Below are 113,646 nucleotides of genomic sequence, written 5' to 3' on the forward strand. Positions count from 1 at the left end.
GCGTGCGTAGTCGACCGCGCCGAACACGAGGTGCCTGACCAGGTCGAGCGGTGCCTCCCGCCAGCCGTACGGGTAGATCCTGAAGTACTTGGGCAGGAAGCGGTGCAGCTCCACCTCGCTCATCACGTCGGGGCCGAGGGCGTGCTCGACGCCCAGGCAGTAGACGTCGACGAGGCAGGCGCAGACCGACAGCTTGTCCCAGCCGTGCTTGCGCGCCACCACCACGCTCACCGTGCCCGCGGTCTCCTGCTCGCCGGGGACGTCGTCGCCCAGCCGGCCTATCGGCTATCCCTGGCGGGCCGGGGTGCGGAAGACCTGGCGGCTGTGCCATTCGATGTGGCTTACGTCAACGGGGTCGAGACCGGTCTGGGGATCGCGTACGGGCTTGCCTGCCAGGGCGAGGACCATCCGCTCGGCCGCCGGGCTCCGGCCGACGAACTTCCGGGAGACGGCGATCGTCCGGTCGGGGGTCAGCCCGAGGACGCCCTTGTCGAACAGCTTGTGATGGATGGCGCACAGGCACAGCCCGTTGGCGACGTCGTCGGGTCCCTCGAAGGCCCACCAGCGGACGTGCGCGGCGTCCAGGCCGACCGCGACGCCGTCCAGCCACCCGTCGTACGCGCAGAAGGCGCAGCAGTACTCGTACGCCACGAGCACGGTCTGCCGGAAGGCCGGGTCCCGGCGGGTCGCGGACGGCACGACCTGTTCGGCGGGAGCGACCTGGTCGTTCAGCTCGAGACCGACGAAGCGGCAGATGTCGGGATGCAGGGACGGCTCGAAGTTGGCGTCCAGCAGGTGCCGCGCGAGCCGTACGACGAGGTGGGAGTCGTCGGTCAGGGCGCGCAGGAGGTCGGGGTGGAGCCGGCCCGTGGCCTGGGCAGCACGCAGGCGTCCGAGTTCCGAGCCGGGACTGCCCGGCCCGTGCACCGTGTCGACGAGCCAGAGGCCGTCGCCGGTGAGGTGGTGGAAGGGGTAGCCGGGGCTGGTCTCGCGCGGCGGGCCGAACTCCCTGAGCAGGGCCTTGAGATCCGCCTCGGCGGAGCTGAACGAGATCGGCCGGCCGCCTTCGCGCTGGAAGCGGCCGAGGGCGTAGAGCAGCAGGAGCGGCTTGTGCGGCGCCCGTTCGCCCTGCCGCGTCCAGCGGCGGATCCCGGCGACGCGCTCGACCCAGTCCATGACCGACACCATACGGTGATCTTCACATTGATGGTGGGCGAGGCTGCGGCCGATGGCACGCCATCACGTCCACCTGTCGCCGGACCGGGAGACCGCGACCCGCGTCGGCGCACGCGGGGGAAAGCCGGTCGTGCTCGTGGTGGACGCGGGCGCGATGCGCGCGGCCGGGCATCACTTCCGGGTGAGCGCCAACGGCGTCTGGCTGGTGGCCCACGTCCCGCCCCGCTTCATCCGGTGGCGAGGTAGCCGATAGACCCCTTCGCGATTGGAAAGCCACCGGCATGCGCCTCTTATTTCAGTGGCGATCCGCGCATATCCGCCCTATATCGTTCCTGCGTGGAAGATCTCATCATCGCCCGGCGCCTGCGTGTTCCCGTCGACGATGCGGGGGACGGCACGCCCGGCTGGGGTGGGGTGGCCGCCCGGCAGCTCGACGCGGCGCTGCTCAGCGTCGGCTTCACGTGCTCACCGGCACTGCTCGACCGCCTGGCCCGGCTGCCCGGCGAGCAGGTGATCGACCTTGGCGTGCGCGTCCTGGCCGCGGTCCGCCGCCTGGTCGGCGACCACGTCGAACACAACGCCTACTTCATCGACTTCCCGAAGAACGTCCCGGACACCCTGGAGTTCTGGGCGGGGCTGCTGCGCGAGGCCATGCTCGACCCGGTCGCCGCCGCCCGGCTCCAGCCGGGCATCCTCAACCTGCTGGACCTGCCTCGATACGGCGGCTACCAGCACACCTACGCCGACCTGCTGGCCGCGCACGCCGAGCTGATCCCCCTGGCTCGCGACCGGGTGACCGTGCTGGAGCTGGGCGGAAGCCTGCGGGACGAGGCGCGAGAGCTCTACCTCTCGCTGGCCGGCTCCGAGGTCCCGCTCGCCGCCGAGGACCTGGCCGCTCTGCGCGCGCTGGCCGCCTTCTGCGCCGACTCCTGGGTTGACGACGAGGCCGAGCACGTCCCGGTGCGCGAGAACCGGGCCGTCATCAACGAGGTACGGCTGGCCGCCGGGCGGCCCCTGCTCGTCGACACCGTGACAGACGTGCTCCGGCTGGCCTCGCTCTGCTCCGGCGGCGACGTCACCCTGGCCACCCCCACCCGCCTGCGCTCCTTCCGCCGCGCCGAACGCCGCCTCCTGCTGGCCGCCCTGGACACCGTCCCGGCCGCCAAGCACGGGGACGTGCTACGCCACCGAGAGCAGTGGAAGCGGCTCGGCGAGCGGCTGCACCCCCACGAGCACCCGCGGTTCCCCCGGGCGGCCCAGGTCTTCGACGTGGCCAGGGGTGTGCGCAAGGCGGTGAGCTTCGGCAGCCGGGTCGAGGGCGCGCTGGCCGCGGGCCGTACCGAAGAGGCCGTCTCGCTGCTGGAAGACACGCCCGGCGCACTGCTGCGCCGCCTCGACCACCTGCTGCGCGCGGGTGGCGGCTCCGCCGTACTGGAGGCGGCGGAGAGGGCCGCCGCCCGCGCCTCCGGCCGCGTGCTGCTCTCCCTGCGGGAGCACCTGCAGAACCGGCTCGCCCCCGTGAACCGGGTCTTCACCAATCGGTACGGCAGAGCGTGGACGACACCCGACACCCGCGCCCCGCTCGACGAGGAGGCCCTCAACCGGACGCTCGCCATCCTGGACGAGGAGATCGGCCGCCGCCTGCCCGACCCCGGCCAGTTGATCGTCGACCCCGCCGTACTCGACGTGGCGCTTCCCTTGTCGGGCAAGGCGGTCGCACCCGGGCTCGGGATGCTGCCCCGCGGCTCGCTGTCGCCCGTGGACGGTGAGCTGCTCCGATTCTTCGTGCACTGGCGCCAGGCCGAGCGGCGCACCGACTACGACCTGTCCGCGCTCATGCTCGACCCCACCTATGACAACCCGACCCACATCTCGTGGACGTCCTACGCCAACGACTTCGCGACCTACTCGGGCGACCTCACCGAGGCTCCCGACGGCGCCTCGGAGTTCATCGACGTGCGCCTGTCCCACGCCACAAAGCCGATCATCATCCCTCAGGTCAACATCTATGCCGGGGAGCGGTTCGACGAGGCGGCCGAGGCGTTCTTCGGCTACATGACCAGGGACGCCGCCCAGGAGGGCAGGCCGTTCGAACCGCGCACCGTGCGGATGAAGTCCGACCTGCGCGGATCCGGCCGTATCGCGCTCCCGCTCGTCTTCCTGCGCGGCGACGACGATGCGTGGCGGGTGAAGTGGTTGCACCTATACCTGTCGGGCTATCCGGCGTTCAACCAGGTGGAGGGCAACCGGGTCACCGCGTCGCTGCTCGTGCGCTCGATCGTGGAACGGGACTACCTCCGGGTCGGCTATCTGGTCGACCTGCTACGGGCCAAGTCCTCCGAGGGCGGGCACGTCACGTACCTCGGGCTCGAGACACCCGCCGACCTCCCGGAAGGGACGCGGGTCTACACGCCCGCCACGCTGCACGAGTTGATCCCGGCCTGATATCTTGCTGATGGCAAGGCCATGGGAGGGCTTCCTTCTCACCTTTTTGGAACCGGTCTGCCCGTACGGGCGCCGGTCTGAATCTAGTTCTCCCGCTTTCCTTGCGCTCCGGCGGGTGAGGCCATTCGGAGGCTTCCTTCTCACCTGGTTCAATTCCAGGTAGGCCCGTAATGGGCCTGCTGGCGAATATAGCTTCCGAGCCCTCCTCACCCGCCCGGCCGGCGAACCGCCCGCCGCAGCAGTCTTCGACCCCGTGCCGCGGCCGCTGCGCTGGTCGGCATCGAGGGCCGCGCGTGCATGCGGATCGAACTCAAAGTAACGAAACAATTGCAGTAAGTAACGTAGAGTCTCGCCGCCCCTGTCGACGCGGATACGGTCACGCAGTGGCACTAGCCGAACACGAAGCGCTCGTCCGTCTGTTCTGCGAGCGACCCGACCTCGCCGCCGACCTGCTCACTCGCTCCCTCAGGGTCGACCTGCCCGACTACGACTACGCGGGCCTCGAATCGGCCGATCTCACCGAGGTCACACCTACCGAACGTCGCGCCGACTCGGTCATAGCCTTCCGTCGTAAGCGCCCCGACGACGAGCCCGAACCCGTCCTGGCTGTGATCGTGGAAGTTCAGCGCGACCGTGATTCGGACAAGCTCTGGTCCTGGCCCCTGTACCTCAGCAGTCTGCGCAGCCGGTTGAAATGCCCGGTCATGCTCCTGGTCGTCGCGCCCGACGCGGCGATCGCCCGTTGGTGCGCCCGCCCCATCGAACTGGGTCACCCCGGTATGGTGCTGACCCCGCTCGTCGTCGGGCCCGCCGAGGTTCCGGTGATCACCGACGCCGGCCAGGTGGCGGAGGACCTCGAACTCGCCGTACTGTCGGTGATCCATCATGCCGACACGCCGCAGGGCCCGGAGATCCTCGAAGCCCTGCTCACGGCGTTGCACAATCTCGACCGCGATCAGGCGGGTATGTACGCTGACATGGTGCGCGCGGCGCTGCCCGGGGAGATCTGGGATCACTTGGAGAGGCACTTGAAGACCGAGACCTACGAGTACCTGAGTGACTGGGCTCGCGACAACATCGCCAAGGGCAAGGCCGAAGGCAGGGCGGAAGGCAAGGCCGAAGGCAGGGCGGAAGGCAAGGCCGAAGGCAAGGCGGAAGGCAAGGCGGAGGGACAGGCCGAGGCGATCCTGACTGTCCTGTCGGCCCGGGGCATCGAGGTGTCCGAGGATATCTCCGAAAAGATCCGGAAATGTCACGACCTCGACCGGCTGACTGCGTGGCTCCGAGCAGCCGCCACGGTCGACTCTTCTGACGCATTGCTCGACGACATTTCCTGACGCCGTCCCGTGACGTGGCCCCCGCTGTGCCGGGCGCCCCGGGGGAGACCGCACGGCCTCGGATCACGGCGGCGGCGATGGCGACAGCTCGTGATGATTCGGTCGCGCTGCCGGCGCTGCTGGAATCCGCCGGGCAGAGGGCTTCGCGGTGAACGTCGTCTCCTGCGGTGATTCGCATCGACGTCGGCCTTCCCCTGCGAGTCCGACTTGTGCGGCCTATGTACGGAGGAAAACTTCGTCGAGATGCCACTCGAGGGCCTCCCGGTTCGGCCGGTCACGCGGCCGATCGGGGACGTTGATCTCTCGTCCGGCCTGGCGGTAGAACTCCTCGCCGTTTCCGAACTCCTCACGCAGGCGTGGGCTGACCAGTAATCGATGCTTGGGATCGACGGCCAGATAGCCGCGGTCGAACAGCGTGTGCACGTCCGAGCGGAGCAGGAGCCCGTTGTCCAGTCGGTGCTCGCCGCCGGCCGTGACCGGACGGATGTGCGCCGCCTGAAGGACCGGCCTGATCCGGTCGCCCGTGATCGCGCATCGCCGTTCGTACGCATGCAGGACGACGGCCTGAAACGCCTGCTGGCCGAGCCTGCGGGGTGCCAGCCGAGGGTCGCCGAAAACCGGCCCCTGGCGGTGCCACGGCTCGGACACGTCCACGTTTCCGTGGATTCCGGCGCGGTTGAGGAGGTCATAGAAGTAATCGGCGGCCGGGTGGGTGGCCAGGTCGTAGCTCTTGCCCTGGACGATGTTGGACGCGAAGTCCGGCGGCGGCCCGGCGACACCATCCTCGGGATAGAAGAAGACGTCGCGGATAATGACGCAGCCGATGACCGGATCCTCACCGGGTGCCATCAGCTGACTGCGGTATTTGCCGACCTGTCGGCGCAGTTCCGTCAGGCTCAGTACGCCGTTGCCCTCGCCGAAGAACTCCCACGCCTCGGAGACCCGGAGGGGCGCGAAACCGCTGAAGAATCCGCCGCCGACCACGCGGTTGTGCGGGTGGTGAGTCTTGAAAAAGAACGGCTCGCCGTGGTCGATCGCGCGGAACTCCCGCCCGCTGGAGGGCCGCCAGAAATTCACCTCGCTGAGGTCCGGATGCCCCGCCAGGAAGCGGTACCAGCCCGCGTCAGTCACCCCGACGTACGCTCTCACAAAGGTCATTGTGCACGTACGTGATCAACTCCGCCAGAGCGCCGCAGCGGTAGCGGAGTCAGGCGCGAGTAGGCGTTTGCTGTACAGGCCGGATCGAGGACAGGTATCCCGGGATGACCGAGACGGGCTCGCGGGCGACGCCGCCGAGCTCGCGTTCGAGCAGGGCGGCGTCGGATGCGCTCAGCTCAAGTAGGGGACGCCGGAGGCGGATGGACCAGGACTTGATGTCGGGGAAGGCATCCAGCCGTGTAACGAGGGGCGCCAGTTCGACCCCGGCGAGGTACGGCGCGAGCGACCGCAGGCCGATGTCGCACCCACGGGTGAAATCCCGGCCCGCTATCGTGACCGGCTTCTCGTAGGCGGTCACCTGCGAGGTGACCTCGGCCGTGCCGATGATCCTCGTCCGGTCACGGGTCGGGTTGTGCCAGCAGCCGCGGGTGGTCAGGACGAAGAGATCGTCCCCCACCTTGAGCCGGTTCACCTCGCTGCGACTCGTCGGAGGGAAGGCCATTCGGGACTCGCGCAGCACCCACGCGACGGCCTCCCGCTCCCCGAGAATCAACAGGTACGCGGTCACGATCGGAACGGTATCGGATGCCCGGGGCAGAGCCGTAAGCCGAAGCGGGCCGGGAGTGCCCTTAATGAGGCTTCACCTGATCGGCGCACCAGTCGAGGGCCGCGACGACCACGTCCCACACGGCTTCGTTCGCGAGAAGAGTGATCGGGAACGACGGGTAGAGCTCAAGCTTCGCCGCTGGAATGTCCACTCCCGGCGCCTCGTTGATCCGTCGCCGGAGTTCCTCGCGGAGTTCGGGGTCCTTGAAGGGCACGCGCTTCTTCAACACGCCGAAGGTCACCTCGACGGTCTTGGCGTAGAAGCGAATGGGGTGGAGAGTCTCACTCAACCCCTTGATCGTCGGAGCGCAGGACGCTCCGGCCGAACGGCCGAACTGCACGTCGCCGCCTCGGTCCCTCCACCATTCGAGCAGGCGTGACACCGCGCCCGCGGCCTGCGGCCCGCTCGTCTCGCCCACCTGCTGGAAGAAACGCTGCTCCCACTCGCTGATCGTCCCCACGTCGTCGGACGATGCGGGTTCCGCCTCGGCGATGTCCTCCGCTCCCGGCAGGCCGAGCAACTCAGCGAGTTCCCGGGCACTGATGCGCTGCGCGGGATCGGCCCGCCAGCGTTCGTCGAACGTGATGCCGTCCGCCTTGAGGACGTCGTACGCATCGCGTTCGTCATCCTCGTCCGCCCAGTAGAAGTTGTCCGACACCTCTCCCGTCGACTTCAGCACGCGATGACCGTTGAGGATGCGGCTGCCGGCGAGATGGGCGCCGACGGGCACCGCGTGGGAGCCGATCAGCTCCGCGAGATCGCCGTAGCTCGTCCAGGTGCCGGGCGGCAGGGCGGCGAGCGCCGCGTGCAGCAGGCTCCAGTCGCGGGAGGGGCCGACCGGGCCGGTCTCGACGGGACCAGCCCAGACGTCGACCGCGCGGTCCGCGATCTCCTCGGCCCGCGCGATGATCTCAGCCTTCCCCCAGCGGTCCTGCTTGGCGACGCGCTGGTTCATCACCAGCCCGCTGTGAGCGAGGAATTCCTTCTTCTTCTCGAAGGACATGTTGCCCAGCTCGGAGTTGTAGCCGGTGAGCGTGAGATTGCCCAGCGTGTGTACCAGCTCCTTGTGCAGGGTCTCGGGATCTCCTTCGCCGGCCAGTTCCTTGAGCCAGTCGGCGCCGGCGTTCTGCGGAAGAACGTGCTCGATGGTGATCTTCTTGTCGGACAGGTCCACGAGCTCCTTGGAGCCGTAGGACTCCTCCAGACGTCGCAGGATCAGCTTCTGCTGCACCGTCCGGCCTTGCCAGTAGAACGCCTTCTCCCGGATGTCCCTGCGGAACTGCTCGTCTGTCGACCAGTACAGACGGGGCGCGGACAGGGCGGTCCGCAGCACCTTCGCCACCGGTTCCTCGCCGGTCAACTGGCGGGTGACCCGCATGAAGATCTTGTTGAGGCTCCCCGAGGTGACTCCGCCGATGAGCCGCCGGACGAGGAAGCTCTCGAGATAGCCGAGTGCCTCGAGAACCTCGTCGTCCGTGGCATCCCCCTGGTCCTGAAGCTCCAGGAGCCTCATCACGACGGGGTAGACCGTGTTCGCCTTCCAGTCGTTGAGAAAGCGCAGCCGGGCGTCGATGGCGGTGTCGTCGTTCGGCTCCAGGATGTGGTGCAGATAGCGTGCCCTGCGGGCCAGGTCTTTCGCGTACTGCTCGATGCGCTCCTCGCTGCCGCCGGTGGCGCGGAGGAGGTCCTGATGACCTCGATAGGCGTCCTTGTATTGGGCCTCGTCTCCGTGTTCGAGCACCAGGACCAGGTACATGAGCTGGTCGAGGCCCTTTGCGCCGAGGAGCTTCTGCATGGGGAGCCAGTAGGTGTCGTAGACATGGCGGCTCTTGGTGGGCAGGCACATGAACACGTAGTTGCGGATCAGGTCGACCTGGCTGAGCCCCATGCCGGTGTTGTTGATGGACTCGAAGATGCGGAAGGCGTTGTCGTCCTTGTCCACCTGGATGTGCACGAGGCTGAGCCGGTCGAGGAAGACGGTTTCGATGCGGCGCACGTCCTGGTCATCCGCCGGGTCGTCGATCTCGACCAGCTTGGTGCGGAAGAACTGGTACGCGCTCCCCACCCGGCTGTCCGGGTCGGAGTTCGGGTAGCCCTCGATACAGGCCTTGAACGCCTCGCGGTCGACCTGGGTCGGCAGCAGCCGATAGCGCAGGTCGCCGTCCTTGTACTTGTTGATCAGGTGGAGTTCGTTGATGCGCTCGACGCTCCGCGGATCCTCGGCGGCCTGGTGGTCGCGTAACGCGCACAGCGCGAGCAGCAGCGTGGTGAGTCGCTGCTGGCCGTCCACCACCACCCACTGACTGAGGCTCGGGCTGAGGTCGGGACCGGGGGCGAGCACCACGGATCCGAGGAAGTGACTGGCGGCCTGCTCCTTGGCCAGCGCCTCCGCCTGCACTTCGATGTCGCTCCACAGCCGTCTCAGCTGCTCGCGTTCCCAGGCGTACGGACGCTGGTAGAGCGGGACCATCAGCTGAATCTCGCCCTTGATCAGATTGCGCAGGGTGGTTTCGTTGGCCTTCACACAAGCTCCTGAACCGGTGCAACAAGTACCGGCCGATCATGGCACAGGGCCCTGACAATTCGCGGGCGAATGAAGCAGTCGCAGACGAAGACGGCACAGTGCCGAGAGTATTATCGAGCAATAAAGGGAGATCACATATAGGCAATTCAGATATTATCAATATGCTCGGGAGTTTTCATATTGGGCGAAATGTACCCATATAAGTAGCGTGCTGTGTCAATATGATCGCGAATCACTGGGCACTCCGTGAACGGTATGTACGCCGACATGGTTCGTGCGGCGCTGCCTCGAGAGGTCTGGGATCACTTGGAGGAGCACTTGAAGACCGAAACCTACGAATACCTCAGCGACTGGGCCCGCGAGAACATCGCCAAGGGACGGGAAGTGGGTAGGGCCGAGGGTAAGGCCCAGGGTAAGGCCGAGGCGATCTTGACGGTGCTGGCCGCTCGCGGCATCCGGGTGCCCGACGAGTTCGGCGACAAGATCAGGAAGTGCCGTGACCTGGAGTGGCTGGACGGCTGGATCCGGGCCGCCGTCACGGTGGAGTCCGCGGACGCTCTTCTTGACGACGCGCTCTGATGACCGGCTACCGGATCGCCCGGCACCTCTGGTGACGATCCGGCAAGCGGCAGCCCGGCGGACCTCGCGCCAGGCACGTCCAGCGGAGAACGTTCAGCGAAGAACGTTCAGCAGGGGACGATCGGCAGCGTGATGTACGAGTCGGGGAAGACCTTCTGGTGCTGGAGGACCAGGTCCGCCTCGGCCGCCCCAATGCGGCCGGTGCCGGGGTTGCGGTCGAAACGGGGGAAGTTGGAGCTGGAGATCTCCACCCGGATCCGGTGACCGGCCTTGAAGACCTGGCTGGTGGCGACGAGGTCGATGGCGAACGTCCCGGAGGACTCGGAAACGCGGATGATGCCGTCGATCACGCTCATCGCCCGGCCGTCGGGATACACGTCCACGAGCTTGGCCGTCCAGTCCGTCGAGGCGGCGGAAGTCTCCGCGTGCAGGGTCACCGACACCGGGCCGGTCACCTCGACGTCGGAGGTGAGCACCTCGGTCGAGTAGCAGAGCACGTCGGGCCGCCGCTCCACGTCACGCTGGTCCTGCGGCCCGACGTTGGTGGGGTCGGGCAGCAGCGTCGGGCCGCCGACGGTCGGGACCGGGTCACGCGGGTCGAAGGTGAAGGTCGCCGGCTCGTACGCCGAGGGCGGCTCGGGGGAGAGCAGGCCATCCGCGTGCAGGTAGTAGGAAGTCTCGACGGCGCGTTCCAGCGGCCAGGTGTCCTCGTCCCGCCAGACGTCGTCGCCCATCACGAAGATCTTCACGGCGGGGCCGGTGTCCTCGCCCTTCAGGAATTCGAGCTGCCGCTGTTCCAACCGGATCGCCTGCCCGGAGGCGGCGGCCCCGAAGAACAGCCGTCCGGTGCCGGCGGCGCCCGGTGCGAGGTGGGACCAGGGACCGACGACCAGAGGGCCGCCCAGGCGGCGGTGGTTCTCCAGCGTCCCACCGAGGAACAGGTCGAACCAGCCCGCCACGTGCATGACCGGCACCTCGATGCGGTCGTGGCGCAGGGTCTCGGCCAGTTCCTCCCAGTAGGCGTCGCGCTCGGGATGCGAGGTCCAGTCGCGCCACCAGGGGATGCCGGGGATGTCGTCCACCGGCAGGGTGCGCGCCGCGGCGTCCTGGTCGCCCAGAACGGGAAGAACCGCGGCGAACCCCGCGCCGACGTCCTCGCCCGCCTCGGCGGCGTGCAGCAACCCGAGCAGCGCCTGCGTCGCGCCCCAGTTGAGGGCCGACCCCAGCGCGAAGGCCCCGCCGTGATACTTGAGGCCGTCGTGGAAGTCGTGCGGCGTCATCGAGGCGACCACGGCCTTCAGCCCCGGCGGACGGGTCGTCGCCGCCTGCAGCGCGCACCCGGCGAGGTAGGACATGCCGCTCATCACGACCTCGCCGTTCGACCAGGGCTGCGAGGTGATCCAGGCGATCGTGTCGTGGCCGTCGGCGCCCTCGTCCACCCACGGCCGGAACTCACCGTCGCTGCTCCCGCGCCCCCGGCAGTGCTGCAGTACCACCGCGAACCCGGCCCGCAGCGCGGGCGTCACCGGGGCCATCCGGAACGAGTCCTCGCCGTACGGCGTGCGCATGAGCAGCGCCGGGAGCGGACCGCCGCCGGCGGGCCGGTGGACGGTGCCGCGCAGGATGGTGCCGTCCCGCATCGGCATGGGGACGTCGTGCTCGACGCCGACCGGAAGCGGGGGGCGGTCGAGCTTCGGCATGAGGACTCCTCAGGTCAGGGCGTAGGCGTCGTAGCGTACGGCGGTGGCCACGCGGGCGGCCGAGGCCACGGCGAGGGTGCGGTTGAGCCAGAGATATCGATCGTCGCCGGTCTCGAAGCGGCAGAACAGCCGGAAGTAGTACTCCGACGGGTCGACGTCCTCGCCCCGCGCGAGGCGGCCGAGCACCTCGGGGGAGCCGTGCCGGACTCCGCTGGTGGTGATGTAGAGATGCGCGCCGTCGTGCGTGCGCAGCGTGTAGCGGGTGTCGATGCTGATCATGCCGTCGGCGTGGACGACCTGCCAGTCGGCCCCGCCGGGCAGCACGGTGCCCGACAGGCGGGGGCCGTCGAACGTGCCGCCCACGATGTTGACCACACGCCGGTGGCCCCACTGAGAGTCACCCAGGTCGAGCACGGGGTCGAGATCCACGCGGAACGTGGCGAGCGGTTCCAGGTTCACGAGACCGCGCTCCGATCGACGCTCCACGACGGGCGCTCGTTGAGCGAGGCGGGGTCGAACCCGGCCGTGCGCTTGTAGGAGGCGGCGATCTCCGCCCGCTCGGTGTGGGGGATGACCTGCTCGATGTCGTCGAACCCGCCGGGCGCGCGTTCGTGGGCGAGCTTCATGACGATCTCCGGGCCCATCTCGCGGTTGGACAGTTGCAGCGCCGTCGTGGCCGGCCGGCGCGTCTCCTCGTACGCCGCCAGGTCGCCCCGGGCGAGGGCGTACGCCAGCACCCTGGCGTCGACGATCGCCTGGGAGGCGCCGTTGGAGCCGATCGGATACATCGCGTGCGCCGCGTCGCCGAGCAACGTGACGTCGCCGAAGGTCCAGCGGGGGAGCGGGTCGCGGTCCACCATCGGGTACTCGTACGCGGTCTCGGCACCGGCGATGATCCCCGGCACGTCGAGCCAGTCGAAGCGCCAGTCGGCGAAGTGCCTGCCGATCTCGGCCAGGTCGGCCGGGCGGTTCCAGTTCCCCCGGTCCGGGGCGTCGCCGTCCAGAGGTCGCTCCGCGATCCAGTTGATCAGTGTGCGGTCGCCGGTCTCGATCGGGTAGGCGACGAACTTCTGCGTGCCGTCGCCCGCCATGATCATCGATCGGCCGGTCAGGAACGGCTCGCCGTAGGTGACGCCCCGCCACAGGACCAGGCCGTTCCACGGGGGCGGGCCCTCATCGGGGTACAGATGGGCGCGCACGGCCGAGTGGATTCCGTCCGCGCCGATCAGCAGGTCCTCGGTGCCGGGGCCGGTGATCCGGCTGCCGGTCCGTACGGCGTCCGGGCCCAGCCGCTCCACCACCGCCTCCAGCAGGAGCATCTGGAGCCTCCCGCGATGGACGGAGTACTGCGGCCAGGCGTAACCCGCGGCCAGACCCCGGGGTTCGGACCAGATCGGCGTGCCGTAGCGGTTGAAGTAGGCCAGTTCGGCCGTGGCGACGCCGATCTCCGCCAGCCGGTCGGCCAGGCTCAGCTCGGTCAGCTCCCGTACGGCATGCGGGAGGAGGTTGATCCCGACGCCCAGCGGCCGGATCTCGGGGGCGGCCTCGTGCACGGTCACGTCCTCGAACCCGGCCGCGTGCAGGCTGAGCGCGGCGGTCAGCCCGCCGATGCCCGCTCCGGCGATGACGATGCGCACGGGCGCCCTCCGGGGGAGACGAGAAGTTGTTATGGCCGAAACAATATTCACGACACCGCTGCGGCTGCGCAAGACTTGACCGGTGAACAGCGAGCCCGACACCCGGCCGGATCTCGGCGTGGACGTGCCGCCTGACCTGCGGTATGCCGCGTACGCGCGCGAGCGCCTGGCGGCCATGTCGCCTCCGGCCGACGCCGAGGCGTTCGCGCTGGCCTACCACCTGCTCCAGCTCGCCTACTTGCTGGTCACCGACCTGGAGACCCGGATCCACCGCCCGCGCGGCCTGACGCTGCCCGGTTTCCGGCTGATGTTCAAGCTCTGGCTGCTCGGCCCCACCCAGCCCGTACGGCTCGCCGAGATCTCCGCCATGTCGCGGTCCGCGGTGACCAACGCCGTCAACACCCTCGAACGCGGCGGCCTGGTCGAACGCCGGCCCGTGCCGGAGGACGGCCGCGCGGTGGTCGTCACGCTGACCGCGATGGGCGAGGCGGCCGTGCGCGAGGCATTCTCCGAGCAGACCCGCAGGGAGCGGGAGTGGTTCGCCTGTCTCGGTCCCGCCGAGCGCGAGCAGATGACCGCCCTGCTGGCCCGGATCCTCCACAGCCGGCCGGCGGATCTTTCATAGGACAAACCGGGGCAGTCGCCCAGAAGCCACCCGTAAAGTTCTCGCAGGCGTCCCCGGGGGCGGGACGCGCCCGCTTCACCGTGAGGACCGCACCAGTGGCCGTTTCCGAGCAGTTCCCGCCGTTCGCGGAGCCGGACGCCGACGCCGCGGCCGGGGACCGGCCCGGCGGCGCGGAGCCGGACCCGTTCCCCGGCGACACTCACTGGTACGACCTGCCGGACGACGACGCCGCGCCGGAGGAGGACGTCGAGCCCCTCACGTCGGGAAGGCGCCTGTGGCGCGCGCTGAGGCGGCGCTGAAGCAGAAGGCGGCAGAGTCAGCCGTCGCGCCGCCGGGTTGCGGCGTCGGCGAGCAGCCCGAGCCCGACGCCCAGCATCCACACGTCCTTGCTGACGCCGATGCCCGCCGGGCTCGGCCAGATGCTGCGGGGCTGGTGCAGCGCGGGCGTGCGCAGGTAGAGCGCGAGCAGGCCGCCGGAGAAGCCCGTGAGCGCGGCCCCGGCGACCGCTGCGGGCACGAACGGCGTCAGGAGCGCCACGCCCGTCGCGATCTCGGCCGCCGACAGCAGCTTGAGGAACCGGCGAGGCGGGACGGACTTCAGGAACGGGAAGGCGCCGACGGCCATGCCGTGGATGCCGGCGGCTTGATCGTCGTCGCCGTTCCACTTCTCCACGCCGGAGTGCAGGATGTACGCACCCGTGGCGACCCGGCCCGGCACCTCCCGGGCCCTCATGAACTTCATCGGCGACTCCTGTCCATTTTGGCCTATTCTGTCCGGCCTGTGACGATACTCGCCCGCCGGGCCGAACCGACGCCCGGGGCCGTCACAGGAAGTGGAGGCGGTCGAAGAGCTCAGCGGCTCGCCGTCGAGGCTCACCTGCCCTGCCCTGCCCGGTTCCCGGGCCGACGCGCGCCTCGCCGGTGCGGGCGTTGCGCTCCATCGCGGCGGGGCCGATGCCCCGGATGCCGCGTACGCCGATCCGGGCCCGGGGGGTGGGCAGGCCACCGGCCGGCTGGCGGGGTGGCGGCGTCCTTCAGGCAGTGACCCTGTCGAGCAGTTCGAGCAGGTGGTGGTAGGTCTTCCCGGTGGCGCGGGTCATGCCGATCTCGCAGGTGCGGTTGACCGACGCGTGCGCCGCGAAGCCGCCGTCGGCCACCGAGGCGGCCTCGGCGAGGGTGGCGGAGGCGGTCAGCTCCGGGTGGAGCATGCCCCGGTCGCCGGCGAAGGCACAGCACTGCCATCCCTCCGGGACGACGACCTCCTTCGCGACCGCCGCGGCGATCGCGGCGATGGCGGGGTCGAGGCCGAGCCGGGTGGACGAGCAGGTCGGGTGCAGGGCGAGCGAGGCCAGCCTGCGGTCCTCGGGCGGCTGCGGCAGCCGCGGCAGGACGTGCTCGGCCACGAAGGTGACGGCGTCGAGCACCCGGACGGCGGGGGAGGCCGCGCCCGTGGGCGGTCCGGACCCCGCGGCGGTCAGCCGTTCGAACCCTTCCGTGCAGGAGGCGGCGTCGCTGACCACCGGAAGCCGCCCGCCGTCGGTCGCGGTCAGGAGCGTCTCCCGCACCCGGCGGCGCATCACCTCGTAGCCCTCGCCGAATCCCTTGGAGGACCACGGCGTGCCGCAGCACATGCTCCCGACGCCCTCCGGCACGTGCAGCCGGAGGCCGGCCCGCTCGGCGAGCCGCGTCAGCGCGGCCATGACGCCCGGACCGCCGTCGGCGGGGGCGAACATGGTGTTCAGGCACGACGGCACGTACACCGCGTCGGCCTCGGGTCGCGGCGCGGCGCGCCGGGGCATGCCGCCGCGAGGCAGGTCGCGGCTCCACAGGGGGACGGTGTCGGGGTCGCCGGCCCTGCGGGCCGCCCGGCCGGCCCCCTCCACGAGCCCGGCCGGGGCCGCGGCGGCCGCGTCCATCGCAAGGTCCATGGCCCGTGTCACCGCCCCCCAGTGCTTCGCGGCGGTCTTCCAGCCCGCCCGCGCCGCGCGCCCGTGACGCTCGGCGCGCAGGCGCTTGGTGAGGTCGCCGGTGTTGATCAGCACCGGGCAGGCGGTGGCGCACATGCCGTCCACGGCGCAGGTGTCGACGGCGTCGTAGCCGTACTCCTCCTCCAACCGCCGGGCGAGCGCGTGGTCGCCCGCCGCGCGGGCCGCGGCGATCTCCCGGCGCAGCACGATGCGCTGGCGCGGGGTCGTGGTGAGATCCCGGCTGGGGCAGACCGGCTCGCAGTAGCCGCACTCCACGCACCGGTCGACCTCGGGCTCGACGCTGACGACGGTCTTGAGGTCGCGCAGGTGCGCGCGCGGGTCGTCGGTGAGCACGACGCCGGGGTTGAGGACGCCGGCGGGGTCGCACAGCCGCTTGACCTCCCGCATGACCTCGTACAGCTCGTCGCCGTACTGGCGGCGGACGAAGGGGGCCATCACCCGTCCGGTGCCGTGCTCGGCCTTGAGGGTGCCGCCGCGGTCGAGCACCGCGGCGACCATCTCCTCGGTGAACTCGGCGTAGCGGTCCGGGCCGGTGCCGAAGCGCTCGTTCAGCATGAAGTGCAGGTTGCCGTCCTTGGCGTGCCCGAAGATCACGCTGCGCTCGTACCTGTGCTTCGCGAACAGCTCGGCCAGGTCGTCGCAGAGATCCGCCAGGACGGGCACCGGGACGGCCACGTCCTCGAGCAGCGCCGTCGTGCCGCTGGGCCGGGCGCCGGCGACCGCTGCGTACAGGTTCTTGCGGATGCGCCACAGGGCCGCCCGGCCGGCGGTGTCCCCGCTGAGCCGCGCGGGGGCGGCGAGGTTCAGGCGGGCGAAGACCCGCCCGGCCTCCCGCTCGCGCGCGGCGAGCGGTTCGGGGTCGGACTCCTGCCACTCCACCAGCAGCGCCGCGTGATCGCGCACCTCCAGCGTCCGCAGGACGTCGTCGGCGTGGGGGTCGGTCGCGGCCACCCGCAGCGACTCGGCGTCCAGCAGCTCGACGGCGGCGGGCCCCGCCGCGACGATCTCCGGCACCGCCGCCATCGCCTCCCGCAGGGTCGGGAAGACGACCAGGCCGGTCGCGGCGAGGCGGTGCGCCGGCACCGTCCGCAGGACCGCCTCAGCGACGAACGCGAGGGTCCCCTCGCTGCCGACGACGAGGTGGGCGAGGATCTGGGCGGGCGAGTCGTGGTCGAGGAAGCTGTTGAGGCCGTAGCCCATGGTGTTCTTGAGGGAGAACTGCGCCTCGATCCGGCGCACCGAGTCGGGGTTGCCGCGGATCCGGTCGCGCAGCCGTTCCAGGCCCTCGGCCAGGGCGGGTTCGAGGGCCCGCAGGCGGGCGTCGGCGTCGGGCGCGCCGGTGTCGACGACGGTTCCGCTGGGCAGCACGAGGACCATCGACTCCAGCGTCCGGTAGGTGTTGGCGTGCGTGCCGCAGGTCATGCCGCTGGAGTTGTCGGCGACGACCCCGCCGATCGTGCACGCCGACTCGCTGGCCGGGTCGGGGCCAAGCTTGCGGCCGTACGCCGCGAGGCGGGCGTTGACCTGCCGCAGCACGGCCCCGGGCTGCACCCGGACGCGGGCGCCGCCGTCGAGCACCTCGATGCCCCTGAAGTGCCTGCGGGTGTCGACGAGCAGGTGCTCGCTCACGCCCTGCCCGCTCAGGCTGGTGCCGCCGGACCGGAAGGTCAGCGGCAGGCCGGTCCGCATCAGCGCCGCCACCTGCGCGGCGCTTTCCGGCACCAGGACGGCCTGCGGGGTCAGCAGGTAGTGCGAGGCGTCGTGCGCCATGCCGAGCCGGTCGCTCGCCCGCGCACGGGTGATCCCGGGCACGGCGGCCTCCACCGCCGCCAGCACGGCGGGGTCGGACGGCGCGGGCCGTCGCGGTTCGGCATCGATAAGGGTCATGATCTCAACGCTTCCGTCCGGAGGCCGCGGTGCGCCTCCTCTATCGCCGCGGGTCGATGTGGATCTTAGGCCCCGGCCCCGCGCCGGCCGGGCGGCACCCCGCCAGCACGCCGGCGGCGTCGTCCAGGCCGACGGTGGCGGCCACGAGCGGGCGGGCGTCGACCGATCCGTCCGCGTACGCCTCGATGGTCCCGGCGAGACCGGCCGAACCGCTGAGCACGCCGACGGCGGTGACGTCCCTGAACACGAGGTCGCGGGTGTCGATGCGGCTGGGGGACCCCGCGAGACCGACATAGACTACCCGGCCCGCGGGCCTGACCAGGTCGAGCGCGAGCGCCGGAAGGTCCGCCGCGGTGGACGCGTCCACCACGGCGTCCCACGGGAGGGACGGAAGTGACGCCCGGGTCCACACGCCCGCGAAGCCGAGGTCGCGGGCCAGCCGGAGCGTGGGCTCGTCGCGGCCCATCAGGTGCACCTGCGCACCCCGCGTCCGCGCGAGCAGCGCCACGAGCAGGCCGATCGTGCCCGTGCCCAGCACCAGCAGCCGGTCGCCGGGCTCCAGGGCGGCGCAGCGCACCGCGCGCAGGGCGTTGCCGCCGGGTTCGACCAGCGCGCCCAGCGTCGCGTCGATCGTGTCGGGCAGCGCGTGCAGTGCCGTCGCCGGTACGGCCAGCCGTTCGGCCAGCGCCCCGGGGAAGCCCTTGCGGATGCCGATCTCGGCCCGGTCGGGGCACACGTGGTGCAGGCCGTCCCGGCAGAGGGGGCAGTCGCCGCAGCCGAGCATGGTGTCGGCCGTCACGCGGCGGCCCAGCCAGCCGGGGGCGACGCCCTCGCCGAGCGCCGTGACGACGCCGCACCACTCGTGACCGGGGCGCAGCGGATATCGCGCGTGACCGCTGTGCAGATAGCTCATTCCACCGGTGAACAGCTCCACGTCGGTGCCGCAGACGCCGACCCGCTCGACGTCGACGACCACCTGCCCGGGTGCGGCGACCGGCGGCTCGACGTCCCTGACCTCGGCCCTGCCGGGGCCGGTGATGACCAGTGCCCGCACGTGCCGGCCCTACCGGGAGAAGGGGAGGGGCGTGCGGGCGCCGATGCGGGTGGGGGGCAAGGTCGTGTCTCCTTGATCGGGGCTCACGGTCGGGGCGGCACCCAGTAGGGCGTCGCCAGGCCGCGTACGCCCACTCGGGCGGTGAACAGGTGCCCCGACCCGGGATGTTCGGCCAGATCGACGCCCTCGGTGGAGGTGGTGATGACGAGGACGTCGAGATCCGGTCCGGCGAAGGCGGGACAGGTGACGTTGGGCGCGCCGACCTCGACCGTGGCGAGCAGGCGCCCGCCGGGATCGCGGCACTCCACCCGGCCGCCTCCGAAGATCGCGATCCACAGGTTGCCCTCGGCGTCGGCGCACATCCCGTCGGGCATGCCGTCGGTGAGCCGGAACAGCTCCCGCCGCGGCCCGGTCCGGCCGGTGGCCGGGTCGTAGTCGCGCTCCCACACGACGTGCGGCGTGCTGTCGATGCTGTAGAGGCGGTCGCCCGCCGGGCTCCAGGCCAGGCCGTTCGACAGGGTGAGGTCGTCGTCGAGGCGGACGCAGGTCGTGCCGTCGAGGCGGGCCAGCACCTCCTGGCCCTCCCGGTCGTCCAGCGCCATACTGCCGATCAGGAAGCGCCCGGCCGGGTCCACGGCGCCGTCGTTGAGCCTGCTCGGCGCGCCGGGAGGCAGCACCCGGGCCAGCTCGGTGCGGCGGCCGGCGGTGTCGACCCGGGTGAGGACCTCGCGCTCGGCGACGACGAACTCTCCGCCCTCTCCGCCGGCGGAGACGGCGACCGCGCCCACCGTGCCACCTGCCGTGCCACCTGCCGCGCCGCCTGCCGTGCCGCCCTCCGTGCCGCCGAAGGTGTGCGCCGTGGTGGCGGTGACGGCGCCGGTCGCGGGGTCGAGCCGTCCCTCGTGCACCGCCCCCGCGTCGATGTCCACCCACAGCAGGCGCTGCCTGAGGGGATCCCAGACGGGGCCCTCGCCGAGGGCGTACACCTCGCCGGAGGCCTGCGCGGCGGTGAACTGCCTGGTCATGAGACCTCCTGCCCGCCGGTGATCGCACGGATGGACGGCGGGCCGCCGGGGACCGCCCGCGGCGGAGCGAGCGGAAGCACGGTCATGTTCCGGATACTAGAGCCGATTTCGGGCGGGAGAAAAGGCCCTCACCCGGACCTTCCGGGCGGGGTGAACGGTGGGTTAGCCTCGCACCGTCTCTGCCTCTCCGGAGATTGGGTGCCGAATGGGGACGAGCCGCAGCGCCGAGTGGTACGCCGGGACCGGCCGCAACGCCTACATCCACCGGGCATGGATGCGACGCGGGCTGCCCTCCCACGCCTTCGACGGCCGTCCGCACATCGCGATCGCCAACACCGCGTCGGACCTGACCCCGTGCAACATGCACCTGGACGAGGTCGCCGAGCACGTCAAACGCGGTGTCTGGGAAGCGGGCGGCGTCCCGCTGAACCTGCCCGTGGTGTCGCTGGGGGAGACGCAGGTGCGCCCCACCGCCATGCTGTGGCGCAACATGGCCGCGATGGCCGCGGAGGAACTGCTGCGGGCCAACCCGATCGACGGGGTCGTGCTGCTCGGCGGATGCGACAAGACGATCCCCGCGCTGCTGATGGCCGCCGCGTCCGTGGACCTGCCCGCGGTCGTCGTGCCGGGCGGGCCGATGCTCACCGGGCACTTCCGCGGCGTCCCGCTCGGCTGCGGCACCGACGTCTGGAAGCTCAGCGAGGAGGTCCGCGCCGGGACGCTGACCCAGGCGGAGTTCCTGCGCTCGGAGTCGTCGATGATCCGCAGCAAGGGCCACTGCAACACCATGGGCACCGCCTCCACCATGGGACTGCTCGCCGAGGTTCTCGGCATGACCCTGCCGGGCGTCGCGGGCACCCCGGCGGCCGACAGCCGGCTGCTGGAGGCCGCCCACGCCACCGGGTCGCTCGCCGTCGAGATGGTCGCCGCGGACCGCCGGCCCAGCACGGTGCTCAGCCGGGGCTCCTTCCTCAACGCCATCGTCGCGCTCGCCGCGCTCGGCGGGTCCACGAACGCCGTCGTCCACCTGCTCGCCATCGCGGGACGGCTGGGGGTGGAGCTCACCCAGGACGACTTCGACCGCACGGGGTCGGGTGTGCCGCTGCTCGTCGACCTGCTGCCCGCCGGGCGGTTCCTCATGGACGACCTCTACCGGGCGGGCGGGCTGCACGCCGTGCTGCGCGAGGTGCGCGACCTGCTCGACCCTCAGGCGATCACCGTGACGGGCCGTCCGCTGGTGGACTACCTCGACCAGGCCCGCATCCACGACCCCGAGGTCATCCGCCCCCGCGAGACGCCCCTGCTGGAGGAGGCCGGGATCGCGGTGCTCCGGGGCAACCTCGCCCCCGACGGCGCGGTGATCAAACCGGCGGCGGCCTCGCCGCACCTGCTGCGCCATCGCGGGCCCGCGGTGGTGTTCGACTCCGTCGAGGACCTGCACGCCCGGCTCGACGACCCGGACCTGGACGTCACCGCCGACTCGGTGCTCATCCTGCGCGGTTGCGGCCCCAAGGGCTATCCCGGCATGCCGGAGGTCGCCAACATGCCGCTGCCCGCCAAGCTGCTCGCCCAGGGCGTACGGGACATGGTCCGCATCTGCGACGGGCGGATGAGCGGTACGGCCTACGGCACGGTCGTGCTGCACGTCGCACCGGAAGCGGCCGCCGGCGGGCCGCTCGGCCTCGTCCGCACCGGTGACATCGTCGTCCTCGACGTCGAGAACCGCAGGCTCGACGTCGAGGTCCCCGCCGAGGAACTGGCCGCACGCGAACCGTCACCGGCCATGGTGCGGGCCTTCGCCGCCCCGCGCCGCGGCTGGGAGCGCCTGTACGTCGAGACGGTCGGCCAGGCGGACACCGGCGCCGATCTTGGCTTCCTCACCGGCTCCAGCGGCCACCGGGTGTCGCGCGACTCGCATTAGCAGCGCCGCCGCGTCATCTTCAGGGTTCGCGGGCGCGGAGGTACGCGTCCAGGTCGGCGGCGCCCTTGAGCATGGCGCGGCCCCGGGCGGACAGGCGGGCCTGCCAGTCGCGCAGGGTCGACTCCAGCGGGGCGACGCCTCCGGCGGAGCGGACCTGGGCGATGAGCGGGGCGATCTGCTCCAGGAGGTAGCCGCCCCGCCTGAGCTGGTGAGCCAGCCGCACGTCGCGTACGTCGGCCGCGCTGTAGATCCGGTAGCCCGTCTGCGGATCGCGGCGCGGCCGGACCAGCCCGGCGTTCTCCCATTTGCGCAGAGTGGCGGGGCGGAGGCCGAGCCGTCTGGCCAGGGGGCCGATGAACGTGTCGCCGCGTTCCTGCGGCACGGGCGCCAGATCGCGGAGCGCGGCTTCGACGGCCTGGAGGGTGCGGCGGTCGTCGAGGAGCCGGCCGTGGCTCTCGTCGATGAGCCGCAGCGCGTCCTCGGTGGCGCCCCGGTTGACCGCCTGCATGATCGACATGGCCGTCTGGTGACCGTGCCCGGAGACAAGGGTGAGGAACGCCCGCAGGGCTCGCGCGTGCAGCGGTGTGTAGGTGCGGTAGCCGTGGACGGTGCGTTCGGCGGCGGGCAGGATGCCGGCGTCCTCATAGTTCCTGATCGCCTGGGTGGACAGGCCGTGCTCGCGTGCCAGGTCCACTGGCCTCATGAATGCATCACCGATTGAAGGTCCGTCGCGATGAAACAGGGGTTTTCAGGGAAAAGTTTCCACCGATTGTTCAACGATACCGTCAAAGGTATGGATATCAAGGACACGGCCCGGCCGCTCGACGGCGCGGGAGTCTCGGCGTTCCTCCGGTCGCTTCCCGCCCGGCCCCTGCTGCTCGGCCTGGGCGAGGCCAGGCACTTCGTGGGGGAGCTGGGCGAAGTGCGCAACGAGATCTTCCGGCACCTGGTCGAGCACGAGGGCTACCGGTCGTTCGCCATCGAGAGCGACTGCCTGATGGGCCTCGTGGTGGACGACTACCTCGCGACGGGCGCGGGCACGCTCGACGACGTCATGGAACGTGGCTTCAGCCACGGCTTCGGCGCGCTACCGGCAAACCGGGAGCTCGTACGCTGGATGCGGGCGCACAACGAGGAGCATGACGAGAAGCTCCGGTTCTTCGGGTTCGACGGCCCTCTTGAGTACTGGGCGGCGAGCCCGCGCCAGGCGCTCACCGCCCTCTGCGCCCTCCTCGACGGCCCGCTCCCCGGCACCGTGGTAACCGGGGAAACCCTCGACACCCTGCTCGGCCCCGACGACCGGTGGTCGAACGAGGCCACGGCCATGGATCCGTCCCAGTCGATCGGCCGGTCCGCCGACGCCCGGCGACTGCGGCTGATCGCCGACGACCTGGTGGCCCTGCTCGAGACGCAGGCGCCGCGGCTGAGCGCCGAGGACAGGGAGCGGGCGGAACTGTACGCGCGCACCGCCACCGGCCTGCTCCGCTACCACTACTGGCTGGCCGACGCGTCCCCGGCACGGTGGAACCGGCTGTCGGCCCTGCGGGACGCGATGATGGCCGCCAACCTGCGCGCCGTCGCCGAGCACGGCCCGGCCCTGGTCTTCTCCAGCAACCTCCACCTGCAGCGGAACAAGAGCCTGATGCCGTTCGGCGACCAGCAGCTGGAGTGGTGGAGCGCCGGGGCGATCACCGCGACGCATCTGGGCGACCGGTACGCCTTCCTGGCCTCGGCCTTCGGCACGGCCGGCGACGACACCCCGCCCCCGGACACCGTCGAGGGCATCTTGTCCACGCTCCCGTGGGACCGCTCTCTCATCGACGCCCGCGGCCTGGCCGAGGCCATCACGAAGCCCGCCCCGCGCGTCTCCCACGACTTCGCCTACTTCCCGCTGGACCCGGCCCAGCTCGACATGATCGACGGCGTCGTCTTCCTCAAGCAGGTTGTCACGCCGGTGTGACAGGAGGCGTGCGTGTCAGGCGCACCTGACACGCACGCGCGTCAATCTCGTCACCTATCCCGAGCCCCGCCGAAGGCGGGGACGTCACGTGCCGGCCGTCACGGCTTTCAGCGCGTCGAAGGACTCCCGGACGAGCTGCGACAGGCCCGGCTCGCCGGGCCCGCTGATCCAGCGTTCGAACGCGATCTTGAAGACGGCGATCCCCGCTTCGGCGGCCAGGCTCGCGGCCGGGTCCGGGACGCCGCGGCGCCGCAGCGTGTCGGCGAGCGCCGCGGACAGCGACGCGAGCTTGATCAGCTCGCGTTCCCGGAGTTCCGCGTTCAGGGCGATGACGGCCTGCCGCTGCCGGGCGCGCTCGTGACGCTCGTCGAACAGGACGCCCACGCCCTCGACGGCTCCGGCGATCGCGTCGATCGGCGCGGCGGAGTCCGGCGCGGCGGCGACGGCGTTCACGAGGTGATCCCGCAGCGTGTCGGAGCCCCCGAACAGCACCTCGCGCTTGTCGGCGTAGTGCCGGAAGAACGTGCGCTCCGTCAGCCCCGCCCGCTTGGCGATCTCCGCCACCGTGGTCTGCTCGTACCCCCGCTCGACGTAGAGCTCGAGCGCCGCCTGCTCCAGGCGGCCACGCGCGTTCGGCTCCCATCGACCCATGCTCCGGATCCTACCCTGATGACAGTCACTGACATCGGTGCTATGTTGATGACAGTCACTGACATCGCTCTTTGCCCGGTGTGCACCGGCGCGAGGGCAATCGACCACTGGGAGTACGTCATGCGCGTATTCGTCACGGGCGCGTCCGGCTGGATCGGCTCCGCCGTCGTTCCCGAACTCATCGGCGCGGGCCACGAGGTCGTCGGCCTCGCGCGGTCCGACGTGTCGGCCGCCGCTCTCACCAGGGCCGGGGCGCAGGTGTGCCGCGGCACCATCGACGACGTCGACACCCTGCGGAGCGCGGCCGCGGCGTCGGACGGCGTGATCCACCTCGCGTTCAAGCACGACATCGCCTTCAGCGGCGACTTCCAGGGCGCCGCCGACGCGGATCGCCGCGCCGTCGAGACGTTCGGCGAGGTGCTGGCGGGCTCCGACCGCCCGTTCGTCCTCGCCTCCGGGCTCCTCGGGCTCACGCCGGGTCAGGTGGCGACCGAACGGGACGGGCGTGACTCCGGCCCCGCCGGGGCGCACGCCGAAGGCGGCCCGCGGGCCCGGCAGGCCACCGCGCTGAGGACGCTCGATTTCGCCTCCCACGGTGTCCGCTCGTCGGTGCTGCGCCTGCCCCCGACCGTGTACGGCGAGGGAGACCACGGCTTCATGGCGGCCCTGGTCGGCATCGCCCGCGACAGGGGCGTCTCGGGTCACGTCGGCGACGGGTCCAACCGCTGGCCCGGGGTGCACCGGCTCGATGCCGCGCACCTGTTCCGCCTCGCACTGGAGAAGGCGCCGGCGGGCTCGGTGCTGCACGCGGTCGCCGACGAGGGCGTGCCGATCCGCGCCGTCGCCGAGGTGATCGGGCGCCACCTCGGCCTGCCGGTGGTCTCGATCCCCCGCGAGGAGGCGGGCGAGCACTTCTCCTGGCTGGGCGGCATGATCGGGATCGACGCTCCGGCGTCGAGCGCGCTGACCCGCGAGCTGCTGGGCTGGCGGCCGGCCCAGCCGGGGCTGATCGACGACCTCGGCAAGGGCCACTACTTCCGCGCCGGGTGACCGGTCACCGGCCGGTGCGGGTTCTCAGGGCCGGGGGAGGGCTCAGGGCCGGGGGAGGGCGATGGAGGTCGCGATGTGGCCGTCGCTCACCACCCACCGGCCGGACAGGGTGCGGGTTCCCATGGCCGGGTCGGTGGCCAGGAGCCGCGCGCGGAACGCGCCCGAGGGCTCGATGCCCACGACTGCCTCGGAGAAGTCGAGCCAGCGGCCGGTCAGCGGGAACCACACCTTGTAGACCGACTCCTTGGCGCTGAACAGAATCCTGTCCCAGCAGATCTCGCCGTCCGCGTCGCCCAGCGCCCGGAGGGCGGCGATCTCCTCGGGGGAGGCGATCGTGGAGAGGACCTCCTCGGGGAGGGGTTCGTGCGGTTCCGCGTCGATGCCGACCGCGCGCGCGACGTTTGTGGAGGCGACGGCCGCCGCCCGATAGCCCGAGCAGTGCGTGATGCTGCCGACCGCGCCGGCGGGCCAGACGGGCGCACCCCGCTCGCCGCGCGGGATCGGCACCGGCGTCACGCCGATCCGGGCCAGCGCAAGCCGGGCGCAGTGGCGTCCGGTGACGAACTCGCGCCGCCGCCGGTCGACGGCCCGCGCGATGAGCGGCCTCTCCTCCGGGAACAGCGTCTCCTCCGGCACGTCGCCGAAGCTCTCCGCCGACGCCACCCACGGCGGCAGAATGTCACTGATCATGCGGCCGTTCCTGGCGCCGCGCACATCCCCACCGCCGGCGGCCATGCGTCCTCCGGCACGGTCGGCGGGGCACCGAGCCGGTGCACCGTCCCCATGCTGCCCTCCGAAGCGCTGTCGCGGATAAGCGGTGGGAGCCGCCTTCGCCGCGGCGGGGTGTTCTCCCAGGAGGGCACCGAGGTTATCGCAGACAATGGCTTACTTCCTGCGATAACCGGTGCTATGACCGGAAATGACCGCGATCACCTGGTTCGCGGTAGTCCACGAGCCGCTCAGGGATACGCGCATTCCGGCCATCGACCACCCGCCGTGCGGGATTCGCGGCAGCGCGGTCTGCTCGGCGATTCGGCGCTGCCGGCCCAGGTCCGCGGCCCCGGGCCACCATGCCAGGCGCCGGGGAGCTACTGGCTGGAGTGCGGCGTCGGCGCCCCGCCGCCGAACCGCCGCCGGGCGGCCGGCCCGACGTACGTAACGACCGCGTACGGGTGTATGTACACCGCATTCATGACGGATTTATACTCGCCGATAATTGTTTCGGATAAGTGGCCAGGTGACCGATTGTGCGGGATGTCCGCAGGGCGGACCTGGGAGGTGGCGTGCTGGTCAGCGACGTCATGACGGCGTTCCCGGCCTACATACGGCTCGGCGCCACCATCCGGCGGGCGGCCGAGGTGATCAGCGTGTCGGAGGTCGGCCAGCTGATGGTCCTGGACCACGACGGCCGGTTCGTCGGGTCACTGTCCGAGGAGGACCTGGTGCGGGCCATGCTGCCCGGGTTCGACGACGTCACCGCCGCCGGCGGCACGCTCGCCGACGCGTTCCGGATTTTCCTGGAGCGGGGCCGCGCCCTCGCCGACCGTGTCATCGACCCCCTCGTCGTACACGACGTGGCGACGGTCCGATCGATCGACGAACTCGCCCGGGCGGCGATCGTGATGATCGACCGCGGGATCCGAAGGCTTCCCGTGGTCGACGACGGGACCCTTGTGGGCACGCTGTCCCGGGCCGATCTGTGCCGGGCGGTGATCTACCATTCCTGAACTCCGGCTGACCCTCACCGATCGGCACACCCGGGAGACCAGCGAGCGGGTGTGCGCGCTGCCGGCGATTCTCGGCAGGGACAGCGGTGCGGCGGCGGTGGTGCTGGACGACGGCACGGTCTCCCGGCGCCACGCGCGGCTGGAGATCGTCGACGACCGCCTGGTGCTCACCGATCTCGGCAGCTCCAACGGCACCTACGTGAACGACGCGCGGGTGACGCGCCGGGTGCTCGTCGCCGGGGATCGCATGCGCATCGGCCGATACGAGCTGACGTGGACGTTCTTCGACCCGGAAGCGACGGCGCTCATCGACCCGGGCCAGGTGACCGTGCTGCGGCCGCTCGCGCCGCCGCGCGTCGCCGCACGACGCGTGGTGGAGGCCGCCGAGGCGCACAACCGGCGGGTCGGGCACGAACTCGACGGATTCCTGTCGCTCGCGCACGGATTCCTGCCGGCCGAGCCGCCGCTGACGGCCTTCCCGGAGTCGCACCGAGCCTGGGACGAGATGGTCGACCAGCTCCCCGAGCTGTTCCGCCGGCTGTCGCTGCGCCGGGCGTTCGACGCGATGCCGGTGCTCGACGCCCGGCCCGAGGCGTTGCCCGACCGGTACTTGCTGCGCGCCTCGACACTGCTCGGCGTTTTCGCCCACGCTTATCAGTACATGGCGGTCGATCCGCCGACCGCTCTGCCCGAGTCGCTGCTGCGACCGTGGACCACGGTCTCGCGCCGGCTGGGCAAGAAGATCCCGGCCGTCTCCTACATCGACCTGTTCTTCTACAACTGGCGGCTGCGCGATCCCGCCGGGCCGCGGGCGCTGGACAACATGGACCTGCTCGTGCCGGCCTGGAACAACTCGGCGGAGCGGGTGTTCTACCTGGTCACCACCGAGTTCGCGATGGGGCTCACGCCCGTGCTGGGCGCCATGCTGGACGCCCAGGAGGCCGTCGTCGCGGACGACCCGGCCGCCCTGGAGAGCGCGCTACTGGTGATCCTCGACCGGCTGCGGCACGTCACCCAGGCCATCTATCCGCAACTCGATCCCAACCCCCGCGCCCGGCATCCGCTCGACCAGGTGCTGTGGGCCAAGACCGTCGGCACCGCGGGCGTCCCGATCTTCGACGGCGCACCCAGCCCGAGCGGGACCGCGCAACCGCAGATCCACGCGCTGGACGCGTTTCTCGAGCGCCGAGACTACGGCTCGCTGGTCGGGCAGCAGAGTGTCTACCTCGCCGGATTCTTCCCTCGGCACTGGCGGGAGCTGGTGGCCGCGTTACGCGAGGTGTCGGTGCGCCAGTACATCGAGGACACCCGCAACAGCACCTTGCGCGGCGTCTACAACGCCGTGCTCGACGCCTATCTTGGCGACCGCGGCTGGATGGGCCTGCACCGCGTCAAGGCGTACGGCTTTCTGGAGGTGGCGTTCAAGGTCGGCCGGCAGGTGACGACCGGCGCCCGGTTCACCGGGCTGTTCAAGGACCGCACCTGGGACAAGGTGGACGACCAGCTGGCCATCGTCCGCGACGAGCGCCGCCCACCGGTGGGTCCGCCGGTGGTGTTCGGGACCGTCCGCCGGGGCCGTGTCGTCACCGGAGAGTCCGGCGCCTGGACGTGTCATCTGGAGGTCGACGTCGCCGGGCAGGGCGTGCACCACCTGCCCGGCGACCGGGTCGGCGTACTGGCCGAGAACGACGACGAGCTGGTGCGCCGCACCGTCGCCGCCCTGCAGGCGACCGGCGACGAGCTGGTGCGGCTCACCCCGGACTGGCGGGCGGCGGTGGCCTGCCGGGCGGGCTACGGCGAGGTCGACGTGCTTCCGCTGCGGACGTTGCTGCGCTTCGCCCGGCTCCGCCCGATCGGACGGGATGTGGCGAAACGGCTGGTGAAACTGACAGCCGTGGGCTCGTGGCGGCGAGTGGTGGACGCCCGCATGGAGGACCAGTGGGAGCTGTGGGACGTCCTGAACCTGTTGTACGCGGGCGGATATGACGTCACCCGGCTGTGGAAGGCCGATCCACACGAGGACGACGCGTTCTGCGCGGTGATCCCGCCCGAGCCGTTCCGGCTGTATTCGATCGCCTCGGCGCCGCCGCCCGGCCAACCGGCCACCACGCTGCGGCTGGTGGTCGCCGGCCTCGGCTACACCTCCGCCCGGACGCCATGGTCGTACCCGCGGGAACGACAGGGCACGGCATCGCATTTCCTGCGCCGGGTGAGCGTCGAGGGCCGGCACCGGCTGTCGCTGCAGATCGTCCCCACGCCCAGGTTCCGGCTGCCGGCCGACCCTGCCCGGCCCGTCGTCATGTTCGCGGCGGGTTCCGGGATCGCCCCGTTCCTGGGATTCGTCGCCGCACGTACGGCGCCGGCCGAGAACACGGGGCCGGCTGAGAACACGGGGCCGGCTGAGAACACGGGGCCGGCTGAGAACACGGGGCGGGCCGAGAACACGGGGGCGGCTGAGGACAGGGGGCCGGAGGGGGATACGGTGCCGGGCGAGAACCGGCTGTATCTGGGGATCCGGACGCCGGAGGAATTCGTCGAGCACGCGGACTTGGACGCGGCGGCGGCCGCGGGCCGGCTGAAACTCTCCGTCGCGTTCTCCCGCGCCGATGCCTCGATCGGATTCGACGGCCGCCGCCACGTCGTCCAAACCGGACAGCGCCGCCGGGTGGACGACGTGATCCGCGCCGAGGCGGACGCGCTCTGGGAGCTGTTGCGGCCCATCGGCGACGGCGGCCGCGGCGCGTTCGTCTATGTGTGCGGCAGCGCACGGTTCGCCGTCTCCGTACTCCAGGCGTTGACCGACATCGTGCCCGGTGACGGCCGCGAGTTCCTCCGCCGGTTGGTGGCCGACGGACGTCTGGGTCAGGACGTCTTCACCACCTATATGGGCCACGCGCAGCAGGGTCCCCGCCTCGAGGTGTCGGATCTGGTGCGGCACAACACCCCCGACGCGGGCTACTGGATGGCGATCGGCGGCGCGGTGTTCGACGTCGGCGAATTCCTGCACCTGCACGTCGGCGGGCCGCACATCATCCGCAATCACGTCGGGCTCGACGCGACCGCGGCGTACCGGAAGGTGCTGCACCACGCGCACGCCGAGATCGACGCCCAGCTCGCCATGTACCAGATCGGCCATCTGCGCAGGCTGCGGTTCGGCGCCCGGTGGGGCGTGGTGCTCAGCGAGGACGGTCTGCGCGCGCTGCCGCTGGAAGAACTGTTCCGGACCTGGGTGCGGTTCGCATACCTGCTGGTCGGCATGGAGAACGCGTTGACCGGCGACTACGGATTCACCACGTCGGTCACCACGCTGGGCGAAGATCCCCGGGAGGTGACGCCCTTCAAGGCGCAGTACGTCCTCGAGGCGCACCGGCGGTTCCTGATCAGTTATCTGGACGGGCTGGTGCACGAGGACCTGCGCACCCTGTGGCGACTCACCGCGGGTTTCTGCGACCCGCATCTGGACATCCGGTCCTTCGACACCGATCTCGCCGCCATGTCGGCACGTGCGGATGTCGGGCTGGTCCGGCATTCCGTATCCGCCGTCAAGGATCTGCTGCTCGACGGGGACGACTTCCGGCGGGTCACCGCGCTGTGCCACATCTACGCGCACGCCGACGTCCAGCTGCTGCGCGACCTGAAAACCGCTGTGCTGGAAGGAATCCGGGCGTTCGAGATCCACGAGGCCGACGTCGTCGAGCAGGCGGGAGCCACACTGCTGGACGCGGCGCGCGAGGCGCTCGCCGCGGTCTCGGCCTACTACCGGCGCCTGGCCGAGCAGACCCGCGGCCAGGGCGTCACCGGCGACGGTGCGACCGAGGAGCCGATCCCGGCCGACCGGGGCCTGCCCGGCCACGGCGGTCCACTACCGCTTTCGGTGTGACCCTCGATCACCGCAGGGGATCAGCCGCGCCGATCCGCGGACCGGCGCCGGCCTGGCGGCGAGCTGTCCGCGTCGTCCGATCCCTGCCGGAGGGCTGCAGCGCGCTCCTCGCGGCGGTTCCTGTACTGGCTCGCGGCCACGGAGATCACGAGGCAGGCGCAGATGACCGTGAGCGACAGCCAGACGGGGATCTTGTACATGTCCGCCAGGAGCATCTTCGCGCCGACGAACACGAGGATCGCCGCCAGGCCGTATCGCAGGTAGCCGAACCGGTGCATGGCCCCGGCCAGCAGGAAGTACATCGCCCGCAGCCCCAGGATCGCGAACGCGTTGGAGGTGAAGACGAGGAACGGCTCGTCGGTGACGGCGAAGATCGCCGGGATCGAGTCGACGGCGAAGACGATGTCGCTGGTCTCCACCGCGACCAGGACGGCCAGCAGCGGCGTCGCGGCCCACCTGCCGGCCCACTTGCCGGCCCGCCCGCCCTGCCGGTCTCCGTCCTGCCGTACGAGGAACCGCTGGCCCTGGTAGGAGTCGGTGACGGGGATGAGCCGGCGCATCGCGCGCAGCACCGGGTTGCGGTCGGGGTGCACCTCGATCGCCGAATGCCTGGCCATCTTCACGCCGGTGTAGAGCAGGAAAGCGCCGAAGACGTACAGGATCCAGTGGAAGCGGTCGAGCAGGACGGCGCCCGCGCCGATGAACGCCGCGCGGAAGACCAGCGCGCCGAGCACGCCGAAGAACAGCACGCGATGCTGCAGTTCGCGGGGGACCGCGAAGAACGAGAACAGCAGCGCGATCACGAAGACGTTGTCGACGGCCAGGGACTTCTCGATGAGGTAACCGGCGAGGTACTCCCCGCCCGCCTCCGGCCCCCAGGCCAGCCAGACCACGACCCCGAAGCCCAGGCCCAGTGCGATCCACACTCCCGACCAGGCCAGTGCCTCGCGAACGCCCACCACGTGGGCCCGGCGATGGGCGAACAGGTCCACGGCGAGCATGACAAGGATGACCGCGAGAACCGCGGCCCAGACCCACACGGGCACAGACATCGTCAACCTCCATCACCGCCGCATAGCGGCGGGCTCGGTAGGCCGACGGTCTCCCCGTGCCACCGCCAGCGGTGACCCTCGCGCCGGGACGCCCTACGACGGCGGCCGTGATGACGACGCTGAGGAAGCCGGGTACTCCCCCTCGAACTGTGTTCAAGTATTCACGAAATCAGCTTCGTGCGTCAACCGCCGCCCCGAACAGCTCGAGGAGCTCGCCGATGTGCCGGTGCCGCTCGATCGGGTGGCGGAACGGGGCCAGCGGGTTGATCGTGTAGTGGTTGCGCCGCCCCACACGCTCACGGCGCAGGTAGCCGGCCGCCTCCAGGTCGGAGACGATCGCCTGGGCCGCGCGCTCGGTGATGCCGACCGACTCGGCGACGTCCCGCAGCCGCGCGTCGGGATCGCGGGCCAGCGCGAGCAGGACGTGCGCGTGGTTGGTGAGGAACGTCCAGCCGCCCGCGGGGGAGGAGGTGCTCATACCTCATTATGCGATGGGCGATTCGCGAAACAGGGATCGCCCCCGTGCCGCGATACGGACCCGTTCGGGCCGCAGGTCGCACAAGCACGCTCGGCCCCAGCCGAGCCCGGCCGTACGGTCGCTGCGCGGCGTGCCGAGGAGCACATGCACGCGGAGGAGGGAGCCGCAGGACGGGCAGAATGGGGCGTCGTCCCTCCCGCCGCGTCAGGTGACCGACGCCGTCCGCGGGTTGCTCAGCGGTCGTTGGGATCTGAGGGTTCGCGCTGGTCGGTGACGGTTTCCGTGGGTTCGGGTGGCGTCGATCGATCGGACGGCGTACCCGAGGTTCGCGCGCGCGGTGTCTGCGTTCCCCAACCCCGAACCCGGCGGCAAGGGCTCGCCGGGTTGCGGGTATACCGCGCGTCAGGCCGGCGCTGGGCTGGTCGGTGCCGCCGGGTGCCCGGGATCGTCGCGGTGGAAAATCGCCAGGAGGGCGAACCAGACCAGGATCATGATTCCGGCCGGGCGCAGGACTTCCTCAGCGAGAAGGGTGCCGACGAAGGAGTAGCCGGCGAGCCAGACGCCGGTGATGATGCCGATTACGCGGACCGGCCAGGAACGGCTGACCAGAGAACTCGCCACAATCCAGACGCCGGCGAGGACGTGACCGCCGAGCCGGACCGCCCAGGCTGTGTCGTACTCGATCGCGTTGATCATCAGGATCCCGGCGAGTACGTCGAGCGCCACCCAGCCGTAGCCCGCGGCTTTGGCCCAGGGCGCCGCCTCCAGGCGCGATACCAGAAAGAGGATCGAGAGGTGGAAGAAGACACCCAGGTATTCTCCCCACGCTACCTCCGGGTCCGCGAAGAAGGCGACCACGATAGGGAGGAACAGAAGGAGGGGTAGTAGCGCCACCAGGCGCAGGCTGGCGTAGTGCCGCCGAGGATCGAGCATCGGAGAAGTCCTTGTACGTCGAGCCGTCTGGTCGGGTCGAACACTAGAAAGAAGGTGTTGATATGTCAACACCTAGCCGGGTGGGGCGACCGAGCTGTGGCTGCGATGGAAACGCGCCCATGAGATGGTCCGTGCCGCCGTCATCGCCGAAACCAACGGACCCCGCGAGCAGGTCCGCCACATGTGGACGCAGTGGCGGCGCTGGGCGACGGCCAACCCGGACAAGCGGCGGGCGCTCGCACAGCTCCAAGTGGCGGATGACATCACCGCCGACAGCCACCGGGCGGCGAGCCTGGCGTTCAGCGGCATCGCCGACCTGCTGGAACGAAGCCGGGCCAACGGGCCGATGCAGGACGTGCCGCTTGGCTTTGTCCTGACCCTGGTGAACGCGATCGCCGAGGCGACGATCGACGAGATGATCCGCGAGCCTGCCGAGGCCGAGGCCCGCGGCAGTGTCGCGTTCGACGCCATTTGGCGGGTGCTGGCCGGCTCCTCCGCTGCGCCCACCGTCTGATCTCCATCCATCCCCATGATCTCCACCGCAAGGGAACCGACGTGCCAAACCCCAGCCACAGCACATCGCCCGCCAGGACGTGGATCATCACCGGGCCGACGTCCGGAATCGGCCGGCGCACCGCGCTCAAGCTCGCCGAGCACGGCTCCGTCGTGCTGGTGGGCCGCGACCCGAACAAGCTCGCAGAGGTCGAAGCCGAGATCGACGCGCGGCCCCAGGGTCACGCGGTATCGGTGGTCTGCGACTTCTCCGGCATCCCGAGCGTGCGGCGCGCGGCCGCACGGATCGTCGCGCTCGGTCTTCCGATCGCCGGCCTGCTCAACAACGCGGGCATCATGCCGACTCGCGCCGATCAAACCGCACAGGGGTGGGACCTCGCCTTCACGACCAATCACCTCGGACCATTCGCACTGACGGAGGCGCTCATACCGCACCTTCCCGATGGTGCGAACGTCGTGTTCGTCTGCTCGGGCGTCGAGGATCCGGAGCGGAAGCCCGCGGTCGTCGCCGGCTTCCACGGCGGGCGCTACATCTCGGCGAAAGCCGGCTTGCGCGGCGAATGGCAGCCCGGCGGCTCGTCCAAAGCCGGCTTCGACGCCTACGCCACCTCGAAGCAGTGCAACCTCGCCACCGTGCTCGCGTTCGCGCGTGAGACTCCGCGGCTGCGCTTCAACGCGGTCGAACCGGGCTTCAATCCGGGCACCGGCCTCGGCCGCGACGCGAACGCCGCCGTCCGGTTTCTGGCGAAGTATGTCGCCGCGCCGCTCGCGCCCCTCATCAAGCACTGGAGCACCCCGAAGCGTGCCGCCCGGATGATCACCGGGGTACTGACCGACGGGTCGGATCGGACAGGGGTGTACTACGACGAGAACGGCAAGCCGATGGTCGGCTCCGCTCAAGTCCGTGACCCTGCTTTCGCTGACCGCGTCGTCGCCGAGACCCGCGCGCTGCTCGCCGCCATTCCCGTGGACGCGGCACCCACGAATCGGTAATCGCCGACCGCGACCTGGCCGTGGACCTGGTGACCACGATTCCGAACCCGCATCGGCATGTGCCGGTGTCGGAGGCACGGTCCGCCGTGGAGTCACCCACATTCCGGGGTGACCGTCGCGCCCGCCACAGTCCCCGGACCGTGCCGAGTACCCCAAGTTCCTGCGCGGGCCGCGCGGCACCGGGTTCCTGTACTGCTCGCGGCGGATGCTCGACCGCCTGGAGCCGCCGTTCCTCGACCTGCACGGACCTGCACGCCGCCAGCTGGACCTCCGCCGACTCCTACGAGATGCGCGGCGACGCCCGGCGGTTCGAGAACCGGGAGGGCTACGTGGCCGGCAAGAACAACACCGAGGACGAGCTGGACCGGCTGTGCGAGGCGCTGCCCTCCGCCTGACTACAGGCTCCAGTCGATGACCGGCCCCGCGGGCACGATGCGCAGCGGGTTGATCTTCGGGTGGGTGCCGTAGTAGTGCCGCTTGATGTGGTCGAAGTTCGTCGTGCCGCCGAATGCCGGGTTCGCGTACAGGTCCCGGGCGTAGCGCCAGAGGTTGGGGTAGTCGGCCAGGCGGCGGAGGTTCGCCTTGAAGTGGGTCACGTACACCGTGTCGAACCGGGCCAGCGTGACCCACAGGCGGACATCGGCCTCGGTGAGCCGGTCGCCGAACAGGTAGCGGCCGGCGGCCAGGCGCTCCTCGAGTTCGTCGAGCGCCGCGAACAGCGTCGTCACCGCCGCCTCGTACGCCTCCTGGCTCTCGGCGAAGCCGCACTTGTACACGCCGTTGTTGACGTCGGCGTACACGCGCTCGTTGAGCGCGTCGATGTCGCCCCGCAGGTCCTCCGGGTAGAGGTCGATCCCCGGCCTGGCCCACCGCGCGAACGCCTGGCCGAGGTCGAGGCTGATGTCGGGAAAGTTGTTGCTGACGATCCTGCGGGTGCGCCGGTCCCACAGCACGGGCACCGACACATGGCCGTCGTAGCCGGGCTCGGTCGCCTCGTACGCCTCCCGCAGCAGGGTGAAACCGTTGAGCTCGTCGGGGCCGTGGCCGGGGCCCTCGCGGAACGCCCACCCGCGCCCGTCGCGGACGGGATCGACGACGGACATCGACACGACGTCCTCCAGGCCGAGGAGCGCCCGGACGATGACGGAACGGTGGGCCCACGGGCAGGCCAGCGAAACGTACAGGTGATACCGGCCGGGCTCGGCGGGATATCCGCCGCTCCCGTCGGCCGTGACACGGTCGCGGAAGCGGTACAGGGGCCGCTCGAACGACCCGTCCGGCCGGGTGGCCGCCTTGATCGTGTAGTCGCCGTAGGCCGCGAAGTCCACTGGACTCGCGACGGGGGCCGTTGTCGTCACGCCGCCACCGTCCTCTCGTCTCCTGCACGACGAGAGTAACGGGAGTCGGTGACATGGGTCGCATGGCGTCGACGGCGCCACACGGCCGTCCCGGTGCGGCGGTGCCGCGCCTTCACGCCGCCTACCGGCGCGGGGCGCCGCCCGCCGTTGGCCGGGGTCCGGTCAGTGGGCCGGGCCCATGTGCGCCGGTCCCGTCGTGCGGAAGCCGCCGGGCTGCCCGCGCTCCATCATGCCGAACCGCATGGTCGCCAGGCCGAAGAGCAGGATGAGCGCGCCGACGACCACGTTGCTGATGATCGTCGCGGTGGTCGCCATGCCCCCGCGGATCACCCAGGGGGCGATGATGGTCCAGATGCCGAGCAGCGGGGCGACCCAGGAGATTCCGTAGGTGCGTCCGAACGCCGAGCTGTACCCCATCGCCAGTAGTGCCACGGCGAGACCCGTGACCAGGTTGTTCACCGCAAGCGGAGTTCGCGTGCCGCTGAATCCGACGATCCACGGCGAGAGCGCTAGATACAGGCCGCTCAGGAGCGTGAGACCGTCGGCGAGCTGCGCGGCGGGATTCGCCGCGGCGGCCTCGTAGCGGGCGCGCATCTGCATGATGTCGGGATGCGTCCCGATGTCGGCACCGTGTGTCATACGTCACACCACCCTTCAGGTGTGTGCTGTAGTCCTTATTCCTAGCGTACGCCCGGTTCGTCACTTTTTCCCGTTTTGGTGGGATTGTGTTTGCGGGGTGTGAGCGGGGACACGCCGGGCGGCGTTTAGCCCCTTCACCAGCGGAAAGAGGGAGTTCGTCAGCTTCTGGAACTGAGAGGAGCGTCCGGATGAGCGCGGAGGACAAGTTCAGCAACAAGTCGGAAGAGGTCGTCGGCAAGGCCAAGGAGGGGCTCGGCAGGGTCACCGACGACGAGAGCCTGGAGGCCGAGGGCCGCGCCGACCAGTCGAAGAGCCACATGAAGCAGGCCGGCGAGAAGGTGAAGGACGCCGCCGGCAAGGTGAAGGACGCCTTCAAGGACTGACCCGCGCGGGGACGACGATCTCGCGGGATGCGACAGGCCGTCACGGCGCCCGGATGAACGGGCGACGGCCGTCGCAGGGGGACGAGGGGCCGCCGAGCCGGGGAGGATCTCCCGGCGCTCCCGTCCCCTTGGGTTTTGGGAAGAGTAGCGGCCGGCTCCACGCGGAGCCGGCTTCCGCGTTCATCGGGAGCGGCTCGTGCGGTGAAGGGCCGTCTCCGGACCCGCGGCGCTGCCGGAGGACCGGCCGGTGGTTCCGGAGCGCCGGTGTTCGAGGCCGGCGGCGCCGGCCTGCGACGATGAAAGGACGCCCGCCGGTCAGGCCGCGTGCGGCAGCGAGACGCGGAAGGTCGACGTCACAAGAGCCTGGATGAGACGCACCAGCAGCGCCTCCAGGACCATGATGGCCGCCCGGGAGAGTACGGCGGCGAGGAACTCAGACACTTCACACCTCGGTAGGACAAATCGGCTTCTAGGGAAGAGTGACGCATAAACCTCCCAGAACGGCGTAGTTAAGGTTACCGTTCGGTGAACGGTCGATGACCGTTGCGGATACACGTCCTGATCATGTGTCCCTGCCGCGTCCCCGATCACGATCCGGCCCCGGGCCGGCCCGGGCACGCGCCGGCCCTGTGCCCGTCCTGTGTCCGCCCAGTGCCTGCCCAGTGTCCGCCCTGTGCGAGCCCTGTGTCCGCCCTGTGTCCGCCCTGTGCGAGCCCTGTGCCGGTCGCCCGCCGCACGCCGGGCCGGCGTGCGGGCATGATGCGCCGATCGCGCGGTGCCGCCGGTTCGCGGACCCGCGCGAGGCGCCCCACGTTACTTGGCGCCGGCCCTGGTGCGCCGGGTGGTGGTGCCGGTGGCGGGGGTCTTCGCCTCGCCCTTGGCCGTGCTGGTTCTCCTTCCGGCCCCCCGCCCCGTCGTCGGCGCCGCCGGCTCCTGCATGGCTCCGGCGCCGGTGGCGGCCGCCGCTGGTGTGGGCGTGGTCGTCCCGCGGGTCTCCTTCTGCGGGGCGCTGAGCGGTGACCAGCGCTGCTCCCGGGCCCTGGCGCGTTGCGCGATCATCGTTCCCGCGCCGATGGCCGCCGCCACCGGCCATTCGAGGATGCCGAGCGCGGCCAGCGCGCCGAGACCGCCGTAGTACATGATGCGCTCCGGCGGCGGAAGGAACGTCCGGGCGACGTCCACGGCGTGCCCGACGTCACGGCCGCTGATGTGCGGCATGCCCACGTGCGGCAGGTGCATTTCGGGCGCCCGCAGCTGGAGCCGCAGGAACGGCAGGTTCAGGTCCAGCTGGGGCCGGTGCTCTTCCTTCATCTCCATGCCCGGGCCGGTGGGCGGAGCCGGAGTGGGCGTCGGTGTGGGCGGCGTGGTCGTCGTCCGGGCACGGGCCGTCCGGCCCCGGGCTGTCGTCGTGCCGGTCGTGGCCGTGCCGGCAGCCGTGCCTGCCGTGGTCGTGCCCGGCGTCGCCTCGGTCGTGGTCATGGATCCTCCCCGATGACGTGTCCCCCGACCGCGGATCTCTGCCCGACCCGCGAGCGCTTCGGGAAAATGACCTTTCTATCCTCTATCGAGCCTCCTGTGGTTGCTGGTGCTGATAGCGACTATTTGCCCACTTTTGCCAGTGCTTTCGTCTCCGTACGCCTGGGCGAGGATGGCGGGCATGACACGTATAGGGATCTTGCTGTTCGACCGGGTGGAGGAACTGGACGCGGTGGGCCCGTGGGAGGTCTTCGGCGTGTGGGCCAAGCTGCGTCCGGACGAGGCGGAGGTCGTCGCGTTCGCGCCCCGGGCGGGAGCCGTACGGGCGTCCAAGGGGCTCACCCTGCACGCCGACAGGTCGGCGGCCGACGTCGGCCGCCTCGACGTCCTCGTGCATCCGGGCGGCGCCGGGACCCGCCCCCAGCTCAAGGACCCCGACCACCTCGCATGGGTGCGGGACCAGCGCGAACGCGTGCCCCTGATGACCAGCGTCTGCACCGGGTCGCTCGTCTTCGCCGCGGCCGGGCTGCTGGCGGGCCGCCCGGCGACCACGCACTGGGGCGCCCTCGACCTGCTCGCCGAGCTGGACCCGACCATCGACGTCCGGCGCGACGAGCGCTTCGTCGACGACGGCGACATCGTCACCTCGTCCGGGGTGTCGGCGGGCATCGACATGGCACTCCACCTGGTGGCACGGCTCGCCGGGGTCGACCGGGCCCGTGAGGTGCGCCGGCACATGCAGTACGACCCGGAGCCGCCGGTCTAGCAGCCCGTGCAGCGGCTCGACCGGTCTACCGGTCCAGGACGTGCAGCGCGCGGGAGCCGGTGCTGAGCAGCTCCGGCCCCTCCTCCCCGCACACGACCACGTCGGCCACCCGGGCGCCGAAGAGGTCGGGCAGGTAGATGGCCGGCTCCAGGCAGACGGTCATCCCGGCCTCGAACGTCTCCCCGGCCGCCAGCCAGGGCGCCTCCGCCGGGCTCAGCCCGATGCCCCGGCCGGCCCGGACGGCGGCGTAGTCGCCGTAGCCGCTGCCGTCGACGACATCGCGGGCGATCGTCGCGGCCTCGGCGCACGCCACCCCGGGGCGTACGCGGTCCACGGCGGCCCGCTGGGCGGCGAGGACGACCGAGTACATGGCGTCGAAGTCCTCCGGCGGCTCCGCGACCGCGAAGACCCGGGCGACCTCGGCGCAGTAGCCGTTCCAGCGTCCGCCGACCGAGACGAGCAGCGCGTCGCCGGGGTTGATCACCCGTTCGCACGGCTGGTGGCGCGGGTCGGCCGAGTGCTCGCCGGCGGCGACGAGAACGGAGGGCGCCCCTTCGCAGCCCGTCTCGGCGAGCATCGCCCGGAGCCTGCGGGCCATCGCCACCTCGGTGGCGCCGAACCACGCGAACTCGCGGGCGGCGAGTAGCACGGCCTCGGCCGCCTTGGCGGCGTGCCGCATCGCGGCCACCTCGTCGGCCCGCTTGCGCAGGCGGAGCGGCGCGAGCACGGCCGAGGCCAGCACGAGCTCCGCGTCCAGGCGCAGCGCGAACAACTCGGCGGCGTGCATCTGCGGGTCCACCGCCACGCGGCGGGCCGCCCGCGGCACGAGGGCCGCCGCCCGCGCGGGGTCGTCGGCCGGGGCGGGCGGCCCGTCGAGCGCCACCACGAGATAGCCCGCCTCGGAAAGCTCCGCCGAGCCGGCCCGCAGATACCGGAAGTCCGGGGAGGGCCGAAGGACGAGGGCGTCGATGCCCGCCCCGGCCATCCCGGCGCGTACGTCCTCCAGCATGAGCGGGTCGATCATGACGGGGAGGACGGCTCCGGCTCGTGCAGCCAGCAGGCCGCGGGCCCGAAGTCCGGCTCCCGCTCCCGGCACACGTCCATGACGAACGGGCAGCGGGGGTGGAACCGGCAGCCCGCCGGGGGATCGGCGGGGTCGGGCACGTCCCCCGGCAGCTCGGCGGGCAGCACCCCGGCGCCGTCGGGGGAGGGGATCGCGGCGAGCAGCGCTCGCGTGTACGGGTGCCTGGGGTCGGCCCACACCTCCGCGGTCGGCCCGGTCTCCACGACCTTGCCGAGGTACATGACCGCGATCCGGTCGGCGATCAGCCGTACGACGGACAGGTCGTGGCTGATGAACAGCAGGCCCGCGCCGGACTCCACGGCGAGGTCGCGCATCAGCCGGGCCACCTGCGCCTGGGCCGAGGCGTCCAGGGCGGAGATCGGCTCGTCCCCGATCAGCAGCGACGGGCGGGCGGCGAGCGCCCGCGCGATCGCGACGCGCTGCCGCTGCCCCCCGGAGAACTCGTGCGGGTATCGGCCGGCGAACGCGCGCGGCAGCCCGACCCGTTCGAGCAGATCGGCGGGTTCGGTCGCGGTGTCGCCCGCCGTACGCAGCCCGTCGGCGATCTGCGCGCCCACGCGGCGGCGCGGGTTCAGCGAGGAGTACGGATCCTGGAACACCATCTGAACGCCCGTGAGCGCCGGGTCCCTGCGGCGCAGCCCGAGGGGCGTCACCGGGCGCCCGCCGACGAGGATCCGTCCCGAGGCCGCGCCGTGCAGCCCGCACACCGCCCGGGCCAGGGTGGACTTGCCGCACCCCGACTCGCCGACCAGGCCGACGACCTCGCCGGCGGCGACGTGCAGGCTGGCTCCGGCCACGGCCTTCACGACCGGGCGGCCCGGCGTGCGGTGCTCCACGACCAGGTCCTCCACGGACAACAGGGGCCCAGTCAGAGGCAGGGTCATGGCGAGTTCTCCCCAGGAGGCACGGGCAGGGCGTCGAGCAGCGAGCGGGTGTAGGGGTGGCGCGGCTCGCGCAGCACCTGGCCGCGCGGGCCGGTCTCCACGACCAGCCCGTCCTTCATCACGCTCACCTCGTCGGCGACCGCCGACATCACGCCGAGGTCGTGGGTGACGAGGAGGACGGCGAGGCCGAGGTCGTCGCACAGGCCGCGCAGCAGGCGGAGGATCCCGGCCTGCACGGTCACGTCGAGCGCGGTCGTCGGCTCGTCGGCGATCAGCACCTCGGGCTCGCAGGCCAGCGCGACGGCGATGGCGATCCGCTGCCGCATGCCGCCGGAGAACTGGTGCGGATAGCGCTTCAGCGCCTCCTCCGGGCCGGGGATGCGCACCTTGGCGAGCAGGCCGGCGGCCCTCTCCCGCGCTTCCTTCCCGCCGATGCCCAGGTGGTGGCGCATGTGCTCGGTGAGCTGCCGCTCGACCGTCAGCATCGGGTGCAGGCTGGTCGCCGGGTCCTGGAAGACCATGGCGATCTTCGCGCCGCGCACCTCGTTGAGCTCACGGGCGGGCATCTCCAGCAGGTCCCGGCCGCCGAAATCGATCCGTCCCGACGCGCGGGAGCCGTGGGGGAGCAGGCCGAGCACGGCGAGACCGGTCATGGTCTTGCCCGAGCCGCTCTCGCCGGCGAGGCCGTGCACGCGGCCCGCCTCCAGGGTCAGGTCGACGCCGTGCAGGACGTCGTGGCCGCCGATCGACACCCGCAGCCCCTCGATCGTCAACGCCGCCGTCCGGGACTCGGCTGTCACAGGGCACGCTCCTTGATCGCCCGGGCGGTCCGCGGGTCGAGCGCGTCGCGCAGCGTGTCGCCGAGGAAGTTGAACGCGAGGACGACCGTCAGGATGGCGAGCCCGGGGAACGTCGCGACCCACCAGCTGTCGAAGACATCCACACCGGCGGCGACCATCGCGCCCCACTCGGGCGACGGCGGCTTCGCGCCGAGCCCGAGGAACGACAGGCCCGACAGCAGCAGCAGCGCCGTGCCGATGTCGAGGGTGGCGAGCACCAGGACGGGCCCGGTGACGTTCGGCAGCACGTCCACCCGCAGCGACCGCCAGGCGGAAAAGCCCAGCAGCCGCCCGCTCAGCACGAACTCCCGCTCCCGTACGCCGAGCACGAGGCCGCGGGTCACCCGCGCGTACGCCGGCCAGGCGACGACGAGCACGGCGAGCACCGCGTTGCCGAGGCTCGCGCCGAGGGCGGCGGCGACGACCATCGCGAGGATGACGGTGGGGAAGGCGAACACGAGGTCGGCCAGGCGCATGATCGTCTCGTCCACCCACCGGCCGAAATATCCGGCGCAGGCGCCGAGCAGGCCGCCGACCAGCACCGACAGCGCCACCAGCAGCAGCGTGAGCGGGATGGACACCCGCGCGCCGTACATGACCCGGCTGAGGATGTCGCGGCCGAGCTGGTCGGTGCCGAGCCAGTGGCCCGGACCGGGCGGGGCGAGCCTGGGCAGCTCCTGCGCCAGCGGGTCGTGCGGCGCGAGCACCGGCGCGGCCAGGGCGACCACGATCCAGGCCAGCGCGACGACGGTGCCGACGACCGCCAGCGGCCGCCGCCACGCCTGCGGGAGCCGGCTCACGCGGGTGCGCGCGAACAGGCCTTTGCGCTTCACGAGACCCTCACCCTCGGGTCGATGACGCCGTACAGCACGTCGACGACCAGGTTGATGACGAGGTAGACCACGCCCACCACGAGGCCGACGCCCATGACGGCGGGCAGGTCGAGGGTGGTGGCGCTCTTGTAGGCGTACTGGCCGACCCCCGGCCAGGCGAACACGGCCTCCACCAGCACGGTGCCGGACAGCAGGCTGCCGAACGCCAGACCGGCGACGGTGATGACGGGCACCAGGGCCGGGCGCAGGACGTACCGGAACAGCACCACCCGGCCGGGCAGGCCCTTGGCGCGGGCGGCGCGTACGTAGTCCTGCCCGAGCACCTCCAGCACGGCCGAGCGGGTGAACCGCGTCAGCAGGCCGATCGTGTAGAGGGCCAGCACGAGCGCGGGCGCGGCCAGGTGGCCGACGGCCGAGGAGAACACGTCCCAGCGTCCCGACAGCAGGGCGTCGACCGTGTAGAGGCCGGTGACCTGCGGCGGCGGGGTCATCCCCGGATCGATGCGGCCGCTGCCCGGGGTGATCTGCAACCGGAAGAAGAACACGTAGAACGCCACCAGCGCGAGCCAGAACGTCGGCACCGAGATGCCGACGAGGCTCAGCACCCGCAGCACGTGGTCGGAGAGGCGGTCGCGGCGCAGCGCCGCGATCACCCCGAACCCGACGCCGAGGACCAGCGAGACGAGGATGGCGGCCCCGGCCAGCTCCAGCGTGGCCGGCACGGAATCGGCGAGGTCGTCCAGCACCGGGCGGTGACTTTGCTGGCTCGTCCCGAGGTCGCCGTGCAACAGCCCTTCGAGGTGCATGAGGTACTGCTGCGGCAGCGGCCGGTCGAGGCCGTGGTCGGCACGCCACTGGGCCACGATCGCCGGGTCGCCGAGCGCCCGCTGGCCGAGGTTGGCCGACACCGGGTCGCCCGGCACCAGGTTGGTCAGCACGAAGGTGACCAGCGTGATCCCCACCGCCAGCAGCAGCGCCGTGACGATCCGCCGCACCAGGAACCGGGCGAGCGGATTGCGCACCACCCGGTTCCCCGTACGGCGGCTACTTGGCGCCGAGGTCGGCGACATTGATCGTCCACACGGGGTGGTACTCCACACCGGTGACGGACGCCGCCGTCACGATGTTCTGGCCGGGCTGGATCAGCGGCGTGAACGGACCGGTCGCGTTGAGCTTCTGCTGGAAGTCGGTGTACGCCTGCTTGCGGTCGTCGTCGGTCACCGCGGCGCCGGCCTTGTCGGCCGCGGCCTCGACGTCCTTGTCCGCGCCCGCCTTCCATCCGGCCCGCAGGCCGACCAGCTTGCCCGGGGCGAACGACAGGTAGTTGCTGGGGTCGGGGAAGTCGGGTCCCCAGTACCACAGGCCCAGCTCCTCCTTGCCGTTGCGGTAGTTGTCCAGCGCGGTGGTGACCGGGGCGGGGGTCAGCTCGACCGTGATGCCGACCTCCTTGAGGTTGGCCTGGATGCGCTCGGCCAGCGGCTGGAAGGACAGGCCGTTCACGGTCAGCTCGCTGGGGTACTCCAGCTTGACCGTGGGGTCGGTCACGCCGCTCTCCTTGAGCGCCGCCTTGGCGCCCTCGACGTCGCGCTTGGCCGCCTGGTCGGCCGGGAGCGCGCCGAGGAACATCGACGGGATGATGCCCGACGCCTGCGTCGAGCCCTCGCCGGCCAGCTCCAGCAGGCCCGGGTAGTCGATGCCCTTGCGCACGGCCTCGACGAACTTGGGGTTGGAGGTGACCTTGCTGACGCCCGAGTCCTGGTTGGCGAGCAGGAAGAACACGTACGCCGAGGCGGTCCGCTTGACCTGCAGGCCGCCGGAGATGCCGGTCACCTGGTCGCCGGACAGGTTCAGCGCCACCTGGCTGTCGCCGCGCTGCACGTTGAGCTTCTGCGTGGCCGACTCGACGTTGCGGATGACCACCTTGTCGTAGTACGGCTTCTTGGCGCCCCAGTACTGCGCGTTCGCCTTCAGCACGACCTGGCTGCTCACGTTGAAGGACTCGATCGTGTACGGCCCGGAGCCCGCCGAGGCGGAGTTCAGGTACTGCTCGGCCTTGTCGTTCGGGTCGTTCGTCGCGCCGTGCTCCTTGGCCGCCTTCGAGTTGAGGATGCCGAGGGCCGGGTTCGGAAGGATGTACGGAAGCGCCGGGTTCGGGGTCTTCGACGTCAGCGTGATGGTCGTGTCGTCGGTCTTGGCGATCTCCACGCCGTCGAGCAGGAACGACGGCGTGCCCTTCATGTCGCGCACGCGGGTGAGGGAGAACACCACGTCGTCGGCCGTCACCGGCGAGCCGTCGGCGAACTTGGCGCCCTGCCGCAGCTTGAGCGTGAGCTCCTTGCCGTCGGACGACAGTTCGTACGACTCGGCGAGCGACGGCACCGGCTTGGTGACGTCGGAGCCTTCGAACGTGAGAAGCGTGTCGTAGGTCGCCTTGTCGACGATCAGGCCGGTCGGCTCGTAGGTCCGCCCCGGGTCCGCCGTCTTGAGGTCGAACGAGGTGTCGATCACGAGCGTCTTGCCCGCGGCGCCGCTTGGGGTGCTGCTGGACGAGCCGCCGCCGGAGCAGGCCGCGAGGGCGAGGGCGCCGGTGAGCACAACCGGGAGCAGGCCGGCCCTCACCTGCCACGAACGGGTCGTCATTATGTGTCCTCCGAAAACAGGCCAACTCTTGGCCGTATGGACGTTTGGTCGCCGATCGTCCAGGATTGTCCGGCAGAAAGTCCAGCTCGTGCGGCCAAGCCGAGACGAATATCCCGTGGAGGGTGAACCAGTGACCGAAACGTCAAGCAACTCGGGGTCCGGAGGCGGCGCCACTGGACGGATCGGCATCGGCCTGGAGCTGGACGCCACCCATCTGAAGATCCTCGAGGTGCTCAGGGACAACGGGCGGGTCTCGGTGTCCGCCCTCGCCGAGCGGGTGGGGATCTCCCGAGCCAACGCCTACACGCGCTTCGAGGCGCTGCGCGCCGACGGGGTGATCAGGCGGTTCACCGCCGAGATCGACCACCAGCGGGCCGGCCTCGGCATCGTCGCACTGATCTTCGTGACCGTGCGCCAGCAGATGTGGCGGCAGTTCCGCGCCCAGCTCGCGCAGATGCCGGAGGTGGAGTACTGCGCCATCACCACCGGGCAGCACGACGCCATGATCCAGGTCAGGATGGCCGACGTGGCCGAGGTGCACGCGATGGTCACAGAACGCCTGGCCAACATCCCGGCCGTCAAGGCCACCGAGACCGTGTTCATCCTCGACGAGGTGCTCAGGCGGCCGTACGTGCTGCCGAGCGACCGGGAGCGCGACCGGGGCCGCGGCGCCCCGCGGCGGCCCGGCCCCTCACCCTCGCCGGACCCCGAGCAGGGACAGGGACAGGGACAGGGACAGGGGCTGCCGCTCGGCAAGATGCGCTTCGTCGGCGCGGCCGAGGGCCGCGCCGCGCTGCGCGACGCGACCTAGACCACTTCCCCGCAGACGCTGACGTGGGTGGCGTCGTCGCCCTCGAACTGGAACTCCTCCACCAGGCGCAGCCGGCCGTCCTCGGCCGTCTCGATGCGGCTGGTGCTGCGGCCGCTCGCGCGCTCGCCGGTCTTCAACAGGTGGACATAGGACAGCTCGATGCGGTCGGCGTCCCGCGTGCCGACGAACCGGCCGTGGACGACGGTGTCGCCCGTGTAGTGCCCCCAGATCACGCCGCCCGACTCCTCATAGGCGAACTCGGTGGGCGCGTCGGCGTTCACCTCGCTGGCCGTGGAGCTGATCATGACGAAGCGGCGGCCGTTGAGCAGGTCTGTGTCGTTCACGAGTCCGCATCGTGCCGAACCGAACGAGATTCGCAACCCACTCTGGACGTTCCGTTCACCGGACCCCGGCCGGGCGGGTGATCCGTCCAGACCACCCGCCGTCGCCGGGTCCGATCGCGAACAGGTGTCAGCGGCCGACGATCTCGGCGAGGGCGGCGAGCGCCGCGCCCCGGGCGCCGGCCATGTCGAGGTCCTCGACCAGCGTCACGGTGGCCACGCGCCGCTGCTCCTCGCGCAGCAGGGTGTGCTCGCGGACCTTCTCCAGGAACCACTCGCGGAAGTGCGGGGCCGCCTCGACCACGCCGCCGCCCAGGAAGTACGCGTCCGGGTCGGTGAAGTTGGCCGCGATGGTGAACAGCCTGCCGATGGCCATGGCCTGCTGCTCGAAGACCTTGAGCGCGAGCGGGTCGCCGTTCTCGGCGTAGCCGCGCAACAGCTTGGCGGCCTTCCCGACGGGCTCGACGCCATGGAGCTCATGGCCGGGGAAGCGGGTCAGCCAGTAGGGCAGCAGGTTCTTCTCTATGCCAGTCAGCGAGGCCACGCTCTCGGCGTCTCCGACGAAGCCGCAGTTGCACTCGGGCAGCGGCTGGCCCTCCTCCAGCAGGCCCTGCAGGGGGATGTGGACGTGCCCGAGCTCGCCGGCCATCCCGGCGGCGCCCTTCACCACGTGCCCCGACTGGATGACCCCGCCGCCGAGGCCGGTGCCGACGATCGCCGAGACCGACGAGTGCTGCCAGGCGTCCGGCCCGAAGCGTACGTGGTGGGAGTAGAGCGCCGCGGCGTTGCCGTCGTTGTTGTAGACGACCGGCAGCCCCAGCCGGGCCTCCAGCGCCCCGCGGAAGTCGAAGCCGAACCAGCCGGGATCGACGAAGTTCGTCGCGCCCTTCGAGGAGATCACGCCGTCGGCGCTGGCCGGGCCGGGGGTGTCCAGGCCCACCGCGCGTACGGTGGAGCGCGGCGTGCCGGTCAGCTCCAGGACGTTGTCGAGGGCGAGCAGAAGCTGCTCGACCGCGACCTCAGGGCCCTCCCGTACGAGGCTGGGGGTCTCGACCATCCGGTCCACGAGGAACCGCCCGGAGGCGTCGAGAACGGTCGCGTTGTTGCTTGTGCCGCCGTTGTCGAGCCCGACGACGACCCAGGACCCTGCTTCTGCCATTGGGGGTTGTCCTTTGCGTTCGCGCGTTTCAGTGCGAAGACTACGAGAGTCGGGCGCTCGCGGTCACCGGCCGGGGCGCAACGGGCAGGGGCGCGGCGGTCTCCATCACACGGCGGGGGTTCGCTGCGCAGTGGTGCGGTGGGGGCGGCCGGGGATGGGCGGCCGGTGAAAGATTCAGTTCGGCCCGCGCCCGCGCCCGGCGGTCTCCGCCCACCACCGTGCCCGTGAGCTGGGCGGGACGTGCTCGCCGGCCGGTCGGCCCGTGCGGGGAGCGGCGGCGCCCGTTGACCGGTTCCGCGACGCGGAGAAAACATCTGCGTCCGGGGCCGCAGCGTCGCGACCCGGGCGCGCGTCGCCGGCCGGTCGGCTCATGCGCGGCCCACGGTACGTCCCTCCGCCCGTCCCTCCGCCTGTTCCACCGTCGTTCCCGCCGCCGTACGCGCCAGACGGGCCGTCCCCGTGGCCGCGGCCCGGGCGGGAGTGCCTGGCCGTGCCGTCCAGGGCGGCAGCGGCGTGAGCCGGGCGGTGCGCCGATCGAGTAGATGCGCAGAAATCGAGGTACGAATGAAGCAGTTCCGTCCCGTCCGAGGGGTTCGCCTCGCCGCCCGCGGCCTGCCGGGCTCTCCCGCGACGCGCCTGGTCGCGGCCCTGGCCGCACTGGTCGCCGGCCTCGTGGTCGTGCTGGTGCCCGGCCCCGCCTCCGCGGCCCCCGTCTGCAAGGTGGACTACACGACCAACCAGTGGCCGGGCGGCTTCACCGCGTCGGTGCGACTCACCAACCTCGGCTCGGCGGTCAGCGGGTGGACGCTGCGCTGGACGGCGGGCACGGGCCAGCAGATCACCAACGCCTGGAACGCCCAGGTCAGCCAGTCGGGCACGACCGTTACGGCGACCAACGTCGGCTGGAACGGCTCGCTGGCCACGGGTGGCACCGCCGACTTCGGGTTCCAGGGCACCTGGTCGGGCAGCCTCACGACGCCGTCCGACTGGTCGCTGAACGGCGTGCCGTGCGGCGGCACCGCCTCGCCCTCGCCGTCGCCCACGCCGTCGCCGACCGTGGACCACTCGCCGTCCCCGTCCCCGTCCCCGTCCCCGTCGCCCTCGCCCTCGCCCTCGCCCTCGCCGACGGTGGACCAGTCGCCGTCCCCCTCGCCCAGTCCGTCGGTGACGCCCTCGCCGTCCGGCTGCTCGGGGAACGGCCTGGTCGTCTGCTCCGGCTTCGAGGACCAGTCGGGCACGCCGTCGGGTGAATGGCAGGTGACCACCCCGAACTGCTCGGGCACCGGCACCGCGACGATCGACACCGCCGCCGCGCACAGCGGCGGCAGGTCGCTGCGGATCAACGGCGGCGGCGGTTACTGCAACCACGTCTTCGCCGCGACCACCAAGGACGTCTCCGCCATCTCGCCCGTGGTGTACGGGCGCATGTGGGTGCGGCACACGACCGCTCTCCCGGCGACCCACGTTTCGATGATCACGATGTCGGACTCCAGGGACGGCGGTAAGGACCTGCGGATCGGCGGCCAGAACGGCGCCCTCCAGTGGAACCGGGAGTCCGACGACGCCACGCTGCCCGAGCAGAGCCCCTCTGGCGTCGCGCTGAGCAGTCCGCTGCCCGTCAACCGCTGGGTGTGCCTGCGCTTCCAGATCGACACCACGCAGCAGGCCATGCGTACGTACCTGGACGACCAGGAGATCACCGGCCTGCGGGTGGACGGCACGCCCACCCAGGACGTGGACGCCCAGTGGCTGCGCCGCTCCACCGCGCCGCGGCCCACGACGTTCCGCCTGGGCTGGGAGAGCTACGGCGGCGACGCGGACACCCTGTGGTACGACGACGTGGCCCTCGGGTCGAGCCCGATCGGCTGCTGATCATCGCGCGCCGGGGGTAAGTAGCCGGGTGTCCGCCATGTGCGGTCAGGCTCGACCGTGGTCCCGTTTCGTCCGGCGCCCGGCCTCCCGAGGGGGAGGCCGGGCGCCGTATCCGAGGGGAGAGGGACATGACCGACGTGCAGCACCCGGTGCCCGAACTGATGAAGGAAGGCGACGTCGTCGACCTGCTCATCCACCAGCACTCGCTGATCAGGGACATGTTCGACGAGGTGGAGCACGCCGCGCCAGGCGAGCGCCACGAGCCGTTCCGGCGGCTGGTGCGCATGCTGGCCGTCCACGAGACGGCGGAGGAGGAGATCGTCCACCCCTACACCCGGCTGCGGGTGGACGGGGGCGCGGGCGTGGTGGCCGACCGGCTCAAGGAGGAGCACGAGGCCAAGCGGATGCTCCGCAGGCTGGACGAGATGGGCCCGGAGCACTCCGGCTTCATGCCCGAGCTGAACAGGCTGCGGATGGCCGTGCTGGCGCACGCGCGGGCCGAGGAGCGTTACGAGTTCACCAGGCTCCGGGCCGAGACGACGGCGGCCGAGCGGCGGGCGATGGCCCTCGGCGTCCGGGCCGCCGAGGCGATGGCCCCGACCCGCCCGCGGCCGGGCGTGGAGTCGATGACGAGGAACCTGCTGCTGGGCCCGCCCGCGGCGATCATGGACCGGGCGCGCGACCTGATCCGCCAGGCGCTGCGCAGGTAGAGGCGCGATCCCCGGCCCGGGTCCGTACGCGTACGCGCCGGGCCCGGGCCGGGACGCGTCCTCAGTGGGTGCGCAGGCTGTAGAGGGGGTGGGCGCCCTCGGTCTCCAGGCGGTACTCGTCGCCCGACCTGGCGCGGTTCTCGTCGATGACGCGCTCGCTGGGCGGTTCCTCCCCGCCCATGAGCTGCTCCTGCCAGCGCTGGAACCGCTCGTGGGCCTCCTGGACGTACCCGGTGCCCAGGGTCGTGTAGTCGATCTGCGTGGCGATCAGCTCGCGCAGATACTCCTTGTTCGGCTCGAAGGTCACCGGCTTGGGCAGCGCGGGGGCCGTCACCTGCTCCGGATCGCGCCCGTCGTGCTGGCGGAACAGCTCCGCGGCGATCCGCAGGTGCTCCAGCTCCATGTTCAGGTGCAGCTCCCAGATCGCCTTGATCCTCGGATCGGACTCGGTCTCCATGAACGAGTGGTAGAGGTAGCACTCGTTGTACTCGTGGTTGAGCCACTGCTCCCACCACGTCTCACCCGGATCGAGCAGCGACTCGTAGTGCGTGACGTGCTCTTCCTCGATCAGCCCGATCTCCTGGTAGAGCTGCCGCGCGATGGGCTCCATGTACATCGGGCCGACGTTCATGTAGAAGTTCATCGTCTGCTGCTCCGCGGACATGACGGTCAGCGCGTGCAGTTTCGAGATCGGCTTCGCCTTCTCCCGGTCGTAGTGCTCGCGCACGTTGTCGACCGGATGGCGGTGGTGCATCTTCGTCGGCCGGCCGGGCATCACCTCGGTCAGCCGGTCGACGATCTTCTCGGCCTTGCGGTGCTCGATCATCTCGTACAGGTTGGCGTACCGGTACAGGTGGTCGAAGTCCTCGAGCACGCCGAACTGGTAGGCCTGCTTGAGGTAGGGGTCGGGCTCCATCCGGGCCACCCAGGCGGTGAGGTCCACCGCCACCTGCTCGTAGGCGAGTGTCGTCTCCAGCACCGAGGCCAGCCCGGGCAGCAGCCAGTTGACGGCCTTCTGCTGCTGGGCCTCGATGTAGCGCACCTCCGCCAGGCGCTGCCGCACCTCCAGGTCCGGGCAGCGCCTGGCGAAATGATGGCTGAACATGATCGCTTCGATCTCGATGCCGTTCATCGTGATGATCCGGCACCGGGTGTAGGGATCGGCGCGGTCGGGATCGATCGGCGTCACATTCAGCTCGCGCCAGTTACGCAGCTGCCGATCCAGCGGGATCCCCCGCTCCCGCAGCGGATTGAACGTCATCTCGGTGCTCCTCCCCACGATTGGCGCTGGGCGTACCCAAATCGTGGAATGCGACAAACGTGGACATTCGGAGGCTTTGACCGGGATTGTCATCCGGTGGCGTGGGGTCCGTCAGCCGGTGGACGCCGTCTCGGAGTGCGGGTCGCCGACCTTCTTCGACTGCGGCGAGCCCCGCTCGCGCAGGAAGATCGCCAGCAGGACCATGGAGGCGACCGCCAGGAACTCCGACTGCCAGTTCTGCAGCGTGCGGTTCCAGAAGTCGGGGGAGGTCACGTAGCCGGCCCAGCCGACCGGGTCCTCCAGCCGGGCGAGCTGCTCGTTGTTGTAGGCCGCGAGGCCGGCGACCGACTGGGCCAGCCAGGACAACAGGAAGAGCAGGCCCATCACGATGCCCAGGGAATGGCTGAAGACCGTCCGCCGCCAGCCGGTCGCCGCCGCCCATGCGGGGGAGCGGGGCTCGGCGTACCGGCCGGCCTTCTGTTCGGCATCGGACTCCAGGCCCTCCTCGCCCCTCTTCTTCGACTCCGGCGAGCCGCGCTGGACCAGCCAGACGGTGATGAGGATGTAGAGGAAGAACTGCAGATACTCCGACTGCCAGTTCTCGGCCACGTCGACGGCGAAGCTCGACGACGTGACGTACTCGGCCCACGTGACGGGGGAACCGCCGTCGGCCACCTGTTCCTCGTTGAACGCCGCCGCCCCTGCGGCCGACTGCCCGGCCAGGCTCAGCAGGAACAGCAGCAGGAAGCACAGCGCGAGCGCGTTGTCCCTGACCAGACGCCTCACCGGCCGCTACCTCCCCGCCAGGCCGACGACGATCACGTACGCGAGGACCAGCGCGATCGTGACCAGCAGCACCGCGTAGAGCGTGCGCGCACCGTTCACGTCTCCACCTCGCATTCGTACGGCTGGTCGGGCCGGGGCTCGCAGCCCGCGGCCCGCACCCGCCAGCCGTCGGGGAACCGGTGCAGGAAGAGCGTGTCGCCGTCCACCCGCACCCGGGCCTCGTCACCCCACACCTCGACGCCGCGTACGGCGCCCGTCCGCAGGCCGACGGAAACGATCTGTTTCTCGCAGTCGTCCAGCGACCGCGCCGCCTCGGGGGTCAGGAGAAGGCACGCCTGTCCTCCCCGGCCCTGCCCGGCCGCGGACAGGAAGCGTTGCGCCGTCGCGGCGACCGAGGCGTCGTCCGCCGAGGCGCACCCTGTGACGATCAGCGCGGGGGCGACCAGCGCGAGGCAGACGACCGCCGTTGCTCGTATGCCCATGGACTGCGACTACCCGGGGGACGGGAGTGAAACCTGAACAGAGTTTTCGTCGGTTATATGGGATTAATCACCCACCGTGCGTAATATGGGCGAGGCCGGAAGCGATTCCGGGTGGGGTCATCTCACCAGCGGAGGTGGGGCCCGTGCACGACTTCCAGGTGTCGGTGGCGCAGTCGCCTCCCTTCACCCTCGTCACCCTCAGCGGCGAACTCGATGTGATCACGGTCCCCCGGCTGCGTGAGCAGGTGGCCCCCCTCCTGGCCCGTCCCGCGACGCGCATCCTGTTCGACATGGAGAAGCTGCGGTTCATCGACAGCGCCGGTATGAGGGTGCTCATCGACGCCTGCGTCCGCACCCCGCCGAAGGACGGTGACGGCGCCGTCTGCGGGATGAGCTCCCAGATGCGCCACCTGTTCTCGCTGCTCGGCCTCATCTCGCGGCTCACCGTGTATCCGACCCGCGCCGACGCGTTGCGCCATCCGGCGGCCATGCCGCCCCCTGGCACGGGCCGCACCGACACGGGCCGCACCGACACGGGCCACGCCGACACGGCCCGGATGAACTGACCGGCCGGCGCGGCACCGGCTCGTCAAATGATCGTCTGCCACCAGCCGTCCACCGGCGGCGGGTCGTCGACCGTCACGCGCTCGCCCGGCCGCGGCACCACGAGGCGCACGTCGCGTGCCTTGGCCTCCCGCCACAACTGGTCGATCGGGTCGTTCCACGCGTGCGGGGCGAGCGCGAACGTGCCCCAGTGCACCGGCAGCAGCACCCGGGCGCGCAGGTCGAGGTGGGCGAGGATCGCCTCCTGGGGCGTCATGTGGACGTCCGGCCAGCCCTTGCTGTAGGCGCCGATCTGGATCACCGACAGGTCGAACGGCCCGTGCGCCTCGCCGATCGCCGCGTACCCGTCGAAGTAGCCGGAGTCGCCGGTGTAGAAGACCCGCCTGCGCTCACCCGCGACGACCCAGGAGGCCCAAAGGGTCTGGTCCCGGCGGAACGCGCGGCCGGAGAAGTGACGGCCGGGGGTCGCCACGAACCGGAGGCCGGACACCGTGGCCTCCTCGTTCCAGTCCAGCTCGACGATCCGCTCCGCCGGCACCCGCCACCGTTCGAGGTGGGCGCCGACCCCGAGCGGCACCAGGAACGGCGCGGACTGCGTGCGGACCAGCAGGCGCACCGTGTCCATGTCGAGGTGGTCGTAGTGGTCGTGCGAGATGACGATCGCGTCGAGCTCGGGCAGCTGGTGAAGCGGCACCGGCGGGGGATGCAGGCGGCGCGGCCCGGTGAACGACGCCGGGGAGCAGCGCTCGCTCCACACCGGGTCGAACAGCACCCGCCGCCCCTCGATCTCGATCAGGGCGGAGGAGTGGCCGTACCAGACGGCGTCGAGGTCGCCGCCCTGGGACGGGCCGGGAGTCATCAGGGGAACGGGCAGGCGGGGCTTGCGCTGCGTCCGGCGGAGGAACTCGCGGGCGACCCGCCGCCCGGTCCCCGGCGGGAGGACAGGGCTCGGCGTCGTGTTGCGGAACGCGCCGTCGCGGAACTGTCTGGAGCGCCGCACCCGCCGCGCCCGCTCGCCCGACGGCCGCGCCCCCAGCGCGGCGGGGACGTCCCGCATCGCCCACACCGCCACCGCCAGGGCGGCCGCTCCCGCGGCCAGCCCCACGCGACGGCCCAGGTCACCACTTCTCAGTCCACCGGTCTTCAACGGCAATCTCCTTGCTGGGTTCTGCCGATCAGACTAGGCAATCTTCGCCGCGGTGCGCGCCGGTGACGCCTTGCCTGTGGACAGCCCTCCCTGGAAACTGCGTGATGAATGAAAGCATGCAGACCGACCGGCCCGGCGCGGGCCGGGTGAGGCGGGGGACGATGAACACCGGCCACAACGCGGGCCACGGCCCCGGCGACGGTTTCGACGACGCTGGCGACTTTGACGACGGCGACCTCGCGTCCCGCCTGCTGCGGCTGTTCGAGGGGCACCGGCTGACGCCCGTGCAGCGCAGGATCGCCCACTGCCTCACGCAGCACGCCGCCGAGGCGCCGTTCCTGTCGAGCATCGAGGTGGCCGAGCTGGCCGGGGTCAGCCAGCCGTCGGTGACCCGTTTCGCGACGGCGCTGGGCTATGACGGATACCCCGGCCTCCGGCGCAGGTTCCGGGAACTGGGCGTACGGCCCGGCCGGGGACGGGACGGCGCCGCCCGGAATGGAGACGCCCGGAACGGAGACGCCGGACCGGATGCCGGCGCTCCCGGGCACGCGGCCGCCTTCCGGCTCTCGGGCGACGGCGCGGCCGGGCGGGCCGGGGGCCGGGGGCAGTGGCCCCGGAAGACGCCTCATGCCACGGCGGAGGACTCGCGCCGGCCGTCGTCGCGGCCCGGCGCGCCCGCGCGCCCGGTGCCGCCCGAGGGCCTGGTGCCGCCCGAGGGCCCGGTGCCGCCCGAGGCCCGCGGTCCTGGCGCGGACCGGACGACAGGCGCGGACCGGGCGACAGGCGCGGGCGGGGAGTACCGGCGGGCCGTGCAGGCGGAGATCGAGAACCTGCGGGCCCTCGCCCGGTCGCTGGACGACCCCGGCCCCGTCGCCGAGGCCGCCCGCCTGCTCGCCGCCTCGCGGCCGCTGCCGGTGCTGGGCCTGCGGGCCGCCGCGGCCCAGGCCGCCGGGTTCGCCTACTTCGCGGCGAAGGTCCACCCCGACGTACGGCCCCTGCACGAGGCGGGGTCCCTCCTGGCCGACCGGGTCGAGCAGGCCGCGGCGGCCGGGGCGACGGCCCTGCTGTGCTTCGCTCTGCCCCGCTACCCGGCCGAACTGGTGGACGCGCTCCGGGCCGCCCGTACGGCCGGGCTGAGCGTCGTCACGGTCGCGGACCGGCGGGTGCCGTCTCTCGCCGGCCTGTCGCACGTTCTGCTCACCGCCGCCGTGGGCACGCACCTGGTGTTCGACACGGCGTGCGCGCCGATGATGCTCGGCCGGGTGCTCCTCGAAGCGATGTGCGACGAACTGCCCGGGGCACAGGCCCGCCTGGAGGCGTTCGAGGCGTCGGCCGCCGCCCGAGGGGTGTTCCTCATTGACTGAATCTATTCATTCACCCAGGATGAATGGGAACTCGCTGAATGGGACTCGCTGAATAGGACCATGCGCCGCGGGCGCGGGTGGAAGGAGGAGTCGTGGCTGACGACGGTGGCAGCGCCCTCAACGACAACGCCCCCAACGACAACGCCCCCAACGACAACGCCCTCAATGACAGCGCCCCCAATGACAGGGCACTCAATGACAGGGCCCTCGACGGCCGAGCTCCCGGCAACGGGGCTCCCCACGACCGGCCTCCCATCCGGGCCCCGCGCGGCGGCACGCTGAACACGCGCGGCTGGCAGCAGGAGGCGGCCCTGCGCATGCTGATGAACAACCTCGACCCCGAGGTCGCCGAGCATCCGGAGCGGCTCGTCGTCTACGGCGGCAGCGGCAAGGCGGCCCGCGACTGGCCGTCGTACGACGCCATCGTGCGCGAGCTCACCACCCTGCGGGCCGACGAGACGCTGCTGGTGCAGTCGGGCCGGCCGGTCGGCGTGATGACCACCCACGAGTGGGCTCCACGGGTGCTCATCGCCAACTCCAACCTCGTCGGCGACTGGGCGACGTGGCCGGAGTTCCGGCGGCTGGAGCGGCTCGGGCTCACGATGTACGGCCAGATGACGGCCGGTTCGTGGATCTACATCGGCACCCAGGGCATCCTGCAGGGGACGTACGAGACGTTCGCGGCGGTCGCGGCCAAGCGGTTCGGCGGCAGCCTCGCCGGGACGATCACGCTCACCGCCGGACTCGGCGGCATGGGCGGCGCGCAGCCGCTCGCGGTCACGATGAACGGCGGCGTGGCGATCTGCGTCGACTGCGACCCGCGCAGCGTCGAGCGCCGCATCGGCCACGGCTACCTCGACGTACGAGCCGAGAGTCCGGACGAGGCGCTGCGCCTGGCGTACGAGGCCAGGGACGCCCGCCGCCCGCTGTCGATCGGGGTCGTGGCCAACGCCGCCGAGGCCGTGCCCGCCCTGCTGGCCGCAGGCGCGGAGATCGACGTCGTGACCGACCAGACGAGCGCGCACGACCCGCTGGCGTACCTGCCGCTGGGTGTCGCGTTCGAGGACATGGCCGCGCTGGCGCGCAAGGACCCCGAGGGCTTCACCCACCGGGCTCGCGAGTCGATGGCCCGGCACGTCGAGGCGATGGTCGGCTTCCAGGACGCCGGCGCGGAGGTGTTCGACTACGGCAACTCGATCAGGGGCGAGGCGAGCCTCGCCGGGTATGCGCGGGCGTTCGACTTCCCCGGGTTCGTGCCGGCCTACATCCGGCCGCTTTTCTGCGAGGGGAAGGGCCCGTTCCGGTGGGCGGCGCTGTCCGGCGACCCCGCCGACATCGCGACGACCGACCGCGCGATCCTCGATCTCTTCCCCGACAACGAGCCGCTGGCCCGCTGGATCCGGATGGCGGGGGAGCGGGTGCGCTTCCAGGGCCTGCCCGCGCGGATCTGCTGGCTGGGGTACGGCGAGCGCGACCGGGCCGGCGAGCGGTTCAACGACCTCGTCGCCTCAGGTGAGATCTCCGCGCCCATCGTGATCGGTCGTGACCATCTCGACTGCGGCTCGGTCGCCTCGCCCTACCGCGAGACGGAGGGCATGCTGGACGGCTCCGACGCGATCGCCGACTGGCCGCTGCTCAACGCCATGGTCAACGTGGCCTCCGGCGCGTCCTGGGTGTCGATCCACCACGGCGGCGGGGTCGGCATCGGCCGTTCCATCCACGCCGGGCAGGTCACCGTCGCCGACGGCACCCCGCTGGCCGGGGAGAAGATCCGCCGGGTGCTGACCAACGACCCCGGCATGGGCGTGATCCGGCACGTGGACGCCGGATACGACCGGGCCGCCGAGGTCGCCGGGGAGCGCGGCGTACGCGTCCCGATGGCCGAGGCGGGGGCGACCGGCCCGGACGCCGATGCCTGAGGGGGCGGCGCGGGTCCTGCCGGAGGAGGTCGAGGACGGCTTCCGCCGGATGTGGCGCGACCTGCTCCCGGTGGGCCGGCACGACGCGACGGGCGGATACCGCCGGCACGCCTGGACGGCGGCGGACGCGGAGTGCCGGGCCTGGTTCGCCGAACAGGCCGGGGAGCGCGGCCTGACGTACGAGACCGACCGCAACGGCAACCAGTGGGCCTGGCTGGGCGATCCCCGGGCCGGGAACGCCGTGGTGACCGGCTCCCACCTGGACTCGGTGCCCGACGGCGGGGCGTACGACGGCCCGCTGGGAGTGGTCGGCGCGTTCGCCGCGCTCGACGCGCTGCGGGCGCGCGGGCTGCGGCCGGAGCGGCCGCTGGCGGTGGTGAACTTCACCGAGGAGGAGGGCGCCAGGTTCGGCCTGGCCTGCCTGGGATCGCGGCTGATGACCGGTGCCGTCCGGCCTGAGGCGGCCGGGGCGCTGCGCGACGCGGACGGCGTCACCCTGGCGGCGGCGATGGAACGGGCGGGACGCGACCCGGGGGCCGCCGGGCGTGACGACGAGCGTCTCGCGCGGATCGGCGCGTTCGTGGAACTGCACGTGGAGCAGGGCCGTCACCTCGCCGGCACGCCGCACCCGGTCGGCGTCGCCTCCGCCATCTGGCCGCACGGCCGCTGGCGCTTCGACTTCCGCGGGGAGGCCAACCACGCCGGGACCACCCGGCTGGAGGACCGGCGCGATCCCATGCCGGTCTACGCGGCGGCCGTGCTGGCCGCCCGTGCGGGCGCCGAACGCCTGGGGGCCCTGGCCACCTTCGGCAGGGTCAGGGTCGAGCCCAACGGCACCAACGCCATCGCCTCGCTGGTCAGCGCCTGGCTCGACTGCCGGGCGCCGGAGGCCGCCCTGCTGGACAGGCTCGTCGAGGAGACGGCCCGGGCCGCCGATGGGGCCGAGGTGACCCGGGAGTCCTACACGGCGGTCGTGAACTTCGACGTGCCCCTGCGCGACCGCCTCGCGCGCCTTCTCGGCGGCGTGCCCGTGCTGCCCACGGGGGCAGGGCACGACGCGGGCATCCTCGCCGGCGAGGTCCCGGCGGCCATGCTGTTCGTCCGCAACCCCACGGGCGTCTCGCACTCGCCGTACGAGCACGCCGAGGAGGCCGACTGCCTCGCCGGGGTCGCCGCCCTCGCCGCCGTTCTGGAGGACCTGCTCGCGACGACGGCCGCCGACGGCCCCGGCGCGGCTCACTGAGCGCAGGCGGACGGGACGGCCCCGGCACGGCTCACTGAACGCGCAGGCGACGGCCCCGGCACGGGGCGATGCGGGGGCGGCCACGAGGACCTTCGAGGCACCCGAAGCCCCGAACCAGGGAACTCACTCCGGATTTCGGCGAACCGCGGACCTGGTCGGATGCGGGCGGGTATCCCGGCCGTCATCGCTCAGGCAGCCGCCGAGACAGGTGCGCTCAGTTCGCACCGCCGGCGCGGGTCGGGCCCGGCGCACCGAGGGGCGGGCGCCGGGCCGAGCGGCCGGCGGATCGTGTGGCCGCGTCATTGGGAACGGCCAACGGCCAGCGGCCGGTGCGGGCGCGTCATTGGGAACGGCCCGCGGCCGGCGGATCGTGTGGCCGCGTCATTGGGAACGGCCAACGGCCAGCGGCCGGTGCGGGCGCGTCACTGGGAACGGCCCGCGGCCGGCGGATCGTGTGGCCGCGTCAGCGGGAGCGGCGGTCGCCGGAGCCGGGGTCGGCGAGACCGGCCCGGCGCAGGGCCTCGGCCATGGCCCCGCCGAGCGGCGCGCCGCCCGAGCCCCGGCCGTTGCCGCGGCCCGACCCGCCTCTGCCGCCCTGGTTCTGGCCGCCCTGGTTCTGGCGGGACTGGTTCTGGCGCTGCTGGCCGCGCCGGCCGCCCTGCCGGTCGTCGCGGGCCTCGCCGTTCGGCCCGCCCCTGCGGCCGTTGCCCGCCGTCTCGTCCTCCAGGCGCAGCGTGAGCGAGATGCGCTTGCGCTGGAGGTCCACGTCGAGCACCTTGACCCGGACGATGTCGCCGGGCTTGACCACCTCGCGCGGGTCCTTCACGAAGGAGGTGGACATCGCGGACACGTGGACCAGGCCGTCCTGGTGCACGCCGATGTCGACGAACGCCCCGAACGCGGCGACGTTGGTGACGACGCCCTCAAGGATCATGCCGGGTGACAGGTCGGACGGCTTCTCGACGCCCTCCTTGAAGACGGCGGTCTTGAACGCCGGGCGGGGGTCGCGGCCCGGCTTCTCCAGTTCCTTGAGGATGTCGGTGACGGTCGGCAGGCCGAAGGTGTCGTCGACGAACTCCGACGGCTTCAGCGAGCGGAGCGCCGAGGTGTTGCCGATCAGCGTGCGCAGGTCGCTCTTGGTGAAGTCGAGGATGCGGCGCACCACCGGGTAGGCCTCCGGGTGCACGCTGGAGGCGTCGAGCGGGTCGTCGCCGCCCGGGATGCGCAGGAAGCCCGCGCACTGCTCGAACGCCTTCGGGCCGAGCCGCGCCACCTCCTTCAGCCCGGTCCGGGAGCGGAACGGCCCGTTGGCGTCCCGGTGCGCGACGATGTTCTCCGCCAGTCCGGCGCTGATGCCGGAGACGCGGGTCAGCAGCGGGGGGGACGCGGTGTTGACGTCGACGCCCACCGCGTTCACGCAGTCCTCCACCACCGCGTCGAGCGAGCGCGACAGCTTCACCTCGGACACGTCGTGCTGGTATTGGCCGACGCCGATGGACTTGGGATCGATCTTGACCAGCTCGGCCAGCGGGTCCTGCAGGCGCCGCGCGATCGACACCGCGCCCCGCAGCGAGACGTCCAGGCCGGGCAGTTCCTGCGAGGCGTAGGCCGACGCCGAGTACACCGAGGCCCCGGCCTCCGAAACCACGATCTTGGTGAGATGCGGCATGTGCTTGACCAGCTCACCGGCGAGCTTGTCGGTCTCCCGCGACGCGGTGCCGTTGCCGATGGCGATCAGCTCCACCTTGTGCTCGGCCGCCAGCCTGGCCAGCACCGCGAGCGACTGGTCCCACTGCCGCTTGGGCTCGTGCGGATAGATCGTCTCGGTGGCCACGACCTTGCCGGTGCCGTCCACGACCGCCACCTTCACGCCGGTGCGCAGCCCCGGGTCGAGTCCCATGGTCGGCCTCGCCCCGGCGGGCGCGGCCAGCAGCAGGTCGCGCAGGTTGGCCGCGAACACGCGCACGGCCTCCTCCTCGGCCGCCTGCCACAACCGGCTGCGCAGGTCGATGCCCAGGTGCACGAGGACGCGGGTCCGCCAGGCCCAGCGCACGGTGTCGAGCAGCCACTTGTCGGCCGGACGGCCCAGGTCGGCGATGCCGAAGCGCCGGGCGATCCGCGCCTCGTAGTCGTTGGGCTCCTCGGCCTCCGGGTCGAGGGTGAGCGTGAGCACCTCCTCCTTCTCGCCCCGGAACATCGCGAGGATGCGGTGCGAGGGCAGCCGGGTGAAGGGCTCGGAGAAGTCGAAGTAGTCGGAGAACTTGGCCCCGGCCTCCTGCTTGTCCTCCCGCACCTGGGAGATCAAACGGCCGCGGGACCACATCCGCTCCCGCAGGTCGCCGATGAGGTCGGCGTCCTCGGCGAAGCGCTCCACCAGGATGGCCCTGGCGCCCTCCAACGCCGCGGCGGCGTCGGCCACGCCCTCGCGAACGTACCCCTCGGCGGTCGCCTGGGGGTCCAGCGACGGGTCGGCGAGCAGCGCGTCCGCCAGCGGCTCCAGCCCCAGCTCCCTGGCGATCTGCGCCTTGGTGCGGCGCTTGGGCTTGAAGGGCAGGTAGATGTCCTCCAGCCGGGCCTTGGAGTCGGCCTCCATGATCCGCGCTTCCAGGGCCTCGTCGAGCTTGCCCTGCGAGCGAATGGAGTCGAGGATGGCGGCCCGCCGCTCCTCCAGCTCGCGCAGGTAGCGCAGCCGCTCCTCCAGCGTGCGCAACTGGGCGTCGTCGAGGGCGCCCGTGGCCTCCTTGCGGTAGCGGGCGATGAACGGCACCGTCGCCCCGCCGTCGAGCAGGTCGACGGCCGCGGTGACCTGACTCTCGCGCACGCCGAGCTCTTCGGCGATCCGCTGCTGAATGGACGTCGTCACGATCCTGATCCGCCTTCTTCCGAGTCCGCCCTCTTCAAGGGGCCGCCCTCTCCGGGGGGCTCTCATTCTGCCGGATCCGCCGGGCCCCCTCGCCCCACCTGTGGACAACCCGTCCGGGGCCCGATGTCGGTCGCCACCGCTATCGTCTGTCCCGCCGCCCTCGGAGGGACGAGGGCCCGGTCTTCAGCAGCACGCTGTCGGCGTCCGACACGACCGCGCACCTGATCGAGAAACCGTTCTTCCCCGACGTCCTGTCGGGGCAGTGCAGCGGGTGCCCGTCACGCTGCTGCTGATCGCGATCCTGGCGCAGGGCGGCGCGTACGCGACGGGAGTGCTCGCGCTGATCCTCTCGGTGGCGGTGGCGGTGGCGGGTGGCGGGTGGCGTGTGGCGGGTGGCGTGTGGCGGTGGCCGTCACGATCGACGCCGCCCAGGAAGGCAGGAGAGGGGGTAATCGCCTTCGGCGTGATCTCCGCCGCGCTCCTGTAGGCGCACGATCGCGGCGATCCTGTTCCACCTTCGCGACCCGACGGGCAAGCGGCCGCGGTCCACGCGAGCTGTCGCGGCGGCTCCCCGGCAAACCGGTTGCCGCGCGGCACAACGGCCCGCCGAGGCTCAGCAGCCCGGCGGGGCACAGCGGCCCCGCGTGGCCCCGCGTGGCTCAGCGGGTGTGCAGCCGCTCGTACAGGCCGGCGCCGGTCAGCAGCAGGGTCGCGAGGGTGAGCAGCGCGTGCGACGCGAACGGCGCGCCCCGGGCGGGCCTCTCCGCGGCAGGGGTCTCCAGCGCCGACCGGCCCAGCGTGATCTCCGGATGGTGGGCCAGGTAGCCGGTGGGGAACGTGGTCACGGTCTCGCAGCCGCATCCGGGGCAGGTCATCCCGGACCAGGGCGGCTCGACGGCCACCTCGTCTCGAATCCACACCACGATGTCGTTGCCCTGCTCGTCGCATGTGCGGTGGACGACGTACTCCTCCGCCCAGACCCGCAGGCAGTGCAGGCACTCGAACGGCCACGTCTCCCTGGCGTTGATTCCCTCCCGCACCGGTACCACCCCCGAATTCACGACCCCCGCCTACGAGTCTCAACACTGGGTGAAACCACTGCAAGTGGTGCCAAGGCCACGATCGGTAATGATTGCCCAGCCGGGCTGGTGCTTCTCGTGATCCGTCAGACCACTTCGAGCAGCTCGTCGACCAGGCCGAGCGCCAGCGTCTTGTAGCCCACCGAGTCGAACAGCACGGTGATCCGGTCCTGCTCGCGGCTCATCACGATCCCGTGCCCCCACTCGGCGTGCCGTACGTCCGCGTGCATGGGGAACCGCCCGTCGCCCGTCTCCACCGGGGTCGCCGTCCCCGAGCGGCAGGTGTCGCAGTCGCCGCACGACCGCTCGTACGGCTCGCCGAAGTACTCCAGCAGGAAACGGCGACGGCAGCCGGTCGTCTCGGCGTAACCGCGCATCATCTCCAGCCGGGAGTCCTCCATCCGGTGCCGGAGGTCGTCGATCTCCACCGCGCGGGCGGCGGCCTCGTCCGGCGGCGGGCCGTCCGCCGCGTAGCGCAGGGCGCCGCCGTGGGTGACCTCGACCGCGCCCGCCCGCTCCAGCAGGTTGACGTGCGAGGTCAGCCTGGCGGCCCCGACGTCGAGGAGCTCGCGCAGGTCGGCGGCGGCCACCTTCCCGCCGTGCTCGTGGACCAGCGTCGCGACGCGCCGCATCAGGGCCTCGTCCGCGCGGCCCGCGGCGAAGAACTTGCGCAGCCCCAGGTCCTCGGGCCGGTAGAACAGCACGACCTCGGCCGGGTTGCCGTCCCGGCCCGCCCGGCCGATCTCCTGGTAGTACGCGTCGAGCGACTCGGGGGGCGCGGCGTGCAGCACGTAGCGCACGTCGTGTTTGTCGATGCCCATCCCGAAGGCCGAGGTCGCCACGACGGTGTCGAGGTCGTCGTCCTGGAACCGCTCGTGGATGCGGCGGCGTTCCTTCGCCTTCATCCCCGCGTGGTACGCCTCGGCCCGGCGGCCCCGCTCCTTCAGCAGTTCGGCGTACTCCTCGGCCTGGCGCCGCGTCGCCACGTAGACCAGCCCCACGCCGTCCAGCCCGGCGGCGTGGTCGGCCAGGGCCCTGCGCTTGTCGTCGTCGCCCGTGAACCGGTGGACCTCGAGGCGGAGGTTGGGCCGGTCGAACCCCCGTACGATCTGCTGCGCCCCGATCAGGCCGAGCGACTCGACGATCTCCTCGCGCACGGTCGGCGCGGCCGTGGCCGTCATCGCGATCACCGGGGGATGGCCCAGACGTTCGATGACCTTGCCGAGCCGCAGATACTCCGGCCGGAAGTCGTGGCCCCAGGCGGACACGCAGTGCGCCTCGTCCACGGCGATCAGCGAGGGCCGGGCCTGGGCCAGCCGCTCGACCACCTCGGGTTTGGCGAGCTGCTCCGGCGACAGGAACACGTACTCGGCGTGGCCCGCCGTGACCTGGTCGAGCCCCGCCTCGACCGAGCCGGCCGAGTTGACCGCCACCGCGCCCGCTGCACCCGCCTTGAGCAGGCCCATGACCTGGTCGCGCTGCAGGGCGATGAGCGGCGAGACGACGACGGTCGGGCCCTCCAGGAGCAACCCGGGCACCTGGTAGACGGCCGACTTGCCGCCGCCGGTCGGCATCACCAGCAGCACGTCGCGCCCCGCGAGCAGGTGCTCCATCGCCTCCTGCTGGCCCGGGCGCAGCTGCTGCCAGCCGAACGCCTCCCTGGCCGTGGCCCGCAGGCGCCTGCCCCTGCGTCCGAAATGCCGGCCGAAGCGGCCCCCCGCCCAGCCCCTGGCCCAGCTTCCCGACCAGTCCCTCGACCAGCCGCCTCCGGTGCCGCCGAGCCTGTCGGCGGGCCTTCCACCGGACAGGCCCCCGTACCTCTGCCTGACGCTCATCCCACCCACTCCCTCGCCCGATCGGCCTGCAACTACCCGAGGGGAAAGGGCCGAACCGGAATAGCGCCGCGGACCCGGCGGCTTAGAGCCGGTATGAGAGCGATCGTGTACTCCCAGACCGGTGACAGCGGCGTCCTCCGCCTGGCCGAACGGCCGGTGCCCGAGCCGGGCCCAGGCGAGGTACGCGTGCGGGTGGTGCGGTCGGGCGTCAATCCCACCGACTGGAAGGCGCGGCGCGGCGCGCTGAGCCATGCGGAGGCCGTGCCCAACCAGGACGGCGCCGGGATCGTGGACGCCACCGGGCCCGGCGTGACGGGGGTGGCCAGGGGAGACCGGGTGTGGCTGTGGGAGGCCGCCTGGGGGAGGCCGGACGGCACCGCCCAGGAGCACGTCGTCCTGCCCGAGCGGCAGGTCGTGCCGCTGCCGGACGGAGCCTCGCTCGACCTCGGCGCGAGCCTCGGCATCCCCGCGCTGACCGCGCATCGCTGCCTGACCGTGGCCGACGGCGGGCCGGACCGGCTCGCCCCCGGAGCGCTCGACGGCAGGACCGTCCTCGTCGCGGGCGGCGCCGGGGCCGTGGGCAACGCGGCGATCCAGCTCGCCCGGTGGGCCGGGGCGACCGTGGTGGCCACGGTCAGCGGGCCGGAGAAGGCGGCGCTGGCCCGGGCCGCGGGCGCGCACCACGTGGTGAACTACCGCACCGGGGATCCGGCGGCGGAGATCCGAGCCGTGGCCCCGGAGGGCGCCGACATCGTGGTGGAGGTCGCGCCGGCGCCCAACGCCGCCCTCGACGCGGCGGTCACCGCGCCGCAGGGAGTCGTCGCGGTGTACGCGAACAACGGGGGAGACGAGGTCACGCTGCCGGTGCGCGCGCTGCTGACCCGCAACGTCCGCTACCACTTCGTGCTCGTCTACACGGTCACCGCGGCCGCCAAGGACGCCGCGGTGGCGGACGTGCGCGCGGCGGTCGAGGCGGGGGCGCTGCGGGTGGGGGAGGAGGCCGGGCTGCCCCTCCACCACTTCCCGCTTGAGCGTACGGCGGACGCCCACGACGCGGTCGAGTCGGGCGTGGTCGGCAAGGTGCTCGTGGACGTCGCCCCGGAGTGAGCACCGGAGTCCGGAGGGGCGGTGGATCTTTCGCGCGCGGGCGGTAGCGTCGGGGGCATGCGACTCGGAGTCCTGGACGTCGGTTCCAACACGGTGCACCTGCTGGTGATGGACGCGCATCAGGGTGCCCGGCCACTGCCCGCGTTCTCCCACAAGGAGGAGCTGCGGCTGGCCGAGCATCTCGTGGACGGCGACAGGCTCAGCGAGGAGGGGGCGGCGCGGCTCCGGTCCTTCGTACGCGAGGCGGCCCGCATCGCCGAGGACAAGGGCGTGGAGGACCTGGTCGCCTTCGCCACCTCGGCGGTCCGCGACGCGGTCAACGGCGAGGACGTGCTGGCCCAGATCAAGGCCGACACCCGGGTGGACATCCAGGTGCTGTCGGGGGACGACGAGGCCAGGCTGACGTTCCTGGCCGTACGCCGCTGGTTCGGCTGGTCCTCCGGGCGGCTGCTGGTGACCGACATCGGGGGCGGCTCGCTGGAGATCGCCTCCGGCATCGACGAGGAGCCCGACGTCGCCGTCTCCCTCCCGCTCGGCGCGGGACGGCTCACCCGCGACTGGTTCACCGCCGACCCGCCCGATCCGGAGGAGGTCCGCGCGCTGCGGCGGCACGTGCGCACCCAGATCGCGCGGACGGTGGGGGCGGTCGCCAGGTACGGCAGGCCGGACCACGCGGTCGCCACCTCCAAGACGTTCCGCCAGCTCGCGCGCATCGCGGGGGCGGCGTCATCCGGCGAGGGCCCGTACGTCAAGCGGACGCTGACGCACGAGGACCTGGTCGAATGGACGGCCCGGCTGGCCACGATGCCGGCGGACCGCCGGGCGGAGCTTCCCGGCGTCTCCGCGGGGCGGGCCGCGCAGCTTCTCGCCGGCGCGGTCGTCGCGGACGCCGCGATGGACCTGTTCGAGCTGCCGGTGCTGGAGATCTGCCCGTGGGCGCTGCGCGAGGGCGTGATCCTGCGCAGGCTCGACGGCCTACCCATGGGTCGGCCCCCGCTGGCCGATCAGTAAGGTATGAGGGTCATCCAAACGGGGCAAGGCACCAATAACCGGCAATTTTCGTTCCTCTATGTGGCAGGTGATCTTCCACCGGCCACCGGAGTGCCGTAATCGGGGTCGACCTCTGGAGGAAATCTCAATGGTGGAGCTGCTGGGAGCCGTGGTCTCCCTGGCGGCGGTGGCGGTGCTGGTGCTCGGAGCCGTGGTGGTGATCGCGATCGCGACCCTCGTATGGCTGGGTGCGATGGCGGTGAGCACCGGGCGCGAGTCCTACGGACGGGCGACATCCGTCCCGGCGGGCACGGGCACGGACGGGCGCGCACGGAACTCCCGGGCCGCCCAGGCCGGGGAGGCCGGTGCGCCCGCCGACGGGTCCGCGACCGGATCCGGAAACGGGTCCGGCAAAGCACCCGCGATCGGGTCCGGCAACGGGTCCGTGAACGGGGCCGCCAAGGCACCCGCGATCGGGTCCGGCAAAGCGCCCGCCAACGCGTCCGGCAACGGGCACGTGAACGGGCGCGCCGCGGGCCGGGGCGCGGACCGGCAGGTCCGGGCCGTCGCCGCCTCCGCGCGTCGCGCGTAACGAGGACCACGCCGGCGTCTGCGTCCCCGTCAGGTCGTCCCTGGCGGGGACGCCGTCGTTCCGGGCGCCTCGCACCCGGACGGGGCCGCCGTCAGCGGCTCTCCCGGCTCTGGCCGGACAGCGTCTTCACCAGCTCGGTGAGGCGGGCGACCTGAGTCTCCAGCCCGCGTACGCGTGCCTCGAGCTCGGACAGCGTGGGGGCCTGGTAGCCGTCGGCGATCTGCCTGCTCATCGTTCCTCCCGAGCGGGACCGGCCGGGGGAGGCCGGCGTAGGGGTGCAGGGCATGAGGGTCGTGCGGGTCGTGAGTCCCTATTCCCCGAATATGTGATTTGGCACCTCTTCTTTGCGGGGAAGATGGGACGGTGAAGGTCGTCGTGCTGGCGGACACCCACGCTCCCCGGCGCTGGAAGTCCTGCCCGCCCGCGGTCGCCGAGCACCTGCGGGGGGCGGAGCTGATCCTGCACGCCGGTGACGTCTGCACCGCCGACGTCCTGGTGGAGCTGTCCGCGTACGCTCCGGTCCACGCGGTGCTCGGCAACAACGACGGCCCGGACGTCGCGGCCTGGGGCGCCCCCGAGACGCTCGAACTCGACCTCGGCGGGCTCCGGGTGGCGATGATCCACGACAGCGGGCAGGCCGCCGGGCGGACCGCGCGGATGAGGCGCCGCTTCCCGGAGGCCGACCTGGTCGTCTTCGGGCACTCCCACATCCCCATGGACCTGACCGGCGACGGGGTGCGGGTGTTCAACCCCGGCTCGCCCACCGACCGCCGCCGCCAGCCGCACGGCACCATCGGAATACTCGACGTCGAGGGCGGCGTGCTGCGGCGGGCCGAGATCGTGCCCGTCACCTGACCTGCCTAAGGGCCGTACGGCGGGGCATGGGGCCGGTATGAGAGAGAACAGACCACAGCCCGACCCGCGCTCGCGGTTCGAGGACGAAGGCATTCCGGACCTGCAGGAGGGCACGCCCGAGCAGCAGTGGGCCGAGGACCCCCAGGAGATGCCGCTGCCCGGTGACCGGCCCCTGGGCCTCGACGAGTACGGCACGACGCCCAACGAGATGCGCGAGGGCGAGTCCCTCGGCCGGCGCCTGTCCCGTGAGGTCCCCGACGTGGACGTCCGGTTCGGCATGGAGCCCAGCATGGAGCCCAGCACGGAGCCCGGCACGGAGCCCGGCATGGAGCCCGGCAGGGCGCCCGGCCGCCGCGGGGAGGAGGCCGGTGAGGCCGACGTCCTCGGCGAGGGCGGCGAGCCGTACGAGGGGTATGGGACCGGCACCGGCGACGAGGCCGGCGGCTACGGATCCGGCGACCCGGCCGGCTACGCGACGGTGAACCCGGCCCAGCCCGGCAGGTACGGCACCGCGGAGCCGGGCCAGGCGGGCCGGCTCGTCGATCCGGACGGCGGCATGGGAGTGGACACCGAGAAGGACATGATCGCCGAGGACGTGGGGCCGGACTTCGGCGGCTACACGGCGGAGGAGCAGGCCATGCGCGTGGAGGACGAGACGCCGTAGGGGGAGACGGCGGCGGCCGGGCGGCCGGGCCGCCGCCGCATGGCGTGAGAGGCAGGGAAGGAGCCGCGAGAGGACCTCGCATTCGTTACGCTGCCTCGATGGCGGGAGTTGAGGAGCCGCGGCACGAATGGCGGGTGCCGCGCGGGATCGTTGCGCTGAAGGCCGCCGGCACGGTGCTGTGCGGTGTGCTGGCGATCGCCGGCGACGGCGCGCAGCTCTTCCTCGCCGGCGTGGCCGCCCTGGGCTTCGGCCTGCTGACCGGCCGCGACCTGGTCGCGCCGGTGCGGCTCGCGGCGGGGGAGGACGGGCTGGTCGTCAGCGGGCTCGCCGGCCGGGAGCGCATCTCCTGGAACGACGTGGACCGCATCCGGGTGGACTCCCACCGCCGGTACGGCCTGACGACCGAGCTGCTGGAGATCGACGCCGGCGAGCAGATCCACCTGTTCAGCCGTTTCGACCTCGGTGAGCCGGTCGTCGACGTGGCCGAGGCGCTCATGCGGATGCGCCCCTGAGACACCCGGTCGGCCCCGGGCCGTCCCGGGGAATCAGCCCGCGATCGCACAGCCGGGGACACTACGGTACGGATGTGGCGAACTCCGCTCTCATCGCACCGTTCCTCTTCGGCGTCGGCGCGGGCTTCGCGCTGCTGGGAGGCGGGATCGTGCTGCACGCCCGCCGCTTCCGCAGACGGGGGCGGCGAGCGCGGGGACAGGTCGTCCGGGTACGGCTACGCCGGTCGCACCGGACCACGACGTACTACTCCACGGTCCGCTTCACCACGGAGCACGGCCATCAGGTCGAGGCCGAGGCGCGGTTCGGGAGCAACCCCCCGCCGGGGCGGCCGGGCGAGTGGGTGCCGGTGGTGTACGATCCGGCCCGGCCCGCGCGGGTCCGCGTCGACAGCGCCTGGACCGACGGGACCCTGTACGGCGGTGTCTTCCTCATGGTCGGCTTCGCCGCGTTCGCCATGTGGGCGGGCATGGTGTTCGGCCACGTGCCGTGACCGGACTCCGTCGGCGGTGCCGGCCGCCCTGCCGCTCGCGCGGATGAGGCCGATGAAGCCGATGAAGCGGATGAAGCCGATGAAGGAGCGTGCAAGCCGATCGCAAGCGCCGGGCCCTAAGGTCCGATCGTGTCACAAACCGCTCTCATCACACTGATCCTGGCGGGTCTCGGTCTCGTCTTCGGCCTCATCGGCGGCGGAATCACCATGAACGCCCGGGAGTTCCGCCGCCGGGCGCAACGCACCCGCGGCCTGGTCGTAGGACTGCGGGCGAGCCGGTCCGACGACGGCACCTCGTACTATCCGACGATCCGTTTCACCACCATCCACGGCCAGCAGGTCGAGGCCGAGACCACCTATGGGAGCAACCCGCCGCCCGCGCGGCCGGGTGAGGAGGTCCCGGTGCTGTACGACCCGGCCAGGCCGACGCGGATCCGCATCGACAGCGCGGCGGGGAGCGGCACCCTCCTCGGCGGCATCTTCCTCGCGGTCGGCATCGTCCTGTTCACCGCGGGGGCGGGGGTGGCGCTGACCCAGACGTTCTGAGCCGGACGTTTCGAGCCCGGACGTCTTGAGGGCCCGGACGTCTTGAGGGCCTGGGCGTCCCCGCCCCCGGCGCACGTCATCCGGTCGCGCAGGCCGTCCCGTTCAAAGTGAAGGCGGTGGGGGCGGGGTTGGCGCCGCTGTATGACCCCTGGAAGCCGAAGTTCGCCGTGCCGCCGCCCGCGCCGATGGTCCCGTTCCAGGTGGCGTTGGACGCGGTGACCTGCTGGCCCGACTGGGTGACCGTCGAGTTCCAGTAGCCGGTGACCTTCTGGTTGCCGGCGTAGGTCCACTGGAGTCGCCAGCCGTCGACCGGGCTCGACGACCTGTTGGTGATCGTCACGTCGGCGGTGAACCCGCTGCCCCAGTCGTTCACCTTGTACGTCACCACGCACCCGCCGGACGACGACGGCGACGGCGACGGCGACGGGGAAGGGGAAGGGGAAGGGGAGGGGGAAGCGGACGGCGAGGGGGAAGCAGAGGGAGACGGCGAGGGCGAGGGCGAGGGGGACGGGCTGGCGCCCGTGTAGGTCAGCCCGAAGCCGTACTCGAACAGCGCCTGCTTGCCGTCCCCGGCGTTGATCGGCTGCTGGTCGGCGCTGCGCATCCAGGTCATCGGCAGCTTCGCCGTGGGGGCGTGGTCGCCGAACAGCACGTCGGCCACGCCGCGGCCCTCGGTGCCCGGCAGCCAGGCCGCCACCAGCGCGTTCCACTGGTCGATCTGACCGGCGATGTCCAGCGGCCGGCCGGAGACGAGCACCACGACCAGCGGCACGCCGGACGCCTTGAGCCGCTGCAGCGTGGCCAAATCGGTGGAGTCGAGGCCCATCGACCCGGTCCGGTCGCCCTGGCCCTCCGCGTACGGCGTCTCGCCCACGACGGCGATCGCCGCACGGTAGGAGGAGTCGATGCCGCTGCCGTCACGGTTGTAGGTGACCTGTGTGCCGGAGCCGACGGCGTCGCGGATGCCCTGCAGGATCGTGGTCCCCTGCGTGATGTTCCCGGACGAGCCCTGCCAGCTGATCGTCCAGCCGCCGCTCTGGTTGCCGATGTCGTCGGCGCTCTTGCCGGCTACGAAGATCTTGCCGCCGCTCTTGCCGAGCGGGAGCACGTCGCCCGCGTTCTTCAGCAGGACCAGCGACTTGCGTACGGCCTCGCGGGCGACGGCGCGGTGTGCCGCGCTGCCCACGGTGGACGTGTAGGACCGGTCGGTCAGCGGCCTCTCGAACAGCCCCAGCTCGAACTTCTTGGCCAGGATGCGCCGGTTCGCGTCGTCGATGCGTGACATCGGGATCCGGCCCGCCTGGACCTCCGACTTCAGCAGCGAGACGAACTTCTTGTAGTCGGTCGGCACCATCACCATGTCGACGCCCGCGTTGACCGCCGTGGTGATCTCGTTCGCGGTGAAGCCGGTCTGGCCGTCGAGCTGGTCGATGCCCGCCCAGTCGGTGACCACGAAGCCCGTGAAGCCCAGCTCGCCCTTCAGCACGTCGGTGAGCAGGTACTTGTTGCCGTGCATCTTCACGCCGTTCCAGGAGCTGTAGGACACCATCACGGAGCCCACGCCGCGCTGCACGGCGGCCTTGAACGGCGCGAGGTGGATCGCGCGCAGGTCGGCCTCGCTCAGCTCGGTGTTGCCCTGGTCCCTGCCACCGGTGGTGCCGCCGTCGCCCACGTAGTGCTTGGCGGTGGCGAGGATGGAGGCGTTCCCGGCCTTCTGGAAGCCGTCCACGATCGTCGTCATCTGGGTGACGAGCTGCGGGTCCTCCCCGAAGGACTCGTACGTGCGGCCCCAGCGGTCGTTGCGTGCCACGCACAGGCAGGGCGCGAAGGTCCAGTCGATCCCGGTGCCCGACACCTCCTCGGCCGTCGCGCGCCCCACTCGCTCCACCAGATCGGGATCGCGGGTCGCCCCGAGCCCGATGTTGTGCGGGAAGATCGTCGCGCCCACGACGTTGTTGTGCCCGTGCACGGCGTCGACCCCGTAGATCATCGGAATGCCGAGTGGGGTGGACAGCGCCTGCCGCTGGAAGTTGTCGTACATGTCGGCCCAGGACGACGGGGTGTTCGGGGAGGGCGCCGAGCCGCCGCCGGACAGGATCGAGCCCAGCCGGTAGGTCGCCACGTCGGAGATCGTCGTCAGGGCCGCCCTGTCCGCCTGGGTCATCTGCCCGACCTTGTCGTCCAGCGACATCCTGGACAGCAGGTCGTCCACCCGCGCCGCCACCGGAAGGCCCGGATCCTTGTAGGGGGCGTCCGCCGCCCGCGCGACCCCGCGGTCGGCGATGAAGACGGCGCTCAGCGCCGCGGCGAGCAGCGTCACGAGCGCGGTGACCCAGACGGGCCTCAGCCGGGATGTCATCACGTCCTCCTCGATGTCGCCGCCGACCGTAGGAATCGCCACGATTCAGGTCAAACAATGTGACTCCCGGACACTCGCCACCAGCCGCGTACGACGAAACTTTCACGCAGAATTCGAGAGGCGGGTTCGGCCGAGGGCGGAATCGCCGCGGGCGAAGATCGTGCCGACGGCCGTCCCGGTGGTTCTAGCGTCGCGGCATGGACGTCGTCGAACTTCTGCCCAGCCTGTATTTCCTGCGCTTCCCCGTCGGGCACGTCTACCTGTGGCGCGACCCGGACGGGCTCACGCTGATCGACTCCGGGGTTCCCGGCTCCGCGCCGCTCATCGAGGACGCCGTCCGCTCGCTCGGGCACGCGCCGTCCGACGTACGGCGTCTGGTGCTGACGCACTTCCACGAGGACCACACCGGCTCGGCCGCCGACATCGCGTCCTGGGGCGACGTCACCGTGTACGCCCACCGCGACGACGCGCCCTTCGTCCGGGGCGAGGCGGCCGGGCCCCCGCCGGTCCTGTCCGGATGGGAGCGGGAGCTGTGGGACCGGGTCCACGGGGGCATGCCGCACGTGACCGCGCCGCCCGTACGGGTGGACCGCGAACTGGGCGACGGCGACACGCTGGAGTTCGGCGGCGGGGCGCGGGCGCTGGCCGTGCCCGGTCACACGCCCGGCAGCCTCGCCGTGCACCTGCCGGGGCCGGGCGTGCTGTTCACCGGCGACACCGTCGCCCGCGCTCCCGACGGGCAGGTGATCCTCGGCGTGTTCAACGCCGACCCGCCCGCGGCCGTCGCCTCGTTCGCGCGGCAGGCGGCCCTCGACGTCGAGATCGCCTGTTTCGGCCACGGCGAGCCCGTCACGGAGGGCGCGTCCGGCCTCCTGCGGGCCGCGGCCCGCAGGATGTCACCGGATCCCGAGTGAACGGGCGGACGCGGGGGCATGAACCTTGCCGGTCCCGTCCCCCAGCCTGTCCGAGCCCGCCAAGCCCGCCAAGCCCGACCGTCCGAGCCTGACCGTCCGAGCCTGACCGTCCGAGCCTGACCGTGTGTGCCGGGGTGCCGGCCGCGACCAGAGGGGCGCCCATGCGCATCACCGCCGTCGAATCGACCGAGCTGTTCGTACGCGTGGCCACCGGCCAGGACCCGCGCCAGGTGGTCCGCGTCGTCCTCGGCGAGGTGCCGGACGGCGCGTCCCCGGTGGTCGAGGTCACCGGCCCGGGGGTGCGGGGCGAGCGGAGCCTGAGCGCGCGGGGCCAGGCGGTCCCGGAAACAGCGCCGGCGGGAACGCCGGCGAGGGCGCCCGCGGAGGTGCCGGTGGAGATGTCCGTGGAGGTGCCGGTGGAGGCCGCCGCGCCCGCCGCGGTCCCGGGCGCACGCGTCCCGATCACCGTGCGGGCCGCCGCGGGCCGGGAGCGGTGCACGGCCGAGGGCGAGCTGCTCGTGGCCGAGCCGGGGTGGACGGTCTGGATGATCCCCCATTTCCACTACGACCCGGTCTGGTGGAACACCCAGGCCGCCTACACCGCCACCTGGGACCACGCGGGCGGCCCGGCGCAGGCGAACCGGCAGGAGTTCCAGCACGCGGGATTCGACCTCGTCCGGCTCCACCTGGACACCGCCAGGAGGGAGCCCGGCTACAAGTTCGTGCTCGCGGAGGTCGACTACCTCAAGCCGTACTGGAACGCCCACCCCGAGGACCGGGCTTACCTGCGCCGCCTGCTCGCGGAGGGCCGGCTGGAGATCATGGGCGGCACCTACAACGAGCCGAACACCAACCTGACCGGCCCCGAGGCGACGATCCGCAACATCGTCCACGGGATCGGCTTCCAGCGCGACGTGCTCGGCGGCGATCCGGCCACGGCCTGGCAGCTCGACGCGTTCGGGCACGACCCGCAGTTTCCCGGGCTGATCGCCGAGGCGGGGCTGACCTCCAGCTCGTGGGCGCGCGGGCCGTACCACCAGTGGGGCCCGATGCTCGCGGGCGGAGGCTGGGGCGACCCGTCGGTGATGCAGTTCCCCTCGGAGTTCGAGTGGCTGTCGCCGTCGGGGCGCGGGGTCACGACCCACTACATGCCGGCCCACTACAGCGCCGGGTGGTGGATGGACTCCGCGCCGGCCCTGGAACAGGCCGAGGCCGCCGTCTACGAGCTGTTCACGTTGCTCAAGAAGGTCGCCGCGACCCGCAACGTGCTGCTGCCCGTCGGCACCGACTACACCCCGCCCAACAAGTGGGTCATGGAGATCCAGCGCGACTGGAACCGGCGCTACGTCTCGCCCCGGTTCGTCTGCGGGCTGCCCAGGGAGTTCTTCGCCGCCGTGCGGGACGAGGGCGTCCGCCTGACGCCGCAGACACGGGACATGAACCCGATCTACACCGGCAAGGACGTGTCGTACATCGACACCAAGCAGGCGCAGCGGCACGCCGAGACGCGGCTCGCCGACGCCGAGAAGTTCGCCGCCGTCGCCGCGGCGACCCTCGGCGCGCCCTACCCGCACGGCGCCCTCGACAAGGCCTGGCGCCAGATCGCGTACGGCGCGCACCACGACGGCATCACCGGATCGGAGTCCGACCAGGTCTACCTGGATTTGATGACGGGCTGGCGGGAGGCGTACGACCTGGGCGGGCGGGTCCTAGACGCGTCGCTGCGCCGCCTCGGCGAGGGCCTGACCGGCGTCGCCGTCTGGAACCCCTCCTCCTGGACGAGGACCGACCTCGTCCGCGTACGGCTGACGCTGCCCGAGCCGGGGTCGTACGGCGTGACGCTCGACCCGCCGGTCGGGGGCCTGCTGCTCGAACACCCCGAGCGGCACCCCGACGGCAGCCTCGCGGCCGTGGACGCGGTCTTCGTCGCCGGCGACGTGCCCGCGCTCGGTTACCGGACGTTCCGGCTGGCGCCCACCGCCGAGCCCGCCCCGATCGGCTGGGCCGTACGCGAGGGGACCCGGATCGAGAACGCCACGCACGCGGTGGAGGTCGACCCCGAGCGCGGCGGGACGGTGTCGAGCCTCATCGTGGAGGGCCGCGAGCTGCTGCAGCAGGGCCGGGTGGGCAACGAGCTGCTCGTCTACGACGAGCACCCGGCGCACCCCCGCTTCGGCGAGGGTCCGTGGCACCTGGTGCCGAGCGGCGAAGTGAGCGGTTCGGCCGCGGCTCCCGCTGAGGTCACCGTCGCCGAGTGCCCGGCGGGGCGGCGGATCGTCGCCTGCGGCAGGGTCGGCCCGGTCGTCTACACGCAGGAGATCACGCTCTGGGACGGGCTGCCGCGGGTGGACCTCACCACCCACGTGGACGAGTTCCACGGCTCCGACGTGCTGCTCCGGCTGCGCTGGCCGGTGCGGGTGCCGGGGGCGCTGCCGGTCAGCGAGGTCGCCGGCGCCGTCGTCGGCCGCGGGTTCGGCCTGATCGACGTGGACTCGGCGGAGCACCCGTGGACGCTGGACAACGCCGCGCACACCTGGTTCGCGCTGTCGTCCACCGCCCGCGTCGTGCTGCGCTCGCCCGCCGGACGCCCTCTCGGCGCGCGGGCCGTCGGCGTCGCCGAGATCATCGCGCCACCCGCCCCGGCGCCGTCCGGGCCGCCCGCGCCCGAAGGGCCCGCGTCCAAAGGGTCCGCGCCGGCCGCGCCCGCGTCGGGTGGGAGACCAGGGGTGCCCGCCGACGGGCTCAGGGACCTGGCCGTGGCGCTCGTGCGGCAGGGCGTGACCTCGACGTGCTCCACCGGGCCCGGCCCCCGGTACGGGAACCTCGCCGTGGACTCCAACCTGCCCGACGTGCGCATCGCGATCGGCACGCCCGAGGAGAACCCGTTCGTCGCGGCGCTGCTGGACGACGCGGAGGCGGCGGAGCTGCGCGCGCGTCTCGACGCCGACGGCCGGGCCCGCCTGTGGGTGCCGGCGGACGAGTCGCTGGAGAAGGTCTGGGTGCCGGGCGCGGACCTCACCGGCCCCCGCGATCTTCCGGTGCTCGTGGTCTGCGGCGAGGGCGCGGTCGAGGAGCTGGTAGCGGACCTCGCCGACGCGGCTGTGGAGGTGGTGACGGACGCCGAGCCGGCCGACGCGGTCCTCGACGACTTCACCGTCGGGATCGTCAACCGGGGCATCCCGGGCTTCGCGATCGATCCGTCGGGGGCGTTGCACGTGTCGCTGATGCGGTCGTGCACCGGCTGGCCGTCCGGCGTGTGGATCGATCCGCCGCGCCGCACCGCGCCCGACGGCTCCGGTTTCCAGCTCCAGCACTGGACGCACACGTTCGAGTGCTCGCTGGTGGCCGCCCCGGGCGACTGGCGGGCGGCCGATCTCGTACGGCTCGGCCACGACGTCAACCACCCCCTGTCGGCGACCGTGGGGGAGGACGGGCCGGCGGGCGAGTCGCGGTCGTTCCTGGAGACCGGGCCCGGCCTGGTCCTCACCGCGCTCAAGGCGTCCGGGAACCCGATCGCCTCGGGCCGGACGCCCGGTCCGGTGACCGGCCTGACCGCGCGCGTGTACGAGGCCGGCGGCCGGACCGTCCCGCTGTCGATCGCCACGACACTGCCCCTGGGGGCGGGCACTGGGGGCGCGGGCACTGGGGGCGCGGGGACTGGGGGCGCGGGGACTGGGGGCGCGGGCGTTGGGGGCGTCGGGGAAATCGGCGGCGCGGTGCCGTGGCGGCGGGCCGACCTCCTGGAGCACGCCATTGGAGACGCCCCCGCCACGCTCGACGGCATGGAGATCGTCACGCTGGTCGCCCCGCTCCGTCCCCGGCCCGCGACCGCGGACGTGGGCGGAGAGCGGGCCGGCCGCCTTGAGGGGGGCGTCGCGGCGGCAGGCGGCCGGGCGGCGGCCGGTGGGAGTGCGCGGCCGATGCCGGAGACCGAGCCGCACCAGCCGATCCACACGCGCTACTGGCTGAACAACACCGGGCCCGCGCCGATGGGCGACCTGCCGGTCGCCGTGCATCTGTCCCCGCTCGACCTGGACGTCGCGGGGCCGGTGGAGCTGACCCTGACCATCGCCTCCGGCCTCACGGAGGACCGGGCGGAGGGCGTGGTCACGCTCACCGCCCCCGACGGCTGGTCGGTGGAGCCCGCCGTCCGGCCGTACGTGCTGCCTCCAGGAGGCCACGCCACCGTGCCGGTGCGGCTCACGCCGCCCCTGGACGCGGAGGGCGGCCTCTACCTGCTCGGCGCGCGCACCGAGTTCGGCGGCCAGGCGTACGAGGACGTGACCCGGCTGCACGTGTTCCGGCCGGGTGAGGGCGGACGGCGGTCGCCGGGGCTGGAGGTGACGCTGGAGGGTCCCGGCGGCCCGCCGCACCTGCGGCTGACGCCCGGAGGCCGGGCGGAGATCGTGGTCCTGCTGCGGTCCGAGGCGCGGTCGCCGGTTTCCGCGCAGGTGCAGCTCGTCGGCCCGTGGCAGACGTTCGAGATGTTCCCCGAGTGGAACACCGGGGCCGTCGTGCCGCCCGAGGGCGAGGCGGAGGTGCGCTTCCCGGTACGCGTGCCGCCGGGCACCCGCCCGGGCCGCTGGTGGGCGCTCGTGAAGATCGCCTGTGCCGGGTGGCTGCACTACACCGACACGATCGAGGTCGAGGTCGAGCCGTGAACGGCCCGGACGCTCCCCGGACCGGTACGGCGTCCGATGGGGAGGGCGGCGGGGGGCGCCCTGTTCCGCGGGCCGCGGCGGTGGCGGGAGATCGGGTGATCACGGTCGCCGAGGTGGAGCGGCGGCTCCGCCTGATGCGCGGCGGCCCGCTCGCGGCCCGGCTGCCGCGCCCGGAGACCGCCGAGGGCCGCAACCTGCGCCGCTGGCTGGTGCAGGTCATGGTGGCCGAGACGCTGGCCGAGCAGGAGGCGGCCCGTCTCGGCCTGCCGGTCGGGCACCCCGCGCGGCCGGGACATCCTCTGCTGGCCGGGCACCCTCTGTCGGCCGGGCACTGCCCGCCGCCGGGGGCGGAGCCGGCGCTCACGCTGGCCGGGGCGCTCCGGACGGGCGGCGTCGCGGCCGCCGTCCTGGTGACGACGCCGGCCGCCAGGGAGGTGTGCCGGGCGCTCGCCGCGGGCCGCGAGCCGTCCGAGGACGAGGTGCGCGACTACTACCGGCGCAACCTCGACCGGTTCACCACGCCGGAGACGCGCTGGGTCCGTCCGTTCGGGCCGGTCCGGCGCGGGCAGATCGCCGGGCCGATCGAGGACGCGGTCTTCGCCGCCCGCGAAGGTGAGACGGTCGGGCCCGTGGAGGGCCCCGGCGGCCCCTGGACTCTGGTGGTCGAGCGGATCGAGGCGGCGCGGCGGGAGCCGTACGCGGCCGTGCGGGAGCGGATCCGCGCGGAGCTGGCCAAGGAGAGCGGGGAGCGGGCCTTCGCCCGCTGGCTCGACGCACGGCACGCCGACTCGGTCGTGCTCGCGCCGGGGCACGAGCATCCGGCCGACCCGGCCCAGCCCGACGCCGGCCACCGGCACTGACCACGCGAAACACCCCGCTCCCCGGCGGTCCGACCCCGGCGTTTCGGGGCACGTGAGTAGGCATGGCACAGCAAGTCAGCGCCTTCGACGCGCAGTTCCTCAACTTCGAGACGGGCACCAACCTCGCGCACATCGCGGCGCTCACGATTCTCGACCCCTCCGGCAGGCCCGGCGGCGCGCTGACCCGTGAGGACCTGATCGCGCTGCTCAAGCGGCGGCTCCATCTCGCGCCGCCGCTGCGCAGGCGGCTGGTCGAGGTGCCCTTCGGGCTCGACCACCCCTATTGGGCGGAGGATCGCGAGGTCGACTTCGACTACCACGTACGGGATCTGGCGCTGCCCCCTCCCGGCGACGACCACAAGCTCGCCGAGCAGGTCGCCCGCCTGCACGGGGCACGGCTCGACCGTGGGCGGCCGTTGTGGGAGATCTACCTGATCCACGGCCTGGCCGAGGGCCGGGTGGCGATCTACACGAAGGTCCACCACGCCGCCGTCGACGGCGTCACCGGGGCCGAGGTGCTGGCCGCCGTGATGGACTTCGAGCCGGAGCCGGCCGACGTGCCCGCTCCGGAGGCCGCGGCCGAGCCGCAGGAGGCCCCCGATGCGCTGGAGATGCTGATCAGGGGCGTCGCGCGGGTGCTGGACAACCCGTTCGCCCTGCTGCGCTTCGTCGCCGAGGCGATGCCGCGGCTGGACGAGGTGCCGTTCGTGGCGCAGCTTCCGGGGGCCGGGCTGGTCTCGCGGTTCGTCCGGGGCATCGGCGGCGGGGACGCCGAACCCCTGCCCGAGCTGCCCAGGATGGTCGTGCCCCGCACACCGTTCTCCGGGCCGATCTCGCGGCACCGCCGATTCGCGTTCGGCCAGTTGCCCCTGGACGAGGTCAAGCGGATCAAGAACGCCTTCGGCGTCACCGTGAACGACGTCGTCATGGCGATGTGCGCCACGGCGCTGCGACGCTGGCTGGCCAAGCGCGACGAGCTGCCCCGTCAGCCGCTCGTCGCGGGAATCCCGGTCTCCACCCGGGGACAGGCCGCCAACGGCTCGGCCGCCAACGAGGTCATGCTGACCATGACCACCCTGCCGACGGACGTGGCCGACCCGCGCGACCGGCTGCTGTCGGTGAACCGCTCGATGCGACTGGTCAAGGAACGCCTCGCCGCGGCGCCGGCGGCCTGGCTCCTGGAGTTCAGCCAGGCGATGCCGGCCGCGCTGAGCGCGCTGGCGGCCAGGTCCGCCTTCCGGATCGCCTCGCGTGCCGCACCCGCCATGAACCTGCTGGTCTCCAACGTGCCGGGACCTCAGACGCCGCTCTACGTGTACGGGGCGCGGGTCCTCGCGCTCTACCCGATGTCGGTGATCACGGACGTCAGCGGGGGGATCAACATCACGGTGTTCTCCTACGACGGCAGGCTCGGCTTTGGGATCGTCACCGACCGCGACATGGTGCCCGACGTGTGGGACCTCATCGACTACCTGCGGGACTCGCTGGCCGAGTACGGCACCCTGGCGCCCCCGGCCGAGCCGGCCACGGCGAAGCCCGCCAGGCCCGCGAAGCCGCGAAGGACGGCGAAGGCGGGCGCGGCGGCGGCACGCGGCGCGCGGGCGGCCGAGGGGCCGCCGCAGGAGCAGGGCACGGCGGCGAAGCGGAGGCGGACGCGCAAGCCTCCGGAGCCGCCGCCCGGCTGAGGTCCTTCACACGCCCTCGCCCACGACCGGCCACCGTCGGTCAGGAGAGGGCGTCGCCCGTCGTGCGCGGTCCAGTGTGGTCCGCGCCGAGACCGGACGTGGAGCCGGGGACGGCAGGGGGCTGTGTCCCCTGTCCGCCGTCTCCCAGCGTCAGCGCCGCGATCCCGGCCGTGAGCAGCAGGGCGAAGACGGCGGCGATCACGGCGAACACGATCGACTGCCGGGACATGCCGGAGCGTGGAGGGAGCGGGGGAGCGGACCCCTGCCGAGACCCCGGCGGCCGGTGACCGGGAGGCCGGAGGCCCTGTGGTTGGTGACCCTGTGGTTGGTGACCCTGTGCTTGGTGGATCGGTGCCGCGTTCGGCGCGGTCACCGCGCGGCGCAGGTCCTGACCGCCGGCGGGAACGCCTCCGCCCGGGCCGGTGAGCGAGTGCCCCGCGGCGGGGGTGCGAGCCTGGACAGGCCGCCGCTCCCCGGGGTGCTGACCGAGCGCCGCGGCCGGCCCGGAGGGGGACGGGGTGGGCGGGGACGGGGCGGGACCGGAGAGGGACGGAACGCTCCACCCCGGAACGCCGGCCAGGTTTCCGGGTGCGCTGCTCGCCGGGCCCATGGGTGCGCCGGCCGGGCCCTCGGGCGCGGCGGAGTGCGGACGGTCCCCCGGGGCGGAGCCGTCCGGTGCCAGGGCGGTGAGCGCGTCCCGCAGCCCGGCGGCCGTCTGGATCCGCCGGGCCGGATCGGTCGCCATGCCGTGGCGCAGGACGTCGGTGAGCGCGCCGGGCACGCCGGGGATGTCCGGGATCGGCAGCCGGTGCAGCGCCATGATGGCCGCGATGTTCACCACGCCGCTGTCCGGGAAGCGCGGCGGCCTGCCCTGGAGCAGGGCGTACAGCGTGGCCGCGAGCGCGTACACGTCCCCGGCGGCCGTGGGCTCGATGAGGTCGAACGCCTCCGGCGGAGCGTAGGCGGGGGTGAGCGACTCGCGCGTGACCGACACCTCGCCCTGCGCCGCGCCGCCCTGCCCCGGCATCGTGGCCAGCCCGAAGTCCGACAGGGCCACCATGCCGTACGAGTTGACCAGGATGTTGGCGGGCTTGACGTCGCGGTGGAGGACGCCCACGGCGTGGGCGGCGGCCAGCGCATCGGCGATCTTGATGCCGATGTCGCGCACCTCGCGGGGGCCGAGCGGGCCGCCGTCGCGCAGCCGGTCGGCCAGGGACCCGTTCGGGCACAGCTCCAGCACCATGTACGGCCGGCCGTCGGGCAGCACGCCCGCGTCGTAGACGTCGGCCACGTGCGGGTGGCCGGACAGGGCGCCGGCGGACGTCACCTCGCGCATGAACCTGCGCCGGTCGCGGTCGGAGACGAGCACGCGGTTGTCGACCTTGAGCGCGACCTCGCGGCCCACCGCGAGCTGCCTGGCCCGGTACACGACCCCGAAGCCTCCCTGGCCCAGGATGCCGAGCACCTCGTAGCCCGACACCAGCGGCCCGCCCGCCTCGCCCACCCCGCACCTCCAGAGGACCCGGCGGAACCGTTCACCAGAGAGTCCCGGACCGGAAAATCCCGGACCAGATACCCGCGTCCGGCACATTACCGGAGCGATCGCCCATAGGGCCCGGTCTTGATCCAGGCGACGCGGAATCGGCACCTATGCTGTGCTCATGACGGGGCTCACGACGGGAGGCGCCACCACGGGAGGCGCCACCACGGGAGGCGCCACCACGGGAGGCGCCACCACGGGCGGCCGGAGCCCGGAGCGGCGCAGGGACCTGCTCGACGCGGCCGACCGGGTGATCCGCAGGGAGGGCCCGCAGGCGTCGATGGCCGCGATCGCGGCGGAGGCGGGCATCACCAAGCCGATCCTCTACCGTCATTTCGGCGACAAGAGCGGCCTGTACCAGGCGCTCGCGGAGCGCCACACGCGTGTCGTGATCGATCTGCTGCGCCCGGAGTTCGCCAGGGCCATGGCCGATCCCCGGGTTCGCGCCCGGGCCACCATCGAGGCATACCTGGAGACCATCTCGGCCAACCCCAACCTCTACCGCTTCCTGTTCCACCGGGCCAGCGCGGAGGACAGCCGCACCCACACCCAGATGGCCGCAATCGTGCGCAGCATCGGCGAGGAGCTGGGCGCGGTGCTCGTGGAGGAGGGCGTCGCCGACCCGGTACGCGCCCGGGTGCTCGGCCACGCGTTCGTCGGCATGGTTCAGGCGATCGGCGACTGGTGGCTGGAGAACCCCGGGCTCGACCGGGACACGGTGGTGGACAGCCTCGTCGACGTGATCGCCGGGGCGCTCACATCCTGAGGCCGTCCACTCCCGTCGCCCTGGATCACGCCCTCAATCAGGTCAGATAACGCTCAAATCCGTTTAAGGGCCCCATGGGGGCCTTCATAACGCATGCCCGTGAAACATCGATGTCACCCGGCCGGGGTAACTTAGTTGACCTAACTAACTTCCGTCCGCCGCGCGCCGCGCGGAAACAGGCCGTGCGCTGTGCGGACCAAGAGGAGGGGAACCACTCCGTGGCCGTAGCGAACCAGTCCCTGGCGGGGGCGTCGCCGCAGCCGGCGCCGTCCTCGCGGTACAAATGGATCGCGCTGTCCAACACCACCCTCGGCGTCCTGATGGTGACGATCAACCAGTCCATCGTGCTGATCGCCCTTCCGGACGTCTTCCGCGGCATCCACCTGAACCCGCTCGACCCCGGCAACACGGGCTACCTGCTGTGGATGATGATGGGCTTCATGGTCGTCACGGCCGTACTGGTGGTGATGTTCGGCCGCCTGGGCGACATGTTCGGCCGGGTCCGCATGTACAACCTCGGGTTCGCGGTCTTCAGCCTGTGCTCGATCATGCTGTCGCTGACCTGGATGGACGGCGACGCCGGGGCGATGTGGCTGATCGGCTGGCGGATCGTGCAGGGCATCGGCGGCGCGCTGCTGTTCGCCAACTCCACCGCGATCCTCACCGACGCCTTCCCCGTGCGCCAGCGCGGCACCGCGCTCGGCATCAACTCCATCGCAGGCATCGCGGGCTCCTTCCTCGGCCTGGTCATCGGAGGGGTCCTGGCCCCGGTCGACTGGAAGGCGATCTTCCTGGTCTCCGTGCCGTTCGGCGTCCTGGGCACGATCTGGGCGTACGTCAAGCTGCGGGACAACGGCGTGCGCCGCCGGGCGCGGATGGACTGGTGGGGCAACGCGACCTTCGCCGTCGGCCTCATCGCGCTGCTGGTCGGCATCACCTACGGCATCCAGCCGTACGGGACCGGCGTGATGGGCTGGGGCAACCCCTGGGTCGTCGCCGCGCTCGGCGGGGGCGTCCTGCTGCTCGCGCTGTTCGCGTGGATCGAGATCAGGGTGGACGAGCCGCTGTTCCGGCTCACGCTGTTCCGCAACCGCGCCTTCCTCGCGGGCAACGTCGCCAGCCTGCTCACCGCCCTCGGGCGCGGCGGCCTGCAGTTCATGCTGATCATCTGGCTGCAGGGCATCTGGCTGCCGCTGCACGGCTACAGCTTCGAGGAGACGCCCCTGTGGGCGGGCATCTACATGATCCCGCTGACCGTGGGCTTCCTGCTGTCGGCGCCGGTCTCCGGCTGGCTGTCGGACCGGTTCGGGCCGCGGATGTTCACCGTCGGCGGCACCCTGGTCACCGCGGCGAGCTTCTTCGCTCTGATGACCCTGCCGACGGACTTCGGCTACGGGCTCTTCGCGCTGCTCATCCTGGTCAACGGCCTCGGGTCCGGCCTGTTCTCCTCGCCCAACCGGGCGGAGATCATGAACTCGGTGCCCGCCGAGTCGCGCGGCGTCGGCGCGGGCATGACCGCGACCTTCCTGAACTCCTCGATGGTCCTGTCCATCGGCGTGTTCTTCAGCCTGATGATCGCGGGCCTGTCGCAGTCGCTGCCGCACACGATGCACGACGAGCTGGTGGCCCAGGGCGTGCCCGCCGCGCAGGCCGAGGGCATCGCCCAGCTGCCGCCGATCGCCGTGCTGTTCGCGGCGTTCCTCGGATACAACCCGTTCCGGCAGCTCCTCGGCGGCATCCTGGACCGGCTGCCCGACGGCGGCGCCCACCTGACGAGCAAGGAGTTCTTCCCGCACCTCATCGCGGGCCCCTTCCACCAGGGCCTGGTCATCGCCTTCTGGTTCGCCGTGGCCGCGTGCCTGGTGGCCGCCCTGTCGTCGCTGCTGACCGACCGCGTCGGCCGTGGGCACCGCGCCGCCGCCCACGAGTCGCTCGGCTCCGAGCTCGCCGCGGTCTCCGGCGAGGCCGGCCTGGCCGGCAACGAGCTGGTCGTCCCGGACGAGGAGTTCGACGCCCAGCGCGCCGTACCGGACAAATGAGCGTCGGCGACCAGAGGCCCCGGCACTGACGTGCGCGTAGTCGCCCACCGCCTGGGCCAGCCGGAACCGTCCTGCGCCGGCGGCGCGCTCAGACGGCGACGACGAGCTTGTTCGCCGAGATGCCGCCCCGGAGCTGCCGCAGCGCGTCGGGGACGCGGGCGAGTCCGTGGCCGACGACGGTCGCGTCCGGTGCGGCCCGGTAGGCGCCGGTGGCGAGCGCGGTCGGGAGGAAACCCGCGTAGATCGCCGGTCCGACCTCGTTGTCCTTCAGGGTGCCGCCCCAGATCCCGCTCACCCGCACCCCGGGCCGCCGTGCCCACGGGGGCCGTATGCGTACGAGCCACCCGGGCTGCGCCGACGCGACGCGCTTGCTGCCCGTGGTGCGGGACGCGATCGCGACCGCCGGTGCGAGTGACCCGGATCCGATGGCGAGCGTGCCGGCGAGAGGGCTGTCGCCGATCCGGTCCACGATCTCGTCGACGGCGGCGGGGCTGCGGCGGTCGACCGCCTCGGCCGCGCCCAGAGACCGGACGTAGTCGAAGTTGCGCGGCGAGGCGGTCGCCACCACGCGGTAGCCGGCGTTGCGGGCGAGCTGGATCGCGTTGCTCCCGACGCTCGTCGAACCGCCCCAGACGAGCACCGTCTCCGACCGCTCGACGGGGTCGGGGACGGGCATCGCCAGCCCGAGGTGGTCCTGCTGGAACATGCCGGTCGCCGCGGTCGAAAGCGCCAGCGGCAGCACGGCGGCCTGCTCGAACGGCAGCGAGTCGGGAATCGGGGAGACCATGTGCTGCATGAGCACGACATAGTGCTGGAAGGCGCCCTCCGCCGCGCGGTTCTGCGACTTCTCGACGCCGAACGCGTGCCCGAGAACGCGATCGCCCGGTCGCAGCCGCGCGACGCCTGTGCCGACCTCGACGACCTCGCCGGCGACATCCGAGCCCACCACGGCCGGGAAGGTCAGCCAGGGCAGGACCACGCGATACAGGAAGCCCGGTATGCCGTCGATGAAGTTCACGGCGACCGCCCGCACTCGGACGACGACCTCGTTCGCCGCCGGGGGTGTGTAGGGGGCGGGCCCCACCTCGAAGCGCGCGCCTCGCTTCGGCAGCCACAGCGCGATGTTCTGCTCGCTCATCTCAAGGTCTCTTTCCTCTATGTGATCGCTGGGCTGCGTCGTCGGATCACGCGAGCCGCACCCGCAGACTAGACAGTGTCTAGTATCTAGTCAACGTCTACTTTCAGTATCATCAGGTCGTGACCGCTCGGCCTTTCCACCATGGCAATCTCCGTGCCGTGCTGCTCGACCAGGCGGAGGCGGTGCTTCGCGAGCGGGGGATCGACGCCTTGTCCCTGCGGGAACTGGCGCGTGAGGCGGGCGTCAGTCATGGAGCCCCCCGGAGTCATTTCATCGATCGGAGCGCGCTCCTCGACGCATTGGCGGAACGGGGCTTCGTCCGGCTCGCCGACGAGATTCGCGAGGCGGCGGCGCGCGAGCCCGACGACTATGCACGCGCCCTTCACGCGGCGGCCTCTGCGTACGTGAGGTTCGCCGTGAGGGAGCCGGCACTGCTCGATCTCATGTTCGCGGCGAAGGTGGACGCCCCGTCGCAGGCGGTCCGTAACGCCGCGGAGCGCCTGTTCGACACCATGACCGGCATCATGAGCGCGGGTGTCGGAGCGGGCGCAGATGACGCAGGCGACGTCGGCCGGCTGACGCTGCTGCTGGCCGCGACCGTTCAGGGCATCTCGGCGCTCGTCACGTCCCGACGGATCACGATGCCTCAGGGCGAGGCGCTCATCGACGACGCGATCACACGCTTCCTCCTGGGGCCGTCGACCCGGCGGTAGCCGTACCGCGGATGCCGGTCCGCCCGGACGGGCGCGGTCCCCGTCGCGCAGGCGCCCAGTGATCACGCACCGCGCGTTCGGGCACGCCCTCCTCCCGGCGGAGGGATATCCCTACGTCCGATCGGGGGGCCTCTCGGATTTCGCCCGGCACGCGTCTCGGCGAGCGTGGGAAGAAGCGGCACAATCCGAAGGAGGACACGACGCATGCGTGGCAGAACACGACTCGTGGCCGCCGGGCTCGCGACGGCGGCGATCACTGCCGGGCTCGTCCCGGCTCAGGCGCGGGCCGTGGGAAAGCGGCCGGCGATCGAGTGGACGGCCTGCGCCGAGGACGGGTTCCCGGCGGGAACGCGATGCGGCACGATCGACGTGCCGCTCGACTGGGCTCACCCGGACGGGAGGACGACGACCCTGCGCATCGCGCGGCTGCAGGCCGCCGATCCCGCACACCGGATCGGCGGCGTGCTGCACATCCCCGGCGGCCCCGGCAACAGCGGGATCGAGGACATCAAGCAGGCGGCGGGCGACCTCGCCGGGATCCGGGAGCGCTTCGACCTCATCGCCTACGACCCGCGCAACACCGGCCTCGCCGCCAAGCTGCCCGAGTCCTGCGCACAGCCGGCGGTGCCGGCCCTGACCGAGCCCCGCGACCGGGCCGAGTACGACGCCCAGGCCGGGGCGATCGCCGCGGCCATGCGCAGGTGCCGGGCCGAGGACCGCAGCGGGCTGTACGGCAAGCTCGACTCGGTGTCGGTGGCCCGCGACATGGACGCGATCCGCGCGGCCCTGGGCGAGCGGCGGCTCAGCTTCATGGCCAACTCAGCCGGAGGGGTGCCGGCCGCCGCCTACCTCCGGCTGTTCCCGGAACACGTCCGCGCCATGTACCTGGACGGCGTGATCAACCAGACCGCGGGCTGGGCGAACCAGAGCCTGCTCGGCTACCGGGGCCTGGAGCACGAGTTCGAGCGCTTCACCGCCTGGTGCGCGGCGACGCCCGCCTGCGCCCTGCACGGCGAGGACGCCGGGAAGGTCTGGCGTGACCTCACCGCGCGGGCCGACAGGTCGCCGCTCCCGGTCACCTCGCAGCGGTTCGGCCGGGGGAAGCTGACCGGCTCCTCCCTGCGGTGGTTCGGCTTCGCCCCCGACCCCGGGCCCGGCGACTCTCGATGGCTGGCGTTCGCCGAGGCGGTGGACAAGGCCCGGCTGGGGGACGGCTCGGGCTTCGCCGACGTGGCCCTGGGCAACGTCGCCATCTGGACGATGCCCCTGCTGCTCGGCATGACCTGCGGCGACGACCGGGGCTACCACGGGTACGAGGAGTACGTCAGGGTCCGCCGCGAGGCGCGGAGGATCTCACCGAACTTCGGCGGCGCGGATCCCGACGCGCTCGGTTGCGCGGGATGGCCCCTTCCGGTCGCGAACCCGTCACGTCCCCTGCCGGTCCGCGGCCTGCCGCCGCTGCTCGGCGCGGGAACGTGGGGCGACTTCGCGTGGACCGACAGCCTGGTCCGGCGGGTCCCCGGCTCTGTCTCGATCCGGTACGAGGGTCCGGGCCACGCCCTCTACCTCTCGGGCAACCGGTGTGCGATCAGGCACGCCACGCGGTATCTCACGGACCTCGCGCTGCCCCTGCCCGGCACCGTCTGCCTCCCCGGCGACTGATCGGGCTCCCCGGGCGTGGCCTCCGCACCGTCGCGGTTGTCCCACCGCACGCTTGTGGCCGGCTCCACACGGCGCGCGCCGCCGCGTCGAGCCGGCCACAAGTCCGTACGGACCCCCGATCGGGCGGCCACGGTCGGCGGGACCTCAGGAAGCAGGCGCTGTGGTTTCCAGTTCGTGGACGCGCGGGTCGCCCTGGTCGGCGAAGTAGTCCTCCGGCCGGGTGCCGTCCGGGCCGTCGGCGCTCTTGAGCGCGCGGGCCACGAAGGTCCCGAGCACGGCGACGACCAGGTTGACGATCAGCGCGAGGAAGCCGGCGTACACCGTGATCTTGGTGTCGAACCCGAGCTGCGACAGCGGGAAGGCCGAGCCGCCGAAGTGGGCGTGGTTGGTGGCCGGGTTGGCGATGTTGTACAGCAGCAGCATCCCGGCCGCCATGCCGGCGGCCCAGCCCGCGACGAGGCCGCCCCGGTGGAACCACCGGGTGTAGAGGCCGAGGCCCACCGACGGGAGCGTCTGCAGGATGATCACGCCGCCGATGAGCTGCAGGTCGATCGAGAACTGCGGATCGATGAGCAGGATGCACAGCACCGCACCGATCTTCACGACCAGCGACGCGATCTTGCTGACCGTGGCCTCCTGGGCCGCGCTGGCGTTCCGGTTGAAGTACTCCCGGTAGATGTTGCGGGCGAACAGGTTGGCCGCGGCGATCGACATGATCGCGGCGGGCACGAGCGCGCCGATGCCGACGGCGGCGAAGGCGACCCCGGCGAACCAGTCGGGGAACACGTTGTCGAACAGCTGCGGAATGATCGTGTTGCTGTCCTTGCCGATCGGCTTGACCCCGGCCGCGATCGCCATGTAGCCGAGCAGCGCGATCAGGCCGAGCAGCAGGCTGTAGGCCGGCAGCGCCGACATGTTCCGCTTGATGACGTTCCGGTTCCGCGAGGCGAGGATGCCGGTGACGCTGTGCGGGTAGAGGAACAGCGCCAGCGCCGAGCCGAACGCGAGCGTGACGTACTGGAGCTGGTTGTTCGCGTTCAACGTGATGCCGTCGGGCGCCGGGGTCGCGTCGAACTTGGCCTTGGCGGCGTCGAAGATCGACGCCCAGCCGCCGAGCTTGGCCGGGATGTAGACGATCGCGACCAGGATCACCAGGTAGATCAGTGAGTCCTTGACGAACGCGATCAGCGCGGGGGCGCGCAGCCCGGACTGGTAGGTGTAGGCAGCGAGGATCGCGAACGCGATGATCAGCGGCAGGTCGCCCGTCAGCCCCATCGTCTTCAGCACCGCCTCGATGCCGACGAGCTGCAGCGCGATGTACGGCATGGTCGCGACGATGCCGGTGATCGCCACGAGCAGCGCCAGCGTGGGAGAGCCGAAGCGCACGCGGACGAAGTCGGCCGGCGTGACGAGGTTGTGCACGTGCGAGACCGACCACAGCCGCACCAGCACGAGCATCACCATCGGGTAGACGACCACCGTGTACGGCACCGCGTAGAACCCCATGGCGCCCGCGCCGAAGATCAGGGCGGGCACGGCCACGAACGTGTACGCCGTGTAGAGGTCGCCGCCGATCAGGAACCAGGTGATCCAGCTGCCGAAACTGCGCCCGCCGAGACCCCACTCGTCGAGGGTGGCGAGGTCGCCGGCCCGGCGCCACCGGGCGGCCACGAATCCCATGCCGCTGACGACCAGGAACAGGAGCGTGAAGATGACGATCTCGGTGGTCTTCACCGGTTCCTCCTCGTCGCGCGGTAGACGAGGGTGGTCGTGGCCACGCCGAGCACGATGAAGGCGAGTTGCAGCCAGTAGAACAGCGGGATGCCGAACAGCCGCGGTTCCACCGCGTTGAACAGGGGCGGGATGAGCGGGATCGCGACCGGCAGCAGGAGCAGCCAGTTCAGGGGACTGCGGTCGGGGCTTCGGCCGCGGTCGGTGCGGGGAGTCGTCACACGTTCTCCAATCGGACACGGACCAGGCGAGCCCGGAGATCCGCGTGACGGGCCGTCGCGCGGACCAGCGGGACGGTTGCTCGGCGGCAGCGTAAGGACCCACAAGTCACAGGGAGATCACCGATCGCCGAACGGTCGTGTTGGCGCGCCCAGCGACGATCGGAGGTCGATGGCGGCGACGTGGGCCGGGACGCGACTGCGTCGTTCGGCGGGGAGGCCGCCGGCCACATGACACCCGATACCTGACGCTGTCTGACAGGAACGGGCGGTAGCCTCCCGCCGGAAGGAGGCGATGAGATGCGGTACGTGGCGCTGCTGCGCGGCATCAACGTCAACCCCGCCACCACGCTGGCGATGGCCGACCTCAGGGCACTGCTGGAACGGCTCGGGTACGGGAACGTGCGCACGCACCTGCGCAGCGGGAACGCCCTGTTCACCGCCGACGGGAACGCCGAGTCGGTCGCCGTCGCGATCGAGCGCGGACTCCGGGAGGAGTGCGGCCTGTCTGTCGCGGTGATCGTCCGTACGGCTGAGCAACTTCGCGGTGTGGTGGAGCGCAACCCCCTGGAGGTCCGGGACCCCGCCCGGTTCGCCGTGGTCTTCCTGGCCCGGCCGCCGGACCGGGAGGGGCTGGCGAGCATCGACCCGGCGGCGTACGCCCCGGAGGAGATGCGGATAGGCGAGCGGGAGGTCTACGTCTACTTCCCCGACGGGCTGCGGCGTCCCAAGCTGCCGCCGCTCATGGAGAGGCATTCGACCGGCCCGGCGACCATGCGCAACTGGAACACCGTCACCCGCCTGCTCACACTCGCCGAGGGCCTCTAGGCATGTTCCCGGCTCGGCACCCAGTAGGGTCTGTGTCCTGATGAGCGCCACTCTTGTCGCGAAGGAACTCGCCGCCGGGCACGGCGACCGCGTCCTGTTCGCGGATCTCGATCTGGTCGTCGCGCCCGGGGACGTCGTCGGGCTGGTGGGGGTGAACGGCGCGGGCAAGTCGACGCTGCTGCGCCTGCTGGCCGGCCTCGACGCCCCCGAGCACGGCAGCGTGCGGCTCAGCCCGCCCACCGCCAACGTCGGCCATCTGCCACAGGAGCCCGAACGGCGGCCCGGTGAGACCGTCGCCGCCTTCCTCGCCCGCCGGACCGGGGTCGCCGCCGCACAGCGTGCCCTCGACGCGGCCACCGAGGCGCTCGTGAGCGGCGATCCCGGCGACGCGTACGCCGAGGCCCTCGATCGCTGGCTCGCCCTCGGCGGCGCCGACCTGGAGGATCGGGCCGCGGAGGTGGCCGCCGACCTCGGGCTCACGGTCGGCCTGGAGCAGGAGATGGCGTCCCTGTCCGGCGGCCAGGCGGCCCGGGTGGGGCTGGCCTCGCTGCTGCTCAGCCGTTACGACGTGTTCCTGCTCGACGAGCCCACCAACGACCTCGACCTCGACGGCCTGGACCGGCTCGAACGCTTCGTGACGGGACTGCGCGCCGGGACCGTGGTCGTCAGTCACGACCGCGAGTTCCTCGCCCGTACGGTGAACAGGGTGGTCGAGCTCGACCTGCCCCAGCGGCAGGTCCGCGCGTACGGCGGCGGTTACGACGCCTACCTGGAGGAGCGCGAGGTCGCCCGCAGGCACGCGCGCGAGCAGTACGAGGAGTACGCCGAGACCAAGGCGTCCTTGGAAACCCGCGCCCGGGCCCAGCGCGCCTGGATGGAGAAGGGCGTCAAGAACGCGCGCCGCAAGGCCACCGACGGCGACAAGATCGGGCGGAAGTTCCGCACCGAGGCGACGGAGAAGCAGGCGGCCAAGGCCCGGCAGACCGAGAGGCTGATCGAGCGGCTGGAGGTCGTCGAGGAGCCGCGTAAGGAGTGGGAGCTGCGGATGGAGATCGCCGCCGCGCCTCGCTCCGGGGCCGTGGTCGCGACGCTGCGCGGCGCGGTCGCCCGACGCGGCGCCTTCACGCTCGGGCCCGTCGACCTGCAGATCGACTGGGCGGACCGGGTCGCGATCACCGGCGCGAACGGCTCGGGCAAGAGCACCCTGCTCGGCGTTCTGCTCGGCCGGATACCCCTCGACGAGGGGACGGCGGCGCTCGGCCCCGGTGTGGTCGTCGGCGAGGTCGACCAGGCCCGCGCCCTCTTCGAAGGCGGCGAGCCGCTGCTCGACGCGTTCGGCGCGCTCGTCGACCTGCCGCCCGCCGACGTCCGCACGGTGCTCGCAAAGTTCGGCCTGCGCGCCGACCACGTGCTCCGCCCGGCGGCCACGCTGTCGCCGGGCGAGCGCACGAGGGCGGCCCTCGCCCTCCTGCAGGCCCGTGGGGTCAACCTGCTCGTCCTGGACGAGCCCACCAACCATCTCGACCTTCCGGCAATCGAACAGCTGGAGTCCGCGCTCGCCTCGTACACGGGGACCCTGCTGCTCGTCACCCACGACCGGCGCATGCTGAAGGCCGTCCACACGACACGCCGCGTCGTCGTCGAGGCCGGCCGGATCCACGAAGGCTGAGAACCCAGTCGCGTACGCGCTTCACGGCGGCCGCCGGGGCCGGTCGATCCGGGGTTTCGGCACCGGCTCACGGATGCCGTCGAAGGTGCCTCCCGCGCCCGGGAGCGCGCAGACCCTCGCGCGTACGGCACCAGGAAAGATCGGGAATATCACGCTCTCGCCAGATAGATCGCGCGCTGTCACCATGTGGGAATGAGAGGCTGGGCCAGCCGGCGCCGCGTCCTGCTCCCCGTTGCGGGCGTGGCCGCGGTCGCCGGGATCGGCTATGGGCTGACCAGGCTCTCCGAGTCGGACGCGGCGGTCAACTGGGCACAGCTCGCGAGCGTGGCCCTCGGCGTTTTCGCGCTCGTCCCTCCCCTGGTCAGCACCTGGCGGCGGCGGCAGCCGGGCGGCGCGAGCACGATCGAGCAGATCGACCGCGCCGAGCGGGCGCTGCGGGTGCTCGTGCACGAGCAGTGGCGCGAGGAGATCGTGATCCGCGATCTCGACGAGCCGGCCCGGCTGCCGGTCCGCTGGAAGATCTCCGGTCTCGACGTGATGGACCAGGACGAGCGCGTCGACGGGCTGCGGCTGCTGCGCTCGTGGTTCGGCTTCGGGCGAGTGCGGTTCGACGGGCGCACCGACCGGATGCCGGAGATGGCCGGACGGTTCCGCAAGCTCGCCCGGCACCGGCTGGTGATCCTCGGCGAGGCCGGCATGGGCAAGACGACGCTGGCCGTGCTCCTGCTCAGGGAGCTGCTGAAGGAGCCCCAGCCCGGCGACCCGGTCCCCGTGCTGCTGTCGATGTCCGGGTGGGATCCGGCGGCCGAGCCCGTCCACCGGTGGCTGGGCAGGCGGCTACGGGAGAACTACCCGGCGCTGCGCGCCCCCGAGTTCGGCCCGGACGCGGCTCGCGGCCTGGTCACCTACCGGCGGATCCTCCCGGTCCTGGACGGCCTGGACGAGCTGCCCGACGCGACGCGGCCGAAGGTGATCAACGCGCTGAACGCCGCCTCGACCGTGGAGTCGCTCATCCTCACCTGCCGCACGGCCGAGTACGTGACGGCCGTCAACCTCCGCGACGGCGCCGCGCTCGTCGGCGGCGCCGTCATCGAGCCCAGGCCCGTCAAGAGCTCGGACGTCATCTCCTATCTCCGCGACCGGCTCGCTCCCGGGCAACGGGCCGACTGGACCGGCCTGCTGTCCGCGTTGAAGGCCGACCCGGACGGCCCGCTGCCCCAGGCCCTGTCCACGCCGCTCGTCGTGTGGTTGCTGTACAAGGTGTACGTCGAAACCCGTGCGAACCCCACTCCGCTGTGCGACGCCGAGCGCTTCCCGACGGCGGCCGCCGTCACCGACCACCTGCTCGACAACCTCGTGCGGGCGAGCTTCGCGGCCACCCCGCCCGACGACGACCCCTCCGAACGGCACGAGCACGACCACCCGTTCCGTCCGCAGCGGTCCTGGGATCCGGACGAGGCCCACCGGTGGCTGTCGTTCGTCGCCCATCAGATGTCGGCGATCGGCACCAGGGACTTCCACTGGTGGCACCTCCACCGGGCGATCTCACGACGCTGGAGCACCCTCGTCGGGGGCGTGACCATCGGACTGACCGTCGGCGTCACGGTGGGGCTGACCAGCGACGCCGTGGTGGCGCTGCGCAGCCCGCACGCGGGCAGCCTCCGGGACGCGCTCTTCTTCGGTCTCGCCGGGGGACCGGTGGGCGGGCTCGTCGGCGGCCTCACCGGCGGGCTCATCCTGGAGCGTCTGAAGGGCTACACGCTGGAGCCGGCGTACGCCAACCTGCGCTGGCGCGGCAACGTCCGCCGGCTCGCCGTGCAGCTCACGCTCGGGCTGGTCACGGTGCTCCCGGTCGGCATGATCGCGGCGTTCGCGCTGTGGCGGGTCGCGGGGATCTCCTCGCAGGTCGACAACCTGATCCTCTACGCGCTCGTCATCGGCGTCATCGGCGGTGCCACCCTCGGGCTCAACAAGTGGGTGACGACCCCCCTCACGAACGACCGGCCGCAGGGCCCGCTGATCACGCTGCGGCGGGACCTCCAGCTCGTGTACGGGCGTTCCCTCACCTTCGGGCTGGCGCTGGGCCTCGCGTTCGGCTTCGCCGGGACGCTGGTCAACGGCTTCTCCGGGCTGCTGCACGGTGCCGAGGCCGGGATCGCCTTCGGGCTCGCGGGCGGCGTCGTGTTCACGCTCACGTTCGGGTTCACGGGAGCCAGCTCGATCTACCTCGTCGCCGTCGCCATGCTCCGCGCCCGCGGACGGATCCCGCTACGGCTGATGAGCCTTCTGGAGGACGCCCATCGCGTCGGGCTGCTCCGCCAGGTGGGGCCCGTGTACCGGTTCCGGCACGAGAAGCTGCAGGACCGTCTCGCCCACCTCCACGCGCACAACGATCGGCCGGAGCCGAAATAGCGGGCCACGGCCCGCGTGCGGTCCGCAGCCGTCGCCGGCCGGCTCAGGGCAGCGCGGGGAGGATCACGGCCGAGGGATGGCGGGGGTCGTGCAGGATCTCCTGGTCGGAGGCGACCATCGGGGTGCCCGCCGTCAGGGGCGCGCCGGTGCCCGGGTTGCGCGCGATGCGCGGGTAGGCCCCGCTCGCCACCTGCACCCGGATGCGGTGGCCGCGGCGGAACCGGTGGCCCATCGGCCACAGGTCGATCTCCACCCGGCGCACGCCGTCCTCGTCGCCGCGGTCCTCCGGGGTCAGGCGGCGCACGCCCTCGCAGACGTTCATCGACGCGCCGTCGGGGTGCACGTCGCACACCCGTACGACGAAGTCGGTGTGCTCCCTGCCGGTGCGCACGAACAACTCGGCGCTCACCGGGCCGATCATCTCGGTGTCCCGGTCGAGCGCCTCCGAGGTGTAGACGAGCACGTCACGCCGGGCCTCCAGGCGCCGGTTGTCCCTCGGCTCGGAGTTGCCGATCAGCACCGGTCCGCCGATCACCGGCGTGGGGTGCGCGGGGTCGTAGCGGTAGCGGTCCGGCTCGCCGCCCGCGGGGTTGTCCCGCGACAGGGCGAGGCCCGGCTGCAGGTGCCAGCGCTCGCGCCGCATCCCGGGCGGCGGCCAGTCGGGCTCGTCCCGCCACTCGCCCGCGCCGGTGACGTACAGCCGGACGGGGGAGGGGCGCAGCCCCGACGGGTCGCCGAGCAGGTGGGCGCGGAACCAGGCCAGGGCGTCGGCGTTGGCGGCCCGCCCGTGGCGGATGTCGGCGTGGTACCACGGCCCGATCGTCAGGTAGGGCCGGCGCCCGGCCGCCCGCAGCGCCGCGTAGTCCTTGAGCTGCCAGGGCAGGAACACGTCGTACCAGCCGCCGGTCATCGTGATCTCCGCGCCGACCTGCCCCACCGACGCGGAGAAGTCCACCTTGTCCCAGTACGTGCAGAGGGTCTCGCCATGGTGGGCCAGCAGTTCGCGGAAGAACGGCAGCGGCCTGCCCGCCGACAGCAGGTCGAGCTCGGGCAGCGGGCGGCCCGACAGCACGGCCCGCCGCGTGCGCCGGGGCGCGGTGAACGCGGCCACGCCGCCCAGCCTGCCCTCCAGGTGCGCGGTGAGCGTCGTCCAGATCAGCGTCGACTCCAGCGCGAACGACCCCCCGACGTACGCCGCGTCCCGGAAGCACGAGGCGGTCACCTGGACGGCCATCGCCCGCAGGTCGGGGGTCTCCGCCGCGATCGCCCACTGGGTGTAGCCGAGGTAGGAGGGCCCGTGCATGGCGAAGCTGCCGCCATACCACGACTGCGCCCGCATCCACTCGACCGTCGCCAGGCCGTCCTCCTGCTCGTGGACCAGGGGATCGAGCCGGCCGCCGGAGCCGAAGCCGCCGCGGCAGCTCTGGAGCAGCACCTGGAACCCGTGCCGGGCGAACGTCCAGCCGTACATCCAGCCGACCACCCCGCCCCTGCCGTACGGTGTGCGGATCAGGATGGTCGGCGGCCGGTCGGCGCCGACGGGCGCGTAGTGATCGGCCAGGAGCGCGACGCCGTCCGTCATCGGCACGGGCACGTCGCGGCGGACCCGGACTCGGTGGCCTTGAGGGCCACCCGGCCCGGCCGGGCCGCGGCGGTGCACCGGCACGCGGACCATGCCCCCTCCTTCCCCGGCCTCGGGCGGACAGCCCCGGCGCCGAGAGTGAGGTTTCCCGACCAGTAACAGAATATCTATCCGCTATTCGCCCTTCCAGTCATGCCGCGTTGCATGATCGCGACCACCGCCGCTACCCTTGGCGCATGCGAACTCTTGCACCCTCCCAGTGGTGGCGCCGCTGACAGGCGGCTTTTTCGCATTCGCGTCGAAGTGACCGGCCGCCCCGTGAGTGGCGGCCTTCTGTATGTCCGCCCCGGGGCATACGAAAAAAGGGGCGTTGACAGTGGAGATCAGCGGATATACCACGGCCGGCGGCATCGCGGTCGAGCGCCGGGTGCGCGAGGTGCCCGAGGAGGCGCTGGAGGAGATCGTCACGTCGCTGAGGGAGCGGCGCGGCGGGGCCTTCTCGTCCGGCATGGACTACCCCGGTCGTTACAGCAGGTGGGCGTTCGGCTACGTCGATCCCTGCCTGGAGATCGTCGCGCGGGGGCGGCGGATCTCCGCCCGCGCGCTCAACGAGCGCGGCCAGGTCGTGCTGCCGGTCGTCGCCTCCTGTCTGCTCGCGGCCGGCAAGCCCGTGTCCGAACCGGCCCAGGGCTACGTCGAGGTGCACGTCCCCGAGTCCGAGGACCTGCTGCCCGAGGAGATGCGCAGCCGCCGCCCCACCGTCTTCACCGCCATCCGCGAGATCATCGGGGCCTTCCGGTCCGACGACCCGCACCTCGGCCTGTACGGCGCCTTCGGCTACGACCTGGCCTTCCAGTTCGAGCCGATCCGCTACCGCCTGGCCCGGCCCCGCGACCAGCGCGACCTGGTGCTGCACCTGCCCGACCGGCTCGTCGTGATCGACCGGGTCCGCGAGACCAGCATCGAACACCGCTACGAGTTCACCGTGGACGGCGTCTCCACCAGCGGCCTGGAGCGCACCGGCGAGACGATCCCCCTGGTCGCGCCCGCCGAGATCCCGCCGAACCCGGTGCGGGGGACCTACGCCGAGGTCGTCGCCAAGGCCAAGGAGAAGTTCCAGCGCGGCGACCTGTTCGAGGTCGTGCCCGGCCAGGTCTTCCACGGCGCCTGCGCCGACCCCGCCGCCTTCTACCGCTCGCTGCGCACCGAGAACCCCGCGCCGTACGAGTTCCTGCTCAACCTCGGCGACGGCGAGCACCTGGTCGGCGCCTCGCCCGAGATGTACGTCCGGGTGACCGGCGACCGGGTCGAGACCTGCCCGATCTCCGGCACCATCGCCCGCGGGGCCAACCCGGTCGAGGACGCCGAGGCGATCCGCACGCTCCTGTCCAGCGTGAAGGAGGAGTCGGAGCTGACCATGTGCACGGACGTGGACCGCAACGACAAGTCACGGATCTGCGTCCCGGGCAGCGTCCGGGTGATCGGCCGCCGCCAGATCGAGATGTACTCCCGGCTGATCCACACCGTCGACCACATCGAGGGCCGCCTGCGCCCCGAGTTCGACGCCCTCGACGCGTTCCTCACCCACATGTGGGCCGTCACCGTCACCGGCGCCCCCAAGACGTGGGCCATGCAGTTCATCGAGGACCACGAGGAGACCACCCGGCGCTGGTACGGCGGCGCCGTCGGCTTCATCGGCTTCGACGGCTCGATGAACACCGGCCTGACCCTGCGCACCGCGCAGATCCGCGAGGGCGTCGCCACCGTGCGCGCCGGGGCCACGCTGCTGTACGACTCCGACCCCGAGGCCGAGGAGCGGGAGACCGAGCTCAAGGCCAGCGCCCTGTTCGGCGCGCTCGCCGCGTCCGCCCGCCCCCGGGACGAGGCGCGGACCGAGCCCCGGCCCGACCTTCCGGGCGAGGGCCACCGCGTGCTGCTCGTGGACCACGAGGACTCCTTCGTCAACACGCTCGCCGACTACTTCCGGCAGCAGGGCGCGTCGGTGGTCACGCTGCGGCACGGCTTCCCGCTGGAGAAGCTGGACGAGATCGCGCCCACGCTCGTCGTGCTGTCGCCCGGCCCCGGCTGGCCGTCCGACTTCGGCTGCTCGGCGCTGATCGAGGCGGTGTACGCCCGCAGGCTGCCGGTGTTCGGGGTGTGCCTGGGGCTGCAGGCCATGGTCGAGCAGGCGGGCGGCACGCTCGAACTGCTGCCGTATCCGGAGCACGGCAAGCGCGGCCGGGTCCGCCGCGAGGGCGACAGCGCGCTGCTCGACGGGCTTCCCGGAGAGTTCGTCGCGGCCCGCTACCACTCCGTGCACGCCAAGGAGCCGGGGGTCAGGGGCTTCCGGGTCACCGCGTACACGCAGGACGGCGCGGCCATGGCGATCGAGGACGCCGAGAACCTGCGCTTCGGCGTGCAGTTCCACCCCGAGTCGATCCTGACCACGCAGGGCGGCGCCGGGGCGCGGATCATCGCCAACGTCCTGCGGCTTTGCGCACGTCATGACTGAGTAAAGAGGCCGTCCAGGGCGGCGCCGGCGCGGCGGGGGAGCCGTAGAGTCCACTGCCGTGCCGGAGCCGAGACCCCATGACATGCTGCCCGTGACCCTTCCCGACGCGGTGCGGGCCGCCCTGCTCGCGCCCATGGTCGACCAGCACTGCCACGGCGTGCGCCGCGACGACACCACCAGGTCGGGGTTCGAGCAGCTCATCGGCGAAGGCGGCACGCCCGCGCCACCCGGGACCACGCACTTCGACACCCCGGCCGGCGCCGCCATCCGCCGCTGGTGCGCGCCGGTCCTCGGCCTGGAGCCGCACGCCTCGGCCACCGTCTACCTGTCGCGCCGCGCCGAACTCGGCGCGGCCGAGGTCAACCGGCGGCTGCTGCGCGGAGCCGGGGTGTCGGCCTTCCTGGTCGACACCGGGCTCGACGTCCCCGCGCTGCTCTCGCCCGCCGAGATGGGGCGTCTCGGTTCGGCCGCCGCCGACGAGATCGTCCGGCTGGAGCAGGCCGAGCAGGACGTCGCAGAGGCCGGGCTGCCCGCCGCCGACTACGCCGGGACGCTGCGGGACGAGCTCGCCGCCCGCGCGGCCCGCGCCGCCGCGCTCACCTCGGTCGCGGCGCACCACTGCGGCCTCGGCTTCGACCCCTCCCGGCCCTCACGCGGCAGCGTGATCGCGGCGGCCGGCCGCAGGCTCGCCGACCCCAAGTCGCGCCTGGACGACCCCGTCCTCGTACGGCACCTGCTCTGGGCGGCTGTCGACGTCGCCAGGGAGCGCGGCCTGCCGCTGCAGTTCCACTGTGGCTTGTCCGGCGGTGGTCTGTCCGGCGGTGGTCTGTCCGGCGGTGGTCTGTCCGGCGCCGGCGCTGGACAGCCGGCCGATCCCGCCCTGCTGACCGGGTTCGTCCGTGCCCTCACCCCGCTCGGGGTGCCGGTCGTCCTGCTGCACTGCTACCCCTACCACCGTCAGGCGGCGTACCTGGCGAGCGTCTTCCCGCACGTGTACGTGGACGCGGGTCCCGCCGTCGCCCACACCGCCGCCGGTTCCGCCCACGTTCTGCGCGAGCTGCTCGAACTCGTCCCGTTCCACAAACAGATGTACGGCTCGGGCTGTCACGGCGCCGCCGAGCTGTGTTTCCTGGCCGCACTCTGCCATCGCCGCGGTCTGGCCCTCGTGCTCGCGGACCGGATCGCCGAGGGCGAGTGGAGCCCGGCCGACGCGGCCCGGATCGCGCACATGATCGGCTCGGGCAACGCCCGCCGCGTCTACCGCCTCTGAAATTCGGCATGGGTTCGCGGGGGTGGAGCAGAACGGCGGCGCGCTGCCCGCGCGGGCTGCGCGACATCACCTGACCAACCGGGACGGGGGACGACAGGTTACCGGCACTTGCCGCGTGTGACGGCATGGGGGCCGAGTCGCGATCGTGAGGCCGAACTGGTTTGCTTGGACGGTCATCCGTCGGCACCACTTCACGGGGAATGTGAATGCGCAGCGTCGAGCCCGAGGTCTTCCTCGTCGCCAAACCGTCTCTCGACTACGACGAGCTGGCCCGCTACCTCCACGAGATCGGCGGGGAGAGCTGGCTTGAGCGGCTGGAGCGCGGCGAGTTCGACGCCCAGAACCTGGCCGAGTTCGCCGGGCGGCTGTGCTACCGGTCGTTCGAGCCGGGTCTGAACCCGAACGTCACGAGGGTGCGCACCGACCAGGAGGCGTACCTGCGCAACATCCTGGCCAGCGCGCACGGCAGCGTGCTTGAGCACATCAGCTTCAGCTTCGTGCTGCACAACGTCTCGCGGGTGCTGACCCACGAGCTGGTACGGCACCGGCCCGGGGTGGCGATCTCGCAGGAGTCGCTGCGGTTCGTCCGGCTGAGCGACATCCCGTTCTGGTTCCCCGAGTGGGCGCGCGAGGACGCCGAGCTGATGAAGCGGGCGACCGAGATGCTCGACCGGATGGAGGAGTTCCAGACCTGGATGGCGACCCACTTCGGGCTGGACGAGGACGGCGTGCCGTTCGCGGAGAAGAAGCACCGCACCTCGTTCATGCGCCGCTTCGCCCCCGAGGGCGTCGCGACCGGCCTGGTCTGGACGGCCAACGTGCGCACGCTGCGGCACACGATCGAGGCCCGTACGGCCGCGGGAGCCGAGGAGGAGATCCGCCTCGTCTTCAACCGCATCGGGGAGGTCATGCGGGAGGAGGCCCCGGCCCTGTTCGGCGACTACGTCGTCGAGGACGGCGCCTGGATTCCCGGCTGGCGCAAGGTCTGAGCCGAGGCTCGATCCGCCCCGCGGTCGCCCGGAAGGGCGCCGCGGGGCCCACGGCGGCGGGTCGGAGACCTCAGAGGACGGCGGCCCGCACGCACAGCACGTCGGGCAGGTGGCGGGCGATCAGCGACCAGGTCTCACCCGCGTCCGCCGAGCCGTACACCTCGCCGTCCCGGGTGCCGAAGAACACCCCGGCGGGCCCGGCGGACATCGCGTCCCTGAGCACCGAGGCGTGCACGGGGCCCTCGGGCAGCCCGGTGGAGAAACCGTGCCAGGTCGTCCCGGCGTCGTCGCTGCGGAACACCCGGTATCGGTGGCCGAGCGGCGTCCGGTCGACGTCGCCGTGCAGCGGGAAGACGTACAGCCTGTCGGGGTCCTCCGCATCCACCGCGATCGGGAACCCGAAGTCGGAGGGCAGGCCGGACCCGATCTCGGTCCAGGAGTCGCCGAAGTCGTCGGACCGGTAGACCCCGAAGTGGTGCTGCAGGTAGAGCCGCTCGGGCGCCGCGGGATGCTGCGCCACCTTGTGCACGCACTGGCCGAACTCGGGATACTGCGCGCCCTCGGGGAGGAAGGGGGCGCGGATGTTCTTGTTGGACGGCCGCCAGGTGGCGCCCGCGTCGTCGCTGCGGAAGAACCCGACCGCGGAGGCGGCGACCCCGATGCGCCGCGGGTCGGAGGGGTGGGGGATCACGGTATGGAGGCACAGGCCGCCGCCGCCGGGCTGCCACTGGGGCCGGGTGGGGTGGTCCCACAGACCGTCGACCATGGTGTAAGTGGCCCCGCGGTCCTCCGACCGGAACAGCGCGGCGGGCTCGGCGCCCGCCCAGACCACATCCGGCTCGGACGGCGACGGCTGGAGCTGCCACACCCGGGCCAGCGCGGCCCCGGTGCGCTCGGGGAAGGCGACCGGAGGGGTCTTCGCCTCCTGCCAGGTCTCGCCGAGGTCGTCGGACCACATCACCGACGGTCCGAAGTGGCCGTACTCGATGCCCGCGAGGAGCCGGGGCGTGCTCCCGCGGGTGTCGATCGCGACCGAGTGGATCCCGATCGTGGAGAACCGCACCGGCTCGACCTCGAACGAGCCGCCGTCCGAGGAACGGGCGAGGAACAGTCCTTTGCGAGTGCCGATCGCGAGCAGTGCGGTCATAAGTCCTCCCTGTGCCGATTTCGATTATGTTTTCGATTCGAATCCTGCCAGGAAACCTTCGCCGTCACCCGCCGTTCCGGTCAAGCCTCGCTCTGCAGTGTGTCGCTCTGCAGTGTGTCGCTCTGTACTGTGTCGTCGCTCTGGATCGGGTCGCGATGGATCCGCGAGAGCGGCACGCCCGAGAGCTGCAGGCGCCGTACGGTCTCGTTCACCATCGCGGGAGGCCCGCAGACGTACGCCTCGTGGTCGGCCCACGAGTGGAACCTCTGGACCACGTCCGGGAGCCGGCCGCGCATCCCGTCGAAGGCGGGGTCGTCGGAGACCACCGGCACGACCCGCAGCCAGGGGAAAGCGGCCTCCATTCTCGCCAGGTCCGGCATGTCGTACAGTTCGCCTGCGCGCCGGGCGCCGAACAGCAGGTGGATGTTCGGGCGGTCGCCGGAGGCGATGACGTGCTCGATGACGGCCTTGAGCGGCGCGAGGCCGGTGCCGCCGGCGACGCACAGGAGGTCGCGGTCGGACTCGGGCGGCGTCATCGTGCCCACCGGCGGGCCGAGCAGGAGCTGGTCGCCGACGCGGGTGTGGCGGACCAGCGCCGTGCTCACCCAGCCGCCCGGCACGGCGCGCACGTGCAGGCGGAGCGTGCCGTCCGCGCGGGGCGCGTTGGCGATGGAGAACCGCCGCCACACCCGCGGCCATCTGGCCGTCTGGACCGCGACGTACTGCCCGGGGGCGAAGTCCATGCGCTGCGAGGGCCGCAGCGTGAGCACCGCGATGTCCCGGGTGCGCGGCTCGTGGTCGACCACCTCGGCCAGCCACCAGGGGGGCGTGGTCTCCGCGGCGGCGGCGTCGATCATGATCTTCGCCGCCATGGCGTACGCCTCGGTCCACGCGGCCTCGATCTCGTCGGTCCAGATCTCGGCGGCGAAATGCCTGATGGTGGCGAGAAGGGCGCTTCCCACGGCCGTGTAGTGCTCGGGGGACACGCCGTACTTGCGATGGTCCCGCCCGAGCTGGGCGAGATAGGACGCCAGCCCCTCAGGGCTGTCGAGCATCCAGACGACCCTCGTGAGCGCGTTGAAGAGTCGGTCGCGCTGCACCTCCATGGCCGGCGGGAACATGCCCCGCATGTGCGGGCACTGCGTGAACAGTCGTCCGTAGAAGTAGCCCGCGGCCTTCCCGGCGACGGGTTCGACGACCGAGAAGCTCTCCTTGACGAGGCGCGGATTCAGCGGCATCAGTTGTGTCCCACCCTAGGGACCGGAATCGTGCTCCGGTCTGTCGATCCACCTCCCTGACGGCTCCGGGTGACGAGCGCCGGCGGCCCCGGCTCGACCGATCGCTCAACAGGGAGTGTTCCACTCGCTCCCGGGCGTCACAACCGATTCGCCGCAAGGCAACCGACTGTGAACACTTCGTTATTTTTCGTGACGCTCCCACTGTGACTCCTGTGACTGATGAGAAAATTGACAAAAAGGAAAACGATCTGCGCCATGATGGGCCTGCCTGCTCGCACACCCCAGGAGATGGCCATGGCGCGTCCCATCGTCGGCATCACCACCTATCTCGAGGCCGCGCGCTGGGGCACGTGGGTCCGTGAGGCGGCGCTCTCGCCCCAGGCGTACGCGCGCGCGGTGGAGAAGGCGGGCGGCGCGCCCGTCCTGCTGCCGCCGCTGAGCCCCGTGTCCGCCGGCGACTACGTGCGCCGCCTGGACGCGGTCGTCCTCGCCGGGGGCGTCGACGTCGACCCCGCGCTGTACGGCGAGGTCCCGGCGGGGGAGCAGGACGACGACGGGCTCGGCGGGCCGCAGCCCCAGCGCGACCGGTTCGAGACCGCGCTGGCGCAGGCGGCGGTGGAGGCGGACGTGCCGCTGCTGGCGATCTCGCGCGGCATGCACGTGCTCAACGTCGCCCAGGGCGGCACGCTGATCACGTCCCTGCGGGAGGCGGTCGGCCACGACCGCCACGAGACGGCCGCGCACGTGGTCACGGTCAGCGTGTCGAGCAGGGTCGGCAAGGCCGTGGGCGACCGCGCGGAGGTGACCGGCGCGCACAGCCGGGCCGTCCGGCGGCTCGGCACCGGCCTGATCGCGGTGGCCTGGGCGGACGACCAGATCGTCGAGGCCGTCGAGCTGCAGGGACACCGGTTCGCGGTCGGCGTCCAGTGGCACCCCGAGCGCGGCGCGGACAACCGTCTCATCGAGGCCCTGGTGGACGCGGCACGTCCCTGACCCGTACGGACCGTGTCCCGGAGGCGGCGCGGCCGGCCGGTCCGCCGGGAGATGCGCGCCGCGGCCGCTTCGGCGGTTGTGTCGGCGGGCGCTGTTACTGTGCGGGGCATGGCGTTGCATCCCCAGGCGGAGGCCTATCTCAAGCTGTTCCCCTCGGATCTCGGCGTGGACATCGCCTCCCTCACCCGCGAGCAGATCGCCGAGCTGCGGGCCCTGGACGGGATGGCCGAGCAGCGCGGGCCGAGGATCGACCTGCCGGTGGTCAGGGACGAGACGGCGGCCGGGGTGCCCATCCGGATCTACCGCCCGGAGCCTGGCGAGCATCCGCTGCCGGCGCTCGTCTACTTCCACGGCGGCGGCTGGGTCTTCGGCAGTGTCGAGCGCAACGACGCCCTGGGCCGCGACCTCGCGCACCGGACCGGAGCGGTCGTCGTCTCGGTGGACTACCGCCTCGCGCCCGAGCACCCGTTCCCCGCGGCCGCCGAGGACGCCTTCGGCGTGGTCCGCGACGTGCACGCCCGCCCCGCGTTCTACGGCGCCGACGCGCGCAGAGTGGCGGTCGTCGGCGACAGCGCCGGGGGCAACCTCGCGGCGGTCGCGGCCTGGCTGGCCAGGGACGCCGGGCTCCGCCTCGCCCACCAGGCGCTGATCTGCCCGGTCCTCGACGTCGCGGCCGACACGCCCAGCTACCGGACGTACGGGAAGGGGTTCGGGCTCGACGCGGCGGAGATGAGGTGGTTCATCGAGCAGTACGCCGGTGGCGCCGACCCCCGCGATCCCCGTCTCGCGCCGATCCACCTGCCGGACAAGTCGGGCCTGGCGCCCGCGACGGTGATCACTGCGGAGTGCGACCCGCTGTGCGACGAGGGCGCGGCCTACGCGCGGGCGCTCGCCGAGGCGGGCGTCCCCGTGGAGCACCGCTGCTTCGAGGGCGCGCTGCACGGCTTCCTCGGCCTGCCCGGGTTCTTCGACCAGGCGCTGGAGGGGCGCGACTTCCTCGCCGCGAGGATCAAGGACGCGCTGCGCCTGCCCGAGGGACGGTGAGTCGCGTCGTGAGGGAGTACGAGAAGCTCAAGGTCGGTTGGGCGGCGGACGGCGTCCTGCGCGTCGTGATCAGCGAGCCGTCCCGGCGCAACGCCGTGGACCGCACCGGTCACCGCGAGCTGGCCGAGATCTGGCGCGACGTGGACCGCGACGACGACGTCAGGGCGGTGATCGTGCGCGGGGAGGGCGAGGCGTTCTCGGCGGGCGGCGACCTGTCGATGATCGAGGAGATGACCCGCGACCACGCCACGCGCCTGGAGGTCTTCGCCGAGGCCCGCGACATCGTCTACAACGTGCTCAACTGCGCCAAGCCTGTCGTCTCCGCGATCCAGGGCCCGGCGGTGGGGGCGGGGCTTGCCGTCGCGCTGCTGGCCGACGTCTCGGTGGCCGGGCGGACGGCCCGCATCATCGACGGCCACACCCGGCTGGGCGTCGCGGCGGGCGACCACGCGGCGATCATCTGGCCGCTGCTCTGCGGGATGGCCAAGGCCAAGTATCACCTCCTGCTGTGCGAGCCGGTCACCGGCGAGCAGGCCGAGGCGATGGGGCTGGTGAGCCTGTGCGTCGACGACGACCAGGTCCACGACAGGGCGCTGGAGATCGCGTCGCGGCTGGCCGCCGGGTCGGCCGAGGCGATCCGGCTGACCAAGTACGCGCTGAACAACTGGCTGCGGCTGGCCGGACCGTCGTTCGACGCCTCGCTGGCCATGGAGTTCCTCGGCTTCACCGGCCCCGACGCCGCCGAGGGCGTGCTGGCCCTGCGGGAGAAGCGCCCGCCCCGGTTCCGGCCAGAGTCCTGAGGATGAGCGCTAGCCGAAGCGCTTGCGCAGCGACTCCAGGCCGGGGACGAAGACGCCCCGGGTGAGGATCTTGGCGATCTTCCCCGGGTCGTCGGCCTCGAAGCTCGCGTACCACTCCACGAACGCCTGCCCGGAGTCGGTCACCGGAGCGACCCGGCACGTCGCGTGGTAGTCCCGCATGGGCAGCGGGGACTCGATGGTGGTGTACGTCAGCGTGCGGGCCTCGTCGTCGAGGCTCAGCAGCCGCTCGCGGAACACCCCGCCCGATCCCTCGACCCGCCGCACGACCCCCGGGGCGAGCGGCGCGCCGTCCTCGATCTCACAGGCGGACACGCCCGGCAGCCACTCGTGGAGGTTGCCGAACTCGCGCAGAAACGCCCAGACGTCCCCGGCGTCCGCGCTGATCACCGTGCTGGCGTACGGACCGCGCATGTGTGACTCCTTCCGCTGCTTCACGTAAGTGCCCCACCGGGGCGGGGCGCAAGCGGTCAGAAGCTCCTGGGCAGGCCGAGCACCTGGGTGGCCAGATAATTGAGCAGCAGTTCCTCGGTCACCGGCGCGATCCGGCCGATCCTGGCGTCGGCCAGCAGCCGCGCGACGGGATACTCCAGCGAGTACGCCATGCCCCCATGGGTCTGGAAGGCGGCGTCGGCGGCCTCCCACGCGGCCTGCGAGGCCGTCAGCTTGGCGATGTTGGCCTCCGTGCCGCAGGGCAGACCGTTGTCGAACGACCATGCCGCCTTGTACAGCATCAGCCTGGCCAGCTCGATCTTGGCCTTGACCTGCGCCAGCGGGAACGCGATGGCCTGGTTGGCCCCGATGGGCCGGCCGAAGACCTCCCGCTGCTTGGCGTAGTCCACGCCCACCCGCAGCGCCACCTCGGCCCCGCCGAGCGCACTGGCCGCCAGCAGGATCCGCTCGGGGTTCAGCACGTCCCACAGCACGGCCGCCCCCCGGTCCACCTCGCCGAGCACGCTGGAGGCGGGCAGCCGCAGGTCGTCGATGAAGACCATGTTGGACGGCGTGGTGTTCGCGCCCATCTTGGGGATCGGCCGGTAGGACAGCCGCCCCGCCGACACGGCCTCCGGCACGTTCACCAGGAACACCGTCAGCCCGTCGCTGCGCGGCCTGGCCTGTGCCGCCGGGATCGTCCGGGTGACGAGCAGCATCCAGGAGGCCCGCTGGACCCCGGTGATCCAGACCTTCTGGCCGTTCACGACGAAGTCGTCGCCGTCCCTGCGGGCGAAGGTCGAGATCGCCAGGGAGTTGGACCCGGCGTCGGGCTCGGTCAGGGCGAAGCAGGTCTCGATCTCTCCCGTGGCCAGCTTCGGCAGCAGCGCGGCCTTCTGCTCGGCCGAGCCGTGCCTGGCCAGTGTGAGCGCCCCGAACCCCGGCGTCAGCACGTACATGAACGCCGAACCGCCGGCGGAGCCGGAGGCCGACAGGGTCTCGGTGGCCACGGCCAGCTCCAGCAGGCCCTGTCCGGCTCCGCCGTACTCCTCGGGCACGGCCAGGCCGAGCCAGCCGCCCTTGGCGAGCTCGGCCCACACCTCCTCGGGCCAGCGCTTGTCCGATTCGCAGCGCTGCCAGTAGTCCATGTCGTACCGCGAGCAGATGTCCGCGATACCTCGGCGCACCGCCTGCGCGCTCTCCGGCAGCGTGAAGTCCATGCCCGCCACTCTAGAACGCCATTCGGCGGGCCGCGAGATCACCGGCGGGGGCGGCGCGCGTGGTAGACGAAGGCGGGCGGCAGGTTACGCCACACCGTGCGCCCGGCCACCACCTCCTCGAACGCCTGGCCCAGCCTGCGGCGGAACCGCAGGGCGGCGGGCAGGAGGCGGGCGTGGACGTAGGAGAACGTCGTGAACGCGCCTCCCGGCGCGAGCGAGGCGACCACCGCCCGCAGCAGGTCAGCCTGGTGGGCGGGGGGAAACGCCGCCCAGGGCAGCCCGCTCACGATCACGTCGGCGGCGGCCACGCCCCGGGCCGCGAGCAGCTCGGGCAGCCGCGCGGCGTTGTCGACCACGAGCTCCACCCCCGGGTAGCGGGCGCTGAGATGGCCGGCCAGCCGCGGATTGATCTCGACCGCCAGGTGCCGGCCCCGGCCGCCGAGGCGGCGCTGGATCTCGGCGGTGAAGGGGCCGGTGCCCGGCCCCAGCTCGACGACGACCGGGTCGCCGCGCTCCGGCACCGGCACGCACACCGCCGCCGACAACCGCCGTGAGCTGGGCGCGACCGCCCCGGTCACGGCGGGGGAACGCAGGAACTGCCCGAAGAAGATCGCTGATTCATTGGCCATGCGGCGACGCTAGGGCCCCGGAACCGCCCGGGCCGCCCGCCGTCCGGACCGACCTGGCGGCCGGCTGGATCAACGAGTACGGCCCTTCGGCGGACGGGGGCGGCCAGAAGGAGGAGAAGCCGTCCTCCCCCCGGAGGACCGGCCCCCGCGCTGGCGGACGGTAGCGTTCCCTCATGCGGTGGCCCTCGACGCGCCGGCTCGTCACTCAGCGTCCCTTCACTGGCAGGCCCTTCGCGCTCTCGCGCGGCACGGTCCTCGACATCGGCCTGGCGGTGTGCGGGACCGGGCTCGACGTGCTCGTCAGCGCCGGATCCTGGAACGGGTGGAACGGCCCGGCCCCGGTGTGGGTGGGAATGGGCTTCGCGCTGCTGGCCGGGCTGCCGATGGGCCTGGTGCGCCGATGGCCCGGCCCGGTGGCCGTCTACCTGTCCGTGCTGCTGGTGGTCTGCGACCAGATCGGCGCGTTCACGGTCAACACCCTGCAGGTCCTGCTGCCGATCTCGGTGGGCGTGCTCGCCCGGTTGCGCGGCTGGGGCTGGACGGCCCCGACCGCCGTGCTCGCCTCCGCCGCGACGGCCGTGAACCTCGCCGACCCCGGCGTCGCGCTCACGAGCAACACCTGGTTCTACTCCGTCGGCCTGATCGCGGCCCCCGTGCTGATCGGCCGCTACCTGCGCGGCCAGGAGGGGCGCCGCAGGGAGGATCCCGCGCCGCTGCTCGACCTGCTGTTCGCCGGCGGCGGGGTGGCGCTGTCGGTGCTGACCACCTGGCCCTACTGGCACAGTGGCGAGCCGCCCGTGTGGGCGGTCGCGCTCGGGGTGATGCTCGCGGGGCTCGCACTGGGCGTCGTGCGGCACCTGCCCGGCGCGGTCCTGCTGCTGGAGAGCCTCGCGCTGGTCGTGGCCGACCAGTACGTCCCGAGGACCGGCAACAGCCTGCAACTGCTCGCCCTGGTGGCCCTCGGCGTCTTCGCGACCGCCGCCACCTGGCCGTGGGTCACCGCGGCGTACGCGCTGACCTGCTCGGTCGCCGCGATCGTGGTCGTGGACGACCCCGGCGACGTCACCCCGTTCCGGGTGGTGGCGCTGATGACGATGGTGACCGCGCCAGTGGCGATCGGCCGGTACGTGGGCGTGCGGCAGGCCCAGGCCAGGCACGCCGCCGAGCTGGCCGCCGAGCGGACCAGGGCCGGCCGGCTCGCCGAGCGGGAGCGGATCGCCCGCGAGGTCCACGACATCGTGGCCCACCACGTGGGGGCGATGGTGCTGCGGGCGAGTGCCGCGCAGTACGCGGGGGCCAGCGGGCCGGCCGCCGAGGCGCTGGCCGACATCAGGGACACCGGGCACCGGGTGCTGGAGGACCTGCGCGGCCTGCTGGCCGTCCTGCGCGACCCGGACGAGGCACTGGGTTCCGATCTCATGCTCGCGAACATGCTCGCCGACCCCGGCGACGTGCTGCGCGACGCCGTGGCCCGGATGTCGGCGGCCGGTCTGCGGGTGGACCTGCGGCTTTCGGCCGAGGCGGAACGCGCCCCGCTGGTGGTGCGGGCGTCGGCGGCGAGGATCGTCCAGGAGGGGTTGACGAACGTGCTCAAACACGCAGGGCCGGGGGCCCGGGCGGAGGTCGACGTGGCGATGCGCCCCGACGCGCTCACGGTCGAGGTGCGCAACGGCCCCGGTGCCGCCCGCCCCCCGGACGTGCTGCCGTCCCACGGGCAGGGCATCGCGGGCATGCGGGAGCGGGCCCGCGCCTTCGGCGGGCACGTCACCGCGGGCCCGGCCGAGGACGGCGGGTGGCGGCTGACCGCCTCGCTGCCGGTCCCCCGTGAGAACCGGCCGCAGTGCCACGTGTCGGGGAGGTTCGCGTGATCCGCGTCGTCGTCGCCGACGATCAGGCCCTGGTGCGGGCGGGTGTCCGGATGATGCTGGAGGCGGCCGGCGACATGGAGGTGTGCGGGGAGGCCGCCGACGGGGCCGAGGCCGTACGGCTGGCCGAGCGCCACCGTCCCGACGTGGTGCTGATGGACCTGCGGATGCCGCGCGTCGACGGCCTGGAGGCCACCCGCAGGATCCTCGCCGCCCAGCCGTCCGCCCGGATCGTCGTGCTCACCACGTTCTCCGAGGACGAGAACCTCTACGCCGCGCTGGGCGCGGGCGCGCTCGGGTTCCTGGTCAAGGACGACCCGCCCGCCCGGATGGTCGAGTCGGTACGGCGGGCGGCGACGGGGGAGCCCCCGCTCGCGCCGTCCGTGCTGCGGCGGGTGGTCGAACGGGCCCTGGCGGCCGAGCGGCAGGCGGTGCCGCTTCCGCCCGGCCTCACCGAGCGCGAGGCGCAGGTCCTCACCCTGGTCGGGGTGGGCCTGTCCAACGCCGAGATCGCCGACCGGCTGCACGTTGGGATCACGACGGTCAAGAGCCACGTCGCCGCGCTCATCGAGAAGCTGGGGCTGCGCAACCGCACCCAGGCGGCGGTGATGGCGCACCGGTTCGGCTTGGTCGACAACGGGTTCAACCCCATGGCTCCTCCCCGGAGCGGCCGGGACGGCGGCATGTAGGGTCTGGGGCGTGAACGCTGCCGAGGACCGGATCTGGACGGTGCCCAACCTGCTGAGCGCCCTGCGGCTGCTCGGCGTCCCCGTCTTCCTCTGGCTCGTGCTGGGTCCCCACGCCGACGGGTGGGCCATCGCGCTGCTGGCGCTCGCGGGCTTCAGCGACTGGCTCGACGGCAAGCTCGCCCGCGCCTGGAACCAGATCAGCAGGCTGGGCCGGCTCATCGACCCGCTCGCCGACCGGCTCTACATCCTCGCCACCCTGGTCGGCCTGGTCCTGCGGGGCGCCGTCCCCTGGTGGCTGGCGCTTGCGGTGCCGCTGCGCGACGTGCTGCTCCTGTGGGTGCCGCCGGTGCTGCGGCGGCACGGGTACGGCCCGGCGCTGCCCGTCCACTTCCTCGGCAAGGCCGGCACCGCCGCCCTGATGTACGCGTTCCCGCTGCTGTTCCTGGCCTCGCACGAGGGCTGGTACGCCGAGATTGCCGCGATCTTCGGATGGGCCTTCGCCATCTGGGGAACTGGTCTGTATTGGTGGGCGGGGGTGTTGTATGTCGTACAGGTGCGCCAGCTAACGAAGGGGTGACCCGTGAAGGCCGTCGTCATGGCGGGCGGGGAGGGGACACGGCTGCGGCCGATGACCGCGAACCAGCCCAAGCCCCTGCTCCCCATCATCAACCGGCCGATCATGGAACACGTGCTCCGGCTGCTGAAGCGGCACGGTTTCACCGAGACCGTGGTGACCGTGCAGTTCCTGGCCGCGCTGATCCGCAACTACTTCGGCGACGGCGACGAGCTGGGCATGACCCTCCACTACGCCACCGAGGAGGTCCCCCTCGGAACGGCCGGCAGCGTGAAGAACGCCGCCGACAAGCTCCGCGACGACCGCTTCCTGGTCATCTCGGGCGACGCGCTCACCGACATCGACCTGACCGACATGCTCCGCTTCCACCGCGAGAACCGGGCGCTGGTCACCATCGGGCTCAAGCGCGTGCCCAACCCGCTGGAGTTCGGGATCATCATCGTGGACGACAGCG

Annotated in this window: 101 protein-coding genes and 1 pseudogene (2 of these 102 running past the window's edge); 53 read left to right on the forward strand and 49 right to left on the reverse strand. The window is 72.1% G+C overall.

What is annotated here, in order from left to right; translation table 11 throughout:
- On the reverse strand, positions 1–231 hold the 5' portion of the coding sequence (locus ABZ857_RS16925; protein ID WP_357043806.1) for a hypothetical protein. It extends 60 nt beyond the left edge of the window; the window shows 231 of its 291 coding nt (coding positions 1–231); it begins with the start codon at positions 229–231; the stop codon falls past the left edge of the window.
- 54 nt (positions 232–285) lie between these two features.
- Entirely contained in the window at positions 286–1,176 is an 891-nt protein-coding gene (locus tag ABZ857_RS16930) for a phosphorothioated DNA-binding restriction endonuclease (RefSeq protein ID WP_357043808.1), read from the reverse strand.
- 43 nt (positions 1,177–1,219) lie between these two features.
- Here ABZ857_RS16930 and ABZ857_RS16935 point away from each other — a divergent pair.
- The 3 genes and pseudogenes from ABZ857_RS16935 to ABZ857_RS16945 all read left to right on the forward strand — a co-directional run.
- A pseudogene (locus ABZ857_RS16935) lies at positions 1,220–1,429 on the forward strand (RNA 2'-phosphotransferase); the annotation flags it as partial.
- 83 nt (positions 1,430–1,512) lie between these two features.
- Positions 1,513–3,621 (forward strand): hypothetical protein, encoded by a 2,109-nt coding sequence (locus ABZ857_RS16940; RefSeq protein ID WP_357043809.1) that lies wholly within the window; start codon positions 1,513–1,515, stop codon positions 3,619–3,621.
- A gap of 383 nt (positions 3,622–4,004) precedes the next feature.
- Positions 4,005–4,958, forward strand: coding sequence for a hypothetical protein (locus ABZ857_RS16945; RefSeq protein ID WP_357043811.1), 954 nt, complete (start codon positions 4,005–4,007; stop codon positions 4,956–4,958).
- Positions 4,959–5,174: 216 nt separating this feature from the next.
- Here the strand turns inward: ABZ857_RS16945 and ABZ857_RS16950 are convergent, their stop codons facing one another.
- The 3 genes from ABZ857_RS16950 to ABZ857_RS16960 form a co-directional block, all read right to left on the reverse strand.
- A complete protein-coding gene (locus ABZ857_RS16950; RefSeq protein WP_357043813.1) occupies positions 5,175–6,116 on the reverse strand; it encodes an HNH endonuclease in 942 nt (313 codons plus the stop codon).
- Positions 6,117–6,165: 49 nt separating this feature from the next.
- A complete protein-coding gene (locus tag ABZ857_RS16955) occupies positions 6,166–6,684 on the reverse strand; it encodes a hypothetical protein (protein ID WP_357043815.1) in 519 nt (172 codons plus the stop codon).
- A 61-nt stretch (positions 6,685–6,745) separates the two neighbouring features.
- A complete protein-coding gene (locus ABZ857_RS16960; RefSeq protein ID WP_357043819.1) occupies positions 6,746–9,247 on the reverse strand; it encodes a DUF262 domain-containing protein in 2,502 nt (833 codons plus the stop codon).
- Between the two features lie 255 nt (positions 9,248–9,502).
- Here ABZ857_RS16960 and ABZ857_RS16965 point away from each other — a divergent pair, with 255 nt between their 5' ends.
- Positions 9,503–9,826: a hypothetical protein gene (locus tag ABZ857_RS16965; RefSeq protein WP_357043821.1), complete on the forward strand. Its 324-nt coding sequence runs from the start codon at positions 9,503–9,505 to the stop codon at positions 9,824–9,826.
- Positions 9,827–9,933: 107 nt separating this feature from the next.
- On the opposite strand, the gene ABZ857_RS16970 is transcribed toward ABZ857_RS16965, so the two are convergent.
- Genes ABZ857_RS16970 through ABZ857_RS16980 form a run of 3 tightly spaced genes read right to left on the reverse strand, consistent with a single transcriptional unit; the run spans position 9,934 to position 13,163 of the window.
- Positions 9,934–11,526 carry a CocE/NonD family hydrolase gene (locus tag ABZ857_RS16970; RefSeq protein WP_357043823.1) on the reverse strand — a complete coding sequence of 531 codons (1,593 nt, stop codon included), beginning with the start codon at positions 11,524–11,526 and terminating at the stop codon, positions 9,934–9,936.
- A 9-nt stretch (positions 11,527–11,535) separates the two neighbouring features.
- Entirely contained in the window at positions 11,536–12,012 is a 477-nt protein-coding gene (locus ABZ857_RS16975) for a DUF3237 domain-containing protein (RefSeq protein ID WP_193208876.1), read from the reverse strand.
- Positions 11,982–13,163: a flavin-dependent oxidoreductase gene (locus ABZ857_RS16980; protein WP_357043825.1), complete on the reverse strand. Its 1,182-nt coding sequence runs from the start codon at positions 13,161–13,163 to the stop codon at positions 11,982–11,984. Before ABZ857_RS16980 ends, ABZ857_RS16975 begins: the two co-directional genes overlap by 31 nt.
- Positions 13,164–13,245: 82 nt before the next feature.
- On the opposite strand from ABZ857_RS16980, the gene ABZ857_RS16985 reads away from it, so the two are divergent.
- Both ABZ857_RS16985 and ABZ857_RS16990 read left to right on the forward strand, forming a co-directional pair.
- On the forward strand, positions 13,246–13,788 hold the full coding sequence (locus ABZ857_RS16985) for a MarR family transcriptional regulator (protein WP_357043828.1): 543 nt from the start codon (positions 13,246–13,248) through the stop codon (positions 13,786–13,788).
- A gap of 95 nt (positions 13,789–13,883) precedes the next feature.
- Positions 13,884–14,087 (forward strand): hypothetical protein, encoded by a 204-nt coding sequence (locus ABZ857_RS16990; RefSeq protein ID WP_357043830.1) that lies wholly within the window; start codon positions 13,884–13,886, stop codon positions 14,085–14,087.
- A 17-nt stretch (positions 14,088–14,104) separates the two neighbouring features.
- On the opposite strand, the gene ABZ857_RS16995 is transcribed toward ABZ857_RS16990, so the two are convergent.
- The 4 genes from ABZ857_RS16995 to ABZ857_RS17010 form a co-directional block, all read right to left on the reverse strand.
- Positions 14,105–14,530, reverse strand: a complete 426-nt coding sequence (locus ABZ857_RS16995) for a hypothetical protein (protein ID WP_357043832.1) — start codon at positions 14,528–14,530, stop codon at positions 14,105–14,107.
- A 292-nt stretch (positions 14,531–14,822) separates the two neighbouring features.
- Positions 14,823–17,663 (reverse strand): FAD-binding and (Fe-S)-binding domain-containing protein, encoded by a 2,841-nt coding sequence (locus tag ABZ857_RS17000; RefSeq protein ID WP_357043834.1) that lies wholly within the window; start codon positions 17,661–17,663, stop codon positions 14,823–14,825.
- A gap of 40 nt (positions 17,664–17,703) precedes the next feature.
- Positions 17,704–18,717 carry an alcohol dehydrogenase catalytic domain-containing protein gene (locus ABZ857_RS17005; protein ID WP_357043836.1) on the reverse strand — a complete coding sequence of 338 codons (1,014 nt, stop codon included), beginning with the start codon at positions 18,715–18,717 and terminating at the stop codon, positions 17,704–17,706.
- A gap of 83 nt (positions 18,718–18,800) precedes the next feature.
- Complete coding sequence (locus ABZ857_RS17010) at positions 18,801–19,742, reverse strand: SMP-30/gluconolactonase/LRE family protein (protein ID WP_357043838.1); 942 nt, start codon at positions 19,740–19,742, stop codon at positions 18,801–18,803.
- A gap of 205 nt (positions 19,743–19,947) precedes the next feature.
- Between ABZ857_RS17010 and ABZ857_RS17015 the strand changes: the two genes are divergently transcribed.
- Positions 19,948–21,663 carry an IlvD/Edd family dehydratase gene (locus tag ABZ857_RS17015; RefSeq protein ID WP_357043840.1) on the forward strand — a complete coding sequence of 572 codons (1,716 nt, stop codon included), beginning with the start codon at positions 19,948–19,950 and terminating at the stop codon, positions 21,661–21,663.
- A 19-nt stretch (positions 21,664–21,682) separates the two neighbouring features.
- Here the strand turns inward: ABZ857_RS17015 and ABZ857_RS17020 are convergent, their stop codons facing one another.
- Positions 21,683–22,366 carry a TioE family transcriptional regulator gene (locus tag ABZ857_RS17020; protein WP_357043842.1) on the reverse strand — a complete coding sequence of 228 codons (684 nt, stop codon included), beginning with the start codon at positions 22,364–22,366 and terminating at the stop codon, positions 21,683–21,685.
- Between the two features lie 90 nt (positions 22,367–22,456).
- Between ABZ857_RS17020 and ABZ857_RS17025 the strand changes: the two genes are divergently transcribed.
- Positions 22,457–23,623 carry an erythromycin esterase family protein gene (locus tag ABZ857_RS17025; RefSeq protein WP_357043844.1) on the forward strand — a complete coding sequence of 389 codons (1,167 nt, stop codon included), beginning with the start codon at positions 22,457–22,459 and terminating at the stop codon, positions 23,621–23,623.
- A gap of 84 nt (positions 23,624–23,707) precedes the next feature.
- Here ABZ857_RS17025 and ABZ857_RS17030 read toward each other — a convergent pair whose 3' ends face one another.
- Positions 23,708–24,274, reverse strand: a complete 567-nt coding sequence (locus ABZ857_RS17030) for a TetR family transcriptional regulator (protein WP_357043845.1) — start codon at positions 24,272–24,274, stop codon at positions 23,708–23,710.
- A 120-nt stretch (positions 24,275–24,394) separates the two neighbouring features.
- On the opposite strand from ABZ857_RS17030, the gene ABZ857_RS17035 reads away from it, so the two are divergent.
- The gene (locus ABZ857_RS17035; protein WP_357043847.1) at positions 24,395–25,324 is read left to right on the forward strand and encodes an SDR family oxidoreductase; all 930 of its coding nucleotides are present in this window, start codon (positions 24,395–24,397) and stop codon (positions 25,322–25,324) included.
- A 42-nt stretch (positions 25,325–25,366) separates the two neighbouring features.
- Here ABZ857_RS17035 and ABZ857_RS17040 read toward each other — a convergent pair whose 3' ends face one another.
- Positions 25,367–26,014, reverse strand: coding sequence for a 4'-phosphopantetheinyl transferase superfamily protein (locus ABZ857_RS17040; RefSeq protein WP_357043849.1), 648 nt, complete (start codon positions 26,012–26,014; stop codon positions 25,367–25,369).
- 593 nt (positions 26,015–26,607) lie between these two features.
- Here ABZ857_RS17040 and ABZ857_RS17045 point away from each other — a divergent pair.
- Both ABZ857_RS17045 and ABZ857_RS17050 read left to right on the forward strand, forming a co-directional pair.
- Entirely contained in the window at positions 26,608–27,051 is a 444-nt protein-coding gene (locus ABZ857_RS17045; RefSeq protein ID WP_357043852.1) for a CBS domain-containing protein, read from the forward strand.
- 49 nt (positions 27,052–27,100) lie between these two features.
- Entirely contained in the window at positions 27,101–30,931 is a 3,831-nt protein-coding gene (locus tag ABZ857_RS17050; RefSeq protein ID WP_357043854.1) for an FHA domain-containing protein, read from the forward strand.
- A gap of 20 nt (positions 30,932–30,951) precedes the next feature.
- Here ABZ857_RS17050 and ABZ857_RS17055 read toward each other — a convergent pair whose 3' ends face one another.
- From ABZ857_RS17055 to ABZ857_RS17065, 3 genes are all read right to left on the reverse strand, one after another.
- Positions 30,952–31,983, reverse strand: a complete 1,032-nt coding sequence (locus tag ABZ857_RS17055; protein WP_357043856.1) for a TerC family protein — start codon at positions 31,981–31,983, stop codon at positions 30,952–30,954.
- Between the two features lie 169 nt (positions 31,984–32,152).
- Positions 32,153–32,461: a winged helix-turn-helix domain-containing protein gene (locus ABZ857_RS17060; RefSeq protein ID WP_357043858.1), complete on the reverse strand. Its 309-nt coding sequence runs from the start codon at positions 32,459–32,461 to the stop codon at positions 32,153–32,155.
- Between the two features lie 402 nt (positions 32,462–32,863).
- Positions 32,864–33,394: a hypothetical protein gene (locus tag ABZ857_RS17065; RefSeq protein ID WP_357043860.1), complete on the reverse strand. Its 531-nt coding sequence runs from the start codon at positions 33,392–33,394 to the stop codon at positions 32,864–32,866.
- A gap of 124 nt (positions 33,395–33,518) precedes the next feature.
- On the opposite strand from ABZ857_RS17065, the gene ABZ857_RS17070 reads away from it, so the two are divergent.
- The 3 genes from ABZ857_RS17070 to ABZ857_RS17080 all read left to right on the forward strand — a co-directional run bounded on the left by ABZ857_RS17070 (position 33,519) and on the right by ABZ857_RS17080 (position 35,295).
- Positions 33,519–33,908 (forward strand): hypothetical protein, encoded by a 390-nt coding sequence (locus tag ABZ857_RS17070; RefSeq protein ID WP_357043862.1) that lies wholly within the window; start codon positions 33,519–33,521, stop codon positions 33,906–33,908.
- A gap of 41 nt (positions 33,909–33,949) precedes the next feature.
- Entirely contained in the window at positions 33,950–34,900 is a 951-nt protein-coding gene (locus ABZ857_RS17075; RefSeq protein WP_357043864.1) for an SDR family NAD(P)-dependent oxidoreductase, read from the forward strand.
- A 140-nt stretch (positions 34,901–35,040) separates the two neighbouring features.
- Positions 35,041–35,295, forward strand: a complete 255-nt coding sequence (locus tag ABZ857_RS17080) for a hypothetical protein (protein WP_357043866.1) — start codon at positions 35,041–35,043, stop codon at positions 35,293–35,295.
- Here ABZ857_RS17080 and ABZ857_RS17085 read toward each other — a convergent pair whose 3' ends face one another.
- Both ABZ857_RS17085 and ABZ857_RS17090 read right to left on the reverse strand, forming a co-directional pair.
- Positions 35,296–36,258: a glutathione S-transferase C-terminal domain-containing protein gene (locus ABZ857_RS17085; protein WP_357043868.1), complete on the reverse strand. Its 963-nt coding sequence runs from the start codon at positions 36,256–36,258 to the stop codon at positions 35,296–35,298.
- A gap of 162 nt (positions 36,259–36,420) precedes the next feature.
- Positions 36,421–36,897 carry an SPW repeat protein gene (locus ABZ857_RS17090; RefSeq protein WP_357043870.1) on the reverse strand — a complete coding sequence of 159 codons (477 nt, stop codon included), beginning with the start codon at positions 36,895–36,897 and terminating at the stop codon, positions 36,421–36,423.
- 188 nt (positions 36,898–37,085) lie between these two features.
- Here ABZ857_RS17090 and ABZ857_RS17095 point away from each other — a divergent pair, with 188 nt between their 5' ends.
- Complete coding sequence (locus tag ABZ857_RS17095; RefSeq protein ID WP_357043872.1) at positions 37,086–37,280, forward strand: CsbD family protein; 195 nt, start codon at positions 37,086–37,088, stop codon at positions 37,278–37,280.
- Between the two features lie 315 nt (positions 37,281–37,595).
- On the opposite strand, the gene ABZ857_RS17100 is transcribed toward ABZ857_RS17095, so the two are convergent.
- A complete protein-coding gene (locus tag ABZ857_RS17100) occupies positions 37,596–37,721 on the reverse strand; it encodes a hypothetical protein (protein ID WP_357043874.1) in 126 nt (41 codons plus the stop codon).
- A gap of 372 nt (positions 37,722–38,093) precedes the next feature.
- The gene (locus ABZ857_RS17105; protein WP_357043876.1) at positions 38,094–38,759 is read right to left on the reverse strand and encodes a hypothetical protein; all 666 of its coding nucleotides are present in this window, start codon (positions 38,757–38,759) and stop codon (positions 38,094–38,096) included.
- A gap of 178 nt (positions 38,760–38,937) precedes the next feature.
- Between ABZ857_RS17105 and ABZ857_RS17110 the strand changes: the two genes are divergently transcribed.
- A complete protein-coding gene (locus ABZ857_RS17110) occupies positions 38,938–39,522 on the forward strand; it encodes a DJ-1/PfpI family protein (protein ID WP_357043878.1) in 585 nt (194 codons plus the stop codon).
- 25 nt (positions 39,523–39,547) lie between these two features.
- Here the strand turns inward: ABZ857_RS17110 and ABZ857_RS17115 are convergent, their stop codons facing one another.
- From ABZ857_RS17115 to ABZ857_RS17140, 6 genes are read right to left on the reverse strand one after another with little or no spacing between them, the layout of a single operon-like run.
- Entirely contained in the window at positions 39,548–40,546 is a 999-nt protein-coding gene (locus tag ABZ857_RS17115) for a M24 family metallopeptidase (RefSeq protein ID WP_357043880.1), read from the reverse strand.
- On the reverse strand, positions 40,543–41,490 hold the full coding sequence (locus ABZ857_RS17120; RefSeq protein WP_357043882.1) for an ABC transporter ATP-binding protein: 948 nt from the start codon (positions 41,488–41,490) through the stop codon (positions 40,543–40,545). Before ABZ857_RS17120 ends, ABZ857_RS17115 begins: the two co-directional genes overlap by 4 nt.
- Complete coding sequence (locus ABZ857_RS17125) at positions 41,487–42,290, reverse strand: ABC transporter ATP-binding protein (RefSeq protein ID WP_357043884.1); 804 nt, start codon at positions 42,288–42,290, stop codon at positions 41,487–41,489. The genes ABZ857_RS17120 and ABZ857_RS17125 overlap by 4 nt, the downstream gene beginning before the upstream one ends.
- Complete coding sequence (locus ABZ857_RS17130) at positions 42,287–43,162, reverse strand: ABC transporter permease (protein ID WP_357043886.1); 876 nt, start codon at positions 43,160–43,162, stop codon at positions 42,287–42,289. Before ABZ857_RS17130 ends, ABZ857_RS17125 begins: the two co-directional genes overlap by 4 nt.
- Positions 43,159–44,184, reverse strand: coding sequence for an ABC transporter permease (locus tag ABZ857_RS17135; protein ID WP_357043888.1), 1,026 nt, complete (start codon positions 44,182–44,184; stop codon positions 43,159–43,161). The genes ABZ857_RS17130 and ABZ857_RS17135 overlap by 4 nt, the downstream gene beginning before the upstream one ends.
- 22 nt (positions 44,185–44,206) lie before the next feature.
- Positions 44,207–45,802, reverse strand: coding sequence for an ABC transporter substrate-binding protein (locus ABZ857_RS17140; RefSeq protein WP_357043890.1), 1,596 nt, complete (start codon positions 45,800–45,802; stop codon positions 44,207–44,209).
- Between the two features lie 130 nt (positions 45,803–45,932).
- On the opposite strand from ABZ857_RS17140, the gene ABZ857_RS17145 reads away from it, so the two are divergent.
- Positions 45,933–46,613, forward strand: a complete 681-nt coding sequence (locus ABZ857_RS17145; protein WP_357043892.1) for an Lrp/AsnC family transcriptional regulator — start codon at positions 45,933–45,935, stop codon at positions 46,611–46,613.
- Here the strand turns inward: ABZ857_RS17145 and ABZ857_RS17150 are convergent.
- Both ABZ857_RS17150 and ABZ857_RS17155 read right to left on the reverse strand, forming a co-directional pair.
- Positions 46,610–46,957 carry a hypothetical protein gene (locus ABZ857_RS17150; protein ID WP_357043894.1) on the reverse strand — a complete coding sequence of 116 codons (348 nt, stop codon included), beginning with the start codon at positions 46,955–46,957 and terminating at the stop codon, positions 46,610–46,612. The two genes, ABZ857_RS17145 and ABZ857_RS17150, sit on opposite strands and share 4 nt — an antisense overlap.
- 127 nt (positions 46,958–47,084) lie before the next feature.
- Positions 47,085–48,113 carry an ROK family protein gene (locus ABZ857_RS17155; RefSeq protein ID WP_357043896.1) on the reverse strand — a complete coding sequence of 343 codons (1,029 nt, stop codon included), beginning with the start codon at positions 48,111–48,113 and terminating at the stop codon, positions 47,085–47,087.
- A gap of 564 nt (positions 48,114–48,677) precedes the next feature.
- Here ABZ857_RS17155 and ABZ857_RS17160 point away from each other — a divergent pair.
- A complete protein-coding gene (locus tag ABZ857_RS17160; protein ID WP_357043898.1) occupies positions 48,678–49,985 on the forward strand; it encodes a cellulose-binding domain-containing protein in 1,308 nt (435 codons plus the stop codon).
- Positions 49,986–50,113: 128 nt separating this feature from the next.
- Complete coding sequence (locus ABZ857_RS17165; protein WP_357043900.1) at positions 50,114–50,695, forward strand: hemerythrin domain-containing protein; 582 nt, start codon at positions 50,114–50,116, stop codon at positions 50,693–50,695.
- A 61-nt stretch (positions 50,696–50,756) separates the two neighbouring features.
- Here the strand turns inward: ABZ857_RS17165 and ABZ857_RS17170 are convergent, their stop codons facing one another.
- The 3 genes from ABZ857_RS17170 to ABZ857_RS17180 all read right to left on the reverse strand — a co-directional run bounded on the left by ABZ857_RS17170 (position 50,757) and on the right by ABZ857_RS17180 (position 53,224).
- Positions 50,757–51,956, reverse strand: coding sequence for a hypothetical protein (locus ABZ857_RS17170; RefSeq protein ID WP_357043902.1), 1,200 nt, complete (start codon positions 51,954–51,956; stop codon positions 50,757–50,759).
- A gap of 111 nt (positions 51,957–52,067) precedes the next feature.
- On the reverse strand, positions 52,068–52,742 hold the full coding sequence (locus ABZ857_RS17175) for a DUF6766 family protein (protein ID WP_357043904.1): 675 nt from the start codon (positions 52,740–52,742) through the stop codon (positions 52,068–52,070).
- A 95-nt stretch (positions 52,743–52,837) separates the two neighbouring features.
- Positions 52,838–53,224 (reverse strand): hypothetical protein, encoded by a 387-nt coding sequence (locus tag ABZ857_RS17180; protein WP_357043906.1) that lies wholly within the window; start codon positions 53,222–53,224, stop codon positions 52,838–52,840.
- Positions 53,225–53,367: 143 nt separating this feature from the next.
- Here ABZ857_RS17180 and ABZ857_RS17185 point away from each other — a divergent pair, with 143 nt between their 5' ends.
- Positions 53,368–53,790, forward strand: coding sequence for an STAS domain-containing protein (locus ABZ857_RS17185; protein WP_357043908.1), 423 nt, complete (start codon positions 53,368–53,370; stop codon positions 53,788–53,790).
- Positions 53,791–53,813: 23 nt separating this feature from the next.
- On the opposite strand, the gene ABZ857_RS17190 is transcribed toward ABZ857_RS17185, so the two are convergent.
- On the reverse strand, positions 53,814–54,935 hold the full coding sequence (locus ABZ857_RS17190) for an MBL fold metallo-hydrolase (RefSeq protein WP_357043910.1): 1,122 nt from the start codon (positions 54,933–54,935) through the stop codon (positions 53,814–53,816).
- A gap of 116 nt (positions 54,936–55,051) precedes the next feature.
- Between ABZ857_RS17190 and ABZ857_RS17195 the strand changes: the two genes are divergently transcribed.
- The 3 genes from ABZ857_RS17195 (at position 55,052) to ABZ857_RS17205 (ending at position 59,461) form a co-directional block, all read left to right on the forward strand.
- Positions 55,052–56,299, forward strand: a complete 1,248-nt coding sequence (locus ABZ857_RS17195; RefSeq protein WP_357043912.1) for a hypothetical protein — start codon at positions 55,052–55,054, stop codon at positions 56,297–56,299.
- Positions 56,300–56,553: 254 nt separating this feature from the next.
- Positions 56,554–58,218: a urocanate hydratase gene (gene hutU / locus ABZ857_RS17200; RefSeq protein ID WP_357044052.1), complete on the forward strand. Its 1,665-nt coding sequence runs from the start codon at positions 56,554–56,556 to the stop codon at positions 58,216–58,218.
- Positions 58,211–59,461 carry an allantoate amidohydrolase gene (locus ABZ857_RS17205; protein WP_357043914.1) on the forward strand — a complete coding sequence of 417 codons (1,251 nt, stop codon included), beginning with the start codon at positions 58,211–58,213 and terminating at the stop codon, positions 59,459–59,461. Before hutU ends, ABZ857_RS17205 begins: the two co-directional genes overlap by 8 nt.
- A 463-nt stretch (positions 59,462–59,924) precedes the next feature.
- Here ABZ857_RS17205 and ABZ857_RS17210 read toward each other — a convergent pair whose 3' ends face one another.
- Positions 59,925–62,324 (reverse strand): Tex family protein, encoded by a 2,400-nt coding sequence (locus ABZ857_RS17210; protein WP_357043916.1) that lies wholly within the window; start codon positions 62,322–62,324, stop codon positions 59,925–59,927.
- A 262-nt stretch (positions 62,325–62,586) separates the two neighbouring features.
- On the opposite strand from ABZ857_RS17210, the gene ABZ857_RS17215 reads away from it, so the two are divergent.
- Positions 62,587–62,811, forward strand: a complete 225-nt coding sequence (locus tag ABZ857_RS17215; protein WP_357043918.1) for a hypothetical protein — start codon at positions 62,587–62,589, stop codon at positions 62,809–62,811.
- A gap of 172 nt (positions 62,812–62,983) precedes the next feature.
- Here the strand turns inward: ABZ857_RS17215 and ABZ857_RS17220 are convergent, their stop codons facing one another.
- On the reverse strand, positions 62,984–63,364 hold the full coding sequence (locus tag ABZ857_RS17220; RefSeq protein WP_357043920.1) for a hypothetical protein: 381 nt from the start codon (positions 63,362–63,364) through the stop codon (positions 62,984–62,986).
- Positions 63,365–63,489: 125 nt separating this feature from the next.
- Positions 63,490–65,238: an ATP-dependent DNA helicase RecQ gene (locus ABZ857_RS17225; RefSeq protein ID WP_357043922.1), complete on the reverse strand. Its 1,749-nt coding sequence runs from the start codon at positions 65,236–65,238 to the stop codon at positions 63,490–63,492.
- 93 nt (positions 65,239–65,331) lie between these two features.
- Here ABZ857_RS17225 and ABZ857_RS17230 point away from each other — a divergent pair, with 93 nt between their 5' ends.
- The 3 genes from ABZ857_RS17230 to ABZ857_RS17240 all read left to right on the forward strand — a co-directional run bounded on the left by ABZ857_RS17230 (position 65,332) and on the right by ABZ857_RS17240 (position 67,927).
- The gene (locus ABZ857_RS17230; RefSeq protein WP_357043924.1) at positions 65,332–66,345 is read left to right on the forward strand and encodes an NADPH:quinone reductase; all 1,014 of its coding nucleotides are present in this window, start codon (positions 65,332–65,334) and stop codon (positions 66,343–66,345) included.
- Between the two features lie 57 nt (positions 66,346–66,402).
- Positions 66,403–67,356: a Ppx/GppA phosphatase family protein gene (locus tag ABZ857_RS17235; protein ID WP_357043926.1), complete on the forward strand. Its 954-nt coding sequence runs from the start codon at positions 66,403–66,405 to the stop codon at positions 67,354–67,356.
- Positions 67,357–67,483: 127 nt separating this feature from the next.
- A complete protein-coding gene (locus ABZ857_RS17240; protein WP_357043928.1) occupies positions 67,484–67,927 on the forward strand; it encodes a hypothetical protein in 444 nt (147 codons plus the stop codon).
- A 91-nt stretch (positions 67,928–68,018) separates the two neighbouring features.
- Here the strand turns inward: ABZ857_RS17240 and ABZ857_RS17245 are convergent, their stop codons facing one another.
- Positions 68,019–68,159: a hypothetical protein gene (locus ABZ857_RS17245; RefSeq protein ID WP_156080805.1), complete on the reverse strand. Its 141-nt coding sequence runs from the start codon at positions 68,157–68,159 to the stop codon at positions 68,019–68,021.
- A 131-nt stretch (positions 68,160–68,290) separates the two neighbouring features.
- Between ABZ857_RS17245 and ABZ857_RS17250 the strand changes: the two genes are divergently transcribed.
- The 5 genes from ABZ857_RS17250 (at position 68,291) to ABZ857_RS17270 (ending at position 70,995) form a co-directional block, all read left to right on the forward strand.
- On the forward strand, positions 68,291–68,782 hold the full coding sequence (locus tag ABZ857_RS17250) for a metallophosphoesterase family protein (protein WP_357043930.1): 492 nt from the start codon (positions 68,291–68,293) through the stop codon (positions 68,780–68,782).
- A 37-nt stretch (positions 68,783–68,819) separates the two neighbouring features.
- Positions 68,820–69,446 carry a DUF5709 domain-containing protein gene (locus ABZ857_RS17255; protein WP_357043932.1) on the forward strand — a complete coding sequence of 209 codons (627 nt, stop codon included), beginning with the start codon at positions 68,820–68,822 and terminating at the stop codon, positions 69,444–69,446.
- A gap of 98 nt (positions 69,447–69,544) precedes the next feature.
- Entirely contained in the window at positions 69,545–69,958 is a 414-nt protein-coding gene (locus ABZ857_RS17260) for a PH domain-containing protein (RefSeq protein ID WP_357043934.1), read from the forward strand.
- A gap of 74 nt (positions 69,959–70,032) precedes the next feature.
- Positions 70,033–70,449, forward strand: coding sequence for a DUF3592 domain-containing protein (locus ABZ857_RS17265; RefSeq protein WP_357043936.1), 417 nt, complete (start codon positions 70,033–70,035; stop codon positions 70,447–70,449).
- Positions 70,450–70,578: 129 nt separating this feature from the next.
- Positions 70,579–70,995, forward strand: coding sequence for a DUF3592 domain-containing protein (locus ABZ857_RS17270; protein WP_357043938.1), 417 nt, complete (start codon positions 70,579–70,581; stop codon positions 70,993–70,995).
- Positions 70,996–71,071: 76 nt separating this feature from the next.
- Here the strand turns inward: ABZ857_RS17270 and ABZ857_RS17275 are convergent, their stop codons facing one another.
- Positions 71,072–73,354 carry a glycoside hydrolase family 3 N-terminal domain-containing protein gene (locus ABZ857_RS17275; protein WP_357043940.1) on the reverse strand — a complete coding sequence of 761 codons (2,283 nt, stop codon included), beginning with the start codon at positions 73,352–73,354 and terminating at the stop codon, positions 71,072–71,074.
- A 197-nt stretch (positions 73,355–73,551) separates the two neighbouring features.
- Here ABZ857_RS17275 and ABZ857_RS17280 point away from each other — a divergent pair, with 197 nt between their 5' ends.
- The 4 genes from ABZ857_RS17280 to ABZ857_RS17295 all read left to right on the forward strand — a co-directional run bounded on the left by ABZ857_RS17280 (position 73,552) and on the right by ABZ857_RS17295 (position 81,474).
- Entirely contained in the window at positions 73,552–74,268 is a 717-nt protein-coding gene (locus ABZ857_RS17280) for an MBL fold metallo-hydrolase (RefSeq protein WP_357043942.1), read from the forward strand.
- Positions 74,269–74,429: 161 nt separating this feature from the next.
- Positions 74,430–78,929, forward strand: a complete 4,500-nt coding sequence (locus tag ABZ857_RS17285; RefSeq protein WP_357043944.1) for an NEW3 domain-containing protein — start codon at positions 74,430–74,432, stop codon at positions 78,927–78,929.
- Between the two features lie 95 nt (positions 78,930–79,024).
- Entirely contained in the window at positions 79,025–79,789 is a 765-nt protein-coding gene (locus tag ABZ857_RS17290; protein ID WP_357043946.1) for a peptidylprolyl isomerase, read from the forward strand.
- A 62-nt stretch (positions 79,790–79,851) separates the two neighbouring features.
- Positions 79,852–81,474 carry a wax ester/triacylglycerol synthase family O-acyltransferase gene (locus ABZ857_RS17295; RefSeq protein WP_357043949.1) on the forward strand — a complete coding sequence of 541 codons (1,623 nt, stop codon included), beginning with the start codon at positions 79,852–79,854 and terminating at the stop codon, positions 81,472–81,474.
- A gap of 40 nt (positions 81,475–81,514) precedes the next feature.
- Here ABZ857_RS17295 and ABZ857_RS17300 read toward each other — a convergent pair whose 3' ends face one another.
- Positions 81,515–82,978 carry a serine/threonine-protein kinase gene (locus tag ABZ857_RS17300; protein WP_357043951.1) on the reverse strand — a complete coding sequence of 488 codons (1,464 nt, stop codon included), beginning with the start codon at positions 82,976–82,978 and terminating at the stop codon, positions 81,515–81,517.
- 157 nt (positions 82,979–83,135) lie between these two features.
- Between ABZ857_RS17300 and ABZ857_RS17305 the strand changes: the two genes are divergently transcribed.
- The gene (locus ABZ857_RS17305; RefSeq protein ID WP_357043952.1) at positions 83,136–83,780 is read left to right on the forward strand and encodes a TetR family transcriptional regulator; all 645 of its coding nucleotides are present in this window, start codon (positions 83,136–83,138) and stop codon (positions 83,778–83,780) included.
- 218 nt (positions 83,781–83,998) lie between these two features.
- Complete coding sequence (locus ABZ857_RS17310) at positions 83,999–85,819, forward strand: MFS transporter (protein WP_357043954.1); 1,821 nt, start codon at positions 83,999–84,001, stop codon at positions 85,817–85,819.
- 88 nt (positions 85,820–85,907) lie between these two features.
- Here ABZ857_RS17310 and ABZ857_RS17315 read toward each other — a convergent pair whose 3' ends face one another.
- Positions 85,908–86,957, reverse strand: a complete 1,050-nt coding sequence (locus ABZ857_RS17315; protein WP_357043957.1) for a zinc-binding alcohol dehydrogenase family protein — start codon at positions 86,955–86,957, stop codon at positions 85,908–85,910.
- A 119-nt stretch (positions 86,958–87,076) separates the two neighbouring features.
- On the opposite strand from ABZ857_RS17315, the gene ABZ857_RS17320 reads away from it, so the two are divergent.
- Positions 87,077–87,670 (forward strand): TetR/AcrR family transcriptional regulator, encoded by a 594-nt coding sequence (locus tag ABZ857_RS17320; protein ID WP_357043959.1) that lies wholly within the window; start codon positions 87,077–87,079, stop codon positions 87,668–87,670.
- Positions 87,671–87,874: 204 nt separating this feature from the next.
- Positions 87,875–89,332 carry an alpha/beta fold hydrolase gene (locus ABZ857_RS17325; protein WP_357043961.1) on the forward strand — a complete coding sequence of 486 codons (1,458 nt, stop codon included), beginning with the start codon at positions 87,875–87,877 and terminating at the stop codon, positions 89,330–89,332.
- Positions 89,333–89,476: 144 nt separating this feature from the next.
- On the opposite strand, the gene mctP is transcribed toward ABZ857_RS17325, so the two are convergent.
- Together mctP and ABZ857_RS17335 are read right to left on the reverse strand one after the other, a co-directional pair.
- Positions 89,477–91,066 carry a monocarboxylate uptake permease MctP gene (mctP, locus tag ABZ857_RS17330; protein ID WP_357043963.1) on the reverse strand — a complete coding sequence of 530 codons (1,590 nt, stop codon included), beginning with the start codon at positions 91,064–91,066 and terminating at the stop codon, positions 89,477–89,479.
- Positions 91,063–91,284, reverse strand: a complete 222-nt coding sequence (locus ABZ857_RS17335) for a DUF3311 domain-containing protein (protein WP_357043965.1) — start codon at positions 91,282–91,284, stop codon at positions 91,063–91,065. The genes mctP and ABZ857_RS17335 overlap by 4 nt, the downstream gene beginning before the upstream one ends.
- A 297-nt stretch (positions 91,285–91,581) precedes the next feature.
- Between ABZ857_RS17335 and ABZ857_RS17340 the strand changes: the two genes are divergently transcribed.
- The 3 genes from ABZ857_RS17340 to ABZ857_RS17350 all read left to right on the forward strand — a co-directional run bounded on the left by ABZ857_RS17340 (position 91,582) and on the right by ABZ857_RS17350 (position 96,190).
- Entirely contained in the window at positions 91,582–92,109 is a 528-nt protein-coding gene (locus tag ABZ857_RS17340; protein ID WP_357043967.1) for a DUF1697 domain-containing protein, read from the forward strand.
- Between the two features lie 40 nt (positions 92,110–92,149).
- On the forward strand, positions 92,150–93,778 hold the full coding sequence (locus ABZ857_RS17345; protein WP_357043969.1) for an ABC-F family ATP-binding cassette domain-containing protein: 1,629 nt from the start codon (positions 92,150–92,152) through the stop codon (positions 93,776–93,778).
- Positions 93,779–93,970: 192 nt separating this feature from the next.
- Positions 93,971–96,190: an NACHT domain-containing protein gene (locus tag ABZ857_RS17350; RefSeq protein WP_357043971.1), complete on the forward strand. Its 2,220-nt coding sequence runs from the start codon at positions 93,971–93,973 to the stop codon at positions 96,188–96,190.
- Between the two features lie 43 nt (positions 96,191–96,233).
- On the opposite strand, the gene ABZ857_RS17355 is transcribed toward ABZ857_RS17350, so the two are convergent.
- On the reverse strand, positions 96,234–97,865 hold the full coding sequence (locus tag ABZ857_RS17355) for a CocE/NonD family hydrolase (protein ID WP_357043973.1): 1,632 nt from the start codon (positions 97,863–97,865) through the stop codon (positions 96,234–96,236).
- Between the two features lie 283 nt (positions 97,866–98,148).
- Between ABZ857_RS17355 and ABZ857_RS17360 the strand changes: the two genes are divergently transcribed.
- From ABZ857_RS17360 to thyX, 3 genes are all read left to right on the forward strand, one after another.
- Entirely contained in the window at positions 98,149–100,284 is a 2,136-nt protein-coding gene (locus ABZ857_RS17360) for an anthranilate synthase component I (protein WP_357044054.1), read from the forward strand.
- Positions 100,285–100,342: 58 nt separating this feature from the next.
- Positions 100,343–101,554 carry an amidohydrolase family protein gene (locus ABZ857_RS17365; protein WP_357043975.1) on the forward strand — a complete coding sequence of 404 codons (1,212 nt, stop codon included), beginning with the start codon at positions 100,343–100,345 and terminating at the stop codon, positions 101,552–101,554.
- A 206-nt stretch (positions 101,555–101,760) separates the two neighbouring features.
- Positions 101,761–102,543, forward strand: a complete 783-nt coding sequence (gene thyX / locus ABZ857_RS17370) for an FAD-dependent thymidylate synthase (protein WP_357043977.1) — start codon at positions 101,761–101,763, stop codon at positions 102,541–102,543.
- 70 nt (positions 102,544–102,613) lie between these two features.
- Here the strand turns inward: thyX and ABZ857_RS17375 are convergent, their stop codons facing one another.
- Together ABZ857_RS17375 and ABZ857_RS17380 are read right to left on the reverse strand one after the other, a co-directional pair.
- Positions 102,614–103,690: an exo-alpha-sialidase gene (locus tag ABZ857_RS17375; RefSeq protein ID WP_357043979.1), complete on the reverse strand. Its 1,077-nt coding sequence runs from the start codon at positions 103,688–103,690 to the stop codon at positions 102,614–102,616.
- Between the two features lie 80 nt (positions 103,691–103,770).
- Positions 103,771–104,928, reverse strand: coding sequence for a globin domain-containing protein (locus ABZ857_RS17380; protein ID WP_357043981.1), 1,158 nt, complete (start codon positions 104,926–104,928; stop codon positions 103,771–103,773).
- Positions 104,929–105,222: 294 nt separating this feature from the next.
- Between ABZ857_RS17380 and ABZ857_RS17385 the strand changes: the two genes are divergently transcribed.
- The 3 genes from ABZ857_RS17385 to ABZ857_RS17395 all read left to right on the forward strand — a co-directional run bounded on the left by ABZ857_RS17385 (position 105,223) and on the right by ABZ857_RS17395 (position 107,765).
- Positions 105,223–105,921: a gamma-glutamyl-gamma-aminobutyrate hydrolase family protein gene (locus ABZ857_RS17385; RefSeq protein ID WP_357043983.1), complete on the forward strand. Its 699-nt coding sequence runs from the start codon at positions 105,223–105,225 to the stop codon at positions 105,919–105,921.
- Between the two features lie 108 nt (positions 105,922–106,029).
- Complete coding sequence (locus ABZ857_RS17390; RefSeq protein WP_357043985.1) at positions 106,030–106,965, forward strand: alpha/beta hydrolase; 936 nt, start codon at positions 106,030–106,032, stop codon at positions 106,963–106,965.
- Positions 106,966–106,973: 8 nt separating this feature from the next.
- Positions 106,974–107,765, forward strand: coding sequence for an enoyl-CoA hydratase/isomerase family protein (locus tag ABZ857_RS17395; RefSeq protein WP_357043987.1), 792 nt, complete (start codon positions 106,974–106,976; stop codon positions 107,763–107,765).
- A gap of 9 nt (positions 107,766–107,774) precedes the next feature.
- On the opposite strand, the gene ABZ857_RS17400 is transcribed toward ABZ857_RS17395, so the two are convergent.
- From ABZ857_RS17400 to ABZ857_RS17410, 3 genes are read right to left on the reverse strand one after another with little or no spacing between them, the layout of a single operon-like run.
- Positions 107,775–108,197 (reverse strand): SRPBCC family protein, encoded by a 423-nt coding sequence (locus tag ABZ857_RS17400; protein WP_357043989.1) that lies wholly within the window; start codon positions 108,195–108,197, stop codon positions 107,775–107,777.
- A 56-nt stretch (positions 108,198–108,253) separates the two neighbouring features.
- Positions 108,254–109,435 carry an acyl-CoA dehydrogenase family protein gene (locus tag ABZ857_RS17405; protein WP_357043991.1) on the reverse strand — a complete coding sequence of 394 codons (1,182 nt, stop codon included), beginning with the start codon at positions 109,433–109,435 and terminating at the stop codon, positions 108,254–108,256.
- A 38-nt stretch (positions 109,436–109,473) separates the two neighbouring features.
- Positions 109,474–110,064 carry a methyltransferase domain-containing protein gene (locus tag ABZ857_RS17410; RefSeq protein WP_357043993.1) on the reverse strand — a complete coding sequence of 197 codons (591 nt, stop codon included), beginning with the start codon at positions 110,062–110,064 and terminating at the stop codon, positions 109,474–109,476.
- Positions 110,065–110,237: 173 nt separating this feature from the next.
- Between ABZ857_RS17410 and ABZ857_RS17415 the strand changes: the two genes are divergently transcribed.
- The 4 genes in view from ABZ857_RS17415 to ABZ857_RS17430 are tightly spaced (at most 10 nt apart) and all read left to right on the forward strand, a layout consistent with a single transcriptional unit that may run on beyond the window.
- On the forward strand, positions 110,238–111,932 hold the full coding sequence (locus tag ABZ857_RS17415) for a histidine kinase (RefSeq protein WP_357043995.1): 1,695 nt from the start codon (positions 110,238–110,240) through the stop codon (positions 111,930–111,932).
- A complete protein-coding gene (locus tag ABZ857_RS17420) occupies positions 111,929–112,618 on the forward strand; it encodes a response regulator transcription factor (protein ID WP_357043997.1) in 690 nt (229 codons plus the stop codon). The genes ABZ857_RS17415 and ABZ857_RS17420 overlap by 4 nt, the downstream gene beginning before the upstream one ends.
- A gap of 10 nt (positions 112,619–112,628) precedes the next feature.
- The gene (locus tag ABZ857_RS17425) at positions 112,629–113,195 is read left to right on the forward strand and encodes a CDP-alcohol phosphatidyltransferase family protein (RefSeq protein WP_357026116.1); all 567 of its coding nucleotides are present in this window, start codon (positions 112,629–112,631) and stop codon (positions 113,193–113,195) included.
- 3 nt (positions 113,196–113,198) lie between these two features.
- Positions 113,199–113,646: the start of a mannose-1-phosphate guanyltransferase gene (locus ABZ857_RS17430; RefSeq protein WP_357043999.1), read on the forward strand. 2,057 nt of this gene lie beyond the right edge of the window; the window shows 448 of its 2,505 coding nt (coding positions 1–448); it begins with the start codon at positions 113,199–113,201; its stop codon lies beyond the right edge, outside the window.

The sequence above is a fragment of the Microbispora sp. NPDC046933 genome (assembly GCF_040644635.1).
Classification (GTDB): domain Bacteria; phylum Actinomycetota; class Actinomycetes; order Streptosporangiales; family Streptosporangiaceae; genus Microbispora.

Excerpts from the sequence above, each read along its gene's own strand:
- ABZ857_RS16930 (WP_357043808.1), bottom strand. The coding sequence starts at position 1,176 with ATGGACTGGGTCGAGCGCGTCGCCGGGATCCGCCGCTGGACGCGGCAG.
- ABZ857_RS16950 (WP_357043813.1), bottom strand. The coding sequence starts at position 6,116 with ATGACCTTTGTGAGAGCGTACGTCGGGGTGACTGACGCGGGCTGGTAC.
- ABZ857_RS16965 (WP_357043821.1), top strand. The coding sequence starts at position 9,503 with ATGTACGCCGACATGGTTCGTGCGGCGCTGCCTCGAGAGGTCTGGGAT.
- ABZ857_RS16970 (WP_357043823.1), bottom strand. The coding sequence starts at position 11,526 with ATGCCGAAGCTCGACCGCCCCCCGCTTCCGGTCGGCGTCGAGCACGAC.
- ABZ857_RS16995 (WP_357043832.1), bottom strand. The coding sequence starts at position 14,530 with ATGAAGTTCATGAGGGCCCGGGAGGTGCCGGGCCGGGTCGCCACGGGT.
- ABZ857_RS17000 (WP_357043834.1), bottom strand. The coding sequence starts at position 17,663 with ATGACCCTTATCGATGCCGAACCGCGACGGCCCGCGCCGTCCGACCCC.
- ABZ857_RS17010 (WP_357043838.1), bottom strand. The coding sequence starts at position 19,742 with ATGACCAGGCAGTTCACCGCCGCGCAGGCCTCCGGCGAGGTGTACGCC.
- ABZ857_RS17015 (WP_357043840.1), top strand. The coding sequence starts at position 19,948 with ATGGGGACGAGCCGCAGCGCCGAGTGGTACGCCGGGACCGGCCGCAAC.
- ABZ857_RS17020 (WP_357043842.1), bottom strand. The coding sequence starts at position 22,366 with ATGAGGCCAGTGGACCTGGCACGCGAGCACGGCCTGTCCACCCAGGCG.
- ABZ857_RS17025 (WP_357043844.1), top strand. The coding sequence starts at position 22,457 with ATGGATATCAAGGACACGGCCCGGCCGCTCGACGGCGCGGGAGTCTCG.
- ABZ857_RS17030 (WP_357043845.1), bottom strand. The coding sequence starts at position 24,274 with ATGGGTCGATGGGAGCCGAACGCGCGTGGCCGCCTGGAGCAGGCGGCG.
- ABZ857_RS17035 (WP_357043847.1), top strand. The coding sequence starts at position 24,395 with ATGCGCGTATTCGTCACGGGCGCGTCCGGCTGGATCGGCTCCGCCGTC.
- ABZ857_RS17040 (WP_357043849.1), bottom strand. The coding sequence starts at position 26,014 with ATGATCAGTGACATTCTGCCGCCGTGGGTGGCGTCGGCGGAGAGCTTC.
- ABZ857_RS17055 (WP_357043856.1), bottom strand. The coding sequence starts at position 31,983 with ATGTCTGTGCCCGTGTGGGTCTGGGCCGCGGTTCTCGCGGTCATCCTT.
- ABZ857_RS17060 (WP_357043858.1), bottom strand. The coding sequence starts at position 32,461 with ATGAGCACCTCCTCCCCCGCGGGCGGCTGGACGTTCCTCACCAACCAC.
- ABZ857_RS17065 (WP_357043860.1), bottom strand. The coding sequence starts at position 33,394 with ATGCTCGATCCTCGGCGGCACTACGCCAGCCTGCGCCTGGTGGCGCTA.
- ABZ857_RS17070 (WP_357043862.1), top strand. The coding sequence starts at position 33,519 with ATGGTCCGTGCCGCCGTCATCGCCGAAACCAACGGACCCCGCGAGCAG.
- ABZ857_RS17090 (WP_357043870.1), bottom strand. The coding sequence starts at position 36,897 with ATGACACACGGTGCCGACATCGGGACGCATCCCGACATCATGCAGATG.
- ABZ857_RS17095 (WP_357043872.1), top strand. The coding sequence starts at position 37,086 with ATGAGCGCGGAGGACAAGTTCAGCAACAAGTCGGAAGAGGTCGTCGGC.
- ABZ857_RS17105 (WP_357043876.1), bottom strand. The coding sequence starts at position 38,759 with ATGACCACGACCGAGGCGACGCCGGGCACGACCACGGCAGGCACGGCT.
- ABZ857_RS17110 (WP_357043878.1), top strand. The coding sequence starts at position 38,938 with ATGACACGTATAGGGATCTTGCTGTTCGACCGGGTGGAGGAACTGGAC.
- ABZ857_RS17115 (WP_357043880.1), bottom strand. The coding sequence starts at position 40,546 with ATGATCGACCCGCTCATGCTGGAGGACGTACGCGCCGGGATGGCCGGG.
- ABZ857_RS17120 (WP_357043882.1), bottom strand. The coding sequence starts at position 41,490 with ATGACCCTGCCTCTGACTGGGCCCCTGTTGTCCGTGGAGGACCTGGTC.
- ABZ857_RS17140 (WP_357043890.1), bottom strand. The coding sequence starts at position 45,802 with ATGACGACCCGTTCGTGGCAGGTGAGGGCCGGCCTGCTCCCGGTTGTG.
- ABZ857_RS17155 (WP_357043896.1), bottom strand. The coding sequence starts at position 48,113 with ATGGCAGAAGCAGGGTCCTGGGTCGTCGTCGGGCTCGACAACGGCGGC.
- ABZ857_RS17160 (WP_357043898.1), top strand. The coding sequence starts at position 48,678 with ATGAAGCAGTTCCGTCCCGTCCGAGGGGTTCGCCTCGCCGCCCGCGGC.
- ABZ857_RS17165 (WP_357043900.1), top strand. The coding sequence starts at position 50,114 with ATGACCGACGTGCAGCACCCGGTGCCCGAACTGATGAAGGAAGGCGAC.
- ABZ857_RS17170 (WP_357043902.1), bottom strand. The coding sequence starts at position 51,956 with ATGACGTTCAATCCGCTGCGGGAGCGGGGGATCCCGCTGGATCGGCAG.
- ABZ857_RS17180 (WP_357043906.1), bottom strand. The coding sequence starts at position 53,224 with ATGGGCATACGAGCAACGGCGGTCGTCTGCCTCGCGCTGGTCGCCCCC.
- ABZ857_RS17195 (WP_357043912.1), top strand. The coding sequence starts at position 55,052 with ATGCAGACCGACCGGCCCGGCGCGGGCCGGGTGAGGCGGGGGACGATG.
- ABZ857_RS17205 (WP_357043914.1), top strand. The coding sequence starts at position 58,211 with ATGCCTGAGGGGGCGGCGCGGGTCCTGCCGGAGGAGGTCGAGGACGGC.
- ABZ857_RS17225 (WP_357043922.1), bottom strand. The coding sequence starts at position 65,238 with ATGAGCGTCAGGCAGAGGTACGGGGGCCTGTCCGGTGGAAGGCCCGCC.
- ABZ857_RS17230 (WP_357043924.1), top strand. The coding sequence starts at position 65,332 with ATGAGAGCGATCGTGTACTCCCAGACCGGTGACAGCGGCGTCCTCCGC.
- ABZ857_RS17235 (WP_357043926.1), top strand. The coding sequence starts at position 66,403 with ATGCGACTCGGAGTCCTGGACGTCGGTTCCAACACGGTGCACCTGCTG.
- ABZ857_RS17240 (WP_357043928.1), top strand. The coding sequence starts at position 67,484 with ATGGTGGAGCTGCTGGGAGCCGTGGTCTCCCTGGCGGCGGTGGCGGTG.
- ABZ857_RS17245 (WP_156080805.1), bottom strand. The coding sequence starts at position 68,159 with ATGAGCAGGCAGATCGCCGACGGCTACCAGGCCCCCACGCTGTCCGAG.
- ABZ857_RS17255 (WP_357043932.1), top strand. The coding sequence starts at position 68,820 with ATGAGAGAGAACAGACCACAGCCCGACCCGCGCTCGCGGTTCGAGGAC.
- ABZ857_RS17260 (WP_357043934.1), top strand. The coding sequence starts at position 69,545 with ATGGCGGGAGTTGAGGAGCCGCGGCACGAATGGCGGGTGCCGCGCGGG.
- ABZ857_RS17275 (WP_357043940.1), bottom strand. The coding sequence starts at position 73,354 with ATGACATCCCGGCTGAGGCCCGTCTGGGTCACCGCGCTCGTGACGCTG.
- ABZ857_RS17280 (WP_357043942.1), top strand. The coding sequence starts at position 73,552 with ATGGACGTCGTCGAACTTCTGCCCAGCCTGTATTTCCTGCGCTTCCCC.
- ABZ857_RS17285 (WP_357043944.1), top strand. The coding sequence starts at position 74,430 with ATGCGCATCACCGCCGTCGAATCGACCGAGCTGTTCGTACGCGTGGCC.
- ABZ857_RS17295 (WP_357043949.1), top strand. The coding sequence starts at position 79,852 with ATGGCACAGCAAGTCAGCGCCTTCGACGCGCAGTTCCTCAACTTCGAG.
- ABZ857_RS17305 (WP_357043952.1), top strand. The coding sequence starts at position 83,136 with ATGACGGGGCTCACGACGGGAGGCGCCACCACGGGAGGCGCCACCACG.
- ABZ857_RS17315 (WP_357043957.1), bottom strand. The coding sequence starts at position 86,957 with ATGAGCGAGCAGAACATCGCGCTGTGGCTGCCGAAGCGAGGCGCGCGC.
- ABZ857_RS17325 (WP_357043961.1), top strand. The coding sequence starts at position 87,875 with ATGCGTGGCAGAACACGACTCGTGGCCGCCGGGCTCGCGACGGCGGCG.
- ABZ857_RS17340 (WP_357043967.1), top strand. The coding sequence starts at position 91,582 with ATGCGGTACGTGGCGCTGCTGCGCGGCATCAACGTCAACCCCGCCACC.
- ABZ857_RS17345 (WP_357043969.1), top strand. The coding sequence starts at position 92,150 with ATGAGCGCCACTCTTGTCGCGAAGGAACTCGCCGCCGGGCACGGCGAC.
- ABZ857_RS17350 (WP_357043971.1), top strand. The coding sequence starts at position 93,971 with ATGAGAGGCTGGGCCAGCCGGCGCCGCGTCCTGCTCCCCGTTGCGGGC.
- ABZ857_RS17355 (WP_357043973.1), bottom strand. The coding sequence starts at position 97,865 with ATGGTCCGCGTGCCGGTGCACCGCCGCGGCCCGGCCGGGCCGGGTGGC.
- thyX (WP_357043977.1), top strand. The coding sequence starts at position 101,761 with ATGCGCAGCGTCGAGCCCGAGGTCTTCCTCGTCGCCAAACCGTCTCTC.
- ABZ857_RS17375 (WP_357043979.1), bottom strand. The coding sequence starts at position 103,690 with ATGACCGCACTGCTCGCGATCGGCACTCGCAAAGGACTGTTCCTCGCC.
- ABZ857_RS17380 (WP_357043981.1), bottom strand. The coding sequence starts at position 104,928 with ATGCCGCTGAATCCGCGCCTCGTCAAGGAGAGCTTCTCGGTCGTCGAA.
- ABZ857_RS17385 (WP_357043983.1), top strand. The coding sequence starts at position 105,223 with ATGGCGCGTCCCATCGTCGGCATCACCACCTATCTCGAGGCCGCGCGC.
- ABZ857_RS17390 (WP_357043985.1), top strand. The coding sequence starts at position 106,030 with ATGGCGTTGCATCCCCAGGCGGAGGCCTATCTCAAGCTGTTCCCCTCG.
- ABZ857_RS17400 (WP_357043989.1), bottom strand. The coding sequence starts at position 108,197 with ATGCGCGGTCCGTACGCCAGCACGGTGATCAGCGCGGACGCCGGGGAC.
- ABZ857_RS17405 (WP_357043991.1), bottom strand. The coding sequence starts at position 109,435 with ATGGACTTCACGCTGCCGGAGAGCGCGCAGGCGGTGCGCCGAGGTATC.
- ABZ857_RS17410 (WP_357043993.1), bottom strand. The coding sequence starts at position 110,064 with ATGGCCAATGAATCAGCGATCTTCTTCGGGCAGTTCCTGCGTTCCCCC.
- ABZ857_RS17415 (WP_357043995.1), top strand. The coding sequence starts at position 110,238 with ATGCGGTGGCCCTCGACGCGCCGGCTCGTCACTCAGCGTCCCTTCACT.